The organism is Sediminibacterium sp. KACHI17, from assembly GCF_040362915.1.
Lineage (GTDB): Bacteria > Bacteroidota > Bacteroidia > Chitinophagales > Chitinophagaceae > Sediminibacterium.
This window is the reverse complement of the sequence record NZ_AP029612.1, coordinates 1095757-1211099: the sequence shown is the minus strand read 5'-3', so window position 1 is coordinate 1211099 and position 115343 is coordinate 1095757. Positions and strand designations below refer to the sequence as shown.

Annotated in this window: 103 protein-coding genes, 1 tRNA gene and 1 riboswitch (1 of these 105 running past the window's edge); of the genes, 56 read left to right on the top strand and 48 right to left on the bottom strand. The window is 39.7% G+C overall.

Features of this window, described 5'->3' with window-relative positions:
- From ABXG83_RS05265 to ABXG83_RS05255, 3 genes are all read right to left on the bottom strand, one after another.
- Window positions 1-156, bottom strand: the beginning of a protein-coding gene (locus ABXG83_RS05265; protein ID WP_353550437.1) for a hypothetical protein. Its footprint begins 870 nt before the window's first position; 156 of the gene's 1026 nt are visible here — the first part of the coding sequence; it begins with the start codon at window positions 154-156; its stop codon lies off the left edge, out of view.
- A gap of 23 nt (window positions 157-179) precedes the next feature.
- Window positions 180-449, bottom strand: coding sequence for a helix-turn-helix domain-containing protein (locus tag ABXG83_RS05260; protein WP_353550436.1), 270 nt, complete (start codon window positions 447-449; stop codon window positions 180-182).
- A gap of 137 nt (window positions 450-586) precedes the next feature.
- Window positions 587-796 carry a hypothetical protein gene (locus ABXG83_RS05255; RefSeq protein WP_353550435.1) on the bottom strand — a complete coding sequence of 70 codons (210 nt, stop codon included), beginning with the start codon at window positions 794-796 and terminating at the stop codon, window positions 587-589.
- Window positions 797-957: 161 nt separating this feature from the next.
- On the opposite strand from ABXG83_RS05255, the gene ABXG83_RS05250 reads away from it, so the two are divergent.
- Complete coding sequence (locus ABXG83_RS05250) at window positions 958-3045, top strand: DUF262 domain-containing protein (protein ID WP_353550434.1); 2088 nt, start codon at window positions 958-960, stop codon at window positions 3043-3045.
- Window positions 3046-3144: 99 nt separating this feature from the next.
- Here the strand turns inward: ABXG83_RS05250 and ABXG83_RS05245 are convergent, their stop codons facing one another.
- Entirely contained in the window at window positions 3145-4728 is a 1584-nt protein-coding gene (locus ABXG83_RS05245; protein WP_353550433.1) for a reverse transcriptase domain-containing protein, read from the bottom strand.
- Window positions 4729-5181: 453 nt separating this feature from the next.
- Between ABXG83_RS05245 and ABXG83_RS05240 the strand changes: the two genes are divergently transcribed.
- Complete coding sequence (locus tag ABXG83_RS05240; protein ID WP_353550432.1) at window positions 5182-6363, top strand: WYL domain-containing protein; 1182 nt, start codon at window positions 5182-5184, stop codon at window positions 6361-6363.
- A 557-nt stretch (window positions 6364-6920) separates the two neighbouring features.
- Here ABXG83_RS05240 and ABXG83_RS05235 read toward each other — a convergent pair.
- Window positions 6921-7064: a hypothetical protein gene (locus ABXG83_RS05235; protein WP_353550431.1), complete on the bottom strand. Its 144-nt coding sequence runs from the start codon at window positions 7062-7064 to the stop codon at window positions 6921-6923.
- 17 nt (window positions 7065-7081) lie between these two features.
- Here ABXG83_RS05235 and ABXG83_RS05230 point away from each other — a divergent pair, with 17 nt between their 5' ends.
- Window positions 7082-7513 (top strand): GIY-YIG nuclease family protein, encoded by a 432-nt coding sequence (locus ABXG83_RS05230; protein WP_353550430.1) that lies wholly within the window; start codon window positions 7082-7084, stop codon window positions 7511-7513.
- 170 nt (window positions 7514-7683) lie between these two features.
- Complete coding sequence (locus ABXG83_RS05225) at window positions 7684-8865, top strand: heparan-alpha-glucosaminide N-acetyltransferase domain-containing protein (RefSeq protein ID WP_353550429.1); 1182 nt, start codon at window positions 7684-7686, stop codon at window positions 8863-8865.
- Window positions 8866-8932: 67 nt separating this feature from the next.
- Here the strand turns inward: ABXG83_RS05225 and mutS are convergent, their stop codons facing one another.
- Both mutS and ABXG83_RS05215 read right to left on the bottom strand, forming a co-directional pair.
- Entirely contained in the window at window positions 8933-11560 is a 2628-nt protein-coding gene (gene mutS, locus ABXG83_RS05220; RefSeq protein WP_353550428.1) for a DNA mismatch repair protein MutS, read from the bottom strand.
- Between the two features lie 118 nt (window positions 11561-11678).
- Window positions 11679-13265, bottom strand: coding sequence for a M20/M25/M40 family metallo-hydrolase (locus ABXG83_RS05215; RefSeq protein WP_353550427.1), 1587 nt, complete (start codon window positions 13263-13265; stop codon window positions 11679-11681).
- A gap of 164 nt (window positions 13266-13429) precedes the next feature.
- On the opposite strand from ABXG83_RS05215, the gene ABXG83_RS05210 reads away from it, so the two are divergent.
- From ABXG83_RS05210 to ABXG83_RS05190, 5 genes are all read left to right on the top strand, one after another.
- Window positions 13430-13957: an RNA methyltransferase gene (locus ABXG83_RS05210; RefSeq protein ID WP_353550426.1), complete on the top strand. Its 528-nt coding sequence runs from the start codon at window positions 13430-13432 to the stop codon at window positions 13955-13957.
- A gap of 155 nt (window positions 13958-14112) precedes the next feature.
- Window positions 14113-15012, top strand: a complete 900-nt coding sequence (locus tag ABXG83_RS05205; protein WP_353550425.1) for a UbiA-like polyprenyltransferase — start codon at window positions 14113-14115, stop codon at window positions 15010-15012.
- 137 nt (window positions 15013-15149) lie between these two features.
- Window positions 15150-15563 (top strand): Holliday junction resolvase RuvX, encoded by a 414-nt coding sequence (gene ruvX, locus ABXG83_RS05200; RefSeq protein ID WP_353550424.1) that lies wholly within the window; start codon window positions 15150-15152, stop codon window positions 15561-15563.
- 128 nt (window positions 15564-15691) lie between these two features.
- Window positions 15692-16270, top strand: a complete 579-nt coding sequence (gene def, locus ABXG83_RS05195; protein ID WP_353550423.1) for a peptide deformylase — start codon at window positions 15692-15694, stop codon at window positions 16268-16270.
- On the top strand, window positions 16267-17199 hold the full coding sequence (locus tag ABXG83_RS05190; protein WP_353550422.1) for a hypothetical protein: 933 nt from the start codon (window positions 16267-16269) through the stop codon (window positions 17197-17199). Before def ends, ABXG83_RS05190 begins: the two co-directional genes overlap by 4 nt.
- Window positions 17200-17248: 49 nt before the next feature.
- Here the strand turns inward: ABXG83_RS05190 and ABXG83_RS05185 are convergent, their stop codons facing one another.
- The 5 genes from ABXG83_RS05185 to ABXG83_RS05165 form a co-directional block, all read right to left on the bottom strand.
- Complete coding sequence (locus ABXG83_RS05185) at window positions 17249-18256, bottom strand: hypothetical protein (protein WP_353550421.1); 1008 nt, start codon at window positions 18254-18256, stop codon at window positions 17249-17251.
- Window positions 18257-18310: 54 nt separating this feature from the next.
- A complete protein-coding gene (locus tag ABXG83_RS05180) occupies window positions 18311-19867 on the bottom strand; it encodes an outer membrane beta-barrel protein (protein ID WP_353550420.1) in 1557 nt (518 codons plus the stop codon).
- A 1-nt stretch (window position 19868) separates the two neighbouring features.
- Entirely contained in the window at window positions 19869-20348 is a 480-nt protein-coding gene (locus ABXG83_RS05175; RefSeq protein ID WP_353550419.1) for a sigma-70 family RNA polymerase sigma factor, read from the bottom strand.
- 295 nt (window positions 20349-20643) lie between these two features.
- Window positions 20644-21753, bottom strand: a complete 1110-nt coding sequence (locus ABXG83_RS05170; protein ID WP_353550418.1) for a carboxylate-amine ligase — start codon at window positions 21751-21753, stop codon at window positions 20644-20646.
- Entirely contained in the window at window positions 21753-22706 is a 954-nt protein-coding gene (locus tag ABXG83_RS05165; RefSeq protein WP_353550417.1) for a hypothetical protein, read from the bottom strand. Before ABXG83_RS05165 ends, ABXG83_RS05170 begins: the two co-directional genes overlap by 1 nt.
- Before the next feature lie 150 nt (window positions 22707-22856).
- On the opposite strand from ABXG83_RS05165, the gene ABXG83_RS05160 reads away from it, so the two are divergent.
- Complete coding sequence (locus ABXG83_RS05160) at window positions 22857-23675, top strand: alpha/beta hydrolase-fold protein (protein ID WP_353550416.1); 819 nt, start codon at window positions 22857-22859, stop codon at window positions 23673-23675.
- A 242-nt stretch (window positions 23676-23917) separates the two neighbouring features.
- Here the strand turns inward: ABXG83_RS05160 and ABXG83_RS05155 are convergent, their stop codons facing one another.
- The gene (locus ABXG83_RS05155; protein ID WP_353550415.1) at window positions 23918-27187 is read right to left on the bottom strand and encodes a TonB-dependent receptor; all 3270 of its coding nucleotides are present in this window, start codon (window positions 27185-27187) and stop codon (window positions 23918-23920) included.
- A 229-nt stretch (window positions 27188-27416) separates the two neighbouring features.
- Here ABXG83_RS05155 and ABXG83_RS05150 point away from each other — a divergent pair, with 229 nt between their 5' ends.
- Window positions 27417-28634, top strand: coding sequence for a bifunctional 3,4-dihydroxy-2-butanone-4-phosphate synthase/GTP cyclohydrolase II (locus tag ABXG83_RS05150; protein WP_353550414.1), 1218 nt, complete (start codon window positions 27417-27419; stop codon window positions 28632-28634).
- Window positions 28635-28719: 85 nt separating this feature from the next.
- On the opposite strand, the gene ABXG83_RS05145 is transcribed toward ABXG83_RS05150, so the two are convergent.
- The 3 genes from ABXG83_RS05145 to ABXG83_RS05135 form a co-directional block, all read right to left on the bottom strand.
- Window positions 28720-29706, bottom strand: a complete 987-nt coding sequence (locus tag ABXG83_RS05145) for a PhoH family protein (RefSeq protein ID WP_353550413.1) — start codon at window positions 29704-29706, stop codon at window positions 28720-28722.
- 266 nt (window positions 29707-29972) lie between these two features.
- Window positions 29973-30620, bottom strand: a complete 648-nt coding sequence (rpe, locus tag ABXG83_RS05140; RefSeq protein WP_353550412.1) for a ribulose-phosphate 3-epimerase — start codon at window positions 30618-30620, stop codon at window positions 29973-29975.
- A 69-nt stretch (window positions 30621-30689) separates the two neighbouring features.
- The gene (locus ABXG83_RS05135) at window positions 30690-31487 is read right to left on the bottom strand and encodes a tetratricopeptide repeat protein (RefSeq protein WP_353550411.1); all 798 of its coding nucleotides are present in this window, start codon (window positions 31485-31487) and stop codon (window positions 30690-30692) included.
- A 158-nt stretch (window positions 31488-31645) separates the two neighbouring features.
- Between ABXG83_RS05135 and ABXG83_RS05130 the strand changes: the two genes are divergently transcribed.
- The 3 genes from ABXG83_RS05130 to ABXG83_RS05120 all read left to right on the top strand — a co-directional run bounded on the left by ABXG83_RS05130 (window position 31646) and on the right by ABXG83_RS05120 (window position 34246).
- Complete coding sequence (locus tag ABXG83_RS05130) at window positions 31646-32725, top strand: hypothetical protein (protein ID WP_353550410.1); 1080 nt, start codon at window positions 31646-31648, stop codon at window positions 32723-32725.
- A 293-nt stretch (window positions 32726-33018) separates the two neighbouring features.
- Entirely contained in the window at window positions 33019-33684 is a 666-nt protein-coding gene (locus tag ABXG83_RS05125; protein WP_353550409.1) for a hypothetical protein, read from the top strand.
- Window positions 33685-33772: 88 nt separating this feature from the next.
- Entirely contained in the window at window positions 33773-34246 is a 474-nt protein-coding gene (locus ABXG83_RS05120; RefSeq protein ID WP_353550408.1) for a hypothetical protein, read from the top strand.
- A gap of 54 nt (window positions 34247-34300) precedes the next feature.
- Here the strand turns inward: ABXG83_RS05120 and ABXG83_RS05115 are convergent, their stop codons facing one another.
- Both ABXG83_RS05115 and ABXG83_RS05110 read right to left on the bottom strand, forming a co-directional pair.
- Window positions 34301-35029, bottom strand: coding sequence for a hypothetical protein (locus ABXG83_RS05115; protein WP_353550407.1), 729 nt, complete (start codon window positions 35027-35029; stop codon window positions 34301-34303).
- A 26-nt stretch (window positions 35030-35055) separates the two neighbouring features.
- Window positions 35056-35832, bottom strand: coding sequence for a hypothetical protein (locus ABXG83_RS05110; RefSeq protein ID WP_353550406.1), 777 nt, complete (start codon window positions 35830-35832; stop codon window positions 35056-35058).
- Window positions 35833-36006: 174 nt separating this feature from the next.
- Between ABXG83_RS05110 and ABXG83_RS05105 the strand changes: the two genes are divergently transcribed.
- Window positions 36007-37023: a histidine kinase gene (locus ABXG83_RS05105; protein WP_353550405.1), complete on the top strand. Its 1017-nt coding sequence runs from the start codon at window positions 36007-36009 to the stop codon at window positions 37021-37023.
- A complete protein-coding gene (locus ABXG83_RS05100; RefSeq protein WP_353550404.1) occupies window positions 37020-37730 on the top strand; it encodes a LytTR family DNA-binding domain-containing protein in 711 nt (236 codons plus the stop codon). Before ABXG83_RS05105 ends, ABXG83_RS05100 begins: the two co-directional genes overlap by 4 nt.
- A gap of 85 nt (window positions 37731-37815) precedes the next feature.
- Here ABXG83_RS05100 and ABXG83_RS05095 read toward each other — a convergent pair whose 3' ends face one another.
- The 3 genes from ABXG83_RS05095 to ABXG83_RS05085 all read right to left on the bottom strand — a co-directional run bounded on the left by ABXG83_RS05095 (window position 37816) and on the right by ABXG83_RS05085 (window position 40164).
- Window positions 37816-38949 (bottom strand): histidinol-phosphate transaminase, encoded by a 1134-nt coding sequence (locus ABXG83_RS05095; protein WP_353550403.1) that lies wholly within the window; start codon window positions 38947-38949, stop codon window positions 37816-37818.
- Between the two features lie 111 nt (window positions 38950-39060).
- Window positions 39061-39483, bottom strand: coding sequence for a nuclear transport factor 2 family protein (locus ABXG83_RS05090; RefSeq protein WP_353550402.1), 423 nt, complete (start codon window positions 39481-39483; stop codon window positions 39061-39063).
- A gap of 186 nt (window positions 39484-39669) precedes the next feature.
- Entirely contained in the window at window positions 39670-40164 is a 495-nt protein-coding gene (locus ABXG83_RS05085; protein ID WP_353550401.1) for a metallophosphoesterase family protein, read from the bottom strand.
- 198 nt (window positions 40165-40362) lie between these two features.
- Here ABXG83_RS05085 and ABXG83_RS05080 point away from each other — a divergent pair, with 198 nt between their 5' ends.
- The 14 genes from ABXG83_RS05080 to ABXG83_RS05015 all read left to right on the top strand — a co-directional run bounded on the left by ABXG83_RS05080 (window position 40363) and on the right by ABXG83_RS05015 (window position 52959).
- The gene (locus tag ABXG83_RS05080; RefSeq protein ID WP_353550400.1) at window positions 40363-41520 is read left to right on the top strand and encodes a homogentisate 1,2-dioxygenase; all 1158 of its coding nucleotides are present in this window, start codon (window positions 40363-40365) and stop codon (window positions 41518-41520) included.
- 168 nt (window positions 41521-41688) lie between these two features.
- Entirely contained in the window at window positions 41689-42069 is a 381-nt protein-coding gene (locus tag ABXG83_RS05075; RefSeq protein ID WP_353550399.1) for a DUF1801 domain-containing protein, read from the top strand.
- Window positions 42070-42212: 143 nt separating this feature from the next.
- The gene (locus ABXG83_RS05070; protein ID WP_353550398.1) at window positions 42213-42617 is read left to right on the top strand and encodes a hypothetical protein; all 405 of its coding nucleotides are present in this window, start codon (window positions 42213-42215) and stop codon (window positions 42615-42617) included.
- Window positions 42618-42713: 96 nt separating this feature from the next.
- Window positions 42714-45512 carry a hypothetical protein gene (locus ABXG83_RS05065; RefSeq protein ID WP_353550397.1) on the top strand — a complete coding sequence of 933 codons (2799 nt, stop codon included), beginning with the start codon at window positions 42714-42716 and terminating at the stop codon, window positions 45510-45512.
- A gap of 128 nt (window positions 45513-45640) precedes the next feature.
- Entirely contained in the window at window positions 45641-45859 is a 219-nt protein-coding gene (infA, locus tag ABXG83_RS05060; protein WP_026752042.1) for a translation initiation factor IF-1, read from the top strand.
- A 67-nt stretch (window positions 45860-45926) separates the two neighbouring features.
- Complete coding sequence (gene ykgO / locus ABXG83_RS05055) at window positions 45927-46043, top strand: type B 50S ribosomal protein L36 (protein WP_026774906.1); 117 nt, start codon at window positions 45927-45929, stop codon at window positions 46041-46043.
- Between the two features lie 64 nt (window positions 46044-46107).
- A complete protein-coding gene (gene rpsM, locus ABXG83_RS05050) occupies window positions 46108-46488 on the top strand; it encodes a 30S ribosomal protein S13 (protein WP_353550396.1) in 381 nt (126 codons plus the stop codon).
- 176 nt (window positions 46489-46664) lie between these two features.
- Window positions 46665-47075 carry a 30S ribosomal protein S11 gene (gene rpsK / locus ABXG83_RS05045; protein ID WP_178886682.1) on the top strand — a complete coding sequence of 137 codons (411 nt, stop codon included), beginning with the start codon at window positions 46665-46667 and terminating at the stop codon, window positions 47073-47075.
- A 150-nt stretch (window positions 47076-47225) separates the two neighbouring features.
- Window positions 47226-47831, top strand: a complete 606-nt coding sequence (gene rpsD / locus ABXG83_RS05040) for a 30S ribosomal protein S4 (protein ID WP_353550395.1) — start codon at window positions 47226-47228, stop codon at window positions 47829-47831.
- A 121-nt stretch (window positions 47832-47952) separates the two neighbouring features.
- Window positions 47953-48954 (top strand): DNA-directed RNA polymerase subunit alpha, encoded by a 1002-nt coding sequence (locus ABXG83_RS05035; protein ID WP_178886680.1) that lies wholly within the window; start codon window positions 47953-47955, stop codon window positions 48952-48954.
- 120 nt (window positions 48955-49074) lie between these two features.
- Window positions 49075-49602, top strand: a complete 528-nt coding sequence (gene rplQ, locus ABXG83_RS05030) for a 50S ribosomal protein L17 (RefSeq protein WP_353550394.1) — start codon at window positions 49075-49077, stop codon at window positions 49600-49602.
- A gap of 157 nt (window positions 49603-49759) precedes the next feature.
- Window positions 49760-50866, top strand: a complete 1107-nt coding sequence (gene carA, locus ABXG83_RS05025) for a glutamine-hydrolyzing carbamoyl-phosphate synthase small subunit (RefSeq protein ID WP_353550393.1) — start codon at window positions 49760-49762, stop codon at window positions 50864-50866.
- Between the two features lie 77 nt (window positions 50867-50943).
- Window positions 50944-51363 (top strand): type II 3-dehydroquinate dehydratase, encoded by a 420-nt coding sequence (aroQ, locus tag ABXG83_RS05020; RefSeq protein WP_353550392.1) that lies wholly within the window; start codon window positions 50944-50946, stop codon window positions 51361-51363.
- 42 nt (window positions 51364-51405) lie between these two features.
- Complete coding sequence (locus ABXG83_RS05015; protein WP_353550391.1) at window positions 51406-52959, top strand: glycosyltransferase family 39 protein; 1554 nt, start codon at window positions 51406-51408, stop codon at window positions 52957-52959.
- Here the strand turns inward: ABXG83_RS05015 and ABXG83_RS05010 are convergent.
- From ABXG83_RS05010 to ggt, 4 genes are all read right to left on the bottom strand, one after another.
- A complete protein-coding gene (locus ABXG83_RS05010) occupies window positions 52953-57638 on the bottom strand; it encodes a translocation/assembly module TamB domain-containing protein (RefSeq protein WP_353550390.1) in 4686 nt (1561 codons plus the stop codon). The two genes, ABXG83_RS05015 and ABXG83_RS05010, sit on opposite strands and share 7 nt — an antisense overlap.
- A 208-nt stretch (window positions 57639-57846) precedes the next feature.
- Entirely contained in the window at window positions 57847-58425 is a 579-nt protein-coding gene (gene nudK / locus ABXG83_RS05005; RefSeq protein WP_353550389.1) for a GDP-mannose pyrophosphatase NudK, read from the bottom strand.
- Between the two features lie 9 nt (window positions 58426-58434).
- Window positions 58435-58980: a DUF1572 family protein gene (locus tag ABXG83_RS05000; RefSeq protein WP_353550388.1), complete on the bottom strand. Its 546-nt coding sequence runs from the start codon at window positions 58978-58980 to the stop codon at window positions 58435-58437.
- Window positions 58981-58990: 10 nt separating this feature from the next.
- Entirely contained in the window at window positions 58991-60712 is a 1722-nt protein-coding gene (gene ggt, locus ABXG83_RS04995; protein WP_353550387.1) for a gamma-glutamyltransferase, read from the bottom strand.
- A gap of 125 nt (window positions 60713-60837) precedes the next feature.
- On the opposite strand from ggt, the gene ABXG83_RS04990 reads away from it, so the two are divergent.
- From ABXG83_RS04990 to ABXG83_RS04965, 6 genes are all read left to right on the top strand, one after another.
- Window positions 60838-63336 (top strand): M14 family metallopeptidase, encoded by a 2499-nt coding sequence (locus ABXG83_RS04990; RefSeq protein ID WP_353550386.1) that lies wholly within the window; start codon window positions 60838-60840, stop codon window positions 63334-63336.
- A gap of 77 nt (window positions 63337-63413) precedes the next feature.
- Window positions 63414-64253 carry an alpha/beta hydrolase gene (locus tag ABXG83_RS04985; RefSeq protein ID WP_353550385.1) on the top strand — a complete coding sequence of 280 codons (840 nt, stop codon included), beginning with the start codon at window positions 63414-63416 and terminating at the stop codon, window positions 64251-64253.
- Window positions 64254-64330: 77 nt separating this feature from the next.
- Window positions 64331-66931: a PIG-L family deacetylase gene (locus ABXG83_RS04980; protein ID WP_353550384.1), complete on the top strand. Its 2601-nt coding sequence runs from the start codon at window positions 64331-64333 to the stop codon at window positions 66929-66931.
- 4 nt (window positions 66932-66935) lie between these two features.
- Window positions 66936-67085 carry a hypothetical protein gene (locus ABXG83_RS04975; RefSeq protein WP_353550383.1) on the top strand — a complete coding sequence of 50 codons (150 nt, stop codon included), beginning with the start codon at window positions 66936-66938 and terminating at the stop codon, window positions 67083-67085.
- A 120-nt stretch (window positions 67086-67205) separates the two neighbouring features.
- On the top strand, window positions 67206-68924 hold the full coding sequence (locus ABXG83_RS04970) for a sodium:solute symporter (protein WP_353550382.1): 1719 nt from the start codon (window positions 67206-67208) through the stop codon (window positions 68922-68924).
- An 80-nt stretch (window positions 68925-69004) separates the two neighbouring features.
- A complete protein-coding gene (locus ABXG83_RS04965; RefSeq protein ID WP_353550381.1) occupies window positions 69005-70273 on the top strand; it encodes an alpha-amylase family glycosyl hydrolase in 1269 nt (422 codons plus the stop codon).
- Window positions 70274-70306: 33 nt separating this feature from the next.
- On the opposite strand, the gene ABXG83_RS04960 is transcribed toward ABXG83_RS04965, so the two are convergent.
- Both ABXG83_RS04960 and ABXG83_RS04955 read right to left on the bottom strand, forming a co-directional pair.
- Complete coding sequence (locus ABXG83_RS04960; RefSeq protein ID WP_353550380.1) at window positions 70307-71827, bottom strand: trypsin-like peptidase domain-containing protein; 1521 nt, start codon at window positions 71825-71827, stop codon at window positions 70307-70309.
- Window positions 71828-72060: 233 nt separating this feature from the next.
- Window positions 72061-73059, bottom strand: a complete 999-nt coding sequence (locus tag ABXG83_RS04955; RefSeq protein ID WP_353550379.1) for an acyl-CoA reductase — start codon at window positions 73057-73059, stop codon at window positions 72061-72063.
- Window positions 73060-73121: 62 nt separating this feature from the next.
- Between ABXG83_RS04955 and ABXG83_RS04950 the strand changes: the two genes are divergently transcribed.
- The 4 genes from ABXG83_RS04950 to ABXG83_RS04935 all read left to right on the top strand — a co-directional run bounded on the left by ABXG83_RS04950 (window position 73122) and on the right by ABXG83_RS04935 (window position 75972).
- A complete protein-coding gene (locus ABXG83_RS04950) occupies window positions 73122-73469 on the top strand; it encodes a 4Fe-4S dicluster domain-containing protein (RefSeq protein ID WP_353550378.1) in 348 nt (115 codons plus the stop codon).
- Between the two features lie 272 nt (window positions 73470-73741).
- Window positions 73742-74722 carry a D-alanine--D-alanine ligase gene (locus tag ABXG83_RS04945; protein ID WP_353550377.1) on the top strand — a complete coding sequence of 327 codons (981 nt, stop codon included), beginning with the start codon at window positions 73742-73744 and terminating at the stop codon, window positions 74720-74722.
- An 89-nt stretch (window positions 74723-74811) separates the two neighbouring features.
- The gene (locus ABXG83_RS04940) at window positions 74812-75651 is read left to right on the top strand and encodes a PASTA domain-containing protein (protein WP_353550376.1); all 840 of its coding nucleotides are present in this window, start codon (window positions 74812-74814) and stop codon (window positions 75649-75651) included.
- Between the two features lie 12 nt (window positions 75652-75663).
- Window positions 75664-75972, top strand: a complete 309-nt coding sequence (locus ABXG83_RS04935; RefSeq protein ID WP_353550375.1) for a rhodanese-like domain-containing protein — start codon at window positions 75664-75666, stop codon at window positions 75970-75972.
- A gap of 85 nt (window positions 75973-76057) precedes the next feature.
- Here ABXG83_RS04935 and ABXG83_RS04930 read toward each other — a convergent pair whose 3' ends face one another.
- Entirely contained in the window at window positions 76058-78427 is a 2370-nt protein-coding gene (locus ABXG83_RS04930; RefSeq protein ID WP_353550374.1) for a carboxypeptidase-like regulatory domain-containing protein, read from the bottom strand.
- Between the two features lie 58 nt (window positions 78428-78485).
- Window positions 78486-78591, bottom strand: a riboswitch (TPP riboswitch).
- A gap of 80 nt (window positions 78592-78671) precedes the next feature.
- Between ABXG83_RS04930 and ABXG83_RS04925 the strand changes: the two genes are divergently transcribed.
- From ABXG83_RS04925 to porQ, 8 genes are all read left to right on the top strand, one after another.
- Window positions 78672-79403 (top strand): head GIN domain-containing protein, encoded by a 732-nt coding sequence (locus tag ABXG83_RS04925; RefSeq protein WP_353550373.1) that lies wholly within the window; start codon window positions 78672-78674, stop codon window positions 79401-79403.
- Window positions 79404-79458: 55 nt separating this feature from the next.
- Window positions 79459-79530: transfer RNA gene (locus ABXG83_RS04920), tRNA-Met, on the top strand.
- Between the two features lie 36 nt (window positions 79531-79566).
- Window positions 79567-79812: a GIY-YIG nuclease family protein gene (locus ABXG83_RS04915; RefSeq protein WP_353550372.1), complete on the top strand. Its 246-nt coding sequence runs from the start codon at window positions 79567-79569 to the stop codon at window positions 79810-79812.
- A 265-nt stretch (window positions 79813-80077) separates the two neighbouring features.
- The gene (era, locus tag ABXG83_RS04910) at window positions 80078-80950 is read left to right on the top strand and encodes a GTPase Era (protein WP_353550371.1); all 873 of its coding nucleotides are present in this window, start codon (window positions 80078-80080) and stop codon (window positions 80948-80950) included.
- Between the two features lie 42 nt (window positions 80951-80992).
- Entirely contained in the window at window positions 80993-82306 is a 1314-nt protein-coding gene (gene der, locus ABXG83_RS04905) for a ribosome biogenesis GTPase Der (RefSeq protein ID WP_353550370.1), read from the top strand.
- A gap of 80 nt (window positions 82307-82386) precedes the next feature.
- Complete coding sequence (locus ABXG83_RS04900; protein WP_353550369.1) at window positions 82387-82584, top strand: hypothetical protein; 198 nt, start codon at window positions 82387-82389, stop codon at window positions 82582-82584.
- 273 nt (window positions 82585-82857) lie between these two features.
- On the top strand, window positions 82858-85212 hold the full coding sequence (lon, locus tag ABXG83_RS04895) for an endopeptidase La (RefSeq protein WP_353550368.1): 2355 nt from the start codon (window positions 82858-82860) through the stop codon (window positions 85210-85212).
- A 187-nt stretch (window positions 85213-85399) separates the two neighbouring features.
- Complete coding sequence (gene porQ / locus ABXG83_RS04890) at window positions 85400-86434, top strand: type IX secretion system protein PorQ (RefSeq protein WP_353550757.1); 1035 nt, start codon at window positions 85400-85402, stop codon at window positions 86432-86434.
- A 3-nt stretch (window positions 86435-86437) separates the two neighbouring features.
- Here the strand turns inward: porQ and ABXG83_RS04885 are convergent, their stop codons facing one another.
- From ABXG83_RS04885 to ABXG83_RS04870, 4 genes are all read right to left on the bottom strand, one after another.
- On the bottom strand, window positions 86438-87064 hold the full coding sequence (locus ABXG83_RS04885; RefSeq protein ID WP_353550367.1) for a chloramphenicol acetyltransferase: 627 nt from the start codon (window positions 87062-87064) through the stop codon (window positions 86438-86440).
- A gap of 2 nt (window positions 87065-87066) precedes the next feature.
- Window positions 87067-87753, bottom strand: coding sequence for an HAD family hydrolase (locus ABXG83_RS04880; protein WP_353550366.1), 687 nt, complete (start codon window positions 87751-87753; stop codon window positions 87067-87069).
- Between the two features lie 16 nt (window positions 87754-87769).
- Window positions 87770-90169 carry a transglycosylase domain-containing protein gene (locus ABXG83_RS04875; RefSeq protein WP_353550365.1) on the bottom strand — a complete coding sequence of 800 codons (2400 nt, stop codon included), beginning with the start codon at window positions 90167-90169 and terminating at the stop codon, window positions 87770-87772.
- A gap of 74 nt (window positions 90170-90243) precedes the next feature.
- Entirely contained in the window at window positions 90244-93126 is a 2883-nt protein-coding gene (locus tag ABXG83_RS04870) for a tetratricopeptide repeat protein (RefSeq protein WP_353550364.1), read from the bottom strand.
- A gap of 143 nt (window positions 93127-93269) precedes the next feature.
- Between ABXG83_RS04870 and ABXG83_RS04865 the strand changes: the two genes are divergently transcribed.
- The 4 genes from ABXG83_RS04865 to ABXG83_RS04850 are packed head-to-tail and all read left to right on the top strand — an operon-like array spanning window position 93270 to window position 94897.
- Window positions 93270-93665, top strand: a complete 396-nt coding sequence (locus ABXG83_RS04865; protein ID WP_353550363.1) for a hypothetical protein — start codon at window positions 93270-93272, stop codon at window positions 93663-93665.
- Window positions 93665-93883, top strand: a complete 219-nt coding sequence (locus ABXG83_RS04860) for a hypothetical protein (RefSeq protein ID WP_353550362.1) — start codon at window positions 93665-93667, stop codon at window positions 93881-93883. The genes ABXG83_RS04865 and ABXG83_RS04860 overlap by 1 nt, the downstream gene beginning before the upstream one ends.
- Before the next feature lie 2 nt (window positions 93884-93885).
- Entirely contained in the window at window positions 93886-94278 is a 393-nt protein-coding gene (locus tag ABXG83_RS04855) for a hypothetical protein (RefSeq protein ID WP_353550361.1), read from the top strand.
- Window positions 94265-94897 carry a SprT-like domain-containing protein gene (locus ABXG83_RS04850; RefSeq protein ID WP_353550360.1) on the top strand — a complete coding sequence of 211 codons (633 nt, stop codon included), beginning with the start codon at window positions 94265-94267 and terminating at the stop codon, window positions 94895-94897. Before ABXG83_RS04855 ends, ABXG83_RS04850 begins: the two co-directional genes overlap by 14 nt.
- 70 nt (window positions 94898-94967) lie before the next feature.
- Here ABXG83_RS04850 and sucC read toward each other — a convergent pair whose 3' ends face one another.
- Window positions 94968-96179: an ADP-forming succinate--CoA ligase subunit beta gene (sucC, locus tag ABXG83_RS04845; protein ID WP_353550359.1), complete on the bottom strand. Its 1212-nt coding sequence runs from the start codon at window positions 96177-96179 to the stop codon at window positions 94968-94970.
- A 124-nt stretch (window positions 96180-96303) separates the two neighbouring features.
- Between sucC and ABXG83_RS04840 the strand changes: the two genes are divergently transcribed.
- Window positions 96304-96864 (top strand): YceI family protein, encoded by a 561-nt coding sequence (locus ABXG83_RS04840; RefSeq protein ID WP_353550358.1) that lies wholly within the window; start codon window positions 96304-96306, stop codon window positions 96862-96864.
- Window positions 96865-96932: 68 nt separating this feature from the next.
- Here the strand turns inward: ABXG83_RS04840 and ABXG83_RS04835 are convergent, their stop codons facing one another.
- From ABXG83_RS04835 to panC, 15 genes are all read right to left on the bottom strand, one after another.
- A complete protein-coding gene (locus ABXG83_RS04835) occupies window positions 96933-97442 on the bottom strand; it encodes a DinB family protein (RefSeq protein ID WP_353550357.1) in 510 nt (169 codons plus the stop codon).
- 6 nt (window positions 97443-97448) lie between these two features.
- Window positions 97449-99137, bottom strand: coding sequence for a S8 family peptidase (locus ABXG83_RS04830; RefSeq protein ID WP_353550356.1), 1689 nt, complete (start codon window positions 99135-99137; stop codon window positions 97449-97451).
- Window positions 99138-99299: 162 nt separating this feature from the next.
- Window positions 99300-99779, bottom strand: a complete 480-nt coding sequence (locus ABXG83_RS04825; RefSeq protein ID WP_353550355.1) for a YdeI/OmpD-associated family protein — start codon at window positions 99777-99779, stop codon at window positions 99300-99302.
- A 56-nt stretch (window positions 99780-99835) separates the two neighbouring features.
- Window positions 99836-100357, bottom strand: coding sequence for a DinB family protein (locus tag ABXG83_RS04820; RefSeq protein WP_353550354.1), 522 nt, complete (start codon window positions 100355-100357; stop codon window positions 99836-99838).
- A 10-nt stretch (window positions 100358-100367) separates the two neighbouring features.
- The gene (locus tag ABXG83_RS04815; protein WP_353550353.1) at window positions 100368-101891 is read right to left on the bottom strand and encodes an aldehyde dehydrogenase family protein; all 1524 of its coding nucleotides are present in this window, start codon (window positions 101889-101891) and stop codon (window positions 100368-100370) included.
- A 219-nt stretch (window positions 101892-102110) separates the two neighbouring features.
- Window positions 102111-102809, bottom strand: coding sequence for a LytTR family DNA-binding domain-containing protein (locus ABXG83_RS04810; protein WP_353550352.1), 699 nt, complete (start codon window positions 102807-102809; stop codon window positions 102111-102113).
- The gene (locus tag ABXG83_RS04805) at window positions 102806-103891 is read right to left on the bottom strand and encodes a sensor histidine kinase (protein ID WP_353550351.1); all 1086 of its coding nucleotides are present in this window, start codon (window positions 103889-103891) and stop codon (window positions 102806-102808) included. The genes ABXG83_RS04810 and ABXG83_RS04805 overlap by 4 nt, the downstream gene beginning before the upstream one ends.
- A gap of 44 nt (window positions 103892-103935) precedes the next feature.
- Window positions 103936-104742 carry a hypothetical protein gene (locus tag ABXG83_RS04800; protein ID WP_353550350.1) on the bottom strand — a complete coding sequence of 269 codons (807 nt, stop codon included), beginning with the start codon at window positions 104740-104742 and terminating at the stop codon, window positions 103936-103938.
- A gap of 78 nt (window positions 104743-104820) precedes the next feature.
- Window positions 104821-105636 (bottom strand): 3-methyl-2-oxobutanoate hydroxymethyltransferase, encoded by an 816-nt coding sequence (gene panB / locus ABXG83_RS04795; protein ID WP_353550349.1) that lies wholly within the window; start codon window positions 105634-105636, stop codon window positions 104821-104823.
- An 84-nt stretch (window positions 105637-105720) separates the two neighbouring features.
- The gene (locus tag ABXG83_RS04790; RefSeq protein WP_353550348.1) at window positions 105721-106611 is read right to left on the bottom strand and encodes an exopolyphosphatase; all 891 of its coding nucleotides are present in this window, start codon (window positions 106609-106611) and stop codon (window positions 105721-105723) included.
- Window positions 106592-108682 carry a polyphosphate kinase 1 gene (gene ppk1, locus ABXG83_RS04785; RefSeq protein WP_353550347.1) on the bottom strand — a complete coding sequence of 697 codons (2091 nt, stop codon included), beginning with the start codon at window positions 108680-108682 and terminating at the stop codon, window positions 106592-106594. Before ppk1 ends, ABXG83_RS04790 begins: the two co-directional genes overlap by 20 nt.
- 128 nt (window positions 108683-108810) lie before the next feature.
- Entirely contained in the window at window positions 108811-109308 is a 498-nt protein-coding gene (gene rfaE2 / locus ABXG83_RS04780; protein ID WP_353550346.1) for a D-glycero-beta-D-manno-heptose 1-phosphate adenylyltransferase, read from the bottom strand.
- Window positions 109295-110308 (bottom strand): lysylphosphatidylglycerol synthase transmembrane domain-containing protein, encoded by a 1014-nt coding sequence (locus ABXG83_RS04775; protein WP_353550345.1) that lies wholly within the window; start codon window positions 110306-110308, stop codon window positions 109295-109297. Before ABXG83_RS04775 ends, rfaE2 begins: the two co-directional genes overlap by 14 nt.
- A gap of 49 nt (window positions 110309-110357) precedes the next feature.
- Entirely contained in the window at window positions 110358-110702 is a 345-nt protein-coding gene (panD, locus tag ABXG83_RS04770; protein ID WP_353550756.1) for an aspartate 1-decarboxylase, read from the bottom strand.
- A gap of 45 nt (window positions 110703-110747) precedes the next feature.
- Complete coding sequence (gene panC, locus ABXG83_RS04765) at window positions 110748-111593, bottom strand: pantoate--beta-alanine ligase (RefSeq protein WP_353550344.1); 846 nt, start codon at window positions 111591-111593, stop codon at window positions 110748-110750.
- Window positions 111594-111696: 103 nt separating this feature from the next.
- Between panC and ABXG83_RS04760 the strand changes: the two genes are divergently transcribed.
- From ABXG83_RS04760 to metK, 3 genes are read left to right on the top strand one after another with little or no spacing between them, the layout of a single operon-like run.
- Window positions 111697-112515, top strand: coding sequence for a glycogen/starch synthase (locus ABXG83_RS04760; protein WP_178889241.1), 819 nt, complete (start codon window positions 111697-111699; stop codon window positions 112513-112515).
- Between the two features lie 10 nt (window positions 112516-112525).
- Window positions 112526-114016 carry a DUF4270 family protein gene (locus tag ABXG83_RS04755; protein WP_353550343.1) on the top strand — a complete coding sequence of 497 codons (1491 nt, stop codon included), beginning with the start codon at window positions 112526-112528 and terminating at the stop codon, window positions 114014-114016.
- Between the two features lie 41 nt (window positions 114017-114057).
- A complete protein-coding gene (metK, locus tag ABXG83_RS04750; protein ID WP_353550342.1) occupies window positions 114058-115311 on the top strand; it encodes a methionine adenosyltransferase in 1254 nt (417 codons plus the stop codon).
- Window positions 115312-115343: the final 32 nt, after the last annotated feature.

The following is a 115343-nucleotide window of genomic DNA, read 5'->3' as shown; positions in this document are numbered from 1 at the left end:
TTCACTGCCTAATAATACATTTAGACCTGAGTCTTGGAAAACAGGAAATGAAATTGAGTCTTGAGTAACAAACTCTAGTAGTGGGTTATCACTTTTAATTTCACCTAATAAAAATCGCGAAACGAGGCGATCCAAATCAATAGCTTCCTTTGGCATAATATCCTTTTTAGTGATTCATATTATTTTTTTGAATCACTCAGGAGTTGATTTAAGTCCTTTCTTGAGTAATATATTGACTTGCCGACTTTACTAAAAGGTAATATTCCGGATTTTCGCATTTGCCAAAACCAGGTAGCTTTTCTTTTAAATAGCTCTCGTGCTTCTGCTTCTGTTATATACTCATTAGAAATTACATCTTTTTGCTGTTTCAAAAGATCAATTATTTGATCTTGCTTTTCATTAATTGACTTTAAAAAATGTTCTGGAATTACTAGTAATGATTCTTTCATTTCTTTTCATTTATATCTCAAAAAGACAATGATTTTGAATAAAAAAAAATGGGGGTTAATTTTCCCCCATAAATTTTATAAACCAGTATTAACAAACCTATCTCATTGAAATATACTTTATCGTGATATATTCTTAACTAGTAGTTACTCCTATGAATTTCTTTTCTTCTTTTATTGAAATAAGTATAAGCTCTCGAAATTAAATGAGTATAAGATTTTCCAGAAAAATCCTCTGTATCTCCTGTTTCTTTATCGAATAATGTTAAGGTGATTTCTAAATCTTCACTCATTGAGAAATCAATATTATAATGTTGAAGTATGAGTTTAAGTTTTGTGGTATTTCTCATTTCTTAAATTTTAATAATTATGAAATTAGAATGTCTTTAGTCTTATAAAATGATTGACTCCAAAAAAGAAGAGAAATGAATTGTAATGAATTGAAATAAATAATATATTTATTGATTCAGTAAAAATTTCTATATCAATTACAAGTAATAAATCGAATTATATGTACGAAATCAGGCCAGAAAGTATAAAAACATTTGTAGAGGATACAAGCATAAAACTTCCTCGATATCAACGAAAGTTAACTTGGGATAACAAAAAAAATTTTGAATTATGTATAAGTATTTTTAAAGAATATCCAATGGGGGTTTGCATATTAAATGTTGAAAAAGATAAGATATCAGGGAAATCTTCTAAATGGCTTTTAGATGGAAGACAAAGAAGAAATGCTTTATTGAAAATTTGGGAAGATCCAGAGAATATCTATTTGTGGGGTAAACAATGGATAGGAATAAAGAACAATGATCAACCTGCAGATGTAGAAGATAAATATTGGAGAAAAATAAATGAATATTTTGAACAAGAACCTGTTGATGAAGAACCTACTAACGGGTTGAATTCAGAAATACTTATAGAAGATCAAGGTGACGAGGATGAAAACATAGAGGATATAAAAAATATAAATGAAGTAGAGAGTGCTGAGGCAATTGAAATGCCAATTGATACTAATATTTCAGATCTTGGATTATTACTCGAAATAATAAAATTAATACATAATAAAACAACTAGATATAGTGGATTTACAAGACCTTTCGATTTTGAGAAAGTAATACCAAATCTACCTTACGAAATTCTAGAAAATGGGAAAAAGGTTCTAAACTCTAAGAAGCTAGTTAGTTTCATGAATGAGTATAAAACATTTTGCAAAAATGAAGTATTGGAAAATGATAATATAGATTCATTTAAAGAATTTCTAAATCAGCGGTTTACTTTAAATAATAATGATAAAGTAAAAATAAGTGCTCTAGTTGATCAAAATTGGAATCAAATTAAACAAAGATTTGAAATAATCGAAAAGATTACAAGCTTACTAATTACCTCTAAAATTGGATTAATAGAAGTAAAAGGAATGCAGCTTGCAGATTCTCAAAAGATATTTAATATTATTAATTCTAAGGGTACTAGCTTAACCGCGATAGAAATACTTTCTGCCAAACCTAGTTGGAATAGCCAAGTTAAAAATCCAACAAATGAACAAATTCAAGCCTGTAAGTTGCTCTATAAAAGTATTGCTATAAAGAATGATTCAGTTGTGAAATGGGACCTTCCTGCTTCTCTTATATTTCGATTAACCGATGCAAATATTTTTTTCAAAAAATTTACTGATAATAAAACAGACTTTGAAAAACAGACTACGTTAGGCTTCAAAATATTAAGTGGAATTTATGAAAAGGGAGTAAAAAAAGATGATATTGATAAATTAAGTAAGAATCAAAATATTAACTGGGATATTAATTTTGAGTCCTTAGTTAATGATTTGAATCTTTTGACAAAGGTAATTTTAAGTAGTGAGTACTTTAAATTTCTAAAATCATGGCAAACTTCAATAATGTCAATTTTAAGTGATGCAATAGCACTTGACTTTGTAATACTTATGTATTTTGATTGGATTAGAAAATCAAAGCCAGTTGGAAGCGATGCTAATACTAAAATGTTTCAAAAAAATGCATATATACTTTTGGATAAACTAGTTTTTGAGTATGTTACAAAACAATGGAGAGGGTCAAGTGATAGTAAAATAGCTCAAAATATAAAACTGATGAATGTTACTTCACTTTTGTTTGACCCAATATCTACAAGTCAATGGGTAGATTTACTAAACAATATATTAGACACAAATCAAATAGGTAATACAAAAATTAATCAAGGGCTTATGGAGCCAATACTTTATCATTTTTATGCAACAAGAAAAATACAGGGGCCAGACTCTAGATATTCAATTGAAGTTGATCATATAATTCCTCAAGCAATTTTTAAAAATTCAATACTTCCTGATAAAGAATCTCTTCAGCACAACTTATTTAATCTTGGGTTACTTCCCAAAGACGAAAATATATCAAAGTCAAATAAAACTCTTATTGAAATCAGAGATCAATGGTTAAAAAATCAGATAGAAAAATATGAGTTTATTGCAAGTGAAGACTTTCAAAAGTTTTCGGACCTTAATAATTTAGACGAGTTTAAGGCAAAACGGAGAGTTCATTTTACTTCAACATTTATTGAAGATAGAAGCAGTATTCTCAATAATTGATTAAATAAAATTTATTAAATGAATTTTATTTAATCACTAACAGAAGCAAAATACTTGAAATATACTAAAATCTAGTTTGCTCAATTTTTTGAGAATTTTCTATTTATTTAAGTGCTTTCTTACTGCCTCTTTAAAAATGCGAATGTGATTTCTTAACTGATTTTTAATTTTAGGCTCATTCATAAGCATACTAGCTCTTGTTACATAAGTTAGATAATTCGAGCTAGGTATATCTTTATTTTTTTTATGAGTGTATTCAAAATATCCTCTTTCATTTTCTCTTAAGAATGCATATCTTCTTCGAGATTTAGTTTTTCTTAAATCATACTGAGTGTATAATTTATATAATTGTCTTTTTCTTATAAATAAAGGCTCATCTGGATTTCTTTCAGCAAACTTTTTTGCATGTTTGCTTTTTATTTTGACAGCAGATATCATTCTGCGATAAAATTTTGCTAAGTTTCCAGATTTAATTAATGTTTGATAACCGTAAAATTCGAATCCCAGAAACGTTAAAGGAATATTTTCTTTTACAGTAGTTTCCAAAATTTGGAAACTTTTTATTGTTTCACCCAGTTTAGGGTGATTAACTTTTTTAAATAGGAATTTTTCGGTTTTTTCTTCACTCATTATAACCTTAGAGTTTTTAATCTCTTTAGTCATGAAGTTATAAATATCGTCTAAGTATTCTTTTTTTACTACAACAATCATATCATCTGAATATCTTCTATAGTATCCTTTTAACTTATGAACTACATAGTCTACTACTTTAATATCAAAATCATATAAATAAATGTTGGCAAGCACAGAACTGATAGGTAATCCTTGAGGTATCCCTATCGGGATATTTGTAATCTTATCTCTAAACGGGTACCTATATAGTCTGATTTTCTTTGCTTTTAGGTAGTCTCGAAATTCTTTAGGTGTTTGAAAAAATGCAAGCACGCCTTTTTTCCTGCACTCAGCTAATTTTTTTTCATCAAAGGAGACTTTACTTTTCGTTCGGTCCGTAGCTAACTTAAAATCCTCTAACTGAACATAGCTAAAAGTTGTAACAGCTTTATATACTTTATAATGATCTTCAGGTAATTTTTCATCATCCTTGATTTCTAAAATTTTTTTCCATTGGTTTAATAGGAAGTCATGATTTATTGAGTTAAAAAAACTTTGTATATCAAATTTTAAGACAACGGTCTCTTCTTGATATGTGCGTTGTGAGATCTCCAGAAAGGCTTCTTTTGCAAAATGTATTGTGCCTTTATTTTTTGGTGGATTGTCAGGGTCAGGGATTTTTCTATATGCTATAATTGAATCTGAAAGATTCTTGTCTAGGTCTAATTTGTTCTTATATTCTTCATATAAGAGTTGTCCATAGTAGGAAAAGATTAAAGAGTCTACATGAGTTGCATAATGAAGCGGTCTAGGTTTTCCAATTCTTTCATATCTACCTGTTTTCTTATTTACCTTCTTATGTGATCGATTTCCTGAAAAATCTATTTTTTTATAGCGAGGTTCATAAATAACTGAATGAAGCAGTGGAAAAAATGAATGTCTTTTTACATAATCTTCATTTGTAATTCTCGAGATAAAAAAGCGGCCATGTTTAGAAACATTTAGTTTATTAGTTAAGTGGCGATAGCCTTTACTTTTTAACCATAAAGAAGGGGCAATTCTTTTCTTCATAAACAGTGCTCTGAAGATTTGCTTAGCGTAAAAAAGATTGACCTTCAATAGACATAACACTCAAAATGAGTTGTGACCGGTACCCACATTTTTTATTACATGAGTCACGCATTTTTTCAATTTAAGATATTTATCAACTAAACACATATTTATGATATTACTACCACGCATATTGTCAAGAATAATAACTATCTTTACAAGTGTACCGTACTTTAGGCACTGGCTCTTGCTCCACCCAGCAATGTTATCACTAACATGCATAGTTGGGCTAGTAACCGAGGCTTTGAGCTTAGGTTCACGATGTAATCATTAACCTGTATGACATATTTTTCAATAGCTATACAGTAGTCTTCATGTAGAAGATTTTGGTCAACACCAGTTGTCTATTTATCTCTCGCATTTCTTCAGAGCATTATAAAATTAATACTATTTTAGATATAAATAGTATTAATAATGCGAAAACCCAAATACAAAATTGGAGATATAGTTTCATTAATAACACATCCTTATACTGAGGATATATTATCATTTAAGTTAAGTGGTGATCCTCAATTTCTTCCGCCTCTTTTGATAATAGTGGAAATCATACTTACATATGATGAGGCTGAAAAAGATAATCATGAAAGTTTATACGTTAGTAAAATACAGTATAAGTGTTTATGGTATTCGAGTAAATCTCATGAATTTGAAGAAACATGGTTGTTTGAACATAATTTGAAGTTAATTATTTCAAAAAGCAGTAGTTTACGCAAAACAGATTTTGAATTAAAGGAACGAGGTACTACTCCAACTCTAGGAGCGCTGAAAACTCACGAAATCGAATTAGGTAAAATTAAGGTTACATATTCATTAAGTGAAAATGCAATAGAAGTAAATTCCAATAGTAACACCACCTCGAATTCTTTACTCACCTACTTAAGCCCTTTATTGAACATACTCGAAATTCTGAGTCGAAAGGAATTTGATTCTAAGGAAAATTATTTTTATAAGAATACGAGTTATCGACGAAGATTTATGCCTGATTATTTCGTTAAATGCAAATGGTTTAATCCAGGGTCAAATAAGTTTTCAGAGAAAGTATTTCCTATTGATGCTTTAGTTTTATTAAAAGGAGTAAGAATAGCTTTACTAAACAAAATCAACACTGCTATCACTAATGAAAAGATACTTTTTGTTAAGTCAAAGAGTATTAATAAAACACGAATAATAATTCCACAATCCTTGATTAATCGAAATGGAGCTTATTTACTGAAAGGTTATGATGCTATCGAAAATAGAAGCACCGAACATAATTTACTCGATATCAAAATTGTACTTAAGGATAGTTTTATTAGCGAAATTGCGCCAACTTTTAATTATATCAAATTGGGCTCCTTGAGGGAATCGATTATTTCGGAGTATATCGATATAATAAAGAAGGCGAGGAAGAATAGATATTTCATTCGGATAAAATATAAAAATCTTAATGATAAAGTGTCATTAAGAACTCTGAGTAATTTGAAAATTACAAAAGTAGTGTCAAGTACAGATGGAACTATACATTATTTAAAGGCCTACTGTAATTCACGAAAAGACGAGCGAATTTTCAAATTAATAAACATACAACGAATCGAGGTCCTTGATTTAAAATATTAGTATAATAGATTGCCCGATTATTACATACTTTTTAGTTTTGTTAAAATAGTTTGGGTACTAGAAATATAATAACTAGAATAAACGAAATTAAGGAGCATGAGATTTTCATGATAAATAATACCCAAGAAATCAAGGGTATATATTTTGGATAATCTGGGTAATTAACATCGCTTATTTTTTTAGTCTCAACCTCTTTATTGTATTTGTTTTTTTTTCTCGTATAAAAATGTAATATTGAAAAGGTTCTAAAAATATAATGTGCAAGATCAAGTACTATAAATATCACAATTAAAATTAGTGGCCAATTCAATTCTTTGGGTATAAAAGGACCGGCATTCGATTCAAGATTCCTAAAAATTAATAATATTCCTAGAACCGCGAATACAAGATTACGCGATATCTTACTTACTTCTGAACTTGCTTCATAAAAGTCAGATTGATATTTCAGAATATTATTTTCTATTTCATTATTTCTTTCCTCCTGGCCAAGGTCATTTTGATTATTCATGGTGATAGCGTTGTAAGAGCTAGTTAGTTAAATATCTATATTCCTTGTCTTATTTTTTTGCGCCACTTCCTCGACCTAAAGTTTTTGGACCACTTCCACTACCAATACCTTTTCGAATTAATTTTTTTGCTGCTTTTTTTGGTGCTGCTTTTTTTGCTGCTTTTTTTGCTGCTGCTTTTTTCGCCGCTTTCATATTTTTTTTTCTAATCTATGATTTTTTTATTTCTTTTCAAAACTTATTATTCGCGCTTCAACAATGTTTCAATGAGTATTTCAAACCTGATTCAAATATCAGATTATCAATCAGTTATATTTTTTTACGAGTCCCGTCCGGTCCGCAGAAAGTCTCAGCTATCAGCTGGGACTTTTTTTATGGCATACTATGTTTACATCATACAGAGTTTGAGTGACAATAGTTTTTATAAGGGGTTTACAGAATCTCCTTTACAAAGACTTGCGCAGCATAACAATAAAGAGTCAAATTTTACATCGAAAAAGACACCGTGGAAGCTAGTTTATGTTGAGGAACTTGTATCTGAGAAAGAGGCTTTAATACGGGAGAAAAACTTAAAAAAAGCTATGGTTGAAAGGATAGAGTCATTGATTATGCATCCTAAAAACATAATAAATCACTTTCAATAAAAGAATGCCGCCCTGTCATCCCCACAGCAGTGTGGGGACGGGTTCGCCTCACAGTACAGTGGGGGCGTCCGCAGAAAGTCTCAGCTATCAGCTGGGACTTTTTTGTTTCTATTACTTCCTGCATCTAGATTTCGGGGATATAATTCGTAACTTATTCCCAAATCCCTGTTATGCATTCCACCCTAACTGCAACCAAATGGAGAATATCATCCATTGATATCCTTCGAGGATTGGTCATGATCATCATGGCACTGGATCATGTGAGAGACTTCTTTCACATTTCTGCCATGACAGAAGACCCTACCAATCCGGCTACTACCACACCCATTTTATTTTTCACCCGTTGGATCACACATTACTGTGCACCGGTATTTGTTTTTTTATCAGGTACCTCTGCATTTCTTTCCGGACAAAAAAAGACCAAAAAAGAATTATCTGCTTTTCTTTTAAAACGAGGTCTTTTTCTGATCGTTCTTGAAATTGTCGTGATCAATTTTTTGATCGTATTTGATCCTTTGTATCGATTCATTGGTCTACAAGTGATCTGGGCAATCGGAGTTTCCATGGTATTACTTTCATTGCTGATCTATTTACCGATACGTGTTTTATTTATCATTGGCATTGCTATGGTTGTTGGACATAATATGCTGGATGGGTTTAACTATCGTAATATGGAAGACATTCCATTATGGTACGCTTTCCTGCATCAACAACTATTCACGACTTATGGGGAAGGAAGATTCTTTGCTGTATTGTATCCATTGATCCCCTGGCCGGGTATTATGCTATTGGGTTATTGTATGGGTACCTGGTTCGTGAAAGAATTTGATCCGGTAAAACGAAAGCGGTTATTGTTAGGGTGGGGAAGTGCTGCGGTGATCGCCTTCTTCTTTTTACGTTGGCTGAATGTATATGGGGATCTGGTTCCATGGACCACACAAAAAGATACCACTACTACCATTCTTTCTTTTTTTAATGTGACCAAGTATCCGCCATCATTGTTGTATTGCTGCATGACACTCGGCCCTGCATTACTGGCATTGATTTGGCTGGAAAAAGTTAAAGGCAAATGGTCTGAAATAGTAATGGTCTATGGTCGTGTGCCCATGTTTTATTACATACTGCATTTCTTCCTGATCCATATGCTTTGCGTGGTGGCATTCTTTGCAACAGGCAGACCCTTGAGTGATGCAGCTAGCGGCAACTTTGCTTTCCGTCCGAATGATTTTGGATTTTCTTTGCCGGTCGTATATGTTGTCTGGATAGGTGTGATCGCGATCTTATATCCTATTTGTAAGTGGTACAATCATTATAAGAGTACGCATAGCCAGTGGTGGTTGGCGTATTTGTGAATGGTGAATTGTGAATTGTGAATGGTCAATTTCTATTCACAATTCACCATTGACCATTCACTACTCACTACTTCAGTAAGCCCTTGATTTCATTCAATTTCATCAATGCTTCCACAGGCGTCAAGCGATTGATATCGATATCATTGAGCATCTTACGGATATCATCAAAAGTTTGTGAGTGTGCATCGAAGATGGACAGTTGCATTTTAGGACCACTGATCTCTTTGATGTTTTTCTCCAGCCGTTCTTTTTTGGAAATGTTTTCAGTAGCACTTTCATCCACATGTTTTTCTTCCAGTTGTGCCAGGATCTCATTCGCTCTTTGAATGAGTTCAGGCGGCATGCCTGCCATCTTTGCTACATGAATACCAAAACTATGGGTACTTCCTCCTGCAGCGAGTTTGCGGAGGAAGATGATCTTATTACCTACTTCTTTATTCGTGACATGAAAATTCTTCACACGCGGAAGTTTTTCCTCTAATTCATTCAATTCATGGTAATGCGTTGCAAACAATGTTTTGGGAGCATGTTTGGATGCATGTAAATACTCAACAATACTCCACGCAATAGAGATGCCATCATAGGTGGAAGTTCCTCTTCCGATTTCATCCAACAAGACGAGACTACGGGTTGAAATATTATTGATGATACTCGCCGTTTCATTCATTTCAACCATGAATGTTGATTCACCTCCACTCAAATTATCACTCGCACCTACACGTGTAAATATTTTATCTGTCAAAGGTATTTTAGCCGATGATGCAGGCACGAAGCTACCCATATGTGCCATCAAAGTGATGAGTGCTGTTTGTCTGAGAATTGCACTTTTACCGCTCATGTTTGGACCCGTGAGGATGATGATTTGTTGTGATGCTGGGTCTAACAGAATATCATTCGCAATATAATTTTCACCCGGAGGCAGGTTCCGTTCGATCACCGGATGACGGCTGTCTTTTAGGTCCAGTGCATGTCCTTCATGCACTTCTGGTTTTTTATACTGATATTGTAATGCGTTTTCTGCAAAGCAAGTCAGGCAGTCGATTTGCGCGAGTAGCTGCGCATTGATCTGAATAGCGGCAATATGCGGTTGGAGTGATTGTAGCAATTGATCATACAGTTCTAACTCGATCGCTAATATCTTATCCTCAGCTCCTGTGATCTTCTCTTCATACTCTTTTAACTCCGGCGTAATGTACCTTTCTGCATTCGCAAGGGTTTGCTTGCGTATCCAATCTGCAGGTACTTTGTTTTTATGTGAATTGGTTACTTCAAGGTAGTAACCAAATACATTATTGAAACTGATCTTTAAAGAACTAATGCCGGTCTTCTCGGCTTCTCTTTGCTGAATATTGATCAGGTATTCTTTTCCTCCAGTTGCAATATTTCTAAGTGTATCTAATTCAGCATGTATACCTGCACGAAATACTTCTCCTTTATTAGCGGCGACCGGCGGATTATCAGTCAGTGATTGTGTAATTCTTTCAACCAGATCTGAGCAAGGATTCATCGCCATACCTGCATCTTTCAATAGTTGATCGGTTGCGGTAAGACAAAAATCTTTGATGTTGTTTACTTGTTCCAATCCGCGAGCCAATTGTAATACCTCTCTCGGATTGATTTTTTTGGAGGGTATTTTACTCACTAATCTTTCCAGATCACCACAAGATTTAATGGCTTGGATCAATTGTTTTCTGGCTTCTGTATGTAGTAGGAGATACTCTACCGTATTCAATCTTTCATGGATCTTTTGCTGATTCTTGAGCGGGAAGATCATCCAGCGGCGTAACAATCGGGCACCCATCGGACTTACGGTATTGTCCATCACTTTTAATAAGTGATGTCCCTGTTCTGTTCCAGTACCAATAAGTTCAAGATTACGGATGGTGAAACGATCCATCCAAAGAAAATCTTCTTGTTCAATTCTTTGTAAGGAACTGATATGTTGAATATTCGGATGCTCTGTTTCTTTCAGATAATATAAAATAGCTCCCGCTGCTACCAATCCTTTTGATAAGTGCTCAACACCAAATCCTTTCAGCGTATGTGTTTGAAAATGTTTGAGCAGGCTTTCGGTGGCAAAAGCTTCATCAAAGATCCAGCTCTCCATGGTATAGGTATAGAACCTGTTGCCATGACTTTCTTTGAATGTTTTCTGGTATTGTCTTTGGAAAATAACTTCTGCAGGTTTTAAACCTTGTAAAAGGTTGTCGATGTATTCTGTATTTCCTTCTGCGATCAAAAACTCGCCTGTAGAAATATCTAAAAAGGCAACTCCACAATCTGTTTCAGTGAAATGAACTGCAGCGAGAAAATTATTACTGCCTTGTTCTAATAGTTTGTCATTCGTAGCAACACCGGGTGTCACCATTTCAGTGACTCCTCTTTTGACGATGCCTTTAACGGTCTTGGGATCTTCCAATTGATCACAAACGGCTACACGGTGTCCCGCTTTCACTAATTTATGCAAATAGGTATCCAGTGCATGATGCGGAAAACCGGCTAATTCGCTGGATGCCGCTGCGCCGTTATTTCTTTTGGTTAGCGTAATGCCTAAAACACGTGAAGCAATGATGGCGTCTTCTCCAAAAGTTTCATAAAAATCACCTACTCGAAAAAGTAAAACAGCATCCGGGTATTTCTGCTTAATTGCCCGATGTTGCTGCATTAAAGGAGTATCTGCAGATGATTTAGCCATAGGGGCAAATATAGAATTTGATCATGAGTTAATGTACGTGTGGCATTCTATGTGGAAAATATTAAAGGCCTTCTTGCTGAGCAAAAAGGCCTTTAATATTGATGGTTGTAGCTTACGATTAATTCCTTGGTCTTGGCATAGGCTTACGTGGAAGCTTAGCATCGCGTTGAGCGGTGTTGTAAGTAAATGCCGCTACAATGGTTGCAATTTGCTTTAGGTCATCTGCTATCAGGTGATCGTATACATCCATATTGCTGTGATGGGTGCGGGTATCATATTCAATAGGGTCCTGGATGAACTGGAATCCAGGTAATCCTACTGCATCAAAAGCCTGGTGGTCTGTACCTCCGGTATTGCTGATGGTAACAGTGGTAGCACCCAGGTCTTTGAATGGCTCCAGCCATGCACTGAAAATATCTTTGCAGTCGGCATTGCCCTGGAGATAGATACCACGGATCTTTCCGGTACCATTGTCGATATTATAATAAGCAGAGAATTTTTCATGTTGTGGAAGTGGTTGCATTGTGGCAGGATCTGCAAAGGTTTTCTTCACATAACCTCTAGAGCCTAATAATCCTTGCTCTTCACCACTCCATAGTCCGATGCGAATGGTTCTGCGTGGCTGAACACCCAATGCTTTTAAGATACGCATGGCCTCCATCATAACTGCTGAACCAGAAGCATTATCAGTAGCACCGGTACCTGCCTGCCATGAATCTAAGTGAGCGCCGATCATTACGATCTCGTCTTTCAGTTGCGGATCAGTACCTGGAATTTCTGCGATCACATTATATCCTTGTAGGTCTTTGGTCTGGAATTTTGTTTTTACATCCACATCCATTTTTACGGGTGTACCTGATTTTGCTAAACGCAGTATGGTATTGTAATCTTCAATACCCAATGCCATGTCTAAAAAGTTTTCAGGATCTGTTCCTTTATATGCACCACCCCCTTGGGCAAAGATGGTTCCGTCATGGTTGCGGGCACCGGTTGTGATCATGGCAATGGCACCTTCGCTTTTTGCCATGGCTTTTAACAGGTTCAAAGCACGCTGACTATTTTGACGTGCTGCCATTTGCTCGCGGAAGATGCGCATCTGAGCGGTATCTCCACCTTGAGGAGCACCACCACGGCCACCCGCACCCGCAGGCGTTGCTGCAGCCATTTTCGCCAGTTCTTCGTCGGTATAACGAACAGCGTCTGCTTTGAAACTATGTTTATAATCCACTAATTGATCAGGGATGATGATCTTGTTCTTTAATTGTCCGCGATAAGCTTCAAGGGAAGCAGAGTCTTTCAATTGGATCACTAAAACCTCTCCATTTTTTAATCCGCGTGTACCGGCAGTCCATGTTTTTGGCCATGCCATGATTGGTTTATAATAAGGAGCTGTCATGGCAACATAGGATTTTTCCAGTTCCCATCCTTTTCCAAACTCACCCCATGCGTCTAATCTTGCATCCGAGATACCCCAACTGGTCAATGCTTCTTTTGCATAATTAGCGGCACGCATATAACCTTCAGAATTGGTAAGACGATTCCCGCTTTTATCAGTCAGGTTGAATGCAATATCCATCACTTGAGAGCGCTTCAATCCCTCTTCGCGTATTTTCTGCATCATTGAAAGATCTACTTTCTCCTGTGCCAAAGCAGCCACAGGTAAACTCAAGGCCAAAAGCCAGGCATAGCGTGTTGTTTTTTTCATAATGGTTGGTTTTAGGTTGGCATATAGCTGATAGTTCATGGTATATAGAAGGATTTATATTACTATAAGCCATGAACTATAGGCAAAGCACTACCTCCTAAATTACTTAATCTCAAAGAATCTTCCCCCCACATTATTTAAATGGTTGAGTTTACCTTTGTGGCATGCGAAAATTGAGCATGGATGAACTTGGGCGCAAATCAGTATCTGATTTTAAGGAAGCTGATAAGCACAGACTAATGCTGGTATTGGATAATATCCGGAGTATGCATAATGTGGGTAGTGTGTTTAGATCTGCCGATGCATTTCTGGTGGAAGGAATCTGTCTTTGTGGATATACGCCACAGCCACCCCATCGTGATATTCATAAAACCGCATTGGGCGCAACCGAGACTGTTGATTGGATGTATTTTTCAACAACACTTGAAGCAGTTCAGCAATTAAAACAAAAAGGGTATAAAATATTTGCGCTGGAACAAGCAGAAGGAAGTATTTCTCTGGAGCAATTCCATGCATCCCAACATTTGCCTGCAGCTATTGTTTTAGGGAATGAAGTAGAAGGAGTGGATGCAGAAGTAATAAAATATTGCGATGGATGTATCGAGATACCGCAATTTGGGATGAAACATTCGCTCAATGTATCAGTTGCAACAGGTATTGTTTTGTGGGAAGCAGTGAGAGGGATGATCTGAGGTGGCTTATGGCGTATGGGCCATGGCGTATAGCAAGAACTTTTTCCGTAAGTCATGAACCACCAGCCATGAACCATCAGCTATTACCTTCTTACTTCTAACCTGCAACTTCCTTGTACCTTGTCTCTTAAATCTTAATACTTTAAATCACAAATATGGCCGGCATAAAGAATTACCTGAGTCTTGTCAAATTTTCGCACACCATTTTTGCGATGCCTTTTGCCATGATCGGGTTGTTTTTAGGAGTGACATATGGCGAACCCGTTTATGATAGCTACTTACAAAATCAGTTATATGGTTATCTGCATCCTTTTGCAGTGACAGCCCTTTTGGTGGTCATTTGCATGGTCACAGCCAGAAGCGCTGCCATGGCTTTCAACCGATATCTCGATCGAGCATTTGATGCAAAGAATCCACGCACCGCTATTCGTGAAATACCCAAAGGCATCATATCTCCGGAAAGTGCCTTGCGTTTTGTGATACTCAATAGTGTTTTATTTGTACTCTCTACCTGGTTCATCAACCCACTTTGTTTTTATCTATCACCGGTTGCTTTATTTGTGATCCTTTTTTATAGCTATACCAAACGCTTCACCATGTTATGCCACCTGGTGCTGGGATTGGGCTTGTCACTCGCGCCTATTGGTGCATATCTCGCTGTAACGGGTGTATTTGATTGGCTACCAATTTTATTTTCTCTGTCAGTGATCTTCTGGGTCAGTGGCTTTGATATTATTTATGCGATGCAGGATGTTGATTTTGATCAATCACAAAAATTACATTCGATACCTGCATCCTTAGGGAAGGAAAGGGCATTGCAGTTATCGACAGTCCTACATTTATTGAGCGCTGCATGTATCATAACAGCCGGAGTATACGGTGATTTTCATTGGTTATATTGGATAGGAACGGTCGTTTTTTGTGGGATGCTGATCTATCAACACTCCATCGTAAAACCACATGATCTTAGTCGCGTTAATATCGCTTTCATGACCGCCAATGGTATTGCCAGCGTAGTATTCGGTGTCTTGGTGATCGTGGCGATGTTGTTGTAGCTGTTAGCTTATTGCTTATAGGTGATGGCAAATAGTGATAACTTTTTGTTGCTATTCGCTATTAACTATAGGCCATTAGCTAATTCCTTAATTTCGCGTCTCAACTCCGGCTCACATTACCCGGAATCATCAAGTTCATGGCAAGAATTCTTTGTATCGATTATGGTGGAAAAAGAACGGGGCTGGCGGTCACCGATCCTTTGCAAATTATTGCCAGTGCTTTGACGACCATCGAGACCAAAGCATTATTTCCTTTTTTGAAAAAATACATACAAACGGAGGCGGTTGAATTGATACTCATCGGAGAACCGCTCGGACTAGATGATCGACCAACACATGCCACTCCTTTGGTAAAGGCAGCTATTCAGCGACTTAGAAAAGAATTCCCCCAAATACCTGTTGAAACGGTAGATGAAAGATATACCTCTAAAATGGCCAGCAGAGCTATGATCGACATGGGGATGAAGAAAAAAGACCGACAAATCAAAGGCAATATCGATCAGATAGCTGCTACAATTATGTTGCAGGAGTATTTGGAGAGACAGGCGTGAATTGTCAATGTGAATTATTGATCATTCACAATTCACAATTGACTTCTTTTCACTTTTCCTTACACCTCATCATTTGCTGGTTGCCTAAATTCGGGGTATTTTCGCCGATTAATAATACTGAATAGTCAATGATACTTCCAATTGTAGCCTATGGGGCTCAGGTTTTAAGGAAAAAAGGAGTGGTAATCAATGCTGATTACCCTGGCTTAGAGAAACTGATCGCAGATATGTGGGAGACCATGTATGCAAGTAATGGTGTTGGATTGGCAGCTCCGCAGATCAATAAGGATATCCGTTTGTTTGTGGTAGATAGCACACAAATATTTGAGCACATGGAAGCAGAGGACAAGGGTAAGTATCCTGATGAGCCGGGCATTAAAAAAGTATTCATCAACGCACAGATCCGTTCATTGGGCGGTGAAGAATGGCCTTATAATGAAGGATGTTTGAGTATTCCCAATATTCGGGAAGATGTGATGCGAAAAGAAGAAGTTGAACTGGAATACATGGATGAAAATTTCAAGTTGCACGTAGAGACTTTCAAAGGGATCACCGCTAGGGTCATTTTACATGAGTATGATCATATTGAAGGCAAGCTTTTTATTGATTACCTGAAACCTCTTCGACGTAAAATGCTGCAGGGTAAATTGAATGATATCAGCAAGGGTAAGTCTCGTGTTGATTATAAAATGATCGTACTAAAATGAGACCATTACTCGGCCTGCTTCTGTTCTTTTTGGGTGCTGCAACAGTACAAGCTCAGGATACTACTGTGCGGATCGATAATCAATCCTTTACATTGGCTGAAGTAGTGGTGAGAAATAACTTTGACTATAGAAGATTATTAAATCAGATCAAAGAAGACACTACTTTTTATAAAGCATTTCGCAACCTTCGGATACTAGGATTTACTTCTTACAATGATATCAAAATGCTGAATCGAAAAGGTGGGGTAGAAGCATCTTTATACAGCAAGACCAGACAAAACAGAGCAAATGGTTGCAGAACCATGGATGTATTAGAAGAAAAGACAACGGGCGATTTTTATGATCGTAAGGGTGAGTATAATTATGAAACTCCTGAATTGTATGCTGGTTTGTTCTTTACAAAGGGTACTGTTTGTGGAGAAGATAATATTGTAAAAGGGAGAACCAGAAATGTCAGTAACAAAAAGGGAATGGAAAAACATAAGGAACAATTAAAAATGTTGTTCTTTAATCCCGGTAAGAAAATACCGGGTATTCCTTTGATCGGTAATAAGCTGGATCTATACGATGATGATGCGCATAAGCTGTATGATTATCGCTTGGATCTTGAAGAATATAAAGGTCAATTATGTTATGTGTTCTCTATCACACCTAAAGAAAATCTTGGTTTCTTAAAAAATGATCGGGTAGTAGTTGATCAAATGACCACCTGGTTTGATCAGAAAACTTTGGAAGTGATGGGTAGAAATTATTCACTCAGTTACAAAGCACTGGTGTATGATTTCGATGTTCAGATGGAAGTAGAAATGGGGAAATTCCAAGGACTGACCGTTCCTAAAATACTTCGTTATAAAGGCAACTGGGATGTTGCTTTCAAGAAAAGAGAAAGAGCAGTATTCACTGCTACTTTATTTGACTTTAAAAAATAAGGACTGTTTGATACAGTCTTTATTTTTTGATATTGATAGATGTCTGCTATTATAAACCCTCAATAACGCTCAGTATATCAGCCAGACTCTTTTTCTGTGGTTCGATTTTATACGTATTCATTGTACCTACATCATTGATCTCTCTGATGCCTAAGTAAAGATCTGTACCGATTCTGGAGAATGAAAGTATTTTAATTTTAGCCCCTCTGGGTATCTGCGGAGCTGTAAATGCTTTTGATCGTGCATCGGGCGTTAAGTTCACTACAATTTTTTGATTCGCAAAAACTGCATACAATACCGTATTCTTATTGGTGAAATTTTGTGGCAAGTAAGCAAAAATACTGGTATGTGCCTGGGTGCTATCAATATATCTGTGCGCACCGATCCATCTTAATTGATTTGTAGACAGTTCATATCCTTTCAATAATGCATTGGTAGCTGAATCTGTTTTTTGCCAGGTTTTGATCCAGGTGGTATCTGTATGTCTTACCCAAGTGTGTGCAGTGTCAATGCCATTCGAAATAAATGGAATGGTTTCTCGAGCATGAAACACCTGCATATTATTCTTTGGATCTTCTGAGTCACGGAATCTGATTGTGATCGAAGCATTCGGTGCAAGTTTTAGTTCTTGTCCATTTCTCGAAATACGAATAAAAAAGCCTCCTGCTGTTTCCAATAAATATCTGCCTGCTGTAGTGGGTTTAAAGAATTTAATGAAATCACCTCTCTTCTTCAATCGGAAAAATTCAATTTTCACTTTACCGGTAACCAGTGCTCCGCTATTGTCAGTACAAGCAGCGGCGGGAATCATCAATTCCATGTCATCTTTAAATGTAAGTGTATCACCAGTGGTGCAATCGAAAGAATCAATGATCAGATCAGGAAAAAATTGTTTGGCCAATTGATGAATAGGTGCAGTACTTGGCGTAGTAGCAGTCCACACGGTATCATTTCTCGGATCACCTGTATACACAGTGAAATTATCTGATAATTCTTTCTGACATGACGTCAAAAAGAAGATCAGGATCGTTCCAAGGATGATTATATTTTTTTTCATACTAATAAATCTTATATACAGTTAGATACTGTTTTATACTTTTTTGTTGCCTGATCATTTTCTATTTAAGTTATAACGCAATCCGATCGATAATCCTCCTAAACTGAATCTTTGTTTGAAAGAGGACTGCTCATTGGTTATACCTGATAGATTATATCTGAAATAAGGTTCAAAGAATAATTGTGTATCTTCTCCTAATCTCTTTAATACACTAAAGCCTCCATACAATCCTAGTCCGATATTATTTTTATAGATACTGTTACTGCCTTTGCTGATGGGCACTGCAGACATACTACTATCCAGAATAACACCTTTATACCAGGAAGAGATATTAAAGATTACGCCAGCATTAACACCAAACTGTAGATCGTCATTTCCGAACTGATAACCCAACGTAACCGGGATATCAAAACTGCGGTAACGATTACGAATGGTATTGTTTTTAAAACCCGTTTGTTGAACAGTGCTGGTGTCAGCTATTCTGAGTGTATCGCCGGGTCCGCGAATGATCGTTCTAACAGAAATAACCGTGGTAGTTCTTACTTCGTTCTCCGTTCTGTAAGTGAATTTTTCATTGATCTGAGTGTATTGTAAACCTGCTTTCACTAAAAAGTTATCTGTGATCGGTTTGATGATCCTTACACCGGCAGAATATCCTAAACGCATAGATTCACTGCTGTCTTTCCTTTGTAAATATTGCGGAGTTGCAGATACATTTTCAATCGATTTGAATGCTAGTTCCGGAGCGGCATATACTTCAACAAACCAATCTGTATTACCTCCTTTGGAAGGTGGACATACGATCACGTTCTTGAATTTTTTTGCGTAAGCAGAACTGATCTGGTCTTTTTGTAGACCAGTAAGTGTATGGTTGAATCTGCTGAGTGAGATAATATTACCTTCCTCAAGTTTGCTGTTAAAAGTCAATGGGATATCGAAGGATATTTGTTCGTTGTCTTGATCGCTTTCAGTTGAGATAGACTGGGCAATTGTATTGTTGGATTTGAGCGACTGTTGATTGCTCTTTTTGATAAATGCAGGAGTTGCTTCAATATAATCAGGACCTATTTTTCTTTTGTTATTGGTTACGGCTACTTCATACATGCCAGCATTTGATCCCTCTGTTTTAGAAAGATCAGTTCCTTTTGTATTTTTCTCTGCTAAATTGTTGTTAGCAGTCATGGATGAAACAGGGTTAACCTTTTTGATTACTTCATCTGCTGCTGTTTCAATTGTCGTATTCTCTTTAGTCAAATCATTTGCTTGTACCGGTTGATCTTGTATTGAGTTTCTTTGAGATGTTTCTGTGTTTGTAGAAGAGTGTGGTAAAGCTTCATTTGTATGATCATCGGTAGTAACAACTGTCTGTGCCGAAGAAACAGTTGTATCCTTCGAAGAAGAAGCATTGCTGAAGATCAGGTATCCGGTTAAGGAACCTACGAACAATAACAGTGCCCATACCCAAAGAATTTTTTTGGGAAGAAGGAAGCCTCCTTTCGGATCTTTATCATCTTTAGCGGGGTTCACTTTATCCCATAACCCGGCCGGCACAGGGGCGCTATGGTCATGGAGTTTGGCCCTGATGAAATTATCAAATTGGTTATCTGTCATTTTATACAGCAATTTTTTGCAATTGTAAGATTTGTTGTTGAAGCATTTTCCTTGCTTTCACCAATTGGCTACGGCTCGTTCCTGCTTGTATATTGAGCATTTCTGCTATTTCTTCATGACTATACCCCTCGATCACATTCAGGTTGAATACTACCCTGTAACCATCCGGTAATTGATTGATGAGTTTCATCAGATCCTCTTCCCCCAAATGAGCATAAGCACCCGGATCCACCTGTGGGGCTTGTTGACTATGGTCATCAATATCCTTGAACTTCATCTTTTTTCTTTCCAAGTGCCGGATCGCGGTATTGACCACAATACGTCTGATCCAACCTTCAAATGAACCCTCAAACTTGAATTGACCGATGTACTGGAAAACCTTGATAAACGCATCCTGGATCATATCCTCTGCTTCCATGGCGTCATTGGCGTATCGTAGACATACGCTCATCATCTTGCCGGCATACTTATCAAAAAGCATGCGCTGGCAACTGTTATCCTGCCTGATACAGCCTCTAATCAGATCATGTTCTGTCACCTGCGGGGTAGTTTAGTGGGTTGACGTCACTACATAGATACCTTTTTATATTGAATTGTTGCCTGTCTTGCGGTTTCTATGGTAAAATAGGAAAATACAGGGTAAATAGGAGGTAGTGGGGTAAAATTAACAGAATGCTTAGGGGGGTGTCGGATGGTAGTTTACAGTTGATAGTTGACAGATGACAGTAATATAGAAGCCCCTACTGTCATCTGTCAACTATCAACTGTAAATCAACTCAGACTCTCAAAAACTGATCTTGAATATAATCCACCACCTCAACCAGGTTCTGATTTTTTTGGAAGACGGCCAATTGTCTGTCAGCGCCGGTCCCTTGCTGGAAGATGGTATGTACGTAGTTTAGGATATGTCTGCTGCCAAGATCATCGACCACATCGTCAACAAAATCCAATAATTCCAAGATCAGGGCTTTGGTTTCTACTTCTGTTTCTTTTCCAAAATCGATGAGTGTTCCATCAATACCATATCTGCTGGCCCTCCATTTGTTTTCGTTGATCACAGAGCGCTGGTACATCATAAAACTAAGATTCTGCGTTCTCAGTTTATAGATTTTGGCACATATGGCCTGAAACAGGGCTGCAATGGTAATGGTTTCATTGATGGTCATCGGTACATCACAGATCCTGAATTCAACGGTATTAAAAAATGGATGCACACGAAGGTCCCACCAGATCTTTTTTGCATTATCGATGCAGTTCGTTTTGATCAAGAGATTCACATAACTCTCATAAGATTCAATATTCTCGAAATAATCAGGAATACCGGTTCTTGGAAATTTATCAAAGACTTTAGTGCGGAACGATTTATAGCCGGTTTGTCTTCCTTCCCAAAAAGGAGAGTTGGTACTTAAAGCGTATACGTGTGGTAAAAAATAACGAGCTGTATTGGCAATATGAATCGCCATTCTTCTGTCTTCCATACCCACATGTACATGCAGACCAAAAATGAGGTTGCTTCTCGCTGCTTCCTGCAGTTCATTGACGATCTGGTTATAGCGGACATGATCAGTGATCAACTGATTTTCCCAATGACTGAAAGGATGTGTGCCTGATGCACCAACCCACAAGCCCAGTTCACCTGCTATGGCAGCAATTGTACCTCTGAGTGCAGCAACATCTTTGAATGCCTCATCGATATCAGCACAAATGTCTGTACCCACTTCCACCACTGCCTGGTGCATTTCGGCTTTTACTTTGTCTTTCAGGATTTTTTGTCCTTCAATCACTATTTTTTGCTCATGGCTTTTTAGTTCCCTCGTACTCGGGTCTAATACCATATACTCTTCTTCAACGCCTAAGGTAAAATGCGCATACTTCCTGTTTCCCATCAGATCAGTTTTTGTTTGGCACTACTACGTTTAATATACTCTCCCCAAGTGAGGTTATCCGCACCATCTACTTGTGATTGGGCTTTTTCAATTGCATAATTGGCTGCGGTTTCAACCACCCAATCAAAATTCTCTTGTCCAACACTTTTGATATCAGCATCCGGTGCCGGATTACAGAAATCGATCGCATACGGTACTCCGTCACGTAATGCGAGTTCAACGGTATTGAAATCATAACCCAGATACCTGTTGATCCGTAACACGATATCTTCCATTTGAGCCAGTCTCTCTGCAGAAGGTTTGAAATCGGCCACATATCTTAAATGATGCGGGTTACGAGGCTCATAAGGCATGATGCGTACATGTTTTCCGCCAATACAGTAACATCTATAATATTCATCGAAGATGATCTCTTCCTGCAATAACATTACCAACTCTCCGGTTTCACTGTGTTTCTCAAAAAAGTCTTCCATACTGGTAAGCTTATATACATTCTTCCAACCACCACCGGCAAATGGTTTCATGTATGCAGGGAAGCCAACATAGTTGAAGATCCCTTCCCAGTCAAGCGGATAAGCAAGATTGCTGAACGACTGATCAGAAGTATCCGCTGGAAGATCTCTGGATGGCAGGATCACCGTTTTGGGAACCGGGACATTGATCTTTGTGGCCAGACAATTATTGAAAAATTTCTCATCAGCACTCCACCAGAATGGATTGTTGATCACTGCAGTGCCACACAATGCTGCATTCTTCAGAAAGGCGCGGTAGAAAGGCACATCCTGACTGATCCGGTCAATGATCACTGCATAGCCACTTGCTTCACCTTGCATGACCTTATCGATCTTGACAGGTTCGGCGATGATGCCGGGAATATTTTTACTGTTGATTCTTTCCACAAAGGCCATGGGGAAACTTCGTTCCTGCCCGAACAAAATGCCGATCTTTTTCATGTTGCAGTAGTTTAGAGTGATGGTCTGTTTGATTTGTCCCTTCAATTTAATCAGAATTTTCGGAATATGAATTCTTCTCGATGGTATTTTCATGGCAGGTTCTGAATTACTTTCTGGCTTTGTTTTCATTCATTCCTTTATTTTTGAAATATGGCAGAAACCCCTTCTGAAATATCCCTTACATCCATTCAAGTATCACGACATACGGTTCATTCTGAGTTTTTAGAAAGAGATGTTTTGATCGATCTGTATTTGCCTGTGGAATCGTTTCGAAAAGATCCATTGAGTTTATTGTTGATCAATGATGGACAAGACCTCCCCAAAATGCCTTTTGATGAGCTATTGGATCAATTGATCACGGATGGAGAGATACAACCTTTGATAGCTGTAGGTATTCATTGTGGTGAGGATCGGAAGATGGAGTATGGAACCGCTTATGCAGCAGATTATAAGGGGAGGGGAGCTAAAGCAGGTTTGTATACCAAATTCATTTTTGATGAGCTGCTGCCCTTTATCAGAAAGGTTTCACAGATACAGTCTTTTAAGGATAAATCTTTCTCAGGGTTTTCATTAGGTGCCTTAAGTGCAATGGATATAGTTTGGAATCACCCAAGTGAGTTCAATCGAATTGGCGTATTCAGTGGTTCATTATGGTGGCGAAGAAAAGGCTATGAGGAGGGTTATGAAGATGAAAAGGATCGCCTCATGCATTTACAGGTACGCAAAGGTGGTTTTTATCCTTGGATCCGCACATTCATTCAATGCGGACAATTAGATGAAGCAGAAGACAGAAATAAGAATGGGATTATTGATAGTATCGATGATGCGCTGGATCTCATTTTTGAAATGAAATCCAAAGGTTATACCGATGAACATATCCATTATCTCGAGATGGAAGATGGCAAACATGATGTTCCCACCTGGGCCAAAGCTTTTCCCGCGTTTTTGAAATGGGGTTGGGGTTTATAGACCATAGACCATAGTCGATAGTCGATAGTCCATGGTCAGTGGCTAATAGTTCATTGTAGATAGTAAGGGGTATAGTGTACTATTGTTGTAAGCGGTTAGCTATAATCAATTCCATTTTACTATCACCTATAGGCTATTAGCAATCAACTATTACTATTTGCTATTGCCCATGGTCCAAGGACAAAAAGAAGAGCCGCTACTCAAAGTAGCGGCTCTTTATTTTCAAGATACTGTTGCCAGTATTAGAAGTTAAATCTCAGACCTACTTGGCTGATCCATCTTGCAGCATAAGCAGCATTTGTTGTGGTGCTTACGTTCCAAGGGCTACGTCCAACTTGTGTAGGGTTGAATCTGAATTGTGGAGTTAAGTTGGTAGCAGCATTTACATATCCTGCAAACTGGATCAACTGGAAGTTGTCGTTGCTCAGGAAGTAAGTGCGGCCCCAATTTCTGTTCAGCATGTTACCAAAGTTGAATACATCGTAAGTCAACTGGAACTGATAACGTCTGTTACCCACTTTGATATTGAAGTCCTGTGCGATCTTCAAATCGATGATGTTTGTGAAAGGTAAACGGCTACCGTTTCTTTCAGCAAATTTACCACGATTCTGACGCAGGTAGTTGTCGCTTTGAATAAAGCTTTCCAAAGCAGCTCTTTGTTGATCAGGAGTATAAGTAACACCACTTACTGTGTTGCTTAAGAAGATCATGCTTGAAAGATCTGCTGAAGTTGGAATGTAGATCAGGTCATTAGTACCGTTGGTACCATCATCACGAACCATTGAACCTACACCGTATACATAGCTGTATGGGTTGCCAGACTGACCAGTATAAACAAGAGTTACAGTGGTAGCCAGTTTCTTATTCGCATATTCAAATTTCTTGCTCAGGTAAGCAAAGATTCTGTGACCTGCGCTGAAATCTGAATTAGATCTGGTGATAAAGTTTCTACCATTTACAGTTTCCATGAATCTCCACTGGCTCAGGTTTACAGAGCTGGTACCATCGTTAACAGTAGTTGAGTTACCGAAAGTATAGCTCAAGTCAAATGCAAAACCAGTACGAGTTCTTTTGCTTACTGAAGCTGTGAAGTTATAAGCATAACCGGTTGGACCTTGGTTATTGCTCAATAGAATCGCATTATCGTAAGGGTTAGAACCGTCAGCATTCAAAGGAATACGACCATTGTTTGTAGTTGGATAAACGTTACGGCTACCAGCACCTAATGAAGTACCAACTGGTGGTAACAGGTTGATGTTGGTGTAATAGATCTCATTCAGATTCTTACTGTAGATAGCTTCCAAAGATCCAGACCAACCATCACCAAACTTCTTGTCAAATGCGATAGAAGTTCTGAACAGTTTTGGAACTTTGAATTCAGCTGCAGTCAGGTTCAAAGGACCTTTAGTGATACCAGCACCTACTTCAGCAGGAGACCATTGGTTACTAGGATCAGGTCTGAAACGGATAGTATTCAGCTGAGTTGCATTAGCAGAATAACCACCTACGAAAATTCCGTTGTTGTTGAAGATAGCACCAGGCCATACCAATGGAATACGTCCGGTAAACAGACCCATACCACCACGAACTACTAAATTCTCTTCAGGGATTTTGTAAGTGAAACCAACTCTTGGTGACAATGCCAAAGGAATTTTTGGTGTCATACCAGAACGTGCACCCTGCAGGTTGTAATACTCAGAGAACTTAGGGATTGCTACAGTGTTGGTATAAACATCTTCCCATGGCTTGCTCAATATCTTATAGTAGTCAGCTCTTACACCTAAGCTAATGCTTAAGTTATCAGATGCTCTGATCTCATCGTTTGCAAACAATGATCCTTTTGCGATCAAGAAATCAGCAGCAGCTTTGGTAGCATCACCTTTACCTGCATCAATGTTAGAGAAACCATAGGTATAAGCCTGAGGTCTAGCATTGGTCAGGAAATCATTCAGATTTGAATAGGTATAGTTACCAAATGTATTTTGAATGAAGGCGTTTACTACATCGCTATACTCATAATCAACACCCACTTTCATAGAGTGCTTACCTAAAGTGAATTTGAACTCATCATATAAAGACCAGTTCTTTTGTCTCAGGTAGTTAACAGTAGAGCTGTTATCAGGTCCAAATACCAATGCACCAGCACCATCATTGATACGAACTCTTGGGAAGTTTTGTCCGATCGGGCTACGATCATCCAATACATCGGTAAAAGTGATCAACAATTTGTTGCTTGAGCTTTTACCTACAAGGCTCTTTAACTCAGCAGAAGTTGAGTTGGTTCTTGTAGGGAAGCTAAATCCATTGTTATAAAAGTTAATGGTAGTGCTTGAGCTAGTACTTGTATTCAAACGCTCACCTTTGGTGTAACGGTTACTAACTGATAATTTATGTCTGTCGCTAATGTTCCAGTCAATACGTGCAGTGATACGATCAGCATTCACTTCTTCCGTATTGTCAAGGAAACCACCTGCTTCATAACCATAATTGGTTCTGAGTGTATTTGCTAAACCTGTGATCGCAGCAAGGTTACTGTTACCACGGTATTGAGAGAAATCAAATGGTTGAGGACGAACATCACGCTGAAGATCCACGTTGATGAAATAGAACAACTTGTTCTTTGTGATGGCGCCACCTACACGGAAACCATAAGTCTTCTTAGAGAAGTTACCTAATCTGGTTGCATTCTGCTTCAATCCTGTGGGAGTTTTACCAGCCAGTTTCTCATTTTGTAAGAAATAGTAAACAGAACCTTCAGTTTTGTTGGTTCCAGAACGAGTGATCGCATTGATACCACCACCTACGAAGTTACCAAGTGACGCATCAAATGGAGAGATCACAACCTGGAACTGGTCGATCGCATCAATAGAGATAGGAGCGATCGCTGCCTGACCACCATTGGTACCAGAAGCAGACAAACCAAATACGTCGTTATTTACAGCACCGTCAACATAGAAAGAGTTGTAACGGTTATTTTGTCCGGCAATCGTTACAGCACCTTCACTAGCACCCAGTTTAGCCTGAGGTACAGCACGGAGATAATCGTAAATGTTACGACCTACTGTAGGCAGATTTGCCATTTTATCACGACCAATTAAAGTTTCGGCACCACCTTTACCAGAAGCTTCCGTAGTTCTGCGGCTTGCAGATACTGTTACTTCACCAAGATTGCCGGCTTTATTAGCCATAGCAAAGTCTAACTTGAAGGATTCACCCAGACTCAGGTAAATCTCAGTTTTTTTCTCATTCGCAAAATTCACGAACGATACTTCAACAGAATACGGACCACCGGGGTTCATATTGTTGATGTTAAAACGACCACCTGTACGGCTTTGAACGCGATAAACAGTACCGGTAGGCTCATGGGTTGCTGTTACGGTAGCACCAACCAGCTCTTCACCTGTTGTTGTTTTCACAGTACCACTCATACTACTGGTGGTATTCTGTGCCAGTGATAAGGCCGGCATCAGTAAAACCGCAATGACAAATTGCAAGAGTCTTTTACTTAGCATAATGTTAATTTTTCAGCTGCAAAGAAAACAAATAATTAGCTATGAATTTCAACAGAATGTTAACAAAATATTGCGTCAGCCGGCTTTTTCACCCGATAAACGATTCTTGTTCAATTTTTTATCTCTTTTGAGCATTTTTGGCTGAATAATAGCCGCTCCTCAACGAAAAATAACCCTGATTCCCAAATAGGTAAATCGTTTTGAGACATGAACTGTAATTTTGCCCACCATGGAAAATATCAGACTGAATACGATCGAGGAAGCGATACAAGACATACGTGATGGTAAGATGATCATTGTGGTAGATGATGAAGACAGGGAAAATGAAGGCGATTTCATCATCGCTGCCCGACATGCGACCCCTGAAGTGATCAATTTTATGAGTAAAGAAGGACGTGGACTGATCTGTGCAGCGCTTACCGAAGACCGCTGTAAAGAACTGGAACTCAGTCCAATGGTTAGCTCCAATACCTCATTACACGAAACCGCTTTTACTGTTTCTGTTGATTTGATCGGACAAGGAACCACCACCGGTATTTCTGCTCACGACAGGTCAAAAACGATTTTAGCGCTTATTCATCCTGATACAAAACCTTCAGATCTGGGTAGACCCGGACATATTTTCCCACTGAAAGCCAAAGATGGGGGCGTATTACGCAGAACAGGTCATACAGAAGCAACTGTTGATCTGGCAAGATTGGCCGGGTTTGAGCCGGCGGGTGTGTTGGTAGAAGTCATGAATGAAGACGGCACGATGGCCCGATTACCACAATTGGTGGTCATCGCTCAAAAATTTGGTTTGAAGATCATTTCCATCAAGGACTTGATCGACTATCGTTTGAAAAGAGACTCATTGATCGAAGAGTTGGTGCGGGTTGATATGCCTACTAAACATGGTCAATTCAAATTGGTGGCATTTAAAGAAAAAATGACAGGCGCTGAACACTTGGCGTTGATAAAAGGAGAATGGAAAACCGATGAAGCGGTATTGACAAGGGTACATAGCAGTTGTTTTACCGGCGATATTCTCGGAAGTTTTCGTTGCGATTGTGGAGAGCAATTGCAAAAAGCCATGCAAATGGTAGAAGCGGAAGGGAAGGGTGTAATTCTCTATATGAATCAAGAGGGCAGAGGTATTGGACTGATCAATAAACTGAAAGCGTATAAACTGCAAGAGGAAGGAATGGATACCGTAGAAGCCAATCTACACCTGGGTTTCGGAATGGATGAAAGAGATTATGGCGTTGGTGCGCAGATTTTACGTTCATTGGGAATTACCAAACTCAAACTCATGAGTAACAATCCTAGAAAAAGGGCAGGTTTAAAAGGATATGGTCTTGAGATCATCGACATCGTTCCCATTGAAATAGCTCCCAATCCACACAATGAAAAATACCTCAAAACCAAGAGGGATAAACTGGGGCATGAGATATTAGAGGATCTTTGATTTTTTGATCTTTGATTTCTTGATTTCTTGATTTAATAAAAGCCTTGTTCCAAATCAAGAAATCAAAGATCAAAAAATCAAAGATTTACCTTCTTCCTTGCTGGTATTCTTGCTCTTCCTTCTCGTGTTCTTTATCGTAAGCTTTGATGATGGCTTTCACAAGTCTGTGACGTACCACATCTTCTTCATTCAATTCAATATGTGCAATACCATCGATCTGTTTTAAGATACGGGTGGCTTTGTCTAAACCACTTCGCATATTTCTTGGAAGATCGACTTGCGTTGGATCACCTGTGATAATTGCTTTTGCATTTGCACCGATACGTGTCAGAAACATTTTCAATTGCAGGTCATTGGTATTCTGTGCTTCATCAAGAATAATGAATGCATTGTCGAGTGTACGTCCACGCATATAGGCCAGCGGTGCGATCTCAATGGTTCGGGTACTCATATAATAACCCAATTTATCCGCCGGAATCATATCATCCAACGCATCATACAATGGACGCAGATATGGATCGATCTTTTCTTTGAGATCTCCCGGTAAGAAACCTAAACTTTCACCGGCTTCAACAGCTGGGCGGGTAAGGATGATCTTTTTCACCAGCTTATTCTTTAAAGCACGAACAGCTAAAGCTACTGCTGTATAGGTTTTACCGGTACCGGCCGGACCGATCGCAAAAACGATATCGTTTTTATCAGCGGCCTGCACCATTTTTTTCTGGTTCTGTGTTCTGGCTCTGACCGTTTTACCGTTCGGGCCAAATACCAGTATATCATTGGGATTCCTGTCTACAAAGTTGTCTACCGTTTCTGCATCATCACCGCCTAAGATCTGTTCAAAATAATTTTCACTGAGATGACCGTTTCTTTCGAGGTACTGAATAATAAGATCAATTTTTTCTTTTGCTGATTCGATCTGTTCCGGAGCCCCGCTAAGTTTAATTTGTGTCCCGCGGGAGAGGATCTTTAATAATGGGAATTTCTTTTTCAGCAAATCTAACTTACCGTTGTTGACACCAAAGAACTCAATGGGGTTTACGGTTTCGAGGTTAATGATTGTCTCTGTCAATCTTTTACTGTTTTAGGTTCACGGATCTTTTTGTACTTAACCAAACCATCCTTCTCAAATTTAATTTTTTAAGAAGGACAATTCCTAATACATATTATACACAGATGTGGATAGGTTGGTTGACTAAAGTTCGCGAATTGCCCTATGTGGGTGTGTGAAGATTGGGTTAAGGATGTGGTTTATAGTTGACAGATGACAGATGACAGTTGACAAGAGAGCCATTCTTTTCTTTCTGTCAACTGTCATCTGTCATTTGTCAACCCAAACTACAAAGCTTTTAACGCAGCAATAGTAGCAATGGGATCTTCGGCACGGAAAACAGTATTGCCGGCTACCAGTACATCTGCACCGGCATCTAAAATCGATTTGGCATTTTGGAGTGTTACGCCACCATCTATTTCAATATGTGTATGAAGATTTCTCTCCTGTATCATTTGTCTTAATTGACGAATCTTTACCAGTGTGTGTGGAATAAATTGTTGTCCGCCAAAACCTGGATTTACACTCATCAAACAAACCAGATCAATATCATGCAGAATATCTGCTAATACATGAACCGGCGTATGCGGATTCAGCGCAACACCTGTTCTCATACCAAGCGATTTGATCTGTTGTAAATTTCTATGCAAATGCGTGCAAGCTTCATAATGCACCGTTAAAATATCAGCTCCGGCTTTTTTAAAAGCCTCAGCATATTTTTCCGGCTCAACGATCATTAGATGTACATCACAGATCTTGGTGGTTGCTTTCCTGATATGTTCTATCACCGGTAATCCAAAACTCAGATTCGGAACAAATGAACCATCCATTACATCTAAATGAAACCAGTCGGCCTGACTTTCATTCAACATCTCACAATCTTTCTGGAGGTTTAGAAAGTTAGCACTCAACAAAGAAGGGGCAACGATTGGCATAGGGTTGATTTATGGCGCGAAATTGCGATTTTATGTTGTAAGTCGAAGTATTTTTATTACACATATTTGTTAACTCGCCCCCAATCTCCGCAAAGCATCTGTTGCCTCTTGAATAGAGGGGTCTAGCACCAATGCACGCTGGTATTCTTTTACAGCACTCTCTTTATCATTTTTTTGTTCATAGGTTTTGCCTAACCAATAAAAAGCATCAGCATAGGTAGGTCGAATAGCTATCGCCTGATTAAAAACAGCAATAGCTTTGTCAGCTTGCTTGGTATCATAATACACAAAGCCCTTTTCCATATAAGCTTCCATATATTGGTAATCATTGGCAATACAGCGGTCCAAAGAAGTCAGTGCCTTTACCAATTCTCCTGTTCTTGCATAATATACACCTTTGATGAAACTGCAATGTGCAAGGTATTCTCTACCTAATCTCAGTTTTTCAACCTGGTCGCAGAGTATGATTGATCTTTCATCTTTCTTTTCTGCAAAAAGATTTGCCATACTAAGTAAAGCATCAGGTGACGGATAGATCCGGGCTGCTTTATCATAAGATCGAAGTGCCCCACTCGTATCACCTGCTTTTTCGCTCAACTGTGCTTTATGAAACCAAATGCCGAAGTTCAAGCTATCTCTCGCGATCAATGAATCCATTTGAGCCAATGCCGGAGTCAAAGCCCCAATACTATCCAATGTATTGACCAACTGAATACGCAAAGCTGTGCTATCCGGATATTGAGCTACTTGATTGTATAATTTTTGTGCTGTTTCAGGAATAGCGCTTTCCTGCTGAGTTCCCTTTTTCTCATTTTGTTTACAAGCCAACAAGAGCAGCAAAAAGGCGGGGATGACATATTGCTTCATAGATCAAAATTACAGAAGCAGCTGCGTTTCAAAGATAATTGGGGTGCTTCTTCCATAAAAACTGCGTTAAAACCGATAATCCTTGGATTCAGGCAGCTGACAATTCTTTGACAATCGGCCAAGCGACTATCCGTTAATTTTGCGCCTTATTTAATCATATGCGAATCAAATCCCTTTTTTGTTCCTTGTTAACCTTATCAGCTTTCACAGCGATTGCACAAGGTAATTTTAATGACACTGTTCACTTCGAAGGTGAAAAGCATTTTAAAAATGTACAACAGTTGACCTTTGGTGGCGATAATGCAGAAGCCTATTGGAGTTATGATGGTAAATACATCATCTTTCAAAAGACCTATGCAAAAGAGGGGATCAATTGTGATCAGATCTTTATTGGTAAAGTTCCTACTCAGCCGGGTGAAAAATTTCAACCCAAACTGGTAAGTACCGGCAAGGGCAGAACCACTTGTGCTTATTTCTTACCGGATGGCAAACACATCATTTATGCTTCCACACATTTAGGTAGCAGCGATTGTCCACCCACGCCTGATCGCGCTAAATATGGTAATCGTTACATCTGGCCATTATACAGCAGTTACGATATTTTTATGGCAGATACAAGTGGCAAAATTGTAAAACAAATCACTACAGCAAAAGGCTATGATGCTGAAGCTACTTTATCACCCGACGGAAAGAAAATGATCTATTGTAGTGATAAGGATGGCGATCTGGAATTGTATGTAATGGATCTTGCAACCGGAAGAGAAAAACGTATCACCCATATGTTAGGGTATGATGGTGGTGCCTGGTTTAGTCCGGATGGAAAGAAAATTGTTTGGAGAGCGAGTCGTCCAAAAACTGATGCTGAGATCAAAGAATACAAAGAGTTATTGGCTGATGGAATGGTTGCACCTACCAATATGGAAGTATGGGTAGCCAATGCAGATGGTAGTGATGCAAAGCAAATTACCAGTCTCGGACAAGCCAATTGGGCGCCTAATTTCACTCCGGATAGTAAGCGTATTATTTTCTGTAGTAATCATGAATACAAAAGAGGCTTCCCCTTTAACATGTACCTCACAGATATCAATGGAAAAGGATTAGAGAAGATCAGCCGCGATAAAGGATTCGACGCATTTCCAATGTTCAGCCCGAATGGCAAAAAAGTGATCTTCGCTTCAAACAGAAACAATGGCGGTACACGTGATACCAATTTGTTTATTGCTGATTGGGTGGAGTAGTGGATGTTTATAGTCCATGGTCAATGGTCGATAGACCATAGCAGGAAATAATTATCTATGGGTTAGTTGAGATTATAGACGGATAACATTTATTAAAGGTCCTCATGCAATTTGTAGTGAGGACTTTTTTATTCGTGGTATAATATCTGGAAACCATGTGTTTTTGCATTTCATCTCTGTGATGAATGGTATTCCTTTAATCATGATAAATATCCACTAATAACTTATTCATCATTTGTGTTTAAAGAGATCGATAGTTTTAATCTGCTAGATCCTTAAAACACTTTTATCAGATGAATAAGTTGATGTCACTCTACCTAAAGGTTCGAAAGAACCAAAACCTCTCTTTTTTTGTGATATGGATGCGATACCTGATCGGGTTTGCGTTTGTACCATCGGGGTTGACGAAACTATTGGGACAAAGGTTCACGGTTTTACCAGTGACACATCCTGTAGGTTTTTTCTTTGAAGCGATGTACCAAACAGGGTTCTATTGGAATTTTTTAGGATTCGTGCAAGTGTTGTCTGCATTCTTGTTGATGACGCAACGCTTCGCAACCATCGGTAATTTGATCTTTTTAGCGATTATTACCAATGTATACCTGATTACAGCAGCGATGCAATTTAAAGGTACGGTGTACATCACTTTTTTACTGTTAGTGGCATCAGTCGGAATGCTGTTATGGGATTTCCCAAAATGGGTACAACTGTTCTCAAAAGATAATTTCAAAGTATCGGAAGAATACAATAGTCTGCCAACCTATCAGCCGATCTGGGTCATTACCGGGTTCATCTTTTTTGTAGAATCAATTCTTTTTGCAGTCTTACCTAAACTACTCCCTATTAGTGGAATGACCACAATGTTTGCTATGCTAGGAGTAATTGTTGTTACTGCTATTGCTATACTGATCATCTATATGCGTAACACATGGAGGTTGAAAAAAGAGCGAAGTCTATAACCCTGTAGTCCATAAACAATGCTCCATGGACTATCAGCCATAAGCTATCACCATCTTTCCCTATCTTGCAGTAAACAAAAAACATCTTATGGATAACGGATTACTGCATTTACATAACCTGCTCCGCTGGGTTATCCTGATTTTATTATTGGTTTCTATTTTAAAAGCATGGAGTGGATGGCAAAACAAAAAAGCATTTGCTCCTGGTGATAAGAAAACCTGGCTCTTTACAATGATCGCAGGTCATACCACTCTGTTGTTAGGTTTGTATCAGTGGGCTGCGGGTCGTTATGGTTTCTTTACGACCACTTTACCTGAAGGAGTTAGTATGATGAAAGATAAGTTCTATCGTTTCTATTGGGTAGAGCATCCATTGACCATGATATTAGCTATTGTATTTCTAACACTTGCTCATGGTATGGCAAAGAAGTCTGTGAGCGATGAAATAAAATACCGAAAAGCATTTTTCTATTTTCTGATAGCATTACTATTGATCCTTGCTGGTGTACCATGGCCATTCCGTGGAGAACCGATTGCAAGAGGCTGGATGCCTGGCATGTAACAACATTAAAAAGGAGGCTGTTGAAGCCTCCTTTTTTTTGATTTGGATGCAGGGTTATAATATTCTTGATTTCACAAACAAAGCACGTTCTTTCGAGCCCAATTCCAATTTCATCAATGATTGTTCCGCTACTGAATACCATTGCCAGGATTTGCTTTTGCCGGTTATTACTTCCACTTTCCAGCAGGGGATGCTCATGCTGGAACTGAATACCAGGTCTTCTTTATCTGTAACGGTAATAGTGGTGATCATCTCGTCGAAATGACTCCCCGCATTTACAGAGCGAAAGGAAGTGCTGTATCCTTTTTGTAAAGGAAGTTTTGAAATAAGATAATCCATCATCGTTGCTTGTATATATCCTCCTGAAACAGGATAGGAAATAACTTTTGATGAATCCTTATATTGGATTTGAACAGTGATCAGGTCTTTGGTGAACGAAACATTTTCACTGTATCCTTCAGAGGGAAGATTTGTTCTGTAAGCCAGTGGTTGCAAGGTTTTTTCATCGAAATAGGTAGTGTCTCTGTCTACCGTTTTTTCTTTGCGATACTGTTGAATCAATGCCCATGTTGGTGTATTGTTAAACGTGAGTAGTTCTACAGATTTGCTGGCGAATAAAGGCATGCGCGCGGTTCCATCGGGCATACGCCATACCTGGAGATAGTCACTCTTATAAGCAAGAGGGGCGGAGGCTCTAAAACCTTTTCCTAATGCTACGGTGTCTTTTTGCGAAAAAGAAGGAATAACAAAACATACAAAGGCGATAGCCATACATACTTTCATATCATGATAGGGTTTGGTGACAAATACTAATTGCTGAAAGGAAGTTTGATCTTGTAGCGATACATTTTACCAAACTGCTGTTCCAGCTTTAAAACCTCTTTTGTCTTTTTACTGATGAAAAAGGTTTCTTTGTTATTTGTCTCATGATGTTCTAGTAACCAGCAATCCACCTGCTCTCCATTCAGACCAGGTAGTTTGGCGCTACCTGTGACCGTGTATGCAACCCATTTAGGTGCACTGAAGCCGGGGTCGTAGAAATTGATAAGGAAAGTTACATGATTTCTATAAGGTAACAAGGGAAATACTTCTAGGTCAAGATGCCAATTGAGTGTATACTGAGGAACAGCTTCTTCGAAAGCTTCTCTGGTACGTCTGAGTCTAACCGAAGTATCCGCTTTTGTGATGACTTTTTCATTAACGATCGCTTCTGCTTTCAAAAAATCAAATGTAGAGCTGCCTCTTTGTTTCCACCAAGAAGTATGGTATAATGTTCTGAAATCTTTTGCATCAGAAACAGAACGGGTTGTATGCATGATACCATCTTTGTCTTCCCATTCCTGCGATACCTCTATTCCCTCTTTACCATTATAACTTGTTTTTTGAATGTTTCTCGTCCAGATATTGAACATAGTTCTTGGGCTATCCGCACCCATTTTGAAATATACCAACCAACGATGTGTGCCGGGGATCAATACTTTCGTATTCACCAATTCAGGTGTAATTCTGATGGTATCCATTTTTTGTGACCAGCTAATAAGGCTACTCAATAAAAATGTAACAATGATAACGAGGAACTTCTGCATATTTTTTTGATGTAAAAATGGATAAGGAACCATGAATACTGATCGCCAATTAAATAGATGATCGTTTATTTTTAATGATTGCAGGTAAAGTCTATTTCTGTGTAACCATTGAAATAAATATGCAATTCGTTGAAAATTCCAGACTACGCTTATTTTCATAGTAGTTTTGGAAGTATGCTAAAAGGACTCAGAAAATTAAACCTTCGTCAGATCCAATGGATTATCTGGATACTATTGTTGGGTGTTAATATCCTTACGCTTCTTCATTTCGACACCCTTGGCCAGTCACTCGCATATTCTTTTATCATTATCAGCTCATACATGTTGATCATATACGGGAATGCTTCGTATTTGATTCCTGTATATTATCAAAAAGGACGTATTGCTATTTATATCTTGGCTTCCTTGCTATTATTGGCTGTAGCGGCATGGTACAGAGCTGGTGCAACCATGTGGGTATACAATTCTTTTTTTGCGGTCAAACAGGAGGTGTTAACAGCTGCTACTATTGTCAGAACAATGGCGTCGAGCTTACTCATTTATTTTAGTAGCATCCTGTTTTATATCTGCATTCATTATTTCCGATTACGAGAACAGCAAGAAGCCATGCAGCGCAGACAAGTCGAGTCTGAACTGAATTTGTTGAAATCGCAAGTACAACCACATTTTTTATTCAATACACTGAATAATATTTATTTCTATGCCCAGCGTGAGTCTCCTCAAACTGCGGCATTACTTGAGAAATTGTCATCCATTATGCGCTATTTTGTGGATGAGGCGCCGAAAGATAAAATTGCTTTAGCAACCGAAATGCAGTTCATTCGCAATTATATCGATCTCGAAAAAGCCAGGATGCGTTATCCATTACAGGTAACCATTGAAGAGCCTGCATATATTGAAACTGTTCAGCTTTCGCCCATGCTCATCATTCCATTGGTTGAGAATGTTTTTAAGCATGGGATCGATAAAAGAAGAGAAGATAATTACATATTCCTGCAACTGATGGTTCAGGAAAAACAACTCACGGTCACAGTTCGTAATCGGGTGATGGAGCCTGTGAAAAATAATCCACAAGGAACAGGGCTTGCCAACTTACGTAATCGTTTACAGTTATTATACGGAGAAATGTATAGCTTAGATACAATGATAGAGAACGATCATTATACCTCTGTTTTAAGTCTGCCTTTATGAGTAATGCCATCACATGTTTGATTGTAGAAGATGAACCATTGGCGATGGAACTAATGGAAGATTATATTCGTAAACTTCCAATATTACATCTAAAAGGAAAATGTTACGATGCGCTTGAAGCCATGGAATGGTTGAAACATCAAAAGGCTGATGTGATCTTTTTAGATATCAATATGCCTGCTTTATCCGGATTGGAAATGGCCGCATTGATCCCCAAAGACCAGCGCATCATTTTTACAACCGCTTATGCTGAGCATGCGCTTGATAGTTTTGCATTTCATGTGATCGATTATCTCTTAAAACCCGTTTCATTCAAACGTTTCCTACAAGCCATCCAAAAACTACAATTACAATTACAGCCTGCCGGGAATATTGAGGTACCAGAAAAGGAGCCGGAACTTTTATTTATCAAATCAGGGAGAACAGTGATCAATATTCGTTTTTCGGACATACTCTTTATTGAAGCGCATAAAGAATATTTACAGATCCATACAAAAGATCAAAAACATCTGGTGTACAAACGCATGAAAGATATGGCAGCTTCTTTACCGGCCTCTTTCATTCGAATTCATAATTCTTATATCATTAATCTGCAACATCTTCAAAAGACCGATGCTCAGTCAGTTCAAATAGATGATAAGGAATTCCCTGTGAGTTCTTCGTATAAAGAAGCTTTACAGATGCGATTAAAAGAATATTTATTGTAGGTAATAGGTATTAGGTTGATTCATGATCAAATGAAAAGAGTAACTAAACAAGTACTCCGTAAACCCATAATACATAAGCTATCACCTAAACCCTAACTCCTTTCATTACCTCTATAAACGTTTTCATCTCATCCATCGTTCCAACACTGGCTCTTGCCCATTTACCATGAACATAGTTTGATGAGCGCAGGAAGATATTTTTCTTCAACATATCTGCAGCAAAATCACCGGTATAATTTGGGATAGGGAAGAAGAGAAAATTCGTGTAAGATTTGATGACATCAATATTCATCTTTTTCAATTCCTGATAAGCGTAGTCTCTGGCTGCGGCATTTTTTTGTTTGCTTAGCTGATGCCATTCCGGATCTTTCAAACTGGCCAAAGCTGCACTCATAGATAAAGCAGACATCGCAGCCTGGGTTCTGTTGAAATAATTATCCGACAATGCTTTGATCAATGTTGCATGACCGATGACCCAGCCAATACGTAAGCCGGCCATCGCATGGATCTTCGAAAAAGTACCAATGATAAATACTTTAGGATGTTTTTCGATGAGTTGCATCATTGATTCATTATCCGGTGCATCTAAGAAATCAATATATGCTTCATCAACTCCAACATATGCTTTCTTAGAAGCCTCGATACAAAAGCTCTTTAGTGAAGCCGGTGAAACAATGGTACTGCTTGGGTTGGCCGGATTACATACATATACAAGTTCTGTTTCATTGTCTACTTCTTTTAACATAGCAGGCAGATCATGTTTTTGATCAGCTGTGAGCGGCACCTCCACTACTTTATTTCCCAACATTTTTGCTGTGGCAGGTAATATCCCGAAAGTCGGATTAGCTGTCACCAGCTTGCCGCGGAAATGACGCGGTAATAATCCCAACGCCTCACCAGACCCTGCGGTCACTAAAATTTGATCGGCATTCACACCATAATAATTCGCCAGTTCTTTTTTAAAATCTTTCAGGTTGGCATGGTTGTATTGATATCGATGTGCTTCACCCAATGCTCCCAGTAATGCCTCTTTTGCCTTGGGTGAAATGCCGTAAGGATTTTCGTTGGAACTTAAATTGATCAATCCATCAGCCATACCCTCACTGCGTAAGATGCCTTCCTCATTGCCCAAACCAAAAGATGGCAAACGTATACCCATTCCGAGAGCAGCTAAAGACCCGAATTTCAAAAGGTCACGGCGATTGACAGTGGATGACATAACAGTAGTTTTAATTACTGAAAAATTACAACTTTCTATTGAGTACATAAAATTTCAAAAAAAGCAGACAAGTATCTTGTCTGCTTTTCATCGCTTTCGGGTACAGCGTTGTTATTTGTTGGTTCTTGAAAAGATCTTACTCACGATCTTCCACTCTCCGTTGATCTTAAGCATGTTCATATAGTCATACATGATCACGGTATCTGTTTCGATCTTGATCTTTGCATTAGCTGCGGTGCCTTCCATATTCAACGCCAGAATACTGATACTTCTTTTTTGGGGTGTGGTATTGGCCTTTACACGAGCAATATAATCTGCGATGGGTACATCTTTGAATTCGCCATTACTGATGTCAATATACTTCATGGTGGCGCTGGGATGAAAAGCTTTCTCTACTCTGTCTCCCACACCACTCATATAGTTTTCCAAACAAGCTCTTGCAGCTGTTTCTTCATTGGTTTGTGCGAAACCGGTAGTTTGTAAAAGGCAGAAAAATAATGCTGTAAAAAGCATGCGGGTAATAGATCGGTTCATGTGTATGAATTTTAGAAAGCCAATTTAGGGACGAGTAGGATGTAGCGGGTTGTTAAAATGTGATGAGTGGTGAGATGAGATGTTGTCCTAGAAATAATGAAGCTCAAAGTTTCAGAATAACAATATGCTGATTAAACAATCAGTTGAATCGGGAGCATAAAAGTTTGTGATACTACTATACTTTTTTCATCTTGCTCCTAACTCAATGATACGGCAGTTCTTCATTTCATTGCCATCAATATCCAATCTTACCAAGGTCCTCACTTTATGCCATCCATGTTTCCCGGCTGCACCCGGATTGATGTGTAAACAATTCAACACATCATCATACATGACTTTCAAAATATGGGAGTGCCCGGAAATGAATAGTTGAGGGCTGTATTGTTGAATCAGTGGTTTTGATCGACTATTGTATTTGGGAGGATAGCCGCCAATATGTAACATCATCACACGAACACCTTCACAATTCCATTGTAATAATTCCGGGTAATGCGAGCGGATATCTTGCCCATCAATATTGCCACAAACACCTCTCAAAGGCTTGAAACCACGCAGTTGCTCTGCCAGTGCATCATTACCAAAGTCTCCAGCATGCCAGATCTCATCACAATCCTCAAAATGACGAAATACTGCTTCGTCTAAAAAACCATGTGTATCTGAGAGAATCCCTATTTTCTTCATAAACTTTACTAATTTCACTCAAGGAATTGCAACCTATGCCATTTAAACGAAATTTCACTTATTGGATCGATAAGCGCAGGTGGAAATATTATTTCCTCATGCTTTCTTTGGCATTAGTCGAAAATCAATAAATAATCGGAGACACTTTCTCCATCCTGTATCTTGTCTCTTCATTCTTTATTCTTAAACGAAGTTTCTATGCCACATTATCATACTTTGGGTAATATTCCCCATAAACGTCACACACAATTTCGGAAGAATGATGGCTCACTATATTCTGAGCAATTGTTTTCAACTGAAGGTTTTAGTAATGATTATTCCTTACTCTATCATCATTATCCCCCCACACAGATCATTCACACAGACGAGCCGGTGAATGTACAGCCACGAGTGGCTGAGGAAAAAATGTTGAAGCATCGCAGTTTTGAAGGATTCAATATCAAGCCGGAAGCTGATTATCTCAAAAGCAGAAAACCGGTACTGGTGAATAATGACTGCCATATTGTATTGGCTGCGCCAAAGGAGAGTATGAAAGATTATTTCTACAAAAATGCTGATGCAGATGAAATGATCTTTGTACATGAAGGAACTGGGGTGCTCATTACGCAATACGGACAAATCACTTTTGCTTATGGTGATTATCTGGTGATACCACGTGGTACAATTTATCAGATCAAATTTGATACGCCGGATAACCGACTGTTCATTGTAGAAAGTTTTAGTCCGATCCGTTATCCCAAGCGTTATGTCAGTAAATACGGACAACTATTGGAACATGCCCCTTTCTGTGAACGTGATATCAGAACCCCTCAGCATCTCCTGACTATTGATGAAGCAGGTGATTTTCTGATTCAAACCAAGAAAAAGGGGATCATGTATGGACTCCATTATGCACATCATCCTTTTGATGTGGTAGGATGGGATGGATACTGTTATCCATTTGCTTTTAGTATCCATGATTTTGAACCAATCACCGGAAGAGTGCATCAACCGCCGCCTGTACACCAAACCTTTGAAGCACACAATTTTGTAGTGTGTAGTTTTTGTCCGCGGTTATACGATTATCATCCTGATGCAATACCCGCTCCCTATAACCATAGTAATATCGATAGTGATGAAGTATTGTATTATGTAGATGGTGATTTCATGAGTCGTAAGAATGTTACCAGAGGAATGATCACACTGCACCCGGCCGGGATACCCCATGGTCCACATCCCGGAGCAGTAGAAAAAAGTATTGGTAAAAAAGAAACACAGGAGTTAGCAGTGATGGTAGATACGTTTCATCCATTGCAGCTTACAGTGGAGGCTTTAGAGATAGAAAATCCGGGATATACGATGAGTTGGGCAGAATGATTTTGTGAATGGTGAATAGTGAGTAGTCAGTAGTCAGTAGTGAGTATTGAGTATTGAGAGGTTGGTTATGTTAGTAGCTTTATGCATCATTCACCATTGATAATTCACAATTCACAAAAAATATTTTAAACAATACTCACTACTGATTACTCACTAAAAAAAACACTAATGAAATCCTACCCCGACATCAATACCTACATCAAAGACTTTCCTGCTGATAAACAGAAGCTGTTGCTGACCATGCGTGCAACGATCCAGAAAGCAGCTCCTAAGGCTGTGGAGAAGATCAGTTATGGAATGCCCTGCTTTTATCAGGATGGAAATCTTGTATACTTTGCAGCGATGAAAAATCATATTGGATTTTATCCGTCTTCTTCAGGGGTGGCAAATTTTCAGGAAGAACTAAAGCCTTATCATACTTCAAAAGGCGCAATACAATTTCCATTAGATAAACCCTTGCCGTTGAAGCTCATCACAACGATCGTGAAATTCAGGGTACTTGAAAACGAACAAAAAGCCCAAGCAAAAAAGAAATCAATCAAAAAATAATACATCTGTGCCCTTCAGTGCTTTCAGTGGCAATAAAAAAGTTGCCACTGAAAGCACTGAGGTACACAGAAAAGTTTGGTTTTTGAAAGTCTTCTTTTTGATCCAAAAATTCCTTAACTTATGGTCCTAAAACTAATTGCCATATGATTAAATTCAGCGACATCAAAATCGGCGACTATGTAATGGCGGAGTATGAAGGGAAAATGTGGGAGGGAGAAGTAGTTCGCCTGAACGGAGACGAAAAACAGGTTTGTGTTCAAACCGATGTACAGGAATTCTGGTTCAGCCAGGATCAACTTCACGCAATTCCACTCAATGAAGGCACACTGATGAAACTCAGCTTTACCAAGCAACCCAATGATGATGGCTCGGTAAAATATATGAAAGGTTCTTTCAGAATTGTAACACCGAAGGCAGGCGATTTCTCACAGATGGAAATGTGGTACCGAGAAGACAGAAGACATAACCCCAATGTTCATTTTGTTCATCAACTGCAGAACCAGTATTTGGATATGACAAAAGTTCATCTTACCAGTTCTCCCATGTAAAATAGGATACCACAGAAGATCATCATGATCTTCTGTGGTTCTACATAACCATCCCTTAATAAGCGGATTACGTATCTTGTTGACAAATCCATTGTCATGCGTTTTCCGGTGATCTTATTTTTCCTTTTTATTGTTACTTCATCTGTTGCCCAGCGTTTTGGGGGGAATCCTTCTTCTCAAAAATGGAAGCAGATTGATACGGATACTGTTCGTGTAATTTTTTCTGCCGGACAAGAGCAACAGGCTAAAACTGTTGCAGGCATCATCCATGGTTTACAACAAAGGAACAGCAATAGTTTAGGGTCTTCGCTTCGTAAAGTCAGTATGGTGTTACAGCATCGCACACTGATATCAAATGGATATGTTGGATTGGCACCTTTTCGAAGTGAGTTGTATACAACAGCCCCGCAAAATGCATTTAATCTGGGAGCTGCAGATTGGTTGTCAAATCTTGCCATACATGAATTCAGACATGTACAGCAGTATAGTAATTTCAATAAAGGGTTATCAAAGTTGGCATCCGTAGTATTGGGAGAAGAAGGGCAGGCTGTAGCCAATGCGGCCAGTGTTCCGGATTGGTTCTTTGAAGGAGATGCAGTATTTACAGAAACACAATTTACTAGACAAGGAAGAGGAACGTTACCAAAATTCTTTAGTGCGTATCAATCACTACATTTTGCTAACCGACGCTATTCTTATATGAAATTGCGCAATGGTTCTTTGCGACATTTTGTTCCTGATCATTATGATCTAGGTTATTTATTGGTAGCATATGGACGGAATAAATATGGAAATGATCTCTGGCAAAAAGTAACCAATGATGCAGCTAGATTTTCATCATTGATCTATCCTTTTCAAGGAGCGGTGAAGAAACATACAGGTATTGCTTTCGAAAAATTTGTCAATGATGCATTTGATTTTTATACATCACAGTGGACTCAATCTGCTGTATCGGCGCCGCAGTGGATCACCGCAGTGCAAAAGAATAATGTGGTCAACTATCAGTTTCCTTATTTGATGAAAGATGGCGCGATCATTGCTTTATACAACAGCTATTCGCAGATCCCTGTCTTTGTGAAAGTAAAAGAAGATGGCAGTTCAGAAAAAATAACCGTTCGTGATATAGCTATAGATCCATATTTCAGCTATCGTGACGGACAAATTCTTTACACAGCGTACCAACCAGATGCTCGTTGGGGTAATGTAGAATATCATTCACTGAAATTGCTGGATTTAAATAGCAAGAAGTTGAAGACAATCAAAACCAAAACACGGTTATTCTCTCCGGATCTGTCAACAGACAAAACAAAAGTACTGGCAGTAGCTATGGATGAGTCGGGCGGTAGTGCTTTGATTCGAATGAATATTTCGGATTCACACATGGATACAGTATCCTCAAAAAAAGATGAACTCTATTCCTATCCTCGATTTTCAAAAGATGACAGAGCAGCATATGTTGTCGTACGAAAGAAAAATGGCGACATGGGCATCATATGGAACGACTTGCATGGCAGTAATGAAACTCGTGAAATATTAAAGCCTACCAATCGCATCATTGGTTTCTTGCAATTGCAAGGGGATACATTGTTGTTCAGTACCACACATGAAGGCAGAGATGAGTTGTGGGCATTCATTGATAATACCCAACATACATCTCCATACAGATTGGCTTCTTATCCAACCGGAGTTTATCAGGGTGTGCTGAATAAAGACGGAAAAGTGATTGCATCTACATTCACAGCTGATGGTTATCGGCTGGCAAGTTTTCAGCCCTTATGGGAAAAAGTCAATGTCACAGATGCATTGAAACCATTGTACATAGGAGAAACGATTCAGCGATCCATCACAGGAGCGTCATTACAAGCAAGTGGTGACTATCCGGTGACTAAGTATCAAAAATCGTTTCGGTTGTTGAATATTCACAGCTGGAGACCTTATTATGATCGTCCGGAATACTCTTTCACATTGTATGGGCAAAATGTGTTGAATACCCTTTCTTCAGAGTTGGCCTATACTTATAATGAAAATGAAAAGAGTCATCGTATCAGCTATGATGGGGTTTACGGTGCTACCTACTTGCAACCTGTTTTTGGAACATCACAAACCTGGCAGCGATCTGTTCGATTGAATCGTGATACAACACTGCAGTGGAATGAATGGCAGGCATATGCCGGTTTGCGTTTGCCTTTCAATTTTACAGAAGGAAAGCAATTCCGTAATCTGACTTTTCAGGCAACGCTGAATCGGAATACCGTGAGTTGGACAGGTATTGCGAAGAACCTATTAAGGGATGCCAGTTTCAATTACATCGATATTCGTATGATCTATGCAGGACAAATACAAAGAGCGGTTCAGCATATTTTTCCGAGATGGGGACAAAATATACAGACAAGATATCGGCAAACTTTGGGCAGTGATAAAGCATGGCAAATGTTAGTGAGTGGTACTTTGTACTTGCCGGGTCTACATAGGAATCATAACCTGGTGCTAACGGGTGCTATTCAGCGCAGGGATACCCTGAACCGGTATAATTTTTCAGATAATTTCCCATTTTCTAGAGGCTACACTGCTATCAACCTGCCCAGGATGTACAAATTAGGGGTGAATTATCATTTCCCGATCGCTTATCCGGATTGGGGTTTTGGACAGTTGGTGTATTTCCAGCGAGTAAGACTGAATGCTTTTTATGATCTGTCAATAGGGAAAAGTCTAAGAACGGGCAGGCGGTTCAATTTTGGCAGTGTAGGAGGAGAACTCTTCTTTGATACGCGCTGGTGGAATCAGGAGCCGGTAACTTTTGGGTTGCGCTATAGCAATTTATTAGACCAGCAGTTGGTGGGGGGAGTCAGGAGCCATTATTGGGAGATAATATTGCCGGTAGCCTTGTTTCGATAGCCTATATTTGCCTTTATAAGGGGTTCAGGGTCATTATTTTAGCCCATTTTCCACAAAAATGGGAATTTTTTCCCCGAAATTTTCATATTTCCATTGCAATCTAATATCTTTGCAGCCCCAAAAATAGTATGTCGAAACAACCGCTGATTAAACAAGATGGAGTAATTCTGGAAGCACTGAGCAATGCTATGTTCCGTGTTAAGTTAGAAAATGGTCATGAAATTCTGGCCACCATCTCAGGTAAAATGAGGATGCACTACATCAGAATTCTGCCTGGTGATAAAGTGGGAGTAGAGATGAGTCCATACGATTTGAGCAGGGGAAGGATCATTTTCAGGTATAAGTAAATCATTTGCAGAAAGCTGACGGCACTTGCTGAAAGCCGGAAGCAGTAAAGCGATAAATAATAAAGCAATGAAAGTCAGAGCTTCGATCAAAAAGCGTAGTGCAGATTGCAAGATCGTGAAGAGGAAAGGCAAATTGTACGTGATCAACAAGAAAAATCCCCGTTACAAGCAACGTCAGGGATAATTGACATTTGTTGACTGTTCACAGTTGACGAATCAGTAACTAAGTTTAAAATTAAAATCAGAATATGGCTCGTATTGCCGGTATTGACTTACCAAAGAACAAAAGAGGCGAAATTGGTCTGACCTATATATTCGGTATTGGTCGTTCAACCGCTCAGTATATCTTAACCAAAGCAGGTATTGACTTTGATAAGAAAGTGAATGAATGGAATGATGATGAGCAAACTGCCATCCGTAACATCATTAACAATGAGTTCAAGGTTGAAGGTGCTTTGCGTAGTGAAGTGTCTATGAACATCAAGCGTTTATTGGATATCGCTTGTTACCGTGGATTGCGTCATCGTAAAGGATTGCCTGTTCGTGGTCAGCGTACTAAAACCAACAGCCGTACCAGAAAAGGTAAGCGTAAGACAGTTGCTGGTAAGAAGAAAGCACCTAAGAAATAATTGATGAGTCTGCCGGATGGATTTCCCTTCGGCAGACTTTCATTATAAAAATCCGATGCAGCTTGGATAACCCCGATACCCTTGGGGGAGGAGAGTGTACCGGTTTCCGCTTCAGGCGGAATTTTCATTAAATAACAATCCCGATCTGATCGGGACGATTACCTCAAAAAAAGAACATGGCAAAACCACAAAAAGCGCAGAACAGTGCAAAAGCTGCTGCCAAGAAAAGAGTTGTAAAAGTTGATGCGGCAGGTGAAGTTCGCATCTCAGCAACATTCAACAACATCATCATCAGTTTCACCAACAAAACCGGACAGGTGATCAGTTGGAGCAGTGCTGGTAAAATGGGCTTCAAAGGTTCTAAAAAGAACACTCCATATGCAGCTCAAATGGCTGCGGCTGATGCTGCAAAAGTAGCATTGGAAGCTGGTCTGAAGCGTGTTGACGTATTCGTTAAAGGTCCTGGTGCCGGTCGTGAAGGAGCTATTCGCTCTATTTCTCAGTCTGGTATCGAAGTTACTTCTATTAAAGACGTAACTCCATTGCCACACAATGGTTGCAGACCTCCTAAGCAGAGAAGAGTTTAATCTTTGAATTTTTGATCTATTGATGTTTTGATTTGATTCCATTCAATCAAAAAATCAAAGATCATCACATCAAACTTATATAGGGTTCGGTATTGATTTTAGATTTTTAGGATACCGGATCGTCATTAAAAAATCGAAAAACAAAAAACAATGGCACGTTACACAGGTCCAAAGACCAAAATTTCAAGAATCTTCGGTGAGCCGATCCTCGGTAATGCGAAGTGGTTAGGTAAAAACAGCAACCCTCCGGGTCAGCATGGTGCAGCACGTAAGCGTAAAAGCTTAGGTGAATATGCATTACAGCTGAGAGAAAAACAAAAGGCAAAATACACTTACGGTGTATTGGAGCGTCAGTTCCGTAAGACTTTTGAAGAAGCTGCTCGTCTGAAAGGTGTTACCGGTGAAAACCTCATCAAACTCCTGGAAGCTCGTTTGGATAATACAGTTTTCCGTTTAGGTTTAACAGCTAGCCGTCCTGAAGCACGTCAGTTGGTGAATCATAAGCATATCACTGTGAATGGTGAAGTAATGAACGTTCCTTCTTACCAGTGTAAGCCGGGCGATATCATTGCGTATAAGCCAAAGAGTGCAGACAATTCATCAATTGTGAGCAAGACTCGTGGTAAAAATCCTAAGTTCAGCTGGTTAGACTGGAACGAAGCAGAGAAGAAAGGTACTTTCATTACCTATCCTGAGCGTGAGAATGTTCCTGAGAACATCAAGGAGCAACTGATCGTAGAATTGTATTCTAAATAGTAAGTAGGTAGTATTGAGTGGTGAGTGTTTTACTCGCTACTCATTACTCACTACTGACTTATCAATATTCGGAAACCAATAATGGGTTCCGCCACCATCAAGTAAAAAATCAAGTTTTAATATGGCCATATTAAGCTTCCAGAAACCAGACAAAATCGTTTTACAAAAAGCAACTGATTTTGAAGGTCAATTTGAATTTCGTCCATTAGAGCCAGGCTACGGTCTGACCATTGGTAATGCACTTCGCCGTGTATTATTGAGCTCTTTGGAAGGATATGCGATCGTAGGTATCAAGATCGAAGGTGTAGACCACGAATTTGCTACCATGAAAGGTGTAACAGAAGATGTTACTGAAATCATCCTGAACCTGAAGCAGGTACGTTTTAAAAAGCATGTTGAGCATGATGTAGCCAATGAAAGAATTAGCCTCTCTATCAAGAACCGTACAGAGTTTACTGCCGGTATGCTGGGTGAGGTTTCTCAACATTTCCAGGTGATGAATCCTGAATTAGTGATTTGCACCATGGATTCTTCTGCTAAAATGGATATCGAACTGACGATCTCTCGTGGTCGTGGTTATATTCCTGCTGAAGAGAATAAAGTTAAAGATGCTCCTTTCGGATATATTGCTATCGACTCTATCCATACACCGATCAAGAACGTTAAATACGGTATTGAGAACTATCGTGTGGAGCAGCGTACCGATTACGAAAAACTGATCCTGGAAGTTGCTACCGATGGTACCATTCATCCGGAAGATGCTGTAAAACAGGCTTCTCGTATCCTGATCCAGCATCTGATGATCATTACCGATGAAAACATCACTTTCGATAACAAAGAAGATAAGAAAGAAGATGTGGTAGATGAGCATGTATTACAACTGCGTAAAGTATTGAAGACTCCGCTTGAAGATCTGGATCTTTCTGTACGTGCTTTCAACTGTTTGAAAGCCGCTAAGATCAACAGCTTGAGCGAATTGGTTCAATACGAACAAGAAGACCTGATGAAATTCAGAAACTTCGGTCAGAAATCCCTCTCTGAAATTGAGCAGGTATTAACTGAGCGCGGTCTGAGCTTCGGAATGGATCTGAATAAATTAGGTTTGGATAACTTAGACAATTAAGCTGTAAGCTATAAGCTTCAAGCCACAAGTAATTTCCTTGCAGCTTGAAGCTTGTAGCCGAAAGCTATTACTCACACTCTGCAATTCCTGACACGGTGCAGGGTATAAAAACAACAAGTCATGCGTCACGGAGACAAAATCAACAACCTGGGTCGTAAGAAAGCACACAGGGAAGCATTGCTGGCAAACCTTGCTAGTCAATTGATCACACACAAACGTATCGTTACTACTTTGGCTAAAGCTAAAGCACTGAGAACCTACGTTGAGCCTCTGATCACCAAAACCAAAAAGTCTGATAACAAAGAAACCATCATGCATCAGCATAGAGTGGTATTCAGCTATCTGCAAGACAAAAGCGCTGTGAAAGAACTGTTCACAGTAGTAGGTCCGAAAGTAGCTGGCCGTCCAGGTGGTTATACTCGTATTCTGAAGTTAGGTATTCGTCCGGGCGATAACGCTGAGAAAGCGATGATCGAACTGGTAGACTTCAATGAGATCTACGGTAAGGGTGCTGCGCAAGCTGCTGAACCTGCTAAGAAAACTCGTCGTAGCCGTGCAACTAAGAAAGCTGAAGCTGCTCCTGCTGCTGAAGCTCCAGTTGCTGAAACACCTGCTACTGAAGAATCAACCGAAAAAACAGCTGAATAATTGGAAAGATGTTTTTTATATCAAAAAGCAAGACTTAACCGTCTTGCTTTTTTTATGTCTGACCTGATTCCAAACGGCTCCGAACTGATGTGAGAAACTTCTTGTACCAGTTTTAATCAACAAACCTTTTTTTTGCATCGTTAAACAGCAAACAACCATGCCCCAAACCAAACAACCCGCAATTCTAGTACTGGCCGATGGCCATGTTTTTTACGGACATGCTTTCGGTAAAGTCGGTACTGCAACGGGAGAGATCTGTTTTAATACCGGAATGACCGGCTACCAGGAAGTGTTCACAGACCCAAGTTATACCAGTCAGATCGTGATCATGAATAGCGTTCATGTGGGTAATTATGGCGTAAAGGATTCTGATGTGGAAAGTGATAGTGTTAAGATCCATGGGTTGATCTCACGCAACCTTGAAGAACAATACAGCCGTATACAAGCCAATGGTAATCTGAATGATTACCTGAAAGCCAATCAGATCGTAGCGATCGATAATGTAGATACCCGTGCTCTGGTGACACATATCCGTGCGAAAGGGGCGATGAACTGTATCATTTCTTCAGAGATCCTCGATGTAGACGCTTTGAAAAAAATGCTGGCTGATGTTCCCGATATGGATGGATTAGAATTGGCTAGTACCGTGAGTACGAAAGAAGAATATGAAATGGGGGATGCTAATTCACCATTGAAAGTGGCGGTATTGGATTTTGGTATCAAACGTCATATCCTCCAGTGTTTGGTTGATCGTGGAGCGCATGTGCGTGTGCATCCTGCAAAAACACCTGTGAGTAGATTGAAAGAATTCAATCCCAACGGATATTTCATTTCTAATGGCCCTGGCGATCCTGCCGCGATGGATTACGCAGTGGATACAGTAAAAAGCCTCTTACAAGAAGATAAACCCGTATTTGGTATCTGCTTAGGGCATCAGTTACTTGCGCTGGCCAATGGGATACCAACTTTTAAAATGCACCATGGTCATCGTGGATTGAATCATCCTGTGAAGAACATCATCACCGGTCAATGTGAGATTACAACCCAAAATCATGGTTTTGGTGTTGATCCTGATGCAGTAAGAAATCATGCTGAGGTTGAAATCACACATATAAATCTCAATGATCAATCTATTGAAGGTATCAGATTGAAGAATAAACCAGCATTCAGCGTACAATATCACCCGGAAAGTACACCTGGTCCACATGATAGCCGTTATCTGTTTGATGATTTTATCTCTATGATCAAAGAAAGAATGAATTAATAAGCAGCCTAACTGTATAAGATTATGGTCACAGTGTGTTACATACATCTGTGACCATTTTTTATTAACTTCGGTACATGAAGATCGCCATCATCAATGGTCCGAATTTGAACCTCTTGGGTCAGCGTGAAACATCTGTTTACGGGACTCAAAGTTTCGAAGACTTTTACAAAGAACTCAAACATCAATTCCCTGCAGTTGAATTCCATTATGTTCAGAGCAATATTGAAGGCGAACTTATTGATGCCATTCAACAATTTGGTTTTAATGCTGATGGTATCGTTCTAAACCCGGGCGGATACACCCATACTTCTGTTGCCATAGGTGATGCTATTGCAGCAGTGAAAGCACCAGTAGTGGAGGTGCATATCAGTAATGTACATGCACGTGAGGAATTCAGAAAGTTATCCCATGTTTCAGGCAAAGCCGCAGGTAGTATCATTGGATTGGGTTTGAAAGGATATGAATTGGCCATTCGTTGGCTAATGAGTCAATGATCCTGATAGGACTGGTACGGTCTTTGTATTTTCAGCGACATCATGTATCAACAATATAGCAGAAAGGTTTTTTGGCTGATCATCATCAGCACCATCATAAAGCTGTTGGCTGCGGCTTTTTTGGAGCTGGGTAATGATGAAGTATATTATTGGACTTATGCAATACAGTCTGACTGGAATCATTTTGATCATCCGCCAATGGTCGGCTGGTTGATCAGGTTAACCACATTCAATCTATCATGGGTGAATGAAGTTACCATACGTTCCGGTGCGATCATCTGCTCAGGCTTTGCTACATGGATCATTTTCAAGTTGGGAAAATTATTGGATAGTGAACGACTAGGTTGGTTGGCAGCCTGGATCTATACCTTGTCTATTTACACAGGCTTTATCGCAGGTCTTTTTATCCTTCCGGATTCTCCTCAGATGCTTTTCTGGTCAGCGTCTTTGTATATCATGGCTCATTTACTTCTCAAGCGTGAAGAAGAAAATCTAAGTATATGGCTATTGCTAGGTTTAATGATCGGATTGGCTGCATTGAGTAAAATTCATGGTTTGTATTTGTGGGCAGGTTTTGGTGCTTTTTTATTGTTTAGTCGGATTCAATGGCTCACAAACTGGAGATTGTACCTAGGCGTTCTCATCACGCTCATTTGTATTTTCCCCATCTTTTATTGGAATTACCAAAATGATTTCATCACCTATCGTTTTCATTCAGAAAGAGTAAGTAATACCTCCCTTCGTTGGGATATGTTAGGACAAGAAATAGTTGGAGAAGCTTTGTATCAACATCCATTTTTATTTATCCTAATACTGATCGGCTTATTTGCTGCTATTACAAATCGAATTCGTTTTGCAAGAAAAAGGATCAGACTTTGGTTGGGATGGATGAGTATTCCTATGATACTCATTTTTTGGACAGTAGCATTGTTCAATCCCACATTACCACACTGGGCAGGACCTGCTTATATCCCCTTGTATTTTGTAGCGGCTATGTATCTGGAAAAAAGAACGACTAGAAATGTGCCGATCATATTGCAAGCATCTTTAGGACTTGTGTTGATATTTTTAATTACTGGAACTGTGCTGATACGTTTTTCTCCTATCAATTTCGGCAGTCAGCAAAAAGAGAATTATGGTGAGTATTGTCCAACATTGGATATGTCAGGATGGAAAGACTTTAGTACTTCTTTTGATTCACTGCGTAAAGCAGATATTGTAGCAGGTACGATGAAAGCTTCAGATCCATTAGTCGTGAATAAGTGGTTTCCGGGCGGGCACCTTGAATTTTATACAGCACGCACTACTGGTATTAATTTATTGGGCGTGGGTGAATTACAAGATCTTCACAAATTTGTTTGGTTGAATCAGGAGCGACAAGCCTTACAGCAGGGAGGAGATGCGTATTACATATTGCCTTCTAATTTGCCTGTAGATGTAAATAAAACGATGGGGGCTTATTTTGATAATATAGATTCGCCTGTTGTGATCAATCAAAAAAGAGGAGGGAAGACGGTTCGCTATTTTTATGTCTATCGTTTGAGAAGTGCTAAGCCAAATGCTACTGCACAACTTCCGGTGGTATCAACTCACTGACCTCCCGAAGGATTTTTTTGTGTAGTGTCTTTTGCGGATTTGAAGACAATATCGTCGGGCTTGGTAGCAAATAATTTATCGAAATCCTTTCTGTAAGAGATACTGGCTCCAAACCGATTTCTTCTTCCGATACCACCTGCACCGGTATTGGAAATGTCAAGACTATTCTTATTGAATAGGATAGCCCTGAGCTTTCTATCTTTTGATAGTATAAACTCTACGTTCAAGTCAGGGAGCCATTGAAAATTCCCATTTTTTATAGCAGCTGAGTTACTCACATTAAAATCGAGATCACCACCAAATGTTACAATCATCTTATCCTGAAAGAAACTCTTACCCAGTTTAAAGTTTACACGTGAACGGTCAATTGTATTATTATTCAATGTACCACCTGCAACACTGCTGGTGATTTCATTATTACTATACCATGATGTTCCGAGATCAAATCGTAAACTTTTATCACCGGTTAATTTGTATAAAAAGTTAGAGAACATTTTATTGATCTCTTTCGTCAATATTTGTGATAAAGTATTTGCTCCAATTGTGGTTAATGAATTATTAGCGGCATTGCCTCCTCCATTACCAACACTCGGTGGAGCAAACGTATTGAATACGATCAGAAATGATACCTGCTTTAATATTTCGTTCTCATCATTCTGAAGACGATTCAGGTATTGTGACAGCTCATTATCACTTTTGATCGGACTACCTTGCGGGAAGTCAAGTCTGAAACGAATTTTAGGTGCTGTTAACTTATCCCTCAATTCAGCAATAACATATACTTCCCCGCGATAACCCTGCACCGCACCACTTAAATTCAGATTCGATACCAGATCATATAAAGCAATTCTTTCTGCTGTATACTGCGCATCAATACGGATATCCGCTTTAAAAGGATCTCCTGTCCATTCAATATAATTTCCGGCATCCGGCATCAGTTCGAATGGCTTTCTGATAAAGGACTGGAAATTGAAATCATAGTTCCCCTTTTCAATATTGTACCTACCCCTTATGCTCAAAGGTTCGGTTGTACCGGCACGAATTTTCAGACGCCCATTACCGGTTGCTTTGATTACGTCACCGGTCAGATCATCGAGGATCACATCAATCTCTGTCTTGTTGGTAGCTGTTAGATCAAGATCAACAGTTAAATTGAATCCTGACTTATTTTTTGTGTTCACCATCTCAGTTCCATACTCTTTGAACACAATAAAATCTGCACTTCCACTTTCTCTTGTAACTGAATTAGGGATATAAATATGCGAACTGTCTGTTGATTCAGCTACCAACGTCATTCTTGCATTGGATTCCGGTCCTTTTAAACTAAACGTACTCACCCTGCCAATGGCTTTTCCATAAAATTGTTGATTGTCTTCCAGCTTTGTATCTATCAATAATAACTTATTCGTGGATAGGTCAAAATCAAAAGCCATATCCTTAAACCCTCTTTCGTATAATTTTCCTTTTACAGTACCTGTATTTTTATACTGATCTTTAATCGTGAATTGCCCGAAATCAATTCCATCTTCTTCAAAATTGATATTAGCTGAATCGATAGTGTAATACACTTGCGTATAATCAACTTTTAGTCCGGCATTGTACAACTTTACTTTTCCTAATAAAGTAGGATTCTTCGGATCTCCACTAATGGATAATTTTCCTTTTGCCTGTCCTTTTAAATCGGAGAATAGTCCGGTCAGAAACTGGTTCAATAAATGAATACGGGTATCTCTTAAGTCAATATCTGTGTACAGTGGTTGTTGAATGGAATCTTTCAAATTGTAGGATCCTTTCGCACTGAAATCAAAACCTTTATTCGCAGATTGAATATCAAAAGGTATCAATCCTGTCTTACTATTATATCCTGATTTAATATTGACAAGTCCTATAGAGTCATCATTGAAACGAAATTGTTCTGCCTTCAATATGGCTTCTGCATTGAATTGTCCGAAAAAGTCGCGCATGGTGATCTCTCCGCTGGTAATACCTTCCAGTCTGGGATCTTTCATGAATGGCGTTGTTAAGTCTCCTAAAACAACATTTTTTAATCTCACGACAAGGTTATTGGTATTACCGCCATCTTCTTCTTCTGTTTCTACTTGAATTTCCTGAAAGCCCTGTGTAAACTTTACGTCGGTTGCTTTGATAAAATTTTTCCGAAGAATTAGCTCGCCTTCTCTTTCAAGATTCCATTTTTTTGTATTCAGAACAAACGAAGAGGGTAGGAACTGAATTCTGGCTCCATCTTCTAACGTGACTACATCTGCATTTAAACTGGCTTCATTCAAAGTATTATCTGCGCTGGTCTTAATAGAGATAAGTGAATGATCATTTTTAGCAACCACTGAAAGATTCGTATTCGGGAAATTCAAACTGTCATTGATTGTAATCGTGGTGATGTTGCCATTCAGAGAGATCGTATCCAGGTTTCCTCTGCCTTCGAGTTGAATACCATTGAATCCATACTTGTCAAAGCGACCATAAGGAATATTAGCGGATATTTTTAAGTCACTGTTTCGGGTGTCGATACTTCCCGTAAGCGATGCATCATTGAATCCACTGATACCTTTTGTGAATATTTGTAGATAAGGCTCTATATAATTGGTATTGATCTTAATGTCGAACCGTTGGTTCTGTGGAATCACTTTAGGCTCGGCAATATAAACGGGATAATAGTGATGGAGGAATGACTGAATGCTTGCAGGTAGTTCAAGAATGCTGAATTGTCCGCTTATGGTGGCTTTTAATTCATTACTGCCAACACTTAATATTTTGATACTGTCATTTTGAATCGAGCTCAAATTCAAAGAGTCGAAACTAATCTTATTGGTTTCATCTTTGATCGATGCGTTCAGGAATTTTGCAGTGCCTTTAAAATTATCAATATTGGTACCCGTGAAGTTGGCATCAAGCAGACCCGTGATCTCAATATTCTCTTTGACAAAGTTCAGCGCTTTTAAGTTAGACTGTACAAGGTCACCCACAATATTGAAGCTGGGAACATCTTTTGAAAGATCAATGACAACAGAATTGGTAAAGTTTAGATTCGGATCATCTATTTCAAGTTCACCAGCAAATGATTTTTTCTGAAAAGTTCCATTGGTGACAATATTTGAATAAGTGTATCCATTAAACTGTAATGAATCAATAGTCCCGTTGAGTGTTGTTTTTAACAGATCGATATTGAAACTGCTTCCTTCAATACTCCCTTTGAAATTGACTAATCCGAGTGTATTGGTGTTTAAAAACTTACCAATATTAAATCTGGCTGTTTCAATTTTCCCCTTATAACTAGGTTCTCCTTTAGATGGAAGTTTCAAACTAATATCAGTAGTAAGTCCACCTAGTGCAGTGCTGAATACACCTGATGTAACAAAGTTTTGAATGGTGCCATTAAAATTTCCCCTGTAAATAATATTTCCTAATTCGGCAAGATTAGGATCTCGGATATCTTTTAATGCTGGGATAAAACTTAGCAGGTCATTATAATTAGTAGAAACGACGCTTTTAGTAAGTGAGATCTGCGTTGTGTTGATATCCGGTAAGCCTTTCATGCTCAATGTGCCGGAGAGGTTTGTATTGTTGCCGATCCTGCAATAGAGATTTGTAGCGGTAAAATCAGCGACAGTACCTAAATAGTTTCCACTTAAATCAATATTTCTTTTCAGGTTTTTTAGCTCGGGTGCAAAATATGCAATATCGTCACTACTGATCTTTGCCTCTCTGAATCGGGCTTCCATCACTACTTTATCTATGTATTCACCGAAGTCTTTATTGAAATCGGTGTATTTCATAGCATAATAATTGCCAATTCGACTTTTATTTGTGCGCAGATCCAATGAAGCCAGCTCCATGATCTGTGGGGTAAAACGGAATTTGGTTTTTAGTTTTTGTAACTCAAAACCGCTTCTGTCTTTTACAGAAAGATCAATATCTGCCCGGATGGTGTCTTTAATGAATGACAGGTTTTTGAAAGTTCCATTCAACTTACTCAACTGTATATGAGAACCGTCGAAATTATTGGATGGGGTATTGCTATTTCCATCAATGAATAATTTGCCATCGATGATCCTTAGTTGTTTTGTTTTGATTTGGATATCTCCTGCATTAAAATACATTCCTGTATCAACGTTAGCTTTGTTCTTCTTTCGCAGTGAATCAGGACGCAAAGCCGGCAAAGACTGTATGGCAAATAAAGGTTTGTGTAGCTTGATATCATCAATTATGAAAATGCTTTTATTGAGATCAACACGATTGGCATCAATGATCAAGCTGGCCAGCTGTACACTCATTTTTTCTCCGACCCACTGATCGTTCTTGGTAAAACGCAGGTTTCGCAAGTCGATTTTTTTCAAATCAAGTGCTAACCCTCCTTTCTTTTTTGTACTGGGTGTGGGAGATGAGAAATGATCAATGATGTATTGGTAATTCCAAACGCTATCTTTTCGGTTGATCTTGATAACCGCGTCTTCCAATCCTGCATATCGTAGTACGGCCTTGTCTTTCAGTATGAACCAGTCAGTGATTCGAACTTTTAATGCGCCGGCATAAATCAGTGTATCTTTTGACCGGTCTCTGACCATTAAGCCTTCCAGATTCAATCGGTTCAGGATGCCGATACTGATATGTTTAATGGACACTTCGGTACCCAGCGACTTTGAGATGCGATTGGTCGCCATCCTTACCAATTTATTCTGGACATATTCTGTTTGAATGGCTATGAAAATGACAAGGATAAGCGCAATGATGACGAGCAGGGTATATCTTAATATTTTCAGGAATCGCTTCAGAAACGGATCAGTTTAATACAAATTTAGGTAATAGCTTCCTCTGTGCAAATTCAATACCAAAAGGCGTTGCGGTCATCTAAAATAATGACAAAATAGCTCATAATAACCGATGTATCTGGGCATATTGTAAGAGCATGATGGTTTTGCCATCTTTTATCTCTCCGGATTCAATCATCTCTAAGGCTTTTGTGAAAGGCAACTCAAGCACTTCAATATTTTCCTGTTCTGCTTCAATACCTCCTCCCTCTGTTATTTTCATCTCTTTTGTATAGGCAGCTACAAAAAAATATAAGATTTCTGTAACAGATCCCGGAGACATATAGGCTTCAAAGACCTTTTTCACATCTTTGATCTGGTATCCTGTTTCTTCCTCGGTCTCTCGCCGGATACAATTTTCAGGGTTGTCTTTATCCAATAATCCGGCACAGGCTTCGATCAGCATTCCATCGGCATTACCATTGATAAATGTGGGTAAACGAAATTGACGGGTAAGGATAACGGTTCCTTGGTCTTGATTGTACAACAAGATCACAGCCCCATTACCACGGTCATACGCTTCTCTTAGTTGCCTTGTTTTATTACCCTGTCCATCGGTTATTTCATATTCGATTCGTTTCAGTATATACCAGTTATCTGATAAAATATCTGTTCGAATGATCTCGACATTTCGTTGCATGAGGTGGTGCTATTGTTTATTTTGTTGGGCTTTTTTTACGCTGTCTAAATAGATCTTACTTTCTCCCTTGGGGATACTCAAAGAGCTCCATTCATTGTCTCGAATCATTCTACCGATGTACACAATTTGTCCGACATGATATGGGTAATGTGCGAGTTGTCTTAAAATAGCGTCATATACCAATAGCGGCTCTGTTCTGATGGTTACGGTCTTCATAAGATCATCTGGTTGCAGACTTTCAAGTGTAGTTAACAGACATTTCCAACCCTCATTCCAAAATGACAATAGGTCTTCGCGTGATATTGACATTGCTTCAAATTCTGCATCTCTTTTTCGCCAGTCTTTTTCTCCGTCTTCTGTTAGGAAGTTGGTCCATCGGCTCAACATATTTCCATACATATGTTGAATGATGATGGCAATACTGTTACTTGATAAATTAGGCTGGTAAAAAAAGTCTTCCTCTTTGAGTTGTTCAAATGTTTTATCACCTAATTCTTTATAGTATCGGAATCTTTTGATACAGTCTTTCAGGAATCCTTCTCCGAATGTTTGCATGTGTATGTTTTTAAAATCCAGCTACAGAATCATCACCTCTTTTATCAGCAACAGATTCTCTTCGACCATTTGGTAAAATTCTGATTCCTTCTGTGCGGCCTATGGCGCTTCTTTCTTTTACTCTATATCCCATTGCTTCCAATTGCTTCTTGGTATCGGCAAGAAAGTCTCTTTCAATCACAACTTCATCAGGAAACCATTGATGATGAAATTTTGGTTTATTGATTGCTTCATCCAAATCCATTTTAAAATCAATCAGGTTTACCAATGCCTGGAATACAGAAGTAGGAATGGTTGTTCCGCCCGGTGTGCCAATGGTTAGATAAGGTTTGTTGTTTTTGAGCATTAAAGTAGGGGTCATAGAACTCAACATTCTTTTTCCCGGTACGATCGCATTTGCTTCGCCACCCAATGCGCCATACATATTTGGTACGCCTGGTTTTACGCTGAAATCATCCATTTCATTATTCAATAAAAAACCGGCACCCCCTACAACTGTTCTGCTGCCATATCCTCCATTAAGGGTAGTCGTAACGGCTACAAGATTTCCTGCTGCATCAATAACACTGAGATGGGTTGTTTCCTCACTTTCTGTGACAGTGCCTGCTTTAATCTGGGTACTGACACCTGCTTTGTTCGGATCATAATCTTTCATTCTTGCGGATAAATATGTTTCACTGATCAGTGCATCAACAGGAACTTTCCAGAAATCAGGATCACCCAAATGTTCTGCTCTATCAGCATAAGCTCTTCTCTCTGCTTCGATCATCAGTTGAACGCTGGCAGCTGTTTGAAAGCCATAACTATTGACCGGGAATTTTTCGATCATTTTCATCATCTGCGCAATGAGTATTCCGCCGCTACTTGGTGGTGCGAAGCTGATGACCTGATGATCTCTATAATTAAATCTGATAGGCTCTCTGAGCTTGGCGGTATAATTTTTTAGGTCATCCATTGTTATGATGCCTTTACCACGTTGCATTTCTTCTACGATGAGCTTAGCGGTTTCTCCTTCATAAAATCCGGCAGCTCCATTTTTTTGCATTCTTCTGAGTGTTGCAGCTAATTCTTTTTGTACAAGAGTATCACCGCCTTTCCATTTACCTTCTTTGGTAAAGGCAGTAGGTCGGGTATTGTATTTCAGAAAAGCTTCACGCGTGCTATTCAAAGAAGACGCTTCTCTTTCCGTAAGAACAAATCCATTTTCTGCAAGATCAATAGCGGGTTGTACCAATTTTGCAAAGGGAAGTTTGGCATAAGGCATTGTAGCAAATAAACCCGCCACTGTTCCGGGAATACCGGAAGCGAGATGTCCATTTTGTGATAATGAAATATTCGCATTGCCTTGTTGATCCAGATACATATCTCTAGAAGCCGCTGCAGGTGCTGCTTCGCGATAATCTAAACCGATCAGTTCTCCATTGCTTCTTCGGGCAAGTAAAAATCCGCCACCACCCAGATTGCCGGCACCCGGATATACCACGGCCAAAGCCAATTGTGTTGCAATAGCGGCATCAAAAGCATTGCCACCTTGTTTCATGATCACGGCTCCCACCTGACTAGCCAGCGGATGTGCACTGGATACTGCAGCTTTTGTATAAGTAGCCTTTTTTGTAATGGTATACTTATAAGGGTTAATGGCTTTTCCGGGTCCAACTACAGACACAACTTTTTGTGCCTGTACAGCCGATAAGAGGAAAAGAAATACAAATGATAAAACGTTTGTTTTCATAAGTGAAAATTAGGCGTTTTTGCACAAAACCAACCCCGATATGATCCGATCTGTATAAAAAAATGAACCAATCTTTTCCGTGACCTCTATTTCTTCGCTACATTCACCACTCATTTATATTGAATATGAAATCATTATTATCCATTCTGGTGATTCTGGTATTGTCTGTATCAGTCACAGCTCAAAATGTACCCAGTCCTGAAGCTTATCTGGGTTACAAAGTAGGTACCCGTTATACACGGCACTACAAGATCGTTGAGTATTTTAACACGGTAGCAAAAGCCCGTCCTGAAATGGTAAAGATCGAGTCCTATGGTCAGACCAATGAGGGCAGAGAACTAATGCTTGCTTTTGTGAGTTCTCCTGAAAATATGCAGCGATTGGAAGCAATTCGCTTGAATAATCTTCGTTTGGCGGGTGTTACCAAAGACAAGGCCGCCCCCATAGTAGAAAATGCACCGGCAATTGTTTGGTTAAGTTATAATGTACATGGTAATGAACCGTCTTCTTCTGAAGCGGCATTATTGATGATTCATGCATTGGTGGATCCTTCTAACAGCGCTACCAAAGAGTGGTTGAAAAATACAGTAGTTGTGATCGACCCATGTATCAATCCAGACGGAAGAGATCGTTATGTGAATTGGTTCAATTCTGTGGTAGGAAAAGATATGAATGCAGATCCTTCTTCTCGTGAACATGCAGAGCCTTGGCCTGGAGGAAGAAGTAATCATTACAACTTTGACCTGAACCGTGATTGGGCATGGCAAACACAAGTAGAAACCCAGCAGCGTTTAAAAAAATACAATGCATGGTTGCCACAAGTACATGTGGATTTTCATGAACAAGGGTATAATGAACCTTATTATTTTGCTCCGGCTGCAGAGCCTTTTCATGAAGTCATTACTCCATGGCAGAGAGATTTTCAAGTGCTCATTGGTAGAAACAATGCTTCTTACTTTGATAAAAACGGATGGTTATTCTTTACCAAAGAAAGATTCGATCTATTGTATCCTTCCTATGGTGATACCTATCCTGTTTATAACGGTGCAATTGGTATGACCTATGAGCAAGGTGGACATAGCAGAGGTGGGTTGGCTGTTGTGAACGAAGATGGCGATACACTTACATTGGTAGATCGTGCCACTCATCATTTCACTACCGGATTATCTACAGTGGAAACTGCGAGTAAGCATCAGCAGAAATTAATGAGTGAGTTCAAAAAATATTTTGATGATAGCAGAAGTGGTAAGATCGGTGAGTATAAAACTTATGTACTCACTTCAAAAGATCAGAATAAATTAAATGCGGTCATCAAATTGCTAGAACAAAATGGTATTGAGTGGGGAACACTTAGTAATAAAAACTTTAGCGGATTTAATTATTTCACCGGTAAGCAAGAAGCTTTCGCTGATGAAGGATTGCATATCGCAGTAAGTGCTGCGCAACCCAAAGCTGTATTGGCCAAGGTATTGCTGGAACCGAGAACTGTAGTAACAGACTCTAACACTTATGATATTACAACATGGTCTGTACCCTATGCATATGGTGTAAAAGGATATGCTGTAAAAGAAAAATTGGATCTGTCCAATGACTGGAAGTCAACATCTGTTACCCCTGTGAATACTTCTTATGGATTATTGATTCCTTATACATCATTTAATAGTGCCAAAGTATTGGCGGATTTATTGAAGCAAAATGTAAAAGTTCGTTTTGCAGAAAAACCATTTAAATATGGTACTAAAAATTATGAAAGAGGAACATTGATTGTTTTGAAGACCAGCAATTCATCAGTGAATTGGGCAGCTATAACCAATGCAGCTTGTATTAAACACAATGTACAGGCAGATGCAGTAGAGACAGGATTTATGGATCAGGGTTCTGATATGGGTTCTCCGGATGTAAAGATCATCAGCAGTGCGCCGAAAGTAGCTTTGCTGACAGGTGAAGGAACTTCTTCACTTGGAGCAGGAGAGATATGGCATTTCTTTGATAAGCAGTTGGATTATCCTTTGACGCTGATCAATGGAGGAGATATAGCAAGAGTCAATCTTAAAAATTTCACCGTATTGATCGTGCCAGATGGATTCATCCGTGCATTATCTGATAAAGCAACGGCCGATCGTTTGAAAGAATTTGTTCGTTCAGGCGGAAAGATCATCGCTTTAGAAAATGCAGTTGGTCAGATGGCTGCTGAATGGGGCTTGAAACAAAAGACAGACAAGGATGATGAAAAAGGAGAGTATCTGGATGTGAAAAAATATGGCGATCGCGAAAGAAGTTATCTGCCTAATTCCATCCCGGGTGCGATTTATAAAATGGATCTGGACAATACACATCCATTAGGTTTTGGATATCCTGATTTCTACTATACCCTTAAGCAAGATGGCATCCTTTATGAATTCATGAAGGGTGGCTGGAATGTAGGTGTGTTGAAGAAAGACGCATATGTAACAGGTTTCGCAGGATATAAAGTGAAGAGTAAGTTGAAAGACGGTATGCTCTTCGGTGTTCAAGATATGGGAGGCGGATCCGTGGTTTATTTATCTGATAATCCATTGTTCCGGAATTTCTGGGAGAATGGTAAACTTTTATTCTCCAATGCTGTTTTCTTAGCAGGACAATAACACTCAAAAGGCCGGATTTAATCCGGCCTTTTATATTGATCAACCCTACTATGCCACAAAGTAAATTCAAGCTAAGAATGAAACGAACAGGTATGATCATACTGGTTCTTTTGTGTTTGTGGACGATCATGGCTCAGAGCTGTATGAAATTCAGGATCAGCGATGAGCAAGCGATTGAAAAGTTCAAACAAGCTGGAGTGGCATTAAAGATCGGACGACTGAAAGTAAACAGCAGGACCCTGCATTATGCCAAAACAGGTCATGACACATTGCCTACTATTGTTTTTGTTCACGGCTCACCGGGAGCATGGGATGCATTTGAAGCTTTTATGCGCGATTCATTGCTGTTAAAAAAATATCGGATGATCTCTATTGATCGTCCGGGTTTTGGGTACAGTGATTTTGGTGACGCTATGAATTTGCAAGATCAGTCTATGATCATTCAACCCTTGTTCGAAAAAGAGAAGAATGGAAAACCGGTTTATCTTGTAGGTCATTCATTGGGTGGTCCCTTGATCATTCAATTGGCGGTTGACAGACCCGGATACTTTGATGCCTTGGTTATTCTGGCAGGATCCATTGATCCGAAACAAGAAAATCCGGAGAGGTGGCGTCCGTTGTTCATGAACAATCCACTGAAGTTTCTTGTGCCGGGAGCCATGCGTCCATCCAATGATGAATTGTGGTATTTGAAGAAAGATCTACGGCAACTTGCCCCACAAATGGATGCCATCAAAGAGAGGGTCTATATCGTTCATGGAAATAAAGATATCCTTGTGCCTTATGCGAATCTTGATTTTGGGGTAAAAGCTTTGAAGAATGCCGCTGTAATGGACACGCTTACCATTCCCGGAGCCAACCATTTCATACCCTGGAGCCACTATAAAACAGTAAGAGCTGTTTTGTTAAAGCTCTAATCATTCACCGATTTTTGTGTAAACGGTGAGTCGTATCTTGTATCTGCCATTATCTTCGCTGCCATCATTATTGTCATATGAAAAGAATAACTACTTCCTTTCTTTTGATTTTTTGCCTGTTAACACATTTTTCAAATGCACAGATCGTTCCAACAACTGCAAGTTCATCGGATATTTATCTGCAGTTGAAGAAGCTCAATGTATTGGGTAGTGTATTGTATATCGCTGCACATCCCGATGATGAAAACAATGGACTACTGCCTTATTTGGCAAAAGAAAAATTGTACAGAACAGCATATCTCAGTTTGACAAGAGGTGATGGTGGACAAAATCTGATCGGCCCAGAACAAGGAATAGAATTAGGAATGATCAGAACACATGAGTTAATGGCTGCACGTGCGATCGATGGATCAGAACAATATTTTTCAAGTGCTTATGAATTTGGTTTTAGTAAGAGTGCTGATGAAGCATTGCGTATTTGGGATCGTGAACGGGTGTTAAAAGATGTTGTGTGGATGATCCGAAAATTTCGTCCGGATATTATTGTAGCTCGTTTCCCGGGTGATGAAAGAGCCGGTCATGGCCATCATGCGGCCTCTGCCATTATTGCCAACGAAGCTTTTGAAGCAGCAGCAGACCCCAAAAAATTTCCTGAACAATTTGCACATGGATTAAAACCCTGGAAAGCGAAAAGAATTCTTTGGAATACTTTCAATTTCGGCAGAACGAATACAACCAGTGATAACCAATTGAAAATAGAAGTAGGGGCATATAATCCACTCATTGGTAAAAGTTATGGAGAGCTGGGCGGTGAAGCGAGAAGCATGCATAAAAGTCAGGCTGAAGGCAGACCCAGAAGAAGAGGAGAAGTGTTTGAATATTTTGTAACCACAGGCGGCGATTCAGCAAAGTCTGATATTATGGAAGGGGTGAATACCAGTTGGGCGAGATTACAGGTAGACACTTTGATGCAGACTACCAATGCTCAGGGTAAACAAGTATCGATACCTATTAAGAATAAATCCGAGATCGATAGTATCCAGATTTTGTTACAGCAAGTCTTGCAGGAGTATGATTTCAGAAGTCCTGCAAAGTCAGTACCCTCATTGGTTAGGTTGTATCGGAAAATCGATCATCTTAAAACAAATGATCAGGTATGGAAGATGCAGAAATTGAAAGAACTGAAAGAGATCATTGAATATGCATCGGCTTTATTTGTTGAAGCATATACGCAGCAAGAAACTGCATTAAAAGGGGATAGTGTGCGTGTTAGCTATTTCATGAATAAGCGTTCTGATGTGAATCTTAAAATACAGTCGGTAAAACTTGCTGATCATCAGGATACGGTTCTTATGATATCTCCTGAGAAGAATAAGAATTATCTTTTTACAAAAGTACTCGTACCGACATTGGGTCCTGAAGTGACGCAACCCTATTGGCTGCGTAAGCCCAGAGAAAATGATGGAATGTTTGTAGTGGATGACCAGCGCGATGTTGGTAAGGCTTGGAATGATCCATTGTATCATGCTCTTTTTCAAGTAGAGATCGAAGGATACCTTTTTGAATTCAATAAGCCGGTCATGTATAAATATGTAGATGCTGAGCGAGGAGAATTGTATCAGCCCTTCATCATCGTTCCACATATTGAATTATACATGAACCCATCGGTGGTATTATTGAATGTGAAAGATGAGAAAGGTAAGAATCGTTCAGACTCTATGTTACATGTGGTATACAGATCCAACTTCACACATCCGGGATTGGTCACCGATTTAAATATTCGTCAGGAAGCAGTCAAGTCTGTGATATCCGGTGAGACAAAAAGTTTTACAAAGGGGCAAAGACAGATCATCGATATTCCAATATCACAAGTATATAATTCAAAAGCCCCAGTAAAATATTTAGAAGCTACCATGCGTGTTATGATGCCGGAAGGAAGGGCATTGAATTTTTCTGATTATTTCAAATCCATTCGTTATGATCATATCCCCAACATACATTATGCATTCAGAGATTATGTAAAAGTGATCGATTCGGAAATTAAAGTGCGCGGAAAGAAGATTGGATTTATTCCGGGTTCAGGAGATGTGATGCCTGAGGCGCTTAAGCAAATGGGGTATGAAGTGAAGATATTGGATGATGCATCCGTAACAGATGAAGGATTGAAAGACCTTGATGCGATCATTACGGGAGTTAGGGCATACAATATTCACGAGTGGCTTACAGGAAAATATGATGTGATGATGCGTTACGTGCAGAATGGTGGTAACCTGATCGTGCAATACAATCGTAATCAAGGAGGCGTGTCAAATCCTAAGATCGGACCTTATCCATTTCAAATCGGAACCACTCGTGTAACCGAAGAAGATGCGGCTGTGAAGTTTGTCTTACCACAACACCCGGTATTAAATTATCCTAATACCATCACCCAGGAAGATTTTAAAGGATGGGTACAAGAGAGAAGCACTTATCAGGCTGATCAGTTGGCAGGGAAGTATGTAGCACCATTGGCAATGAATGATAAAGGGGAGAAAGAAAGTACAGGAAGTCTGATCACCACGAAATATGGAAAGGGGAATTTCGCATATGTAAGCTTGGTTATGTTCAGACAGCTGCCGGCAGGAAATGCGGGTGCTTTTAAAATATTAGCTAACCTCATTGCGCTACCCAAGCAATAATAGTATGAAGCAGAGAAGAAAGATCGGTATATTGACATTGGTAGTGATAGGCATTGCCATTGGCTTTGTAATAAAGAACGTGCGTGTCGGTTTGTTGATCGGATTGGCATTGGGATTATTGAGTGGCAGTCTTATCCATAACAGAAACAAATAACGGTATGAGTACCAAAGAAAAGATTCCTTTATTCAAATCATGGCGCAGCTGGTATTGGTTTGTGCTATTGGTATTATTAGGACTGATTCTTTTTTTTCAATGGTTCACTAAAAACTATGCATGAGTAAGGTAGATTGGATAGTATTGATCATTACACTTGTCGGGATCATTACCTATGGACTGTACAAAAGCAGAACCAGTAAGGATCTGGAAGGATATTTTTTGAGTAATAGAAGTATGCCATGGTACCTGGTGTTGTTGAGTATCATGGGTACACAGGCAAGTGCGATTACTTTTCTCTCTGCACCCGGACAGGCATTTACCGATGGAATGCGTTTTGTGCAATATTATTTTGGTCTGCCAATAGCGATGGTGATTTTGTGTGTGACATTTGTACCACTATTCAATAAACTCAAACTCTTCACAGCGTATGAGTTCTTAGAAAAGAGATTTGATCTGAAGACCAGAACCTTTACTTCTTTTTTGTTTTTACTTTCAAGAGGGTTATCCACAGGTATCAGTATTTATGCGCCTTCTATCATTTTATCTTCCTTAATGGGATGGGATATTTTCTGGACCAATATTGTGATGGGAGGGATGTTGATCATCTATACAGTTAGCGGTGGAGCAAAAGCAGTTGCTTATACACAACAACTACAACTGATTATCATATTCGCAGGAATGTTTGTTGCCGGCTATTTGATTGTTGATTATTTACCGGAAGGAGTAGGATTCAATGATGCACTTAAAGTGAGTGGAGCAACAGGGAAACTCAATGTCATTACAACAGGTATCACTGAAAATGGATTTGATTGGAAAGACCGATATAATCTCATCAGTGGTGTCATTGGTGGGTTCTTCTTGGCACTTTCCTATTTTGGTACTGATCAGTCGCAGGTTGGTCGCTATTTAACCGCAAAAGACAATACAGAGAGTAGATTGGGATTACTGATGAATGGATTGGTAAAAGTGCCCATGCAGTTTTTGATCTTATTATTGGGTGCATTGTTGTTTACATTTTATCAATTCAATCCATCGCCGGTATTTTTCAATAAAGCGGTGGAAGAAAAGGCAATGCAAACTTCATACAAGCAGGAATTAGCATCTATTCAGGGGGAATTCAACACGTATCAGATCAAACAACAGGAGTGGACCAGGTTATATACGGTTGAAAAGCAAGAACAATATAAAGACAGCATTGCAGTTGGTGCAAAAGAAATATCTGCTTTACAAAAGCAATACAAAGCTGTTCTAACAAAAGCAGTGCCGGGTGCTGATACCAATGATACCAATTATATTTTTCTGCGTTTTGTAGTTGATTTTCTTCCCAAAGGTTTGGTGGGGTTATTGATTGCGATCATCTTCCTCGCAGCATGGGGATCGATAGCGGCTGCATTGAATTCATTGGCTTCCTGCACCATGATTGATTTTCACCAACGCTTACAGGGTATTCAAACAGATAGTACAGATCCGGAACAATGCGCAAAAGAGTATCGACAATCCAAATATTATACGTTGGCCTGGGGTATATTTTGTGTGATCACAGCTCAGTTTGCTTCAGGTATGGGTAGTTTGATTGAGGCTGTGAATGTATTAGGCTCCCTTTTCTATGGTGTGATATTGGGGATCTTCCTCGTGGCATTTTATATGAAGAAAGTGCAAGCGAATGCTGTATTTGCAGCAGCAGTAATAGGTGAGCTGATCGTCATTGGCTTCTTCTTATTAGATCGTTACAATATCATCGGTCTCGGCTTCCTATGGTTGAATGTAGTGGGTGCTTTGGCAGTGGTTTTATTGAGTTTTATTTTCCAATTATTTCAGAAAAAGATTGTGGAGTAGGCAGTTCATTTATTGAATGATACCATGAAGCTGTTACGATGAACTATCTGATTTATGGAAAAAATCAGTAACATCGTAGCATGAGCAATCGATTTACCGTTACCAACTGGGCCAAACATGCTTCTGTTTATGAGGTTAACATAAGACAATACACTCCGGAAGGAACATTTCAGGCATTCATGGAACATTTACCCAGATTAAAAAGAATGGGTATTGATATTCTTTGGCTGATGCCCATAACCCCTATCAGTATCGAGAAGCGCCAAGGTACATTGGGTAGTTACTATGCTTGTAGTAGCTATACCGATATCAACCCCGAGTTTGGAACTGCTGCAGATTTTAAAATGTTGGTTGATCGTGTGCATGCACTTGATATGAAATTGATCATTGACTGGGTGGCCAATCATACCGGTGCAGATCATCATTGGATGGTAAGTAATCCGGATTGGTTTGTGAAAGATGAGGCAGGTAATTTTACTGAACGCAATGGATGGAAAGATGTGATTGATTTGAATTTTGATAACCAAGGAATGCGCGCTGCTTTAATAGAAGCCATGCAATACTGGATAAAAGAGTTTGATATCGATGGGTTTCGTTGCGATATGGCTCATCTTGTTCCACTTGATTTTTGGATTAATGCAAGAAAAGCATGTGATGCCGTCAAGCCTTGCTTTTGGCTGGCAGAATGTGAAGTAGTAGCATATCACAATGCTTTTGATGCCACTTATGCATGGTGGTGGATGCATGTTTCAGAAAAATTCATGAGGGGAGAACATGGGTTGCATGAAGTCAGAGAAGTATTGCATGCCTATTCTCAATACCCTGAAGGAGCGATCAAACTTTTTTTCACAAGCAATCATGATGAGAATAGCTGGAACGGAACTGAGTATGAAAAATATGGTATCGCGGCAAAAGCATGGGCTGTCTTTGCCTGTACCTGGCAAGGAATGCCTTTGGTTTACAGTGGACAAGAAAATCCCAATCTCAAAAGGCTTGCTTTTTTCGATAAAGATCAGATCGAATGGAAAGAGTCACCTTCCTTGGATGAGTTTTATCGGCAATTGTTACAGTATCGGAAACAATCAGCAGCTATCTTGGAAGGAGAGACATTTATTCTTCCATCGGAACAACAAGGAGTGATGGCTTATTTCAGAAAAAAAGATGCAGAGGTCGTTTTGGTTTTATTGAATCTGTCTGACAAAGAGAGAGCTACAATTGAAGTACAACATGAGTGGTTGCAGGGAAGTTTTATCAATTTATTTTCATCTCTTCGTTATACGTTTTCAGCTAAAGAACATTTTGAATTGATGCCGGGTGATCATCTGGTGTACATAAAAAAAGGCAACTGATCCAGTTGCCTTTTTTTATGCTATTTCTTTTACTTACTCTTTCGACAATGTAAGCGGATAAGTATAGTTTCCTTCAAATCCAGGATAAATACCTTCAAGACGTATGATACCACTGCCTTTCAGCGAAGAAAGAATTTCCTGAAATTCTTCCAGGTTCTTCACTTCACGTCCATTGACACCCGTGATCACAAAACCGTCTTGCATTCTGCTTTTACTTAAAAGGCCACTTCCCACTTTTCTAACCCTTACTCCACCTTTGATATCATTGGCAGTAGCTAAACTTTTATCGATATTTTCCAATTCACCACCAATTTGTTCCATGATAGAAGTAGTCTTAACGATATCTGTAGTACCCACTTTATTTTTAAGTGTGATACCTACAGTATTTTCCTTTCCACCACGTTTGTAAGCCAACGTGATCTTATCACCCGGTTTATAGAGGGCAACTTGCTCTTGCAATTCCGGTCCACTGGTAACAGGGTTGCCGTTCACTTTAGTAACGATATCCCCTTTTTTCAATCCGGCAGCTGCCGCAGCGCCTCCTTCAGGTACACCGGTTATATAAACACCTTCACCCTCTTTGATTGCAACGCCTATTTCTTTTTCCAGTTCACGTTTTTGTTCATCAGAGAGATTCTCATTTGGATAGTTGATGCCAATGTATGCACGTTGAACAGTACCAAACTTCACGATATCAGTTACAATCTTTTTTACAATGTTCACAGGGATCGCATAAGAATAACCTGCATAAGAACCGGTTGGAGAAGCGATTGCTGAATTGATACCGATCAATTCTCCTGAAGTATTGATCAATGCACCACCGCTATTACCAGAGTTCACAGCAGCATCTGTTTGGATAAAAGATTCCACCGGACTTTGGCTCTGGCGGCTGTTGATACCAATAGATCTGGATTTAGCACTCACGATACCTGCAGTCACTGTTGCATCCAGGTTCAAAGGATAACCAATTGCTAATACCCATTGCCCCAGTTTCACTTCATCACTATTGCCATATACAAGATAGGGGAGTGATTTGCCTTCAATTTTGATCACTGCAATATCACTGCTGGGATCTGTTCCGATCACAGTACCCTTATAAGATTTTTTATTGGCCAGTGTTACATTGATCTCATCAGCCCCATCAACAACGTGATTATTGGTGATGATGTATCCATCTTCTGTGATCAATACACCACTACCACTTGCACGCTGTTCAGGAATCACACGTGGACCTCCAAAGAAATCGCCAAAGTCATCTCCAAACATATCCGCAAAAGGATTCCGCTGGCGATTGCTTACCTGACGTGCTTTTGTTTTTGTTTTGATATGCACGACTGCTGGAGTTGCAGATGTAGCAGCCGGCGTAAAATCAACGGCGGCACCGATGTTATTGTTTTTATCAAAAAATCCGGCATAGTTCACAGGTAATTTTCCTTCTTCCTGCATGCCCGCTCGCTGGTAATCATTGTACTTACTAAAGCCCCAAACACTAAGTACAGCGGTGGTGGCGCTGATAGCAACCACTGCTAAAATGTTCTTGAGATTCATATGCATGGTCTTTTATGTTTTAAATCTGATCAAAAAATATGCCTTTCCAATAACAAATAAAACAAAGCTGTAGGAATGACAGTTCACCACTGACAGTATTTAACAAATGTTTTACGGCAATCCTCGTAGATCGATTGACGGTCCGTGAACTTGCTTAAAGTTACGACTATCATGCCAGAAGAAAAATGCTTGGGATAGACGGAAAATCGCCTTTCTGCCCGATGCTTAAGGCTGTTTTCTTACAAAGACTTTAAAAAAGCCATCGTATCTACGCCATCTGCATAATCGGTTAAGCCAGGAAACTGAGCTTGTCCGAAAGGTATTTGCCCATGACCGACCACACATTGAATATCCTGATCGTTACTGAGTTGATTTTCTAATTGCTTTTTATCAGTGTAATAACGGTAATGCACCTGACTCACAGGAGAGAATGGAGAATTGTTTTCGGTCAGAATAATGGAATCATTGTTCATGTAATATTTGTTTCCCATGATCAATAGTGCCAGATGGTAATCGTAATTGTGTTTGTATTTGTGATAATCTATCAGGTACGCATATTTTCTAAGTTGATCGAGTAAGGGAACAAAATCATAACCTTCCGGTACATATAACTGAGTGATATTTCTGCAACCCAATCCAAAATACAATTGGATATCATCTGTTAGCAGATCCAGTTCTTCTTTGGTTTCAGTGCCATCTAAAATAGCTACCGAAGTTCTGTTTCTGCGAATGATATTGGGGTACTTACCAAAATAATAGTCGAAATAGCGACCAGAATTATTCGAACCGGTTGCGATATAAGCATCACATCCTTTGAGTTGTTCTGCGAAGGAAACCTGATTCTGAATGGTATTTTCCCATTCATACAGTTTTTTGATCAGGTGTTTGATGAGAAACTCATCTTTCGAAGAGGTTTTGATGGTCATGGAATGACCTGAAACAAAGACCGACAAAAAATCATGGAAGCCTACCAATGGGATATTTCCAGCCATGACGATGCCAACATTTCTTACCTGTGAGGGTTGATCTTGAATATCATATTGATTGGCCCATTTCAGCAGTAGTTCAGGTTGGAGGAATCGAGTAGCGATTTGGGTTACAGCTTTTTCAATGAATTCAGGAATGAACCAGGCGTTTTCCCGATAGGCACGGGCTTGAATCGCTGTCCACTCTTCGTCTTTGTTCAACATATATTCCCCTAATCGGGCCAGTAACTGAATTCGTTCTTGTAAAATCATTTGTCAACCGTATTTTTGGAACAGCAAATGTAAAATCACTAACCCAACAAACCATTTTTAATATGGCGATCAAAATAACTGAAGAGTGTATCAACTGTGGAGCCTGTGAGCCCGAATGTCCAAACAATGCGATCTATGAAGGCGGTGTTGAGTGGGCCATTTCCGATGGCACCACGATCAAAGGATCTTTTACCCTTATGGATGGTACAGTGGTAGACGCAGACCAGCGTTTCGAGCCCATCAGTGTTGATACTTACTACATTACACCTAATAAGTGTACCGAATGTCAGGGGTTTCATGAAGAACCCCAGTGTGCAGCTGTTTGTCCGGTAGACTGTTGTGTACCTGATGAAATGTATCAGGAAACAGTGGAAGAGTTGTTGGCGAAGAAAGACAAAATGCACATCTAATGCACAAATGCATGTGCTAAACTTTTCGCTGAAATGCTTGCAAATACTGCAAAAAGTCAATAGTTTAGAGTTATCAATTATTGTTGTACTTAACACTACGACAACTAGTAACGGCGGGTGATATTTCCCGTCAACGTGAGGTGAAGAGACGGGTAGTTTCTTCACCTTTTTTTATGTAAGATATCAGATCACAGATGTCAGATTTATTTTTCATATCTGCGATCTGACATCTTACATCCCACTTCCTATCTTTGTCTCACAACCAAGTCAATATGAAGAAAAAACTGGCCTTAGTTACAGGTGGATTGAGTGGCGAAGCACAGATCAGCTATAAGAGCGCTATAACGGTAGGAAATAATTTAGATAGAACACTTTTTGATGTTTATAAGATCGATATCAATCCGGAAGGATGGTGGTATGAAAATGCGAAAGGTGAAAAGTCAAAAGTAAACAGAGATGATTTCTCAGTAACCGAGCAGGGGCAAGTGATTCATTTTGATGTGGTCTTGCTTTGTATTCATGGTACACCGGGTGAAGATGGCAAATTGCAAGGGTATTTTGACATGTTGAAATTACCTTACACCAGCTGTGATGCAGCAACTTCTGCGCTCACATTCAATAAAAGATATACAGTGGCGGTAGCTGCTTTTGGAGGTGTTCATGTTGCAAAATCTATGCACTTGTTCAAACATACACCGGTTGCTCCATCACACATACTTAATGAACTACAGTTACCCGTATTTGTGAAACCCAATAATGGTGGTAGCAGCATTGGGATGAGTAAAGTAAATAAGCCGGATGAATTGGCTGCTGCATTGGAAAAAGCATTCAAGGAAGATGATCAGATACTAGTGGAAGAATTTATTAGTGGAAGAGAGTTTACCATTGGTGTTTTTAAATCGAATGGTAATATTCAAGTGTTACCGATCACCGAGATAGAAACCAATAATGAATTCTTTGATTTTGAAGCAAAATACCAAGGCAAGAGTGTTGAGACAACACCTGCAAAGATCGATGATGAAATGAAAGTACAATTGGAAACTGCAGCTAAACGTGTTTATGAAGTACTGAATTGCAGAGGAGTTGTGCGGATCGATTTTATTTACAATACTACGCTGCGTCAACCTTATATGTTGGAAGTAAATACGGTGCCAGGACAAAGTGAAGCCAGTGTCATTCCACAGCAAGTAAGGGCTATGGGGATGTCTTTAACAGATTTTTATTCAGCTGTAGTAGCAGAAGCACTTCGTTAAATTTTAAAAAATACCGGTATATAAAGAATGGCTACTGTATGGAATCAGTATCTTGTTTCATCAAGCCAATTTATTAAGCTTAACAACACATGAAGGAATTCATTCAGAAAATAACAGCCAAGCCCTTATGGGTGAATATCCTCGCCGGATTGGGTATTGTTTTGATACTGATCATTTTATTTTTCTCATTATTGGGTTGGATCACCAACTATGGTAAGGTTACAACAGTGCCTTCCGTAACCGGACAGGAAGTAACCGCTGCTATACAAGTTTTAGAACAAGCAGGCTTTGAAGTGGAGATCCAGGATTCTGTTTATGTAGATAGTCTTCCCAAACTAGCGGTAGTTCGTCAAACACCGGAAGCTGATGCGGCAGTAAAATCGGGTCGTACCATTTATTTAACAGTGAATCGCCAGGTATCTCCTCAGGTAGAAATGCCAAGCCTGATCGGTTACTCCATAAAAAGTGCTGAATTGTATCTGCAAAGTCTGCAATTGAAAATGGGAACCATTACGTATAAGCCTGATATCGCACGTAATTCGGTCTTAGAACAATTATACAATGGTGTACCCATTAAAGCAGGTGATAAGGTTCCTTTAGGAGCAACCATCAGTTTTGTTTTAGGTAGCGGATTAGGTGGTATAGAAATGGATGTTCCCAATCTCATTGGTATGACATTAGGTGAAGCGAGGTCCTATCTATCAACACTCAGTATCAATCCTGGAGCAATAGTTGGAGTAGGTGCGATCAAGGATTCAGCTACAGCATTTGTGGTAAGACAAACACCGGAATATTTATCTGAACTTTTGGATCAATCGGGTAATCGTGTGCCCAATAAGATTCGTCAAGGACAAGTCATGGATCTTTATATCAGCAGTGTAGCCCCGATCAGAGATACCGGAAGAATTATTCCACCAGACCAACACTAATCAATTCATTTTATGATGCAAACCATTACAGTACAAGAACTCAAGTCTAAAATAGACAGTGGTGAATCTCTACATCTTGTGGATGTACGTGAACCTCATGAACACGCTGAATTCAATATCGGCGGTATTTTGTTGCCATTAGGTAAAGTGCAAACCATGCAGGTTGATGAAATTGAAGATTTGAAAGACGAAACCGTATATGTTTATTGCAGAAGCGGTAACAGAAGTGGGCAAGCCTGCCTGATCCTTGGTACCATGGGTTTTACCAATGTGATCAATGTTACCGGTGGTATGTTGGCCTGGCAAGAAGTAAATAAATAATACATCAAAAAAAGAAGAATGTCGAATGATGAAGTATCGTGTTATTCATCATTCGACATTCTTTTATGCATTATGTTTCCATTGATCAGAGTCTGATGTTCAATGCGATCATAAAGTTCCTTCCAGCCATAGGGTAGAAGCCATTATCTGTATACTGAACACCTCCACTCACATAAGTATAACTGTAGCCATTTGGCTCATAGAGTGTATTGAATACGTTGTTGATCTGTCCGATCACTTGTAACGATTTAAAAGCCTTATTGGAGAAATTATAGATGACACGCAGGTCTTGTGTACTAAATCCATCCAATAAACTTCTGTCGAGGCCACTATTATCCATGTATTGTTTGCCTACATATTTACCAAGTAGACCAACTTCCCATTGTTTAGCGGGGAAAAAGAGTAATTGGGTTCCTCCAACCACTGCAGGTGAAAAAGCGATATCGGTATTTTGTCTTTGAACAGCGTTTTGTCCGTTCGTATCGTAGTTGTCGAAGTATTCAGTAAACGCTTTTATTTTATTTCTACTCAATGCAAGGTTACCACCTGCTGTGATCCAGGTAGCAGGTTTCCAGGTGGCTTGTAGTTCAATACCCAGTCTGTAACTCTTCGGAACATTAAAACGGGTGTATGCACCAACATCATTGATTTGACCGGTCAAGACCAATTGATTGATGTAGTTCATATAATAGATATTCGCTCCGAATTGTAGGTTACTTTTTTTATAATCGAATCCAAGCTCAAGATCTTGCAGCTTTTCAGATGTAGGTTGATTGGTAGCGCCCGCTTCGAAATCATCTCGGTTGGGTTCTTTTTGTCCGATCGCATAACTGATATATGCTTGCAAATTATTCTTCCGATAAGTGAAACCCAATTTTGGATTGAAGAAATTGAAATTCCTGTCCACCAGAAGTGCTGGATTACCCTGGAAACCATTCATGCGATGTGCTACATTTCTATATTGAACATCCACGAATCCAAAAAAATTACCGCCAAGATTTTGTTGCCATTTTGCAAAGAGATTCACATCTTTTTTGATTGCAGGATGCATGTAATATCGATATCCGGCTGGTACGGTTCCTCTTTGTAACCAGGGAATCGTTCCATAGTGGTCTCCGGTGTACGTACTCCATCCACCTCCGAATGTTAACTCATTACCGGATTTACGGTATTGAAGAGAAGCATTTTGTCCATAGAAATAATTATTCAACCAGCGTTGGCGAACCAGATCGGTGGTGGTGATGGTCGGCCCCGCATTTGGCAATCCATAGTCTGCAAATGCTTCATCACTTTTATATTCTTCATAGTATCCATAACCTCTGGTCAGGAATGCAGCAGTTTGTAAAGACCAATCGTTATTGAAAGCATGATTGAAGAATAACTGATAGTGTGTTTGCGTATAGTTGTCTGTTTGATTATCGTAAGGAGTGCCTGATTTTTCCATACCTGCCGGATTGAAGGTGCGGTTGCTCTCCAGGGTCGCTTTATCAATGCCATACCAGGCCTGGTAAGTTTTTTCTTTACCGGAGAATACGTTGAAGCGTAGAGAGGATTTTTGATTCAACCAGGCTCCGCTGATATAAAAAGAGCGAAGGTCGCTTGATGCACGATCTACATAACCATCACTTTGAATAGAACTGACGCGGGCATCTAAAGTGAAGTGTTTATTGATCAATCCTGTTCCGGCACGTAAGGTGTGTTTGCGGGTATTGAAAGAGCCAAAACTATTGTTCAATTCTGTGTATGCTTTTTCATTGAATTCGTTGGTAGATAAATTGATGGTGGCGCCAAAGGCAGCAGCACCATTGGATGAAGTTCCGACACCACGTTGAATTTGTACACTATTCACTGATGAACTAAAGTCGGGAAGGTTCACAAAAAATGCACCCATACTTTCTGCATCATTATAGGGAATACCGTTTAAGGTGATGTTGATCCTTGTTGCATCAGTTCCGCGAATGCGAATACCTGTGTATCCCACACCGTTTCCGGCATCCGCATTTACTACTACTGATGGGGTCTGATTCAATAAAAAGGGAATGTCTTGTCCCAGATTGCTTTTTACAATCTCTTCTTTAGCCAGATTGGTCTTGGCAAAGGGCGCTTTATCCGTTGCACGGATCGATCTGACTTCCAGCGGTTGTAGGAAAAGTGATCCAGGTTCCAGTTCAATCGTCAGGTCTTTTTCAGTAGCGCTTTTACTGATCAAAATATCCTGCTCACGATAACCCAGACTTCGAATCTTGAGTGAAGCCGATCCGGTGCCGGTCCATTTCAGGTTGAATTGACCATTGTCATCGGTCACTACTTGCAGATTGTTGAGTTGTACGACAACTCCGCTAATCGGTTGTTTAGTACTGCGGTCTGTTATTTTGCCGCGTAGAGGGTGATTGTTTTGCCCGAATACGAGCAGTGTTAGGAATGTCAGTGACATTGTTCCCAAAAACTTTTTCATTTGAAATGATTTAAAAAGTTAATAATGGGAACAGGGAAACAGCTAATGGAGAGGTACGACCAAAAATGTACGCCTTCCCTTCGCAGGAATTACCCTGTTCAGGTTCAACGGGTATTATCTCAGCCTTCCCGATTAGATCGGGAGAAGCACCCCGAGGAATGATCTGCCGCAAAACTATGAAATAGCTAAATTGCTCCCAACTGTAACTTTGTTTTACATGATTCGTTACACTCAAAACACTCGTATGAAACGATTTATACTTTTTATCATGTTGGTATCAACCGCCATGGTAGGATTGTCACAGGTAGAAAAGAACCTGGTATATGATGGAAATGCTGAAGTGAGAAATCATCAGGGCTTTACTGCGATCGAAGTTTCCAGCGCCATTGATCTGTATATTTCACAGGGATCAGAAGAAGCGGTAGCTGTGAGTGCCAATGATGATGAAATACTGAAAAGAATCCGTACGGAAATGCGTGGGAGTGTACTACGTATCTATTTCGACGGAAAAGGGTTGAACTGGCGTAAGTGGAATAATAATAAGATGAAGGCTTATGTTACGTTCAAATCGATCACAGGTATTGAAGCTTCAGGAGCATGTAATGTAAAAGTATCGGGTAAGATCAAATCAGATCAATTGCGTATTCAAATGTCGGGTGCCAGTGATTTTAAAGGCGAAGTAGAAGGAGAGAACTTAAAGCTGGAAGCATCCGGTGCATCCAGAATTCAGGTAACGGGTACTGTTACTAAACTGAATATTGATGCGAATGGAGCCAGTGATGTTCGTTGTTATGATCTGAACAGTGATTATTGTAAGATCGATGCTACAGGTGCTTCTGTTGCAAGGATCAGTGTCAATAAAGAATTAAGTGCCCAAGCGAGTGGTGCCAGCTCTGTATATTATAAGGGTGAAGGATTGATACGAGACATTAATACCAGTGGCGGAGCTTCTATCAAAAGAAGAAGTGGTGATTAAACCAATAATTATTTGGTAGGGAAACTGCCAGCCCGTACCTTTGCAACCCAAACATCGCGAGGTAGAGCAGCGGTAGCTCGTCGGGCTCATAACCCGAAGGTCGGAGGTTCGATCCCTTCCCTCGCAACAGAAAGAAAGGCCTCAAAAGGAGGTCTTTTTAGTTATGTTTACAGTCTATATTTTGTATTCGGAGTCCTATGATAAAATCTACATAGGATATACCGGAAACTTAGAAGAAAGGCTTAAATCACATAACGAGCTTGGTAAGAAAGGTTGGACAAGATTGTATCGACCATGGAAATTGATTCATTTTGAAGATTTTGAGACCAAGCAAGAAGCTCTTTGTAGAGAGAAGGCACTAAAGTCAGGAAAAGGAAGAGAATGGATCAGAAATACATTTTCTCTTTAACTGCTCTTAGGGCTCATATCCGCCTGAGGCGGACGGAGGTTCGATCCCTTCCCTCGCAACAATCAAACTTGAAAGCCTCAATTTGAGGCTTTTATTTTTTAAGTCAGCATGACTTTTTTTCGGCTGGAGGATACTCCGGATACTGAATGTTAGAAGACCTAGTAACCGATCAAGACAGGTTACAAACGCGTTTATCTCCATTTCTATATCCCTCTCCTCAGAAAACTTTCGGAAATTAGTCAAGGCATCATTTGAAAACAACCTTATGAAATCAGGTTTCGTTAACATATTTGGTCGTCCCAACGCGGGTAAAAGCACTTTGCTGAATGCCTTGGTGGGAGAGAAAATGGCCATTGTATCCCCAAGGGTACAAACCACGCGGCATCGTATCAAGGCTTTTTTGAACAAGCCGGGTGAGTATCAGATCATTTTTTCCGATACCCCGGGAATCATTGATCCTAAGTATAAGCTTCATCAGCGCATGATGGACTCCGTAAAAGGAGCTTTGGAAGATGCGGATCTGGCTTTATTGATGGTGGATGCTAATGATGATTTTCAGGAATGCGATGCAATTTTTTCCTCTCTGCGTCTAAAAGTACCTGCATTATTGGTCCTGAATAAGATCGATACGGCCGCAAATGGTAAGATCGCAGAGGCAGAGGCTTTCTTCGGTACCAAGCCCTATTGCAAGCAATTGATCAAAATATCCGCGCTTCAAAAGATCCATCTACAAAAACTGCTGGATGTCATTCTGGCATTATTACCTGAAGGGGTTCCTTTTTATAGTGAAGAAGACCTAAGTGATCTGCCTACCAAGTTTTTTGTAGGGGAAATGATCCGCGAGAAGATCTATGAGTTATTTGGTGATGAGATACCCTATCATACCGCAGTCATGGTAAATGAATTCAAGGAAAAGGAAACCCTTGTCAAAATTCAGGCGGATATCATTGTGCAAAGAGAGAGTCAGAAAGCGATCATTATTGGCGATAAAGGCAAGATGATCAGGGAGGTAGGAACATTGGCCAGAAAAGATATTGAAGCCTTTATTGGCCGTAAAGTCTTTCTTGAACTTTTTATTAAAGTGAGACCGAAATGGAGAGACAATGAAATGCAATTAAATGAATATGGATATCAATAAAATGATTATCAATTAATTAAGAGATTTAAATAAATTAAAAATATGGATTATACAGTTGCAATTGTTGGAAGACCGAACGTCGGTAAGAGTACATTCTTTAATCGTTTATTAGAAAAAAGAAAAGCCATTGTGGATGATATCAGTGGGGTTACACGTGACCGTCAGTATGGTATCGCTGACTGGAATGGTAAAGTGTTCAACCTGATCGATACTGGTGGATTTGTGCCCAACACAGAAGATATTTTCGAAAAGGAGATCCGTAAGCAGGTGAAAATCGCCATTGATGAGGCCAATGCCATCATCTTCATGGTAGATGTCGCAACCGGCATCACTGACCTGGATGAGGCAATGGCAGATATGCTCAGACGTACCACCAAGCCGGTTTATGTAGTCGTAAACAAGGTCGATAATGGAACACGAGAGCTGGAAGCTACTGAATTTTATAGTTTAGGTTTCGCTCATAACTTCTTCATTAGCAGTATTTCCGGTAGTGGAACAGGAGAGTTGATGGATGCCATTGCAGCTGGGATATCTGATGCAGACTCAGCGGAGGTATTGGAGGAAGATCAGCTTCCAAAGTTTGCGATCATCGGGCAACCCAACGTGGGGAAATCGTCATTGCTGAACGCATTGATCGGTGAGGAGAGAACGATCGTGAGTGATATCGCTGGTACAACCAGGGATACCATTCATACGCACTATAAGTTATTCCAAAAGGAATTTATTCTGATTGATACCGCCGGTATCCGAAAGAAAAGTAAAGAAAAGGATGATCTAGAGTTTTATTCGATCATCAGGGCCATAAAAGCGATGGATGAGGCAGATGTCTGTTTATTGGTATTGGATGCTGATAAAGGAATCACTGCCCAGGATGTCACCATTTTTAGCTTGGCCACACGAAAAGGAAAAGGTGTGGTAGTATTAGTAAATAAGTGGGATCTCATTGAAAAAGAGACAAATACGGCACGTGATTACGAAAAAACTTTAAAGTCGAAGATCGCTCCGTTTACCGATGTACCGGTGTTGTTTATCTCTGTGAAAGATAAAACCCGCATCTTCAAAGCCATCGAAATGGCCCTTGAAGTGTACGATAATAAGAAACGTAAGATCCCAACCTCACAACTCAACGATGTGATGTTGAAAGCGGTGCAGGCATACCATGCTCCTGTAGTTAGGGGTAATACAGTAAAAATTAAATATGTGACACAATTACCGACCGTGGTACCATCTTTTGCCTTTTTCACGAACTATCCGGATGATATTAAGATGCCTTATCGCAATTATTTGGAGAATCAACTCCGCTCAAACTTTAATTTTAAAGGAGTGCCGGTCAGAATTTTCTTCAGAAAAAAGTAAAAAAGTCTGTTAAAAGTTTGTAAAAGAGAAAACGACCTTTATCTTTGCGCCCAAACAAAATAACTCAAAAAACAAGTACAATGAAAAAAGTATTCGCAATTTTGGCTGTTGCAGGTTTCATGGCTGCATGTAATTCAGGTGAAAACAAAGAAGCTACAACTGATTCAGCTGCAACTGAAACTGTAGCTCCAGCAACAACTGATTCTTCTGCTGCAACTACAGATTCTTCTGCTGCTGCAACAACTGATTCTTCAGCTGCTGCTCCTGCTGCTCACTAGTAGTATTTGTTTTTAGACAATATTACTTCTTGCAAGAAGCTTCCCGACAAAATCGGGATTTAAAAAGTCTCCCGCCGATGGTGGGAGATTTTTTTTGCGCCACTTTGTACCGGTCACACTCATTTATCCTTCATGGCATCAATATTGACTTATTTTTGCCGACTAAGCTTGCATGAATCTAAGTGGGTTTATGTGACATTATGACTTAAGACTGATTCATTTATTATGTTGAAAGAGAAACTTTTTTTTAGATCAGAAGACGATACGGATTTTATGCCCATCATTCCCATCAATGAAACAGATGGTGAATTCGATAAGGATACCATTATTCCTGAAACCCTTCCAATTTTACCCTTGCGCAATACCGTTCTTTTTCCGGGTGTGGTATTACCCATTACGGTCGGACGTGATAAAAGCATTAAGGCAGTGAATGAAGCCTACAAATCAGATAAGCTGGTAGGCGTTGTGGCACAAAAAGATGCCAATATCGAGGATCCGGAACCCAAAGACCTTTGCGCCATTGGTACCATCGCCAAGATCATCAAGCTCATCAAAATGCCTGATGGCGGTACAACCATCATCATTCAGGGTAAGAAACGATTTGAATTGCTCAAAATGGATTCAGAAGATCCTTATTTCAGAGCATCTATTCGTATGCTCGCAGATGATGAGGTACCTTCTCATGAAGATTTTGATGCCATCGTTAGCAGTATCAAAGACCTGGCAACACAGATCATTCAATTATCGCCCAATTTGCCAACAGAGGCATCGATCATCCTTAAGAATATTGAAAACCCTTCCTTCCTCATCAACTTTGTTAGCAGTAACCTGAATAGTGAGCTGGCAGAGAAACAAGGTTTACTGGAAATCAATGATATCCATCAGCGGGCTGAGAAGCTGATCCAGATACTTCAGCGCGAACTTCAGTTTGCCGAGTTGAAAGATAAAGTGACCAATAAAACAAGAACTGAGATCGATAAACAGCAAAGAGATTATTTCCTTCAACAGCAACTGAAAAGCATCAAAGAAGAGTTGGGGGGTGATACCAATGAACGTGAGATCGCTGAAATGAAGAAAAAAGCAGAAGGTAAAAAATGGCCTGATGCTGCTAAAAACCTGTTCAAATCAGGCATTGAGAAATTAGAGCGTATGCATCCCAGTACACCAGATTATTCTGTGGTGTACAATCACCTCGATCTGATGCTTGATCTCCCATGGAATGAACATACCGATGACAACTACGATCTGAAAAATGCACAGAAAGTACTTGACATCGATCATTATGGCATGACCAAGATCAAAAGCCGTATCCTGGAATACCTCGCCGTGCTGAAGTTGAAAGGTGACATGAAGAGCCCGATACTTTGTTTCCTAGGCCCTCCTGGTATCGGTAAAACTTCTTTAGGACGTTCTATTGCTCATGCGATCGGTAGAAAATATGTTCGTTTGAGCTTGGGTGGTATGCATGATGAGAGTGAGATCCGCGGTCACAGAAAAACATATATCGGCGCCATGCCTGGCAGGATCTTACAGAATATCCGCAAGTGCAAATCATCTAATCCGGTAATGATACTGGATGAAATTGATAAGATCGGGAATGATTTCAGGGGTGATCCATCCTCTGCTTTATTGGAAGTACTGGATCCGGAACAGAATAATACATTCTATGATAATTACCTGGAGCTGGAATATGATCTGAGTAAAGTATTGTTTATTGCCACCGCCAATAATCTTCAAAATATTCAGCCGGCCCTGCGCGACCGTCTGGAGATCATTGACCTCAGCGGATATGCGGTTGAAGAAAAAGTAGAGATCGCCAAACGTCACCTGCTTCCTAAACAAAAAGAAGCACATGGATTGTCCAAAGTGAATATCAAGATCAATGACAAAGTATTGGAAAAAGTCATTGAAAATTATACACGTGAAAGTGGGGTACGTGAACTGGACAGACAGCTTGCAGCATTGATGCGTTATCAGGCGAAAGAACTGGCGATCAAAAACAAGGTAAAATCAACACTCACTTTACAGGACGTTGAGAAAATACTCGGTCAGGCACGATATAGCAATGAGATCTATAAAACCGCCAACATGCCGGGCGTAGCAGTTGGTCTTGCCTGGACTTATGTGGGTGGTGATATCTTATTTATTGAAACCATTCTGGGAGAAGGAAAGGGCGAGCTTAAACTCACGGGTAATTTGGGGAATGTGATGAAAGAAAGTGCCAGCACGGCCTTGAGCTATTTGCAAGCCAATGCTCGGAAATATGGTATCGATCCGGAAGAATTTTCAAAAAAAGCCATTCATATCCATGTGCCGGAAGGGGCCGTTCCAAAAGATGGTCCGAGCGCCGGAATTACCATGCTTACCTCTTTGGCTTCAGCTTTTACCGGACGGAAAGTAAAGCCATATTTGGCCATGACCGGTGAAATCACACTTCGCGGACAGGTGTTACCGGTAGGAGGTATCAAAGAAAAAGTACTGGCAGCTAAACGATCAGGTCTGAAAGAGATCATCCTTTGCTGGCAGAATGAAAAAGATGTAAAAGAGATCGAAGGAGATTATATCAAAGGGGTAGAATTTCATTACGTGAAGACGATGCAGCAGGTAGTAGATATTGCACTCGTATGACATTAAAATTAGGGGCTGTCTGAACTTTTCATTGGCGGTCTTGTTATTTAGACATCAACATTTTCTTCATGTTGGTTGTTTTAAGGGTTAAGATCCCCCATCTCCATGGGGGATTTCTATTTTAAAGACTACCCCAAAGCCGCATTAATTTCTACCATAACCGTACATATTTGTAGATTTGAAAACAGTGGTGTACAGGATATTTCTTTTATTGACCTTATCAGTTTGTTTGATCTCCGCAGGTGCCCAAACCTTAGGAGGTAATGCTGTATTTGGTTTTCTTAAACAAGCCAATACCGCACAACTAACGGCATTGGGCGGTATCAACATCACTACTAGCGGGAAAGATGTCGGGATGAGTTTTCATAACCCCGCTTTATTACGAAAGGAGATGAATCGTCAAGTCAATACTTCTTTCAATGCATTTATCGCCGGTATCAGTAATTACAGTATCAGTGCCGGGTATCATTTAACAGAGGCTAAGACCAATATTGGATTCGGTATCAATTACCTGAACTATGGCAGCATCGATCAAACCGATGCATCCGGTAATATCATTGGGCGATTCAATCCACGCGATTATGTGATTCAGGTGATGGCATCGAGAAGCCATAAAGAAAAATGGTGGTATGGAACTACGATCAAGTTTATTCATTCCGGTTATGGACTTTTTCGTTCTTCCGGACTAGCGATGGATATCGGATTGAATTATCATGATCCTGAGAAAGGACTACAGGCAGGCATTGCCGTAAAAAATATCGGTACACAATTCAATACTTATGCTGGATCCGGCAGTAAAGAAGAACTGCCTTTTGATCTGCAGGCAGGAGTTACAAAGAAATTGCAAAATGCACCGGTGCAATTTTCATTGACACTGCATGAATTGCATCGGTTCAATAATTTTTATAACGACACACTTTTTAGAGCCGGTGAAGGGGATGATAATTTCAGCAAAAAAAATACCCTGCAAAAAATCTTTAACCATGTTGTGCTGGGAGTACAATTTTTTCCGGATGAAAAAATTGAGATCAGTACCGGATATCATTTTCAACGCAGACAGGAATTGAATGGTTTCAATATCAGCAATGGATTGAATGGATTTTCCGCAGGAGCCGGTGTGATTCTTCCCAAATTACAGATACGCTATGCCACAGGCTTTTATCAACGCCAGATGTTTCATCAGTTCTCTTTGAATTTTAATTTGAAAGGGGAGAACCTGTAAATCTTATTGGTCTGATAATAACGCTTGATAAAGGTCAATGTATTGTCCAACATGGAAACCATCCATCAATGCATGATGAACATGAATGGAGATGGGCATCTGTTTTCTGCCATTCACTTCAGTCATTTTACCAAATGAGATCTTTGGACAAGAATCTTTAAAAGAAAAACTTCTGGCATGAGACAAACTGGTAAAATTGATCCATGGGATCGATGAATAGTGGATCACATTTTCTCCGGAAACAGCAGGGATCAAGCCCTTACTATTTCTTACTTCTTCCATGGTCGTCTTTGCGGCTTCAGCAAAATTTTCAAAGTCAGGATGATAATCCATATACGAGAAACCAAAAGTACCATCCGGTCTGTTAATGGTGGGAGAGGCATTCACCTTATCATACAGATACACGTTGCCATCAGAGATCCTATACCTGAAAGGTTCGATTTGATTGGCCGCTTTCAATGACAAGTGCAGGTAATATAAAAAGAAAGAATATCCACTCGCTTTAGCCTTTGCATAGGCTTCAGTACAATCTATTTGTATCGTAAGACCAAAAAAGGGCTCTTCAAATTGGTTAAAAAAATGAAACTGGTCTTTACGATTCCAGTTTTCTATGTCAAGTAGTGTTTTCATGACTAAAGGAAAGATAAAACTTCTTTAATGGCATTCACTTGCCTAAAATTAGGATGTTTGATATCACCATCCACCGTTTCATGTGCCCAGGTAGTATGATAAGGAATATGAACAGCATGACCATTCAATGCTAACACTGGAATCACATCCGACTTTAATGAATTACCCAACATCATAAATGATTCGGGCGCAATATCCAGATGCTTGATCAGTTTTTGATAATCAGCCTCCTTCTTTTCCGACATGATTTCTATATGATGAAAATAATATGAAAGTCCTGATTTGATCAGCTTTCTTTCCTGGTCCAATAAGTCACCTTTGGTTGCAACAACCAAGCGATATTTTCCTTTAAGTGCTGCTAATACTTCTTCAACGCCTTCCAGTAAAACCATCGGCTTGTCCAATAATTCTTTACCCAATTGGATACATTTTTCGATGATCTCAACGGGAACAGTTTTATTAGATACTTCCAATGCGGTTTCGATCATGCTCAGCATAAATCCTTTCACACCATAACCATACAAGCTGATATTCTTGATCTCAGTATGTAATAATTCACGTGCAACTGAATGATGCGGCAAATAATCTTCTAATAACTCACAGAATCGATCCTCGGTTTCTCTGAAATAGGGTTCATTCACCCACAAAGTATCATCTGCGTCAAAGGCAATAACTTTCAATGAATTCATATAGGTTCTCTTTCAACTATTTTCCACCACCCGGCTTTTTAGGCAGTACGGCTTTTGGTTTTTCTGCCGGTGGGGGCGGTGTATTTCCTTTTGTATCTTTTTTCTCCGGTGTTTTAGGTGTAGCTGGTTTAATGTCTGATTCTGCACCAATATCTTCCAACTTGATATTCTGCGGGATCTCATAATCTTCGGAAGTACCCGTTCCAACATCTTCTCCTTCGCCACCTAATATTGGTGTTGAGTCATTGAGATAATCAATCACAATATCGTTGCTCATCACATCAGGTTTAACAAAAGTTGCACTTTTGTCAATACCACAATTCGGATCTGCAGCAGCTTTTGCAAAGAAGTATGCCCATATCGGCATCGCAGCTCTTCCCCCTTGTCCATTCGCACTTTCTTTATTGAAGTGTATAAAGCGATCATCAGCACCTACCCATGCACCACCCATTAACTGTGGTGTATATCCCATAAACCAACCATCACTGTTTTCATTCGTGGTTCCGGTCTTTCCTGCGTTCTCAACAGCAGGCATGCCATAGCCCCAGATACCCCGTCCTGTACCTACTTGCACTGTTCCCTGCATCATCTTCACCACAGAATAAGCGGTCACTTCGCTGATCACCTCTTTTCTTTTTGGAGTGAATGTGGCCAATACATTTCCGTTTCTGTCTTCTATTCTGGTGATATACATTGGCTTTACATTAAAGCCCCTGCCCGGGAACATGCTGAAGCCCTGCATCATTTCGTACAATGAAATTTCACAGGAACCCAATGCAATAGAAGGATAAGGCTCGATCTTGGTTTTAAAATCACAGCGCTCTAAGAAATCTACCAATCGCTTCGCTCCGTTATTCCCTTCACCATCTAACTGCTTCATGATATAGGCGGATGCACAGTTTCTTGAAAAAGCAAGTGCAGAAGCCATTGGCATAGCGCCACCCTGACAAGATCTGCTGGTAGCAGGTACCAATCCATACTGACCAAAACTTTGTTGTTCATCATAGACGGTTGTATTGGGTGTGAATCCAGCTTCTTCGATTGCCAAACTATACAACAAAGGCTTCATGGTAGAACCTACCTGACGTTTTGTATTGAAGTTAACGTGATCATATTTGAATGACTTGAATCCAATGCCACCAACCCATGCTTTGATCTCGCCAGTTAATGGATCCATCACCATAAAACCTGCTTGTAACATTTGCCTGTGATAACGGATCGAGTCATAAGGTGTCATGGTGGTATCCGTCTCACGACTACTGTTATAAGCAAATACACGCATCGGGGTCTTTTCGAAGAATGTTTTTCTGATCTCTTCCGCACTCATTCCTTCTCTGTCTAAATTTCTCCAGCGATCACTTTGTTTCATGGCTGTTTCCAATACATTCTCATATCCCTTCCAGATACTTCCGTTTCGGATATTGGCTTGTGTATTGAAAAGCTTTTGCATATAGTTCATATGCTTTGCAACCGCTTCTTCAGCATATTGCTGCATTCTGGGATTGATGGTGGTATAGATCTTCAAGCCATCGCGGTACAGATTGTAATTATCGCCGTTGCTTTTTTTATTTTCCTTACACCACTTTTTCATTTCCTCGCCTAAGATCATTCGGAAGTAGGGGCCGAGACCTGCTGTTTCATCCAGTTTTTTATAATTCAGTTCGATAGGCTTTCTTTTCAAAATAGCGGCTTCTGCTTCCGTCAGGTATTCATTCCGAACCATTTGATTGATCACGGTATTTCTTCTGTCCAATGCCAGTTTCGGATTTCTTCTGGGGTTATAGATCGTAGCACCTTTCAACATACCGATCAAAACAGCAGACTCTTCAATGTTCAATCTGTCTGGTTCTTTTTGGAAGAAAGTTTTGGCCGCATTACGTATGCCAAAGACATTGTCTCCAAATGCAACAGTATTCAAATAGATGGTAATGATCTCTTCCTTGGTAAAATTGCGTTCAAGTTTTACCGCGATCACAGACTCTTTTATCTTCTGGATGATGCGAAGAAAAATATTACGCGTACCCCAGTTGTCTGTAAATAGGTTTTTTGCGGTTTGCATGGTAATGGTACTGGCACCTCCTTCTCTTCCTAAAAAGATCAATGCCCTTCCCAATGAACGAGGGTCGATACCGCTGTGATCATAGAAACGTTCATCTTCAGTTGCAACCAAAGCATTCACAACATGCTTGCTGATATCTTTGTATTGTACATTGATACGATCTTCCAGATAGTATTTTCCCATCAGCGTACCATCCTGTGCATACACCTGACTGGCCAATGAGGCAGTTGGATTTTCAATATCATTGATCGAGGGCATTCTTCCTAATAGACCAAAGTTGATCATCAACAAGAAGACCAAACCTCCACCCAGCGTCCAGAAAAAAATGCGCCAGAAAATGCGAACAGATTTTGACATAATCAGCAATAAATGGTTACTAATAACAGGTCGTAAAGCTAAAGAAGAGTTGGTGAAGCTCCTCTTCAGGGTCGTTAAAATTTATCGGGTAATATTTTTTGCAGGAAGGCTCTATAAGCACCCGCATCTTTTTTGGTTTGTAGGATCCGTAAATTGGCCGGACTGATAATCAAAAACCCATATTTATCAGCACTTAACCAAGGTAGGATACGGCTGGCTGCCAATGGCTTTACCACATCTGTATAGCCGACAGCTTCATTCGCATCTTTAAAAGGACCGATCAATAGAAGTTGGATCTCCGGAACTACTGGTTGAGTGATGATACCTAATCTGCGATTGAAATATCGTTCCTGATTAAATCTATTAAAAGCATTCCTTGCTTCCCCAATAAACATACCATCCACTTTTGTTAACACCACAGCAGCATATTGCGTATCGGTGGCAACAAACTCGTAATCCAGTTCAATGGTCTGTACCGGAGATTTGACAGCATTGGTAATATTTAAACCCGGTGTTTGCTTCAGGTCTTTGATGGCAGGTGCAGCACTGTCTTTGCGTTGAGGAGTGGTAGTGATCACATTGGCCGGTCCGGAAAGATCTACTGATCGTGTAACCGTTTCTACAGGCCGCTCAATATTCAAGCCGGATAAATATGTTTCAATTTCTCCTCTTCTTTTGATCACATCGATCATGGTGCCCGCTTTTTCTGCTAAAGGGGAACTCGGGAAATTGTTGATCAATTGTTCAAGTCGATTGATCGCTGTGCTGTCATTACGTTCTTTTATATAATAGATCGATTCAATGTACAGCAGCTGCGGCGTCCATTGTGAATTATTCAGGGTTTGTTCAGCTTGTTTTTTGGCTTTGATGGCTGCATCAAATTTCCCTTCAATAAAAAGGTTGTAAATGTTATCGTACAATTTGTCTTTGGGATCTTGCTGTCGAAGATTGCTCGTATTACCATACAAAAACTTACTATCCGAATATTGACGGTTGAATACCTGTGATAATGAGTCTGCAGCTTTTTGGTTATTATTTTTACGATAACACTGCATCAATAAGAAACTGGCTTCTTCTGCTTCTGTCGATTGCGGAAAACGCCTGAGCAGTTCTTCATATACTTCAATGGCAGAAGGATAATCGTCTAATTGTTGTTGGAATATCTTTCCATTATCCAGCAATGCCCGAATGATGATGGTATTAGATAGTTCCATCTGTTCCTGTGTGAGCGGAATGGCATTTGTCAAGGATTCAAGACTCAGTTCTTCTTTTTTAGGTGCTGCTTTTCCATCCTGAGATACGGCAGCTTGTGTTTGTTGTGTAGAGATGATCTTATCAAGCGCCGATTGTCTTCTCCAATTATCTACATTCGGTCTATTACCCCAGCGTTTGCTAAACTCGCTGAAACCCCGACTCTTCAGGTTACTGTTCAAGAAATAAAAATCGGCGTTATTGTTACCAAAAAGATCACCTGTGTTTTTGGAATCAACTGCAAGATCTGCACCGAAAGAAGGTTCTTCAGTTTCTTTGATGCCTCTTTCTTTTCTGATCTGGCGCAGTAATTTTTTAAGGTAGTCAGTTCTGGCAGTTTCAGTTAACGCTGCTATCTTCTGAACACTGTCTTCACGTGCAATATTTTCTTCATTGATGCTGATAAGTTGTAGCGCCGGTTTGCGTGTTTCAATTCTTGATTTTTCATCATCAGGTAATAGTCTGGCTTCTACACTATCATAAAAACGGAAAGATTGACTGTATGATTTGCGGTCATAATTCAAGTCACCCAATAACAAAAAACTCTTTTGTTTTTGAATCGGATTGTCGCTGCTGAGGGCTACACTTTTTAATAGCAACTGTTGAGCAGCCGGATAGGCTTTTCTGCTCAATTCCAGTTTTGCAGCGGCATAATAAATGATATCGCGATACACATCATACTTATCTTTTTTTGCCATTTTTAGTAACTCGTTCAGGTTCTCTTGTAAGGCATTGTCTTTCTCACCGGTTGCAAGAGCAGCGATGTTCAATCTTGCATACACTTCCATGAAAGGATCTTTTGCATGACGGATCGCTTCTGTAAAATTTTTGATGGCATCGCTATTTTTATTGGCTTTTTCATACAGTTGAGCAGCCAGGTAATAGGTTCTTGCTTTATCCTGAAGATCATTTCCTTTTTTCAGGGAACGGGTCAGATAAAAAGCTGCGCTGTCATAAGCATTGAGTTTATAAAACAGATAGGCACTTGCTTCATCCAGTTCAGCTTGTAAACGGGCTGGGAATAATGCATCACTTCTTAATAGGGCGATTAATCCTGCAGCTTCCGCTGTTTTATCTTGTTCAATATAAGTGCGGGCCATCCAGAGAAAACTTTCATTTCTGCTGGGAAGTGTAGTAGTCATTTTCTTCCAGAGATTTCTTTTCTCGTTGGTAGAAATCGAAAAAATACCTCCGGAATTGCTGACATTACTTCCAATTGGCACATCATAGCCATCGTCTTTAGGCGCAAATGCATAATTGATATATTGAAACACATGCAGTGCAGAATCAAAATCTTTTCTGAAGAGATAGGCTTTGCCCATGAGCAGGTACAGATTATCTACCCAATCACTTCTTAGATCATGCAGTAAAATACCTGCTGTGCATTTATACAACACGGTATCAATTTGATCTTGTGCTGTGGTTTCAAGATCGTAATCATAAAAAGATAGTAATTGTGTGTAATCATCTCGGTGCGATTCAGTGGCTCTGTCAACGATCTCGTTCATGCGCTGGTTCGCATTGAAATAATAGTTGAAATGAGTAACTGTATTGTTATAGATACGCTTGGGAAGAGTGAATTTTTTATTGCCTGATTTTTCCGAGGGTAATGTCCGGTTCTCATAAGGCTTTTCCTTTTTGAGTTCGATGGTGGAATAAGGCTGCGCCACGATTTCTCCGGTTAAAAACAGAAAAATCAGTGACAAGCATGGTAGAATAGAACGTAAAATCATCCCGGAAAATCTTATTCGATGGTAGATCTGCATAAAATCACTTAAAAATACAGTTATTTCCCTTTCGGCAGCGCTGAAAACCTAATTCATCATTACCTTTAACCTGATTTTAGTCTATGGTCAATTCCGATAGTAATAATAATCTTAAGCGTATCAGAAATAACTATCGTCTCGTAGTGATGAATGATGATACGTATGAAGAAGTGGTCACTTTCCGATTATCACGTCTCAGTGTGTATATAGGATTGAGTACTGTATTCGTATTATTGGTCGGACTTACCATTGCATTGATCGCTTTTTCTCCATTGAAATATTATATACCGGGTTATGGAACTCGTGAAAGCAGGGCCGCACTTCAAATGCTGAAAATGCGTACCGACTCACTGGAGCAAGCGATCCGATATAAGGAACAATATATCGATGGAGTAAAAAAAGTACTGGCAGGAGATACCCCTTCTCAACTAGACACCATTTCTCTGGCCATTCCCAAGACAGATATATCGAGCGAATAATGGCATCCGATCAACGTCCTGATAAAACCTTACTTAGCTATGCTTCACTCGCCACACAATTGATCATATTGTTGTGTATAACCATATATGGTGGAAAGTGGGCAGATCAATATTTTAGCTTTTCAAAACCTGTATTGATCTGGCTTTTGCCGTTATTGGCATTGGCTGGAACACTGATCAAACTGGTCAGAGATACGTCAGGTACATCAAAGAAATGATTATGGGAAAAAAAATCAGACCACTTGTTTTATTCTTTTTGATCGTCAATGCGCTCACGATCGTAGGAGATAAGAAGATTGCTGCATGGGGAATGAAGCAAGATGTATTGATCATTGCGAATATTTTACTGTTCTTGTTCTCGTTGGTTGGGCTATTGATGCAACTGAATGCATCTAAAAATCCGAATCCCAATGCAATCGTACGTGCTGTGATGGCGGGTATGGGTTTGAAATTGCTCGGGTTTGGCGCCGCACTAATCATTTATCTGTCCATGGTAGGAAAAGATAAAAGTGTGTATTCGATCTATGCAGCCCTTGGGTTGTACGTAGTCTATACCTGGATTGAAGTTCGTTTATTCTTAAGGCAGAATCCCAAAAAGAATGCCCGTATCTGAACATCCCATGCAGGCATTGGCCGCATTTCTTCCCGAAGGTAGTTTTGAGGAAGTTGTGGCTTATATCAAACAGTACCGGGTTCATCTTACCATTACAAGAAAACGCAAATCGGTACTGGGCGATTATCGCCATGCATTTGCAGGAAAGAACCATCGGATCACGGTCAATGGTGATCTGAATCCTTATGAGTTTTTGATCACACTGTTACATGAATTAGCGCATCTCCTCACTTTTGAGCAATATCGTAATCGGGTAGAAGCACATGGGGCGGAATGGAAAGCCTGTTATGCAAAGCTGCTCCTGCATTTTATTCAGTTGGGTGTATTTCCGGAAGATGTTGAACAGGCGCTGCAGTATTCGGTCATGAATCCCGCAGCCACTGCGAATGGTGAAACAGCTTTATTGCTGGTACTTCGGAAATACAATAAACAACAAAGGAGTGGATATGCACACGTAGCGGATATTGCAGAGGGAGAATTATTCCAGATGGATAATGGTCGGGTCTTTCGACGCGGAAAACTGAGAAGAAAAAGATATGAATGTGTGGAATTGTCTACAGGACTGCGTTATTCATTCAGCGCAGTGATGGAGGTTAAAATGATTCATTCACATCAATAGCATTACTCGTTTCAAGCAAAAAAAAGCTCCGGCTTCTAGCCAGAGCTTTTGTATTTTTTCAAAGCTTCGATTAAGCTACTGCTTTTTTAACCAGCTCTGCCGCTTCACTGAGTTCAATAGCAGATTGAACTTTCAATCCACTTTCATCGATCAGTTTCTTCGCTTCAACAGCATTGGTACCTTGTAATCTTACAATGATAGGGATTTCAATATTGCCCAATTTATTGTATGCTTCGATCACACCAGCAGCAACACGGTCACAACGAACGATACCACCAAAGATGTTGATCAAAATCGCTTTTACGTTTGGATCTTTCATGATGATACGGAAACCTGCTTCCACGGTTTGAGCATTCGCAGTACCGCCTACATCCAGGAAGTTGGCAGGTTCACCACCACTTAATTTGATCATATCCATGGTCGCCATTGCCAAACCTGCACCATTTACCATACAACCTACGTTACCATCCAGTTTTACGAAGTTGAGGTTGTATTGTCCGGCTTCTACTTCCGTAGGATCTTCTTCTGATACATCACGTAAAGCAGCTGTATCAGCATGACGCATCAATGCATTATCATCAATGTTCATTTTACAGTCTACCGCGATGATCTTTTCATCACTTGTTTTGAACAAAGGATTGATCTCCAGCATACCGCAATCCAGTCCAACATAAGCGTTATATAAGTTGGTCACGAATTTTACGCAATTCTTGAATGCTTCTCCGCTAAGTCCCAGGTTGAAGGCGATCTTACGTGCCTGGAAACCCTGTAAGCCACCACCTGGATGCACCCACTCTTTGAAGATCTTATCAGGGGTATTGTGTGCTACTTCTTCAATATCCATTCCACCTTCAGTGCTATACATGATTACATTCATACCCTTCGCACGATCCAGAAGGATAGAGAGGTAGAACTCTTTTACAGGGTTAGGACCCGGATAATATACATCCTGAGCGATGAGGATCTTATTTACTTTTTTACCGCTAGGACCGGTTTGAATGGTCACCAGTGTACCCCCGAGTATGTTTTTGGCAATCGTAGCCACATCTTCAACACTCTTAGCCACGGCAACACCACGCTGCTCAGTACCTTCTATTTTTCCTTTACCACGTCCACCGGCATGGATCTGAGCCTTTATAACAGCAAAATTGTTACCGGTTTGGGTCTTGATTTGGCGATATGCCTCTTCGGCCGCCATTACCGTGTCTACCGCAATGCCTTCCTGCACCGGTACATTGTATTTTTTCAGCAATTCCTTGGCTTGATATTCATGAAGATTCATACGGGAAAAATTTTTGCGAAGATAAGAGAATCAGGCATTCAGATTTAAGGCGAAATTTTATTGTTGTAACATTAATTCCCCTAATTTTACGGAAGCTTCAAAAACTGTAAAAACGAAAAACATTATGAAAAAAGCATTTTTGACCTTGATGAGTGCCGCATTATTGATCGGCCTTTCTTCTTTTACGGGTGAAAACAAAAAAGCACCTACCACTTTGAATGTTGTGGCTGAGAAAAGCCGTGTTGATTGGATCGGTTCTAAAGCCGGCGACTTTCATACCGGTTCTTTCACTGTAAAAAGTGGACAAGTACAAGTTGAGAACGGTAAACTGACTGGTGGTAGCTTTGTAATTGACCTGGCTAACCTGAAAGTAACAGATGGTGCCGGAGACAGATTGGCTGGTCACCTGAAGTCTGCTGACTTTTTTGATGTAGCTAAATTTGGTGAAGCTACTTACACTATTACAGGTGTAAATTATACCGGAGAAGGTACTTGCGAGATCAGCGGTAACCTGAACATCAAAGGAGCTACTGTTGCAGTAAAATTCAATGCAAATATTCGTAGCGCAAGTGAAAAAGGTCTGTTTGGTCAGGCTTATTTCAGCGTAGACAGAACTGCATTCGGAATCTTGTACAATGGCCCTGCTAAAGACGTACAATTGGCAATTCATTTGTTTGCTAAATAAGCATAACTGATCGCATAAAAGAAAAGGACTTCAATTGAAGTCCTTTTCTTTTTTATAGGAAAATGTATTTAAAGGTATCGCTCTTCAATCACAGCCTTATGATGCATCAAATGTCCAAACAATATGAAAGCGATGGCATTGGCTGAAGTTTCTGTGCCACTTACAATACCTCTATTATTTAGTTGTGATTCTGTAAGTGATTCGATCAGTAGATTACTGGATTTTCTGACAGCCAAAAACTCTTGTTTGATCGCATCAAAACTTCTGCGATTGGCATCAGCATTGGCTACATAATCATTCTCTTCAAAAGAAGGGAGAGGAGTAGTATCTTTTCTGGCTATCCTTAGTAAGCGATAGCTGAAGATTCTTTCTGTATCTGTTACATGTTGTAACACTTCTTTTAAGGTCCACTTACCGGGCGCATAAGCATAATCAGCTTTTGATTCGGGTAATGTTGTATAGAAGTGTTCGAGAACGGTAGTCAATTCTTCCAGCAATGCATGTGCATTCTGTGCTTTTGTTTGGTTGATGTATCGCTCAAAAAATGAGTTGTACTCACCGGGTTGCGGTCTGCTCATAAATAATTAGTGGGACTTATTTTTCTTAACGTTCGTGGTCTTGGTTTCTGTTGCAGGCTTATTCGCTTGTTGTATCCACTGCTCAGCCGCCACCATGGCATTGTAGGCATTCACAATACCTCCGGTTCTGGATAATTGATTAAATGGAACAATACTGGCTTTTTCACCCGGACGGAAACAGTAGGCAGATGATTCCGGAATCAATACCGATTTTTCGATGATCTGTTTTACTTGTACCGCTGATAGTTGCGGGTAGTACGAACGTATCATCGCTGCAATACCACTTACAATTGGAGTGGCCATACTGGTTCCTTGCTGGTTACCATATTTATTCCCTCCGGGCATTGTAGAATAGATCTTCACACCTGGTGCAAAAAGATCTACTTTTTCTTTACCATAATTACTGAATTCAGCCGTGATACTGCCTGTGATCTTTGGATCACTGCTGGCACCAACCGTAATATAGTTGCTGGCTAAAGTGTTCCATTCTTGCAGCCATGGGTTTGGATAAACTTCTTTCTCATCAATATTGTCTCCATCATTTCCGGATGAATGTAATACCAATACATCTTTTTGCTCTGCATAGCGTATTGCACTGTCTACCCAGTTCTTTTCCGGGGAGAAAGATTTTCCGAAACTCATGTTGATCACTTTGGCACCATGATCTACTGCATAACGAATGGCCAGAGCAATATCTTTATCATATTCATCACCATCCGGAACCACACGCAACATCATGATGCGTACATTATCTGCAACACCATCAATACCAATACCATTGTTTCGCTGAGCAGCGATCAGTCCACTAACATGGGTGCCGTGATCAGGGTTGGGTCCCATTACATCTCCGTTACCATAAAAGCGGTCATTCAAGTTGTAGTAATTATCGCCGATGATCTCAGCGCGATAATCTCTTGGTGCTTTTTCTTTGGATTCAAAAGCTGTCTTTTTCCCATCAATATATTCTTCCAACTGTGTTAACAGTACCGTGTTTTTTTCTTCAGCATCCAATCCGATCATCTTCATGCAGGTAAGAAAACCCAGCTTTGCTTCTTTACCCATTTTACTGACGGGTTGAAACTGCTCCAATTTTTCACAGGTATATTCTTCACAGCCCATTTCCTGACGTAAGATCTTATCATGCTTTTTTAAGGCTTTCGCAGTCACTTCAACAAACATCAATTCCATTTGCTCTTCATGACTGAAATTCATCTGGTTCAAGGCTTTTTTCCAGATAAAGAATTGTTCACGCTGTTTTTCCGTCATTTCTTCCGGATTCAAATTTTTATTAGCGAACTGATCTTTCCATCTATGAAAAACCCTTGAGCGCTCATCGGATGCTTTTTTAATATTTCTACCATCTTTATTTCCTAAAAAATTCCATCCGTACACATCATCTATATATCCATTACCGTCATCGTCTTTATTGTTTCCAGGAATTTCTTTTGGGTTGCGCCAAAGCACCGGCTTTAAGTCTTCATGCGTTGTATCGATACCTGAGTCCAATACAGCAACAATGATCGGTTCACTTTTTTTGTTACGCTCTTTTAAAAAATCGTAGGCTTTGTATAAACTGATCCCGTAGAATGAATCCTTATTGTAATCCATTTGAAACCAGGCCTTAGGTACCTGTTGCGCATGTACAATAAGCGCAGAAAAGGGTATGGCTAATAAACTGAGTATCCCGCGAAGCATCGAATGTATAGTTTAACGATCAGCACAAATTTCCGTAATGATAATGAAAAATTAACCGCTGCAGCGTGATTTAGGAAAATCTTGGCGCAGTTGCAATAGCGCCCTATTGATAACACTTCTTTTTTTAGTTTTTCTTAACAAATTTCGGGAGTGGATCAAGGTCTATTTTTTCAGCAGCTTAGCTGCACTGTGTATACCCCTTTTGAGTTGCTCGGCAATATGCAAAGACCGTTCGATTCTTTTATCGGAAGATTTTATACGGGTAATCAAATAGAGAATACTTCTTTTATTACCGGGAGTGAGTTGATCGAAGATAATTTTAGCCTCAGGATCTGTTTCAAGCACTTCAGTCCATTCTATGGCTTCTTCAAATTGAAATGTACTTTTATCTTCTTTTAATTCAAGTTGTACGGTTACTCCTTTTTTCAGGTTCAATTCTTTTAATACCCGCTTACTAATATAAATAATATAACCCTCTTCTTTTCTAGACTGTAATGCAACATGTAAACTCGATTTCCCATTGAGTATACAAATACATCTTTTGATTCCCTTTTTACTAAACTTTTCTGCTGTTGGTGTATCAATGCCAATAAAGTGCATGCCATCAGACTGATCGATGATGGCGTTCTTTTTTATTACCATAGTTACAGTGTTGTATTTTTCTGTACTACAATCTACACTTGAACAGGTTCAGTTGTTTATTGTATGATTCTGAGATACGCTTTCCAAGGTCCTGTCTCTTCCCGGTATTGATGTGAAATGGTTCTTGTGATCTGATAAATATGATTCTGATCGTGTACCACCCATGTAGCCAATAGTTGCTGAAGTGTCACTGTTCCGAAAGCAGGGTGGATGGCCGTTCTTTCAAAATCTGCAGGACTGAGCTGAAAATCATTCAGTATGGTGAGATTTTCTTCACGAAGTGAGCGAAATGTTTTCAGTAACTCAAGAATGCTTTTACCCTTGCTATCTTCAAATTGTGCAAAGCGATCAAAAGGAGTGAAGGTTTTATGATTGTCATCCGATAAACAGATCTTCATCCTCGGTATCCAATCTGTTTTTTCTCCGTGTATCAGATGCCCCACCACATCGTAAGGACTCCAGCTATCACCTCCTTCATTGGCATGAAGTAAAGCGTCGGGAATATCCAGCAGCAGATCTTCTAATAATTGAGGTGTTCTGCTTAAGAGGTTGACGGCATCTGATACGGAGATATGCATATCAATACAATTAAAGGTCAAATTGAATGCCTTGAGCTAAAGGCAATTGTGTACTCCAATTGATGGTATTGGTTTGGCGACGCATATAAGCTTTCCATGCATCACTGCCACTTTCTCTTCCGCCACCGGTTTCTTTTTCACCACCAAAAGCACCACCAATTTCAGCACCGCTGGTACCAATATTTACATTCGCGATACCACAATCACTTCCTGCATGTGAAAGGAATTGTTCTGCTTCTCGCATGTTTAAGGTCATGATCGCAGAAGAAAGTCCTTGCGGTACATGATTCTGAAAAGAGATCGCTTCATTCAGATCGCTATATTTCATGATGTATAAGATCGGAGCAAATGTTTCGTGTTGTACTACCGGGAAATGATTTTCTGCTTCAGCGATACATGGTTTTACATAACAACCGCTTTCATATCCGCTACCATTTAATACACCCCCTTCCACAATGAATCGACCACCTTGTTCTTTACAGGCTTCGATCGACTTAAGATACAATTGTACTGCCTCCTGATCGATCAATGGCCCTACATGGTTTTTTGTATCCAATGGGTCACCAATCCTCAATTGTCCATAAGCCTTCACCAATTTCGCTTTGAAGGTTTCATATACCGATTCATGAATGATCAATCTACGGGTAGTGGTGCATCGTTGTCCGGCAGTACCTACGGCCCCAAATACGCAACCGATCAAAGCCATATCCAGATCTGCTTCTTTTGAAATGATAATGGCATTATTACCACCCAATTCCAAAATGGTTTTTCCAAGTCTGGCAGCCACTGTTGCGGCAACGATCTTACCCATTCTGGTAGAACCTGTTGCAGAGATCAATGGAATCCGATTATCATTGCTCATCCATTCACCTACTTCGCGGGCTCCTTGTATCAGACAGTTCACGCCTTCAGGAACCTGATTGTTTTTGAAAACTTCTGCAACAATATTTTGTACAGCAATAGAGCAAAGCGGCGTTTTCTCACTGGGTTTCCAGATCGTAGTATTGCCACAAACCCATGCCAAGGCTGCATTCCAGCTCCATACTGCAACAGGGAAATTAAAAGCAGAAATAATACCGGTGATACCTAATGGATGCCATTGTTCATACATACGGTGTTTGGGTCTTTCACTATGCATGGTCAGACCATGTAATTGTCTGGATAATCCCACTGCAAAATCACAGATATCGATCATCTCCTGAACTTCTCCATATCCTTCTTGTAAACTTTTGCCCATTTCATAACTCACCAATTTACCTAAAGACTCTTTGTACTTGCGCAAAGCTTCGCCTACCTGGCGAACTACTTCACCACGTTTGGGTGCAGGCCATTCACGCCAACTTTCAAATGCTTTTGCAGACTGTTGTACAACTGTTTGATAAGTAGCTTCATCAGTTGACTGAACTGTACCGATCAATTTACCATCAACAGGAGAAGAGGAGCTGATAACAGAGGCTTTACTATCGATCCATTGAGTACCGGTAGATGCACCGGGATTTACAGACTGAATACCTAATTGTGCTAAAAAATCCATGCAGGTTAAATTTTGGTAAAGGTAATGGATTCAAAAAAGAGCACCTGAAGAGATTGACAGGCATAAAAAAAGTATCACCGTGTTGAGAACAACTTTGTGATACTTTATTATCTAAAACCCTGCATGAAACGCCTTTCAGCATTTACAGAGTAAAACTATCTTTTTGTTTATTTTTTTCGCCGATTGATAGGTGAGGGGCTTATCAAAATCGGGGAATGGCTACTTTGTTTTTGAAATTTCTAATAACTGATCGTACACACTGCTGTAGCTGCTGCCGATAGGTATTTCTTTACCTGCGATCCATACTTTTGATTTGCTGAATTTTTCAATTTTTGCAATAGGAATGATGAATGAACGGTGAACCCTCACAAAATCACGCGGCGGTAATTTTTCCTGAATACTTTTTAATGTCATCAGCGTTAGTACCGGGTTGGGTTTGATATAGATCTTGATATAATCATCGAGTGCTTCAATCAGATCAATGTCTTTCAGGTTGATCTTCATGATCTCATAATTCACTTTTATAAAGAGTGAATTCAGCTGCACTTCCTGAGAGCTAAGGAATTCGATGTATTCCTTAGCTTTATAACAAGCTTTTAAAAAACGATCATATTCAAAAGGCTTGAGCAGATAATCAACCGCGTCTACATTAAAACCTTCTACTGCAAAATCTTTATATGCAGTGGTAAAGATCACCGGCGGTTTTTCAGATAAACCTTTATAAAACTGAATACCGGTAATATCAGGCATTTGAATATCCAGAAATAAAAGATCGACCGTATTGGATTGCATATAGGCAATGGCTTCATCGGTATTGGTAAAGGTCTTTTCCAGTTTCAGAAAAGAGATCTTCGCGCAATATTCCTGAACCAGTTGTAATGCTAGTGGCTCGTCATCAATGGCAATACAATGAATCATGTTGTAATCTCCAATTTTACAATGTAAATGTTGTTTTCAATGGTTGTAATGAGTTTATGGCGATCAGGATACATTAGTTCCAATCTTCTTTTAACATTGTTGATACCAATGCCAGTATTCTCCATTAAACTATTATCCGCTGCAACAATATTATTAGTGGCTGAGAAATAAATGATGTTGTCCTTGGTGTCAATTGAGATATCAATCTTTGATACTTCTTTGGTACTCACTCCGTATTTAAAAGCATTCTCTACAAATGGTATGAACATTAAAGGGGCAATCAACATAGTGTCAACATCTCCCTTGGCAGAAAAGTGCAAGGTCACCTTATCTGTTAGTCTTACTTGTTGTAATTCAATAAAGTTATGAATGAAATCCACCTCATTATTCAAAGGTACCAGATCACGTTCCGTTTCTGTAAGGATATAACGCATAATGGATGAAAGTTTCATCACAGCAGGCGCTGTTTTTTCACTTCTTACCACTGCAAGCGAATAAATATTATTCAGGGTGTTGAAAAAGAAATGCGGGTTTACCTGTGATTTCAGAAATGATAACTCTGTATTCAGTTTTTCGTTTTCTGTTTCTTTTTTGGTTTGTTCTGTTCTAAGCCAACGTTGGGTTACAGAGATACAGGTTCCAAACGCAAATACCAATAAGAACAAGACTGTATTATATGGATCCGCAATAGGTCTGGCTCTTCTGGGTGCTCTCGTAAGTTTTGGAGTGCCTTTGAAATCAGGGTTTCGGATGAACTCATTGTTCTGACGAATGAATTCAGGTTCAACAATCAGATTGGCAATTTCTTTAGGCAAAAACAGAAAAGCTGTTAAACAGGCTGCTATCGAAAGAATATACCATCCCCATCTTTTATTGATCAACAATTTCGGTACGAGAACATGTGTATTGAAATAATAGAACAGTACAATGAAAACATTATTGCAGATGATGGTTGCGAGCATGTTGTCACTCATACTGAATTCTCTCAAACGAGGAAAGAAGACCAGATAAGGCACAAAGAAAAAACAAGCCCATGCAACCATGTGCGTGAAGACTGTAATTATTTTTTTATCGTTTGTCAAAAGATCAGATTAATGATGGTAATGAATAAGGTTATATAATAATACTAATTAAGCACGTGTTTCATCCAAAATAATTGTTGCGGTTCCAATATTTTGTTAGTAGAACCAGCGTTGCTGTTTTGAATACCATTTGTTCTGCTGCTAGCTGGGGGCATACTCCCTGCTGGAACAGCTACCAGTCTGGCATTGAATGATCCAATCGGTACAGCAGGGGAGGGTGGCTGCGGAAGCGATTCTTGTGCATTCAATTTAAAGCCAACTGAGATTTCCTTGCCAGTTAAACCTTCCATTAATGCTAATCTTTTAAATGGAATTTCATACTCGATATAAAGTATATTTCTTTCATCCCATCCAAATGATAGTTGGATATCGGAAGCAGTTCCAACCGGCTCTATTTCTATATCTTGTAACTGATCTTTGAATCCTTTTTTCTTCAAGAATAACATACTGGCTGCAAGTCGATCGGTAAATGATTGATCTTGCCCTTGTACATTTTGATTGAAGGAAGCAGTTAAAGGTTCTTTTTTAACGGGGAATTCGATATAAGTTGATTCTCTTTTTTTCCCTTTTATATCGATCATTAACTGCATACCCGCTTGTGAAATTCTAGATTGCACGGATTTATTGACAATATACATTGCAACGTATAATTTCTCCTTGTCATTTTCTGTAGCAAAACGAATACCTGAAACTTCGTCAATATCAAAGGAGGCCGGATCCCAATCATCTAATTCTCCGTTAGTAATATGCTTTAAGGGTAGGGTGTCACAAAAGTCATTGGCCTGTATATCGGAAACCCGGATAATACCCAGCGATAGAAAAATGAGGAGTATGACGTTGTATCGAAACATAGTGTTTCTCAAATCTATTTTTCCTGATGAAAATAAACAATCATTTTGGGTGAAGAAGGGGTCTTCATCGGTAAAGATTTAGTAAGATTCTTTTTCTGATGGGAAATCTCCGGATTTTACATCTTTAATATATTGACCCACAGCACCCTGTATCTGTTCCTGTAAATTCAAGTACTGTCTTAAAAAACGAGGCTTAAAAGTATTGTTGATACCCAGCATGTCATGCATCACCAAAACCTGTCCATCACAGCCTGAGCCTGCACCGATACCAATAGTAGGAATGGTCAATGAGTTGCTGACTTCAGTTGCCAATGCTGCGGGTATTTTTTCCAAAACGATCGCGTAGCAGCCCGCTTCTTCTAATAACTTGGCATCTTTTCTCAGTTTTTCAGCCTCTTCATTTTCTTTGGCTCTCACATTATAGGTCCCGAATTTATAGATCGATTGTGGCGTCAAGCCAAGATGCCCCATAACAGGGATGCCTGCTGATACAATTCTTTGAATGCTTTCCACCACTTCTGATCCTCCCTCCAGCTTTATGGAATGTGCGCCACTTTCTTTCATGATACGTATGGCAGAGGCAAGGGCAATATCTGAGTTTGATTGATAGGACCCAAAAGGCAGATCCACGACTACCAATGAGCGGTCGATCCCTCTTACAACACACTGCGCATGGTAGATCATTTGATCCAATGTGATCGGCACCGTTGTTTCATGTCCGGCCATCACGTTACTGGCACTGTCACCCACCAAAACAACATCGATACCTGCTTCATCAAATAAACGTGCAAAGGAATAGTCATAGGCTGTGATCATGGAGATCTTCTCTCCCGCAGCCTTCATTTTCAGCAATGTATTGGTAGTGATTTTCTTGACATCTTTATGAACAGACATGACATTGGTTTTTAATCATCTTTCCGGATCGGAAACAGTGCAAAGTAGGCAGATTTTAGGATTACCCAAATGTTTACAAACGAATTACTGTTGTTGTAAGGTTAATTCAGAGTAAAGGTGTTGAATAAGCCCGTCAGCTAAACCAATTTTGGGTACATAGATCTCATCGGCATCTGCCCATCGCATCACATTGATATAGATCTGTAAGGCAGGTACAATTACGTCTGCACGGTCTTCACGCAACTTGTAAATATTGATCCGGTCTTCCAGCGTGAAGCTGGAAATTTCTTTGTAATAATCTTTCAACAGATCGATCGGTAATGGCTTGCCATCTTTCTTTTTACTGAGAGAAAAAACTTTATTGATATTTCCCCCGGTACCAATCGCTACAATTTTCTTATATCCTTTGGTTTTCGTTTTGATCATCTCCTTCATTTCATTCCAGTGATGATCCTCTACCATATCTTTCAGTAATCGAATCGTACCGATATTAAAAGATTGTTTGAAAACCAGTCTGTCTTCGGCAAAAAAAGTAAGTTCTGTACTACCGCCTCCTACATCAATATACAGATAGCTATGATCGGTATCCATGTTTTCTGCCACATGGTTTTCATAAATGATCGATGCTTCGAGATCACCACTGATGATCTCAATTTCAAGTCCTGTCTCTAATCGTATTTTTCTGATAAGGTCAGCACTGTTACGTGCATCACGCATGGCGCTGGTTGCACAGGCAATGGTATGCTGAACACCATAGGCATTGATCAAATGTCCATAGGCCTTCATGGTTTGTAAAACCATTCCTCTTTTTTCTTTGGAAATTTCTCCTTTTTCAAAAACATCAAAACCCAAGCGCAGGGGTACACGAACAAGATTCAGTTTATTGAATCGCGGATTACCTGCTGCATCATGTGTTACTTCAGAAATAAGTAAACGAGCAGCATTACTTCCAATATCAATTGCGGCGAGCCTCAACAGTTGCTATGTTTTTCCGGTGTAAGTATTGATAGGTTTCGATCTGAGAGCGAACCCTTTTTTTACCTGCGGAAGGTACATAGTTGTTTTTTAATTCTTTGTCGAGGATGCGTGCTTTTACATTGTCTCTTAATTGAATGTGGATAATCTGTTTCAATTCCTCGCGAATCGCAGTATCCATGACGGGAATAGCTGCTTCAATGCGATGATCCAGATTCCTTACCATCCAGTCGGCGCTGGAGATATAAATTTTTTCATGTCCGCCATTATGGAACATCAACACCCTTGCATGTTCCAGGTATTCGTCTACAATACTGATGGCACGAATAGGTTGTTTGAATTTTTTATGATCGATCACTGCACAGAAGATACCACGAACGATCAATCTGATCTCAACACCTGCAGCTGCTGCAGCATACAATTTATCGATCAGTGCTGCATCACTCAGTGAGTTCACTTTTAGTGTAATAACAGCTTCTTTCCCTGCTTTGGCTGCCTTTACTTCCCGATTGATCAGGGTGGTCAGTTCTTGTCGCATATTGGTTGGACACACCATCAATGTTTTGCACTGTTTTAGCTGTGCAGCAGCGGTCTTCCAGTTTTCGAGATAGTTGAAGATCCGGTTGATATCAGCCATCACCATTCTGTTGGCTGTGAGTAAGCAATGATCTCCGTAAACCTTCGCTGTTTTTTCATTCAGGTTGCCGGTACTTACAAATCCGTATTGTACTGTTTTGTTTCCTTTCCTTTTTTTAATGATGCAGAGTTTGGCATGCACTTTCATTTTAGGAATTCCCAATAACACACGAACACCTTCTTCTTCCAGAATTTTTTTCCATTCGAGATTGGCTTCTTCATCAAATCGGGCTTTTAGTTCCAGCATTACGATCACTTCTTTGCCATTACGTGCAGCATTGATCAATGCATTGATGACTTTCGAATTCGAAGCAAGTCTATAGGCAGTGATCTTGATCGATTTGACATCAGGATCCATGGCCGCTTCGCGTAATAAATCGATAACCGTATGGAAAGAGTGATAGGGGAAATGCAGCATCACATCTTTTTTCAATACCACATCTGTAACACGCATACTGCCTTGTATGGCCGGATGTGTAAATGAAGGGCGACGTGTGTTCTTACTGTCAAACACATCCGGAAAATCCATGAAATGGCGAAAGTTATGTATCCTTCCACCCGGAATGATATTACTTTTCCGGTTGAGGTTCAAACGACGGATCAGGTATTCCAATAAACCCGCATCCATTTCTTTGTCGTATACAAAGCGAACCGGTTTTCCTTTGCGTCTGTTCTTCAATCCCTTTTCGATCTTTTCAACGAAGGTGGTACTTACATCATTGTCAATATCGATCTCAGCATCTTTGGTTACTTTGAAAACATGTGCATCAAAATAATCGTAATCAAAATAAGTGAAGATCTCAGGCAAGTTATGTCTGATCACATCTTCCAATAAAATGATGTGCTTTTCACCTTGCTTAGAAGGTAGCAATACAAATCTTCCAACATCTTTGGCCGGAACTTCGATCAATGCATATTTCTGATCGTATGCAGAATCTTTTTTGCGCATCACTACACCCAGATAAATACTTTTATCTCGCAGATAAGGTAGTTGTGGTAAGCTTTCGATCATCAACGGGATGATATTGGAACGAACCTGTTCATCAAAAAAATCGCTTACATATCTTTTCTGTTCTTTATTCAGTTGCTTTTCATTGATCAAAAAGATCTTTTCTTTTTTCAACTCTCTGATGATGTCATCCCAAATACGATTGAATTCATTTTGTTGCTGAAGGACGATGGTTTGTATCTGATCGATGATGGATTGTGGATCATCTTCCATATGCATGTTGAGCTTACGTCTTTTATCCGCATATTCTACCATGCGTTTTAGAGTAGCTACACGAACCCTGAAAAATTCATCGGTATTATTGGAAAAGATACCCAGAAAGCGGATCCTTTCTTTTAAGGGAACTGAAGGGTCATTCGCTTCTTGTAAAACCCTTGCATTAAAACTGAGCCAACTGATGTCACGCTGTATAAGATGCTTTTTCACAAAAAATAGTTATTAGTCCAAGCCTAGGGCATAATCAATCTAACCATTCAAATATAAAAAAGAGAAGGAGAGTGGAATGTTAAGTTTATCGATTGAATACTATCTAAGAAAGACGAACAAGCACGATACTAAGAATACGATTGCTTGATATGTTGAATGATACCCGTTGTTGAAAACCCTTCTACGATCGGATTGATGACCACTCTTCCGCCATTGGCGATCACTTCTTTTGATCCCACGATCTGCTCAACGGTATAATCACCGCCTTTGACCAAAACATCCGGTAAGATCGCAGTGATAAGGGTATGTGGGGTGTCTTCATCAAAAACAATGATGGCATCGGTAACGGCTAAGCTGGCCAATAATAATGAACGGCTGTGTTCATTGTTGACAGGTCTTTCAGGGCCTTTTAGTTTCTTAACGCTGTTATCACTGTTCACTCCCACGATCAAATAATCTGCTTCACTGGCAGCAGCATTGAGGGAGAAAATATGTCCTTCATGTAAAATATCAAAACAACCATTGGTAAAAGCTACTTTCTTTCCCGTAATACGCCATGCAGCCACACGTGCCAGCAACTGAGGTAATGTCATGATCTTTTGCTCTATTGCATTAACGGCTCTCATGTTGATTGTTTTTTTTATTATAAACTGGCAGTAGCAATAAACTCAATCCACCCGCAAGCAGAACGATCATGAATTGAGCGAACCATTGCAGATTACCATTGGCAAAGCCAAGTTCAAATGGGATATTATATTCTTCCAATAGTTTGGCAATAAAGAATGCATAAGCACCAATACCACCGGGTGTAACGATCATGCCAATACTTCCAAAAGCCAATACACTCAATCCTTCGCCCCATCCCAGATGCGCGGTTCCTGAAGTCGCTAGTAGGCCAACCCATGTTCCGGCGGTATACAAAAACCAAATACCTATACTGTACAAGATGAAAATACCTTTTCGCTTGAGGTGACGAATGCTCATTAAACCTTCCCAAACACCTGCAATGATCTTTTTGATCATGATCACGATCTTCAAATGTGCAAACTGCTTGAACCAAACGCGTATTACAATGATACCTACCAATATGATTCCGGCGATCAGTAGTAATACAGACATAGGCACAGATCCGCCTTTATCCAACAGCTTACCGATCAATTCTTGTCCATATGCAGCCAGGATATCATATTGGGTCACCAGTGTCAAAAGAAAAACGATCCCTAATGAAACAACATCCACGGCTCTTTCTGCAACGATGGTTCCTACTAATTTTTCTGCGGGCACTTTTTCATAGCGGGCAAGTAAAGTGCATTTCAAGACTTCGCCCAAACGAGGAAAAGCCAGATTGGCGAGATAGCCGATCATGACAGCAAAAAAAGTATTCAAGGATCTTGGCCGGTAACCCATCGGCTCCATCAGGATCTTCCAGCGAAGCGCCCGAAGCAAGTGGCTGGCAATGAGGATCACAAAGACAGGGATCAGCAGCCAATAGTTGGCATTGCGTAAACTATTTCTGAATTCCCCCCATTTATCATCGGGTATCTGTCTCAAACTCCACCATACGAGAAACAATCCCAAACCCAGAAACAGGGCAAACTTTCCAATAGAGAGGAGTTGTTTTTTCATACGATTGATCAGAGGGGTAAATTACGAATTTACAAAGCAGGATGTACCACTATAACTTATTCCCTTCTTTTGGAAATACGACCCAGGGTTTAAATGTTTTAGCAGCTTCAAAATCCATAATAGCATAAGAAATGATTACTACGAGATCTCCCACCGCACCTTTACGTGCAGCCGGACCATTTAAACAAACAATACCACTGCCTCTTTTACCTTTGATGATATAGGTTTCCAATCTTTCTCCATTGTTCACATTCACTACCTGAATCTTTTCATGTTCAATGAAATTAGCAGCATCCATCAGGTCTTCATCGAGTGTCAGACTGCCCACATAATGAAGATTGGCTTCCGTGATAACGGCACGGTGTATTTTAGATTTGAGTACTTCAATTTGCATCATGCGCGCAAAAATAGTCTGTTCAAATGGATATAAAGACTTCGATTATGTGAGAGGAATGTTATCAATTAAGCGAACCCCGGAAATAAAAGCCGCTGCCAAAGCTACCAACGGTGTTTTGCCATCCCATTCGTTTACTGGGGCCAGTGTGGTAGCATGAGAGATACTGATATAATCTACTTTTTCAAATCCTGCATCCAATAAGTCGTTACTTACTTCCTCGCATAACTGCTGAAGAGTGCCCTGTTGTAATTGGGCTTTGATTTTCATCAAACCTTTATAGATGGCTTCTGCTTTTACTCTATCGGTAGTACTCAAACGTAAGTTTCGGCTACTCATGGCTAGCCCATTTTTTTCACGCATGGTAGGAACAATGAGTAGGCGGGTCGATGGATGTTTCAATTGAATCAGCCGTTCGATCACCATACATTGTTGGTAATCTTTTTGCCCTAAAAAAAGTAAGCCGGGGGTGACGATCTCCAACATTCTGTCTACAACCTGACAAACCCCCTGAAAATGTCCGGGTCTGAATTTTCCTTCCAGAACAGTCTCTAGGAATCCGAGGTCATAAGAAAGAGGCAAATAGTTGTCTGGATAGATTTCCTTGACATCTGGCATGAATAATATGTCACAGGCAGATTTTTCAAGGGCTAAAATATCCTGATCGATGGTTTTAGGGTAGTGGAGGTAATCCTGTTGGTCATTGAATTGGGTCGGGTTCACAAAAATGCTGGAAACCACCAGGTCTGACCTTTCTTTGGCAGCCCTGATCAATGAAAGATGCCCCTCATGGAGAGCCCCCATTGTAGGTACAAACCCAATGTTGAGGCCTTGCCCTGTTTTAGCAATTAAATATTTTTTTAATTCGTCTCCTTTTCTGAAAAGAATCATAGGGGTTCAGATTGTGGTCAATTCAGCCAACTAATGCTGTTCTGTTTATTTTATGTACCTTTGCCCACTCATTTTACGAGTCCCGCAAAAAAACGGCGCAAGGATGTCAACAAAGAAAAGAATTTTATTCATAGCCACAGAGATGTCACCCTACCTCGAGCTCACAGAGTTTGCCGAGGTTATCAATAAACTGGCTATCAAAAGCAATGACGGGGGACTGGAAGTCAGATGTATCATGCCCCGCTTTGGAGTGATCAATGAGAGAAGACATCGTCTGCATGAAGTGGTAAGATTATCGGGTATCAATGTTTCAGTTGATAATGATGATTATCCCCTTCAGATCAAAGTCGCTTCATTGCCCAATGCACGCTTGCAGGTATATTTCTTGGAAAACGAAGATTTCTTCAAGCGCAAGCAGATCTTTCATGATGATGAAGAGAAATGGTTTGATGACAATGCACTTCGTACAGTGTTTTTCTGTAAAGGAGCATTGGAAACAGTAAAGAAATTCGGATGGCCTCCTGACATTATACATTGTAGTGGCTGGATGACAGGATTGATTCCTGCTTATATCAAAACAGCGTATAAGAAAGAGCCTGTATTTGGTAATAGTAAAGTGATTTTTACCATTGGTGAAAACACGTTCAAAGATAAATTGGGTGGTGACTTCCTGAAACAGGCCGTTATCAATGCCAATGTCAAAGACAAAGATCTGGAACCCTTTAAAGAAGCTAATAATACCGCATTGTTCAGAGGTGGAGCCAGCTATGCTGATGCCATCACTTTTGGTGCAGAAAAGATCGATAAAAAACTCACAGAAGAATTCGCAAAAGTGAAAGGGAAAAAGGTAGTTCCTTTCAAAGGATGGGATTCTGATTTAACAGAGTATTTAGAATTGTACAACGACCTTGCGGGTAAGTAATCAACAACTCATGCGTTTATTTTCGACACTGCGTAATACATTCATTTTCTGTATTATTTCTGGATTTCTACTCGCGGGTTGTACCCGGATTACTTCAACCGAGTTAGGTGGGGGATTGATACCTCCCATTGATGGTGTACTTACAAAAGATACCATTCTCGACGTTACCACCGATACATATGAGGAACTAGACTCTGTACGTATTTATAAATCTGACGTGCATGTATTAGGTGCTATCACCAACGATCCGATTTTTGGACGTACTTCAGCTTCCATGTATTTTGAAGTAACTCCTCCGGTATTCCCTTTTGCAATACCCGGAAATAAAGACAGTATCGTGGTTGATTCAGCCGTATTGGTACTTAGTTACAAAGGCTTTTATGGAGACTCTATGCAGCCTTTGCGATTAACAGTTTCAGAAATATCGCAATCAACACGCTTACAAAGAAATTATAGCTATCCGGTGAATTATCCGGCTGTTAATCCCATAAGCCTCGCCGGTCCGCTTGCTTCACCGGTTACCATTGATATCCGCAGACTCGGAGATTCTGTAAAAAACAGGTATGAGAATGCAAAGAATCAAATCAGGATCCGTCTGAGAAATGATGTGGCGCAACGCTTCATCAAAACCTATGATTCGACTAATGCTTATAAGTCTGACTCTCTTTTTAAAACTTACTTCGCCGGTTTTGCTTTAACTGTTGATCAGTCTGCTCCAGCGAATGCTTTATTGAATATCAATCTCGGCGATACCAATACGAAGTTTGCTTTGTACTACAGTTCCAGCTCAACAGGAGCTACGAAGAGAGATACTGCAGTAGCTTATTTCTCGTTCAATACTTTGACAAGTGGAGATGCCAACTTTGTAACACGTAATCGCGCCGGAAGTCAGGTAGCGAACTATGTCAATAATACATCTACACCCCGATCAGATTCAATGGTGTATGTACAGGCTGCCCCGGGTACGTTTGTGAGAATTCGTATCCCCGGACTCGCTTCTTTAAGTAATAGGATCATCCATCGTGCTGAACTGATCGCTGAACAAATACCCGATGATGCGAATCTCTTAACGATCGATCAACAAATGAGTCCACCTAGGTACTTGTTATTAAGTGTGTTCAAACCTACTACCAACGCGAAGTATAATGTTCCCAATGATTATACCTTCTCGCAAGAGGGCCCCAATATCAATGATTTTGGAGGTAGATTGTTCTACAAAACAACACAAGGGTATAATCGTGTAGCCTCTTATACTTTTAACCTGAGCAGATATGTACAAGGTATTGTATCGAGAAAAGATACTTCTCACTTATTACAGCTGTCAGCTCCCGTGAATGACTCTTTATTTTATACCAACCCATATCCGCAGGTTACCGCACCCGCGCTATATTACCTGAATCCAAGTGTTGGAAATGATCCGGCCATGGGCAGGGTTAGATTGGGCGGTGGTACGCACTCGCGTTTTAGAATGCGTTTACGTCTGGTATTTTCCCGTATATAATCGACAACAGTTTTTATATTTGCACCCATTAAAAATCATTTATGCCTTATTTATTTACTTCTGAGAGTGTATCTGAAGGACATCCGGATAAAGTGGCCGACCAGATATCTGATGCATTGATCGATAACTTTTTGGCTTTTGACCCACAATCTAAAGTGGCTTGTGAAACATTGGTGACTACCGGACAGGTGGTATTGGCCGGTGAGGTAAAATCAAAGGCATACTTGGATGTACAGGAAATTGCTCGTGGTGTGATCCGTAAGATCGGATATACCAAGAGTGAATATATGTTTGAAGCCAACAGCTGTGGTATCCTTTCTGCGATTCATGAGCAGAGTGCTGATATCAACCAGGGTGTTGACAGAAAGAAGAAAGAAGAGCAAGGAGCAGGTGACCAGGGTATGATGTTTGGTTATGCTACCAATGAAACAGATGACTACATGCCATTGGCATTGGATCTGGCACATAAGATCCTGATTGAACTGGCAGCATTGAGAAGAGAGAACAAGCAGATCAAATACCTGCGTCCTGATGCAAAGAGCCAGGTTACTTTGGAATACGATGATAACAACCGCCCGGTAAGAATCGATGCGATCGTAGTATCTACCCAGCATGATGATTTTGATACCGAAGCAAAGATGTTGGCGAAGATCAAATCTGATATCATCAATATCCTGATCCCAAGAGTAAAAGCGAAGTACAAGAAATACGCGAAGCTGTTCAACAACAACATCAAATACCATATCAACCCAACCGGTAAGTTTGTGATCGGTGGTCCACATGGCGATACCGGCTTAACCGGTCGTAAGATCATCGTAGATACCTATGGTGGTAAAGGAGCACATGGAGGTGGAGCATTCAGTGGTAAAGATCCTAGTAAGGTAGACCGTTCAGCAGCCTATGCAACTCGTCATATTGCGAAGAATCTGGTAGCAGCAGGAGTAGCAGACGAAGTGTTGGTACAAGTATCTTATGCAATCGGTGTGGCACAACCTACTAGTATCAACGTAAATACTTATGGTACTGCAAAAGTAAACTTGACCGATGGACAGATCGCTAAGATCGTAGAAGGCTTGTTTGACATGCGTCCATACTTCATTGAGCAGCGCTTGAAATTGCGCAGCCCGATCTACAGTGAAACCGCTGCATATGGCCACATGGGACGTAAGAGTGAAGTGGTGACCAAGACTTTCAAATCACCGGATGGTAAAGAGAAGAACGTAAAAGTGGAACTGTTCACTTGGGAGAAACTCGATTACGTTTCAAAAGTGAAGAAAGCTTTCGGCTTAAAATAATGTGATCAATATTGCATAGAAACCTCCGCAAC

Excerpts from the sequence above, each read along its gene's own strand:
- ykgO (WP_026774906.1), top strand. The coding sequence starts at position 45,927 with ATGAAAGTCAGAGCTTCGATCAAAAAGCGTAGTGCAGATTGCAAGATC.
- ABXG83_RS04875 (WP_353550365.1), bottom strand. The coding sequence starts at position 90,169 with ATGTCAAAATCTGTTCGCATTTTCTGGCGCATTTTTTTCTGGACGCTG.
- ABXG83_RS04800 (WP_353550350.1), bottom strand. The coding sequence starts at position 104,742 with ATGTTTCGATACAACGTCATACTCCTCATTTTTCTATCGCTGGGTATT.
- panC (WP_353550344.1), bottom strand. The coding sequence starts at position 111,593 with ATGATTCTTTTCAGAAAAGGAGACGAATTAAAAAAATATTTAATTGCT.
- ABXG83_RS04840 (WP_353550358.1), top strand. The coding sequence starts at position 96,304 with ATGAAAAAAGCATTTTTGACCTTGATGAGTGCCGCATTATTGATCGGC.
- ABXG83_RS05115 (WP_353550407.1), bottom strand. The coding sequence starts at position 35,029 with ATGAAAGTATGTATGGCTATCGCCTTTGTATGTTTTGTTATTCCTTCT.
- ABXG83_RS04810 (WP_353550352.1), bottom strand. The coding sequence starts at position 102,809 with ATGATTCATTGTATTGCCATTGATGACGAGCCACTAGCATTACAACTG.
- ABXG83_RS05215 (WP_353550427.1), bottom strand. The coding sequence starts at position 13,265 with ATGAAAAAAACAACACGCTATGCCTGGCTTTTGGCCTTGAGTTTACCT.
- ABXG83_RS04965 (WP_353550381.1), top strand. The coding sequence starts at position 69,005 with ATGAGCAATCGATTTACCGTTACCAACTGGGCCAAACATGCTTCTGTT.
- ABXG83_RS05190 (WP_353550422.1), top strand. The coding sequence starts at position 16,267 with ATGAGACCATTACTCGGCCTGCTTCTGTTCTTTTTGGGTGCTGCAACA.
- rfaE2 (WP_353550346.1), bottom strand. The coding sequence starts at position 109,308 with ATGAGAGCCGTTAATGCAATAGAGCAAAAGATCATGACATTACCTCAG.
- ABXG83_RS05170 (WP_353550418.1), bottom strand. The coding sequence starts at position 21,753 with ATGGGAAACAGGAAGTATGCGCATTTTACCTTAGGCGTTGAAGAAGAG.
- lon (WP_353550368.1), top strand. The coding sequence starts at position 82,858 with ATGCCCATCATTCCCATCAATGAAACAGATGGTGAATTCGATAAGGAT.
- rpsM (WP_353550396.1), top strand. The coding sequence starts at position 46,108 with ATGGCTCGTATTGCCGGTATTGACTTACCAAAGAACAAAAGAGGCGAA.
- panD (WP_353550756.1), bottom strand. The coding sequence starts at position 110,702 with ATGCAAATTGAAGTACTCAAATCTAAAATACACCGTGCCGTTATCACG.
- metK (WP_353550342.1), top strand. The coding sequence starts at position 114,058 with ATGCCTTATTTATTTACTTCTGAGAGTGTATCTGAAGGACATCCGGAT.
- rpe (WP_353550412.1), bottom strand. The coding sequence starts at position 30,620 with ATGCCAATCGTTGCCCCTTCTTTGTTGAGTGCTAACTTTCTAAACCTC.
- ABXG83_RS04755 (WP_353550343.1), top strand. The coding sequence starts at position 112,526 with ATGCGTTTATTTTCGACACTGCGTAATACATTCATTTTCTGTATTATT.
- infA (WP_026752042.1), top strand. The coding sequence starts at position 45,641 with ATGTCGAAACAACCGCTGATTAAACAAGATGGAGTAATTCTGGAAGCA.
- ABXG83_RS05095 (WP_353550403.1), bottom strand. The coding sequence starts at position 38,949 with ATGTCATCCACTGTCAATCGCCGTGACCTTTTGAAATTCGGGTCTTTA.
- ABXG83_RS05120 (WP_353550408.1), top strand. The coding sequence starts at position 33,773 with ATGGATAACGGATTACTGCATTTACATAACCTGCTCCGCTGGGTTATC.
- ABXG83_RS05185 (WP_353550421.1), bottom strand. The coding sequence starts at position 18,256 with ATGAAAAAAAATATAATCATCCTTGGAACGATCCTGATCTTCTTTTTG.
- ABXG83_RS04820 (WP_353550354.1), bottom strand. The coding sequence starts at position 100,357 with ATGCATATCTCCGTATCAGATGCCGTCAACCTCTTAAGCAGAACACCT.
- ABXG83_RS04925 (WP_353550373.1), top strand. The coding sequence starts at position 78,672 with ATGAAACGATTTATACTTTTTATCATGTTGGTATCAACCGCCATGGTA.
- ABXG83_RS04980 (WP_353550384.1), top strand. The coding sequence starts at position 64,331 with ATGAAAAGAATAACTACTTCCTTTCTTTTGATTTTTTGCCTGTTAACA.
- ABXG83_RS05100 (WP_353550404.1), top strand. The coding sequence starts at position 37,020 with ATGAGTAATGCCATCACATGTTTGATTGTAGAAGATGAACCATTGGCG.
- ABXG83_RS05260 (WP_353550436.1), bottom strand. The coding sequence starts at position 449 with ATGAAAGAATCATTACTAGTAATTCCAGAACATTTTTTAAAGTCAATT.
- ABXG83_RS04990 (WP_353550386.1), top strand. The coding sequence starts at position 60,838 with ATGAAATCATTATTATCCATTCTGGTGATTCTGGTATTGTCTGTATCA.
- mutS (WP_353550428.1), bottom strand. The coding sequence starts at position 11,560 with ATGGCTAAATCATCTGCAGATACTCCTTTAATGCAGCAACATCGGGCA.
- ABXG83_RS04975 (WP_353550383.1), top strand. The coding sequence starts at position 66,936 with ATGAAGCAGAGAAGAAAGATCGGTATATTGACATTGGTAGTGATAGGC.
- ABXG83_RS04760 (WP_178889241.1), top strand. The coding sequence starts at position 111,697 with ATGTCAACAAAGAAAAGAATTTTATTCATAGCCACAGAGATGTCACCC.
- ABXG83_RS05155 (WP_353550415.1), bottom strand. The coding sequence starts at position 27,187 with ATGCTAAGTAAAAGACTCTTGCAATTTGTCATTGCGGTTTTACTGATG.
- ggt (WP_353550387.1), bottom strand. The coding sequence starts at position 60,712 with ATGAAAACAAACGTTTTATCATTTGTATTTCTTTTCCTCTTATCGGCT.
- ABXG83_RS04835 (WP_353550357.1), bottom strand. The coding sequence starts at position 97,442 with ATGAGCAGACCGCAACCCGGTGAGTACAACTCATTTTTTGAGCGATAC.
- ABXG83_RS04860 (WP_353550362.1), top strand. The coding sequence starts at position 93,665 with ATGGCATCCGATCAACGTCCTGATAAAACCTTACTTAGCTATGCTTCA.
- ABXG83_RS05210 (WP_353550426.1), top strand. The coding sequence starts at position 13,430 with ATGCGAAAATTGAGCATGGATGAACTTGGGCGCAAATCAGTATCTGAT.
- ABXG83_RS05070 (WP_353550398.1), top strand. The coding sequence starts at position 42,213 with ATGATTAAATTCAGCGACATCAAAATCGGCGACTATGTAATGGCGGAG.
- carA (WP_353550393.1), top strand. The coding sequence starts at position 49,760 with ATGCCCCAAACCAAACAACCCGCAATTCTAGTACTGGCCGATGGCCAT.
- ABXG83_RS05135 (WP_353550411.1), bottom strand. The coding sequence starts at position 31,487 with ATGAAGCAATATGTCATCCCCGCCTTTTTGCTGCTCTTGTTGGCTTGT.
- der (WP_353550370.1), top strand. The coding sequence starts at position 80,993 with ATGGATTATACAGTTGCAATTGTTGGAAGACCGAACGTCGGTAAGAGT.
- ABXG83_RS04940 (WP_353550376.1), top strand. The coding sequence starts at position 74,812 with ATGAAGGAATTCATTCAGAAAATAACAGCCAAGCCCTTATGGGTGAAT.
- ABXG83_RS04950 (WP_353550378.1), top strand. The coding sequence starts at position 73,122 with ATGGCGATCAAAATAACTGAAGAGTGTATCAACTGTGGAGCCTGTGAG.
- ABXG83_RS04865 (WP_353550363.1), top strand. The coding sequence starts at position 93,270 with ATGGTCAATTCCGATAGTAATAATAATCTTAAGCGTATCAGAAATAAC.
- ruvX (WP_353550424.1), top strand. The coding sequence starts at position 15,150 with ATGGCAAGAATTCTTTGTATCGATTATGGTGGAAAAAGAACGGGGCTG.
- ABXG83_RS04830 (WP_353550356.1), bottom strand. The coding sequence starts at position 99,137 with ATGCTTCGCGGGATACTCAGTTTATTAGCCATACCCTTTTCTGCGCTT.
- ABXG83_RS05150 (WP_353550414.1), top strand. The coding sequence starts at position 27,417 with ATGGAAAATATCAGACTGAATACGATCGAGGAAGCGATACAAGACATA.
- ABXG83_RS05205 (WP_353550425.1), top strand. The coding sequence starts at position 14,113 with ATGGCCGGCATAAAGAATTACCTGAGTCTTGTCAAATTTTCGCACACC.
- ABXG83_RS05090 (WP_353550402.1), bottom strand. The coding sequence starts at position 39,483 with ATGAACCGATCTATTACCCGCATGCTTTTTACAGCATTATTTTTCTGC.
- rpsK (WP_178886682.1), top strand. The coding sequence starts at position 46,665 with ATGGCAAAACCACAAAAAGCGCAGAACAGTGCAAAAGCTGCTGCCAAG.
- ABXG83_RS04850 (WP_353550360.1), top strand. The coding sequence starts at position 94,265 with ATGCCCGTATCTGAACATCCCATGCAGGCATTGGCCGCATTTCTTCCC.
- ABXG83_RS05255 (WP_353550435.1), bottom strand. The coding sequence starts at position 796 with ATGAGAAATACCACAAAACTTAAACTCATACTTCAACATTATAATATT.
- sucC (WP_353550359.1), bottom strand. The coding sequence starts at position 96,179 with ATGAATCTTCATGAATATCAAGCCAAGGAATTGCTGAAAAAATACAAT.
- ABXG83_RS05110 (WP_353550406.1), bottom strand. The coding sequence starts at position 35,832 with ATGCAGAAGTTCCTCGTTATCATTGTTACATTTTTATTGAGTAGCCTT.
- nudK (WP_353550389.1), bottom strand. The coding sequence starts at position 58,425 with ATGCAACGAAATGTCGAGATCATTCGAACAGATATTTTATCAGATAAC.
- ABXG83_RS05125 (WP_353550409.1), top strand. The coding sequence starts at position 33,019 with ATGAATAAGTTGATGTCACTCTACCTAAAGGTTCGAAAGAACCAAAAC.
- rpsD (WP_353550395.1), top strand. The coding sequence starts at position 47,226 with ATGGCACGTTACACAGGTCCAAAGACCAAAATTTCAAGAATCTTCGGT.
- ABXG83_RS04915 (WP_353550372.1), top strand. The coding sequence starts at position 79,567 with ATGTTTACAGTCTATATTTTGTATTCGGAGTCCTATGATAAAATCTAC.
- ABXG83_RS05130 (WP_353550410.1), top strand. The coding sequence starts at position 31,646 with ATGCGAATCAAATCCCTTTTTTGTTCCTTGTTAACCTTATCAGCTTTC.
- ABXG83_RS05240 (WP_353550432.1), top strand. The coding sequence starts at position 5,182 with ATGCGAAAACCCAAATACAAAATTGGAGATATAGTTTCATTAATAACA.
- ABXG83_RS05250 (WP_353550434.1), top strand. The coding sequence starts at position 958 with ATGTACGAAATCAGGCCAGAAAGTATAAAAACATTTGTAGAGGATACA.
- ABXG83_RS04885 (WP_353550367.1), bottom strand. The coding sequence starts at position 87,064 with ATGAAAACACTACTTGACATAGAAAACTGGAATCGTAAAGACCAGTTT.
- ABXG83_RS05180 (WP_353550420.1), bottom strand. The coding sequence starts at position 19,867 with ATGACAGATAACCAATTTGATAATTTCATCAGGGCCAAACTCCATGAC.
- ABXG83_RS05230 (WP_353550430.1), top strand. The coding sequence starts at position 7,082 with ATGATTTTTTTATTTCTTTTCAAAACTTATTATTCGCGCTTCAACAAT.
- ABXG83_RS04945 (WP_353550377.1), top strand. The coding sequence starts at position 73,742 with ATGAAGAAAAAACTGGCCTTAGTTACAGGTGGATTGAGTGGCGAAGCA.
- ABXG83_RS04935 (WP_353550375.1), top strand. The coding sequence starts at position 75,664 with ATGATGCAAACCATTACAGTACAAGAACTCAAGTCTAAAATAGACAGT.
- aroQ (WP_353550392.1), top strand. The coding sequence starts at position 50,944 with ATGAAGATCGCCATCATCAATGGTCCGAATTTGAACCTCTTGGGTCAG.
- ABXG83_RS05000 (WP_353550388.1), bottom strand. The coding sequence starts at position 58,980 with ATGCAAACATTCGGAGAAGGATTCCTGAAAGACTGTATCAAAAGATTC.
- ABXG83_RS05015 (WP_353550391.1), top strand. The coding sequence starts at position 51,406 with ATGTATCAACAATATAGCAGAAAGGTTTTTTGGCTGATCATCATCAGC.
- ABXG83_RS05225 (WP_353550429.1), top strand. The coding sequence starts at position 7,684 with ATGCATTCCACCCTAACTGCAACCAAATGGAGAATATCATCCATTGAT.
- ABXG83_RS05085 (WP_353550401.1), bottom strand. The coding sequence starts at position 40,164 with ATGAAGAAAATAGGGATTCTCTCAGATACACATGGTTTTTTAGACGAA.
- ABXG83_RS04855 (WP_353550361.1), top strand. The coding sequence starts at position 93,886 with ATGGGAAAAAAAATCAGACCACTTGTTTTATTCTTTTTGATCGTCAAT.
- ABXG83_RS04930 (WP_353550374.1), bottom strand. The coding sequence starts at position 78,427 with ATGAAAAAGTTTTTGGGAACAATGTCACTGACATTCCTAACACTGCTC.
- ABXG83_RS04880 (WP_353550366.1), bottom strand. The coding sequence starts at position 87,753 with ATGAATTCATTGAAAGTTATTGCCTTTGACGCAGATGATACTTTGTGG.
- ABXG83_RS05075 (WP_353550399.1), top strand. The coding sequence starts at position 41,689 with ATGAAATCCTACCCCGACATCAATACCTACATCAAAGACTTTCCTGCT.
- panB (WP_353550349.1), bottom strand. The coding sequence starts at position 105,636 with ATGTCTGTTCATAAAGATGTCAAGAAAATCACTACCAATACATTGCTG.
- ABXG83_RS04985 (WP_353550385.1), top strand. The coding sequence starts at position 63,414 with ATGAAACGAACAGGTATGATCATACTGGTTCTTTTGTGTTTGTGGACG.
- ABXG83_RS05165 (WP_353550417.1), bottom strand. The coding sequence starts at position 22,706 with ATGAAAAAGATCGGCATTTTGTTCGGGCAGGAACGAAGTTTCCCCATG.
- ABXG83_RS05010 (WP_353550390.1), bottom strand. The coding sequence starts at position 57,638 with ATGGCGACCAATCGCATCTCAAAGTCGCTGGGTACCGAAGTGTCCATT.
- ABXG83_RS05065 (WP_353550397.1), top strand. The coding sequence starts at position 42,714 with ATGCGTTTTCCGGTGATCTTATTTTTCCTTTTTATTGTTACTTCATCT.
- ABXG83_RS04825 (WP_353550355.1), bottom strand. The coding sequence starts at position 99,779 with ATGGTAATAAAAAAGAACGCCATCATCGATCAGTCTGATGGCATGCAC.
- ABXG83_RS04815 (WP_353550353.1), bottom strand. The coding sequence starts at position 101,891 with ATGGATTTTTTAGCACAATTAGGTATTCAGTCTGTAAATCCCGGTGCA.
- ABXG83_RS05245 (WP_353550433.1), bottom strand. The coding sequence starts at position 4,728 with ATGAAGAAAAGAATTGCCCCTTCTTTATGGTTAAAAAGTAAAGGCTAT.
- ABXG83_RS05105 (WP_353550405.1), top strand. The coding sequence starts at position 36,007 with ATGCTAAAAGGACTCAGAAAATTAAACCTTCGTCAGATCCAATGGATT.
- ABXG83_RS05080 (WP_353550400.1), top strand. The coding sequence starts at position 40,363 with ATGCCACATTATCATACTTTGGGTAATATTCCCCATAAACGTCACACA.
- era (WP_353550371.1), top strand. The coding sequence starts at position 80,078 with ATGAAATCAGGTTTCGTTAACATATTTGGTCGTCCCAACGCGGGTAAA.
- ABXG83_RS05235 (WP_353550431.1), bottom strand. The coding sequence starts at position 7,064 with ATGAAAGCGGCGAAAAAAGCAGCAGCAAAAAAAGCAGCAAAAAAAGCA.
- ABXG83_RS05160 (WP_353550416.1), top strand. The coding sequence starts at position 22,857 with ATGGCAGAAACCCCTTCTGAAATATCCCTTACATCCATTCAAGTATCA.
- ABXG83_RS04970 (WP_353550382.1), top strand. The coding sequence starts at position 67,206 with ATGAGTAAGGTAGATTGGATAGTATTGATCATTACACTTGTCGGGATC.
- ABXG83_RS04900 (WP_353550369.1), top strand. The coding sequence starts at position 82,387 with ATGAAAAAAGTATTCGCAATTTTGGCTGTTGCAGGTTTCATGGCTGCA.
- ABXG83_RS05035 (WP_178886680.1), top strand. The coding sequence starts at position 47,953 with ATGGCCATATTAAGCTTCCAGAAACCAGACAAAATCGTTTTACAAAAA.
- rplQ (WP_353550394.1), top strand. The coding sequence starts at position 49,075 with ATGCGTCACGGAGACAAAATCAACAACCTGGGTCGTAAGAAAGCACAC.
- def (WP_353550423.1), top strand. The coding sequence starts at position 15,692 with ATGATACTTCCAATTGTAGCCTATGGGGCTCAGGTTTTAAGGAAAAAA.
- ABXG83_RS05175 (WP_353550419.1), bottom strand. The coding sequence starts at position 20,348 with ATGCTTTTTGATAAGTATGCCGGCAAGATGATGAGCGTATGTCTACGA.
- ABXG83_RS04960 (WP_353550380.1), bottom strand. The coding sequence starts at position 71,827 with ATGCATATGAATCTCAAGAACATTTTAGCAGTGGTTGCTATCAGCGCC.
- ABXG83_RS04775 (WP_353550345.1), bottom strand. The coding sequence starts at position 110,308 with ATGAAAAAACAACTCCTCTCTATTGGAAAGTTTGCCCTGTTTCTGGGT.
- ABXG83_RS04955 (WP_353550379.1), bottom strand. The coding sequence starts at position 73,059 with ATGATTTTACAAGAACGAATTCAGTTACTGGCCCGATTAGGGGAATAT.